94 protein-coding genes and 1 tRNA gene (2 of these 95 only partly in view) are annotated in these 113,700 nt (G+C 68.9%); 52 read left to right on the top strand and 43 right to left on the bottom strand.

Annotated elements, in window-relative coordinates; all coding sequences use genetic code 11:
* On the top strand, positions 1 to 709 hold the 3' portion of the coding sequence (locus AC1MGR_RS09070) for an acid shock protein (protein ID WP_480234371.1). Its footprint begins 383 nt before the window's first position; the window shows 709 of its 1,092 coding nt (coding positions 384-1,092); its start codon lies off the left edge, out of view; it ends in the stop codon at positions 707 to 709.
* A gap of 12 nt (positions 710 to 721) precedes the next feature.
* Here the strand turns inward: AC1MGR_RS09070 and AC1MGR_RS09065 are convergent, their stop codons facing one another.
* Together AC1MGR_RS09065 and AC1MGR_RS09060 are read right to left on the bottom strand one after the other, a co-directional pair.
* Positions 722 to 1,552: an oxidoreductase gene (locus tag AC1MGR_RS09065; RefSeq protein ID WP_480234370.1), complete on the bottom strand. Its 831-nt coding sequence runs from the start codon at positions 1,550 to 1,552 to the stop codon at positions 722 to 724.
* A 166-nt stretch (positions 1,553 to 1,718) separates the two neighbouring features.
* The gene (locus tag AC1MGR_RS09060; protein WP_480234369.1) at positions 1,719 to 4,733 is read right to left on the bottom strand and encodes an FAD-binding and (Fe-S)-binding domain-containing protein; all 3,015 of its coding nucleotides are present in this window, start codon (positions 4,731 to 4,733) and stop codon (positions 1,719 to 1,721) included.
* Between the two features lie 131 nt (positions 4,734 to 4,864).
* Between AC1MGR_RS09060 and AC1MGR_RS09055 the strand changes: the two genes are divergently transcribed.
* Positions 4,865 to 5,911: a threonine aldolase family protein gene (locus tag AC1MGR_RS09055; protein WP_108036595.1), complete on the top strand. Its 1,047-nt coding sequence runs from the start codon at positions 4,865 to 4,867 to the stop codon at positions 5,909 to 5,911.
* Between the two features lie 52 nt (positions 5,912 to 5,963).
* Here the strand turns inward: AC1MGR_RS09055 and AC1MGR_RS09050 are convergent, their stop codons facing one another.
* On the bottom strand, positions 5,964 to 6,689 hold the full coding sequence (locus AC1MGR_RS09050) for a GntR family transcriptional regulator (protein WP_480234752.1): 726 nt from the start codon (positions 6,687 to 6,689) through the stop codon (positions 5,964 to 5,966).
* 259 nt (positions 6,690 to 6,948) lie between these two features.
* Between AC1MGR_RS09050 and AC1MGR_RS09045 the strand changes: the two genes are divergently transcribed.
* The 6 genes from AC1MGR_RS09045 (at position 6,949) to AC1MGR_RS09020 (ending at position 13,305) form a co-directional block, all read left to right on the top strand.
* Positions 6,949 to 8,124, top strand: coding sequence for a pyridoxal-phosphate-dependent aminotransferase family protein (locus tag AC1MGR_RS09045; protein WP_480234368.1), 1,176 nt, complete (start codon positions 6,949 to 6,951; stop codon positions 8,122 to 8,124).
* 343 nt (positions 8,125 to 8,467) lie between these two features.
* Positions 8,468 to 9,790: an MFS transporter gene (locus AC1MGR_RS09040; protein ID WP_480234367.1), complete on the top strand. Its 1,323-nt coding sequence runs from the start codon at positions 8,468 to 8,470 to the stop codon at positions 9,788 to 9,790.
* A 64-nt stretch (positions 9,791 to 9,854) separates the two neighbouring features.
* Positions 9,855 to 11,090 carry a CoA transferase gene (locus tag AC1MGR_RS09035; RefSeq protein WP_108036587.1) on the top strand — a complete coding sequence of 412 codons (1,236 nt, stop codon included), beginning with the start codon at positions 9,855 to 9,857 and terminating at the stop codon, positions 11,088 to 11,090.
* Entirely contained in the window at positions 11,087 to 11,872 is a 786-nt protein-coding gene (locus AC1MGR_RS09030; RefSeq protein ID WP_480234366.1) for an enoyl-CoA hydratase, read from the top strand. Before AC1MGR_RS09035 ends, AC1MGR_RS09030 begins: the two co-directional genes overlap by 4 nt.
* 13 nt (positions 11,873 to 11,885) lie before the next feature.
* On the top strand, positions 11,886 to 12,425 hold the full coding sequence (locus AC1MGR_RS09025) for a gamma carbonic anhydrase family protein (protein ID WP_480234365.1): 540 nt from the start codon (positions 11,886 to 11,888) through the stop codon (positions 12,423 to 12,425).
* A gap of 217 nt (positions 12,426 to 12,642) precedes the next feature.
* Positions 12,643 to 13,305 carry a DUF6968 family protein gene (locus tag AC1MGR_RS09020; protein WP_480234364.1) on the top strand — a complete coding sequence of 221 codons (663 nt, stop codon included), beginning with the start codon at positions 12,643 to 12,645 and terminating at the stop codon, positions 13,303 to 13,305.
* Between the two features lie 443 nt (positions 13,306 to 13,748).
* Here AC1MGR_RS09020 and AC1MGR_RS09015 read toward each other — a convergent pair whose 3' ends face one another.
* Positions 13,749 to 14,372 (bottom strand): hypothetical protein, encoded by a 624-nt coding sequence (locus tag AC1MGR_RS09015; RefSeq protein ID WP_146180479.1) that lies wholly within the window; start codon positions 14,370 to 14,372, stop codon positions 13,749 to 13,751.
* Between the two features lie 435 nt (positions 14,373 to 14,807).
* Here AC1MGR_RS09015 and AC1MGR_RS09010 point away from each other — a divergent pair, with 435 nt between their 5' ends.
* Complete coding sequence (locus tag AC1MGR_RS09010) at positions 14,808 to 15,389, top strand: helix-turn-helix transcriptional regulator (RefSeq protein WP_480234363.1); 582 nt, start codon at positions 14,808 to 14,810, stop codon at positions 15,387 to 15,389.
* 253 nt (positions 15,390 to 15,642) lie between these two features.
* Positions 15,643 to 15,885, top strand: coding sequence for a hypothetical protein (locus tag AC1MGR_RS09005; protein ID WP_480234362.1), 243 nt, complete (start codon positions 15,643 to 15,645; stop codon positions 15,883 to 15,885).
* Between the two features lie 218 nt (positions 15,886 to 16,103).
* Here AC1MGR_RS09005 and AC1MGR_RS09000 read toward each other — a convergent pair whose 3' ends face one another.
* Positions 16,104 to 17,123 (bottom strand): PAS domain-containing protein, encoded by a 1,020-nt coding sequence (locus AC1MGR_RS09000; RefSeq protein WP_480234361.1) that lies wholly within the window; start codon positions 17,121 to 17,123, stop codon positions 16,104 to 16,106.
* Positions 17,124 to 17,603: 480 nt separating this feature from the next.
* Here AC1MGR_RS09000 and pyk point away from each other — a divergent pair, with 480 nt between their 5' ends.
* The 3 genes from pyk (at position 17,604) to AC1MGR_RS08985 (ending at position 20,551) form a co-directional block, all read left to right on the top strand.
* Positions 17,604 to 19,025 carry a pyruvate kinase gene (gene pyk / locus AC1MGR_RS08995; RefSeq protein ID WP_480234360.1) on the top strand — a complete coding sequence of 474 codons (1,422 nt, stop codon included), beginning with the start codon at positions 17,604 to 17,606 and terminating at the stop codon, positions 19,023 to 19,025.
* A 337-nt stretch (positions 19,026 to 19,362) separates the two neighbouring features.
* Entirely contained in the window at positions 19,363 to 20,016 is a 654-nt protein-coding gene (locus tag AC1MGR_RS08990; protein WP_181259669.1) for a FecR domain-containing protein, read from the top strand.
* Between the two features lie 139 nt (positions 20,017 to 20,155).
* Complete coding sequence (locus AC1MGR_RS08985; protein WP_480234359.1) at positions 20,156 to 20,551, top strand: DUF3307 domain-containing protein; 396 nt, start codon at positions 20,156 to 20,158, stop codon at positions 20,549 to 20,551.
* 21 nt (positions 20,552 to 20,572) lie between these two features.
* Here AC1MGR_RS08985 and AC1MGR_RS08980 read toward each other — a convergent pair whose 3' ends face one another.
* Positions 20,573 to 22,699, bottom strand: coding sequence for a CHASE2 domain-containing protein (locus AC1MGR_RS08980; RefSeq protein WP_480234358.1), 2,127 nt, complete (start codon positions 22,697 to 22,699; stop codon positions 20,573 to 20,575).
* Between the two features lie 175 nt (positions 22,700 to 22,874).
* On the opposite strand from AC1MGR_RS08980, the gene AC1MGR_RS08975 reads away from it, so the two are divergent.
* Positions 22,875 to 24,143 carry an EAL domain-containing protein gene (locus tag AC1MGR_RS08975; protein ID WP_480234357.1) on the top strand — a complete coding sequence of 423 codons (1,269 nt, stop codon included), beginning with the start codon at positions 22,875 to 22,877 and terminating at the stop codon, positions 24,141 to 24,143.
* A gap of 60 nt (positions 24,144 to 24,203) precedes the next feature.
* Here the strand turns inward: AC1MGR_RS08975 and AC1MGR_RS08970 are convergent, their stop codons facing one another.
* From AC1MGR_RS08970 to AC1MGR_RS08960, 3 genes are all read right to left on the bottom strand, one after another.
* A complete protein-coding gene (locus AC1MGR_RS08970) occupies positions 24,204 to 25,868 on the bottom strand; it encodes an OFA family MFS transporter (protein ID WP_480234356.1) in 1,665 nt (554 codons plus the stop codon).
* Between the two features lie 196 nt (positions 25,869 to 26,064).
* On the bottom strand, positions 26,065 to 27,084 hold the full coding sequence (locus AC1MGR_RS08965; RefSeq protein WP_480234355.1) for an arsenic resistance protein: 1,020 nt from the start codon (positions 27,082 to 27,084) through the stop codon (positions 26,065 to 26,067).
* Entirely contained in the window at positions 27,084 to 27,716 is a 633-nt protein-coding gene (locus AC1MGR_RS08960; RefSeq protein WP_480234354.1) for a DUF938 domain-containing protein, read from the bottom strand. Before AC1MGR_RS08960 ends, AC1MGR_RS08965 begins: the two co-directional genes overlap by 1 nt.
* Before the next feature lie 216 nt (positions 27,717 to 27,932).
* On the opposite strand from AC1MGR_RS08960, the gene AC1MGR_RS08955 reads away from it, so the two are divergent.
* Positions 27,933 to 29,069: an S-(hydroxymethyl)glutathione dehydrogenase/class III alcohol dehydrogenase gene (locus tag AC1MGR_RS08955; RefSeq protein WP_108036560.1), complete on the top strand. Its 1,137-nt coding sequence runs from the start codon at positions 27,933 to 27,935 to the stop codon at positions 29,067 to 29,069.
* A gap of 246 nt (positions 29,070 to 29,315) precedes the next feature.
* Positions 29,316 to 30,149: an S-formylglutathione hydrolase gene (fghA, locus tag AC1MGR_RS08950; RefSeq protein ID WP_480234353.1), complete on the top strand. Its 834-nt coding sequence runs from the start codon at positions 29,316 to 29,318 to the stop codon at positions 30,147 to 30,149.
* 6 nt (positions 30,150 to 30,155) lie between these two features.
* Here fghA and uraD read toward each other — a convergent pair whose 3' ends face one another.
* From uraD to AC1MGR_RS08930, 4 genes are read right to left on the bottom strand one after another with little or no spacing between them, the layout of a single operon-like run.
* Positions 30,156 to 30,686 (bottom strand): 2-oxo-4-hydroxy-4-carboxy-5-ureidoimidazoline decarboxylase, encoded by a 531-nt coding sequence (uraD, locus tag AC1MGR_RS08945; RefSeq protein ID WP_480234352.1) that lies wholly within the window; start codon positions 30,684 to 30,686, stop codon positions 30,156 to 30,158.
* 5 nt (positions 30,687 to 30,691) lie between these two features.
* Positions 30,692 to 31,045, bottom strand: a complete 354-nt coding sequence (gene uraH / locus AC1MGR_RS08940; RefSeq protein WP_108036556.1) for a hydroxyisourate hydrolase — start codon at positions 31,043 to 31,045, stop codon at positions 30,692 to 30,694.
* 51 nt (positions 31,046 to 31,096) lie between these two features.
* A complete protein-coding gene (gene uraH / locus AC1MGR_RS08935) occupies positions 31,097 to 31,588 on the bottom strand; it encodes a hydroxyisourate hydrolase (protein WP_480234351.1) in 492 nt (163 codons plus the stop codon).
* A gap of 18 nt (positions 31,589 to 31,606) precedes the next feature.
* On the bottom strand, positions 31,607 to 32,947 hold the full coding sequence (locus AC1MGR_RS08930) for an MFS transporter (RefSeq protein ID WP_480234350.1): 1,341 nt from the start codon (positions 32,945 to 32,947) through the stop codon (positions 31,607 to 31,609).
* A 256-nt stretch (positions 32,948 to 33,203) separates the two neighbouring features.
* Between AC1MGR_RS08930 and AC1MGR_RS08925 the strand changes: the two genes are divergently transcribed.
* Entirely contained in the window at positions 33,204 to 34,133 is a 930-nt protein-coding gene (locus AC1MGR_RS08925) for an AEC family transporter (protein WP_480234349.1), read from the top strand.
* A gap of 5 nt (positions 34,134 to 34,138) precedes the next feature.
* Here the strand turns inward: AC1MGR_RS08925 and AC1MGR_RS08920 are convergent, their stop codons facing one another.
* Complete coding sequence (locus tag AC1MGR_RS08920) at positions 34,139 to 35,395, bottom strand: D-amino acid dehydrogenase (protein ID WP_480234348.1); 1,257 nt, start codon at positions 35,393 to 35,395, stop codon at positions 34,139 to 34,141.
* A gap of 208 nt (positions 35,396 to 35,603) precedes the next feature.
* On the opposite strand from AC1MGR_RS08920, the gene AC1MGR_RS08915 reads away from it, so the two are divergent.
* From AC1MGR_RS08915 to AC1MGR_RS08895, 5 genes are all read left to right on the top strand, one after another.
* Complete coding sequence (locus AC1MGR_RS08915) at positions 35,604 to 36,044, top strand: Lrp/AsnC family transcriptional regulator (RefSeq protein ID WP_480234347.1); 441 nt, start codon at positions 35,604 to 35,606, stop codon at positions 36,042 to 36,044.
* A 101-nt stretch (positions 36,045 to 36,145) separates the two neighbouring features.
* Positions 36,146 to 36,802: a DUF47 domain-containing protein gene (locus AC1MGR_RS08910; protein ID WP_480234346.1), complete on the top strand. Its 657-nt coding sequence runs from the start codon at positions 36,146 to 36,148 to the stop codon at positions 36,800 to 36,802.
* An 8-nt stretch (positions 36,803 to 36,810) separates the two neighbouring features.
* A complete protein-coding gene (locus AC1MGR_RS08905) occupies positions 36,811 to 37,821 on the top strand; it encodes an inorganic phosphate transporter (protein ID WP_108036544.1) in 1,011 nt (336 codons plus the stop codon).
* A 48-nt stretch (positions 37,822 to 37,869) separates the two neighbouring features.
* Positions 37,870 to 38,553, top strand: coding sequence for an MgtC/SapB family protein (locus AC1MGR_RS08900; RefSeq protein ID WP_480234345.1), 684 nt, complete (start codon positions 37,870 to 37,872; stop codon positions 38,551 to 38,553).
* 274 nt (positions 38,554 to 38,827) lie between these two features.
* A complete protein-coding gene (locus tag AC1MGR_RS08895) occupies positions 38,828 to 39,106 on the top strand; it encodes a hypothetical protein (protein WP_480234344.1) in 279 nt (92 codons plus the stop codon).
* A 12-nt stretch (positions 39,107 to 39,118) separates the two neighbouring features.
* On the opposite strand, the gene AC1MGR_RS08890 is transcribed toward AC1MGR_RS08895, so the two are convergent.
* Together AC1MGR_RS08890 and AC1MGR_RS08885 are read right to left on the bottom strand one after the other, a co-directional pair.
* Entirely contained in the window at positions 39,119 to 39,577 is a 459-nt protein-coding gene (locus tag AC1MGR_RS08890) for a hypothetical protein (RefSeq protein WP_480234343.1), read from the bottom strand.
* 134 nt (positions 39,578 to 39,711) lie between these two features.
* Positions 39,712 to 41,175: an MmgE/PrpD family protein gene (locus AC1MGR_RS08885; RefSeq protein ID WP_480234342.1), complete on the bottom strand. Its 1,464-nt coding sequence runs from the start codon at positions 41,173 to 41,175 to the stop codon at positions 39,712 to 39,714.
* A gap of 539 nt (positions 41,176 to 41,714) precedes the next feature.
* Between AC1MGR_RS08885 and paoA the strand changes: the two genes are divergently transcribed.
* From paoA to paoC, 3 genes are read left to right on the top strand one after another with little or no spacing between them, the layout of a single operon-like run.
* On the top strand, positions 41,715 to 42,314 hold the full coding sequence (gene paoA, locus AC1MGR_RS08880; protein ID WP_480234341.1) for an aldehyde dehydrogenase iron-sulfur subunit PaoA: 600 nt from the start codon (positions 41,715 to 41,717) through the stop codon (positions 42,312 to 42,314).
* Positions 42,311 to 43,261 carry an FAD binding domain-containing protein gene (locus tag AC1MGR_RS08875; protein ID WP_108036534.1) on the top strand — a complete coding sequence of 317 codons (951 nt, stop codon included), beginning with the start codon at positions 42,311 to 42,313 and terminating at the stop codon, positions 43,259 to 43,261. The genes paoA and AC1MGR_RS08875 overlap by 4 nt, the downstream gene beginning before the upstream one ends.
* A gap of 3 nt (positions 43,262 to 43,264) precedes the next feature.
* Positions 43,265 to 45,484, top strand: a complete 2,220-nt coding sequence (gene paoC, locus AC1MGR_RS08870) for an aldehyde oxidoreductase molybdenum-binding subunit PaoC (RefSeq protein WP_108036532.1) — start codon at positions 43,265 to 43,267, stop codon at positions 45,482 to 45,484.
* Between the two features lie 96 nt (positions 45,485 to 45,580).
* Here the strand turns inward: paoC and AC1MGR_RS08865 are convergent, their stop codons facing one another.
* From AC1MGR_RS08865 to AC1MGR_RS08825, 9 genes are all read right to left on the bottom strand, one after another.
* Positions 45,581 to 47,728 carry a sodium-translocating pyrophosphatase gene (locus tag AC1MGR_RS08865; protein ID WP_108036530.1) on the bottom strand — a complete coding sequence of 716 codons (2,148 nt, stop codon included), beginning with the start codon at positions 47,726 to 47,728 and terminating at the stop codon, positions 45,581 to 45,583.
* 338 nt (positions 47,729 to 48,066) lie between these two features.
* Complete coding sequence (thiL, locus tag AC1MGR_RS08860; RefSeq protein WP_480234340.1) at positions 48,067 to 49,056, bottom strand: thiamine-phosphate kinase; 990 nt, start codon at positions 49,054 to 49,056, stop codon at positions 48,067 to 48,069.
* 5 nt (positions 49,057 to 49,061) lie between these two features.
* Positions 49,062 to 49,538: a transcription antitermination factor NusB gene (gene nusB / locus AC1MGR_RS08855; protein WP_108036749.1), complete on the bottom strand. Its 477-nt coding sequence runs from the start codon at positions 49,536 to 49,538 to the stop codon at positions 49,062 to 49,064.
* A 23-nt stretch (positions 49,539 to 49,561) separates the two neighbouring features.
* The gene (ribH, locus tag AC1MGR_RS08850; protein ID WP_108036526.1) at positions 49,562 to 50,068 is read right to left on the bottom strand and encodes a 6,7-dimethyl-8-ribityllumazine synthase; all 507 of its coding nucleotides are present in this window, start codon (positions 50,066 to 50,068) and stop codon (positions 49,562 to 49,564) included.
* A gap of 173 nt (positions 50,069 to 50,241) precedes the next feature.
* The gene (locus AC1MGR_RS08845) at positions 50,242 to 50,919 is read right to left on the bottom strand and encodes a riboflavin synthase (RefSeq protein ID WP_480234339.1); all 678 of its coding nucleotides are present in this window, start codon (positions 50,917 to 50,919) and stop codon (positions 50,242 to 50,244) included.
* Position 50,920: 1 nt separating this feature from the next.
* Positions 50,921 to 52,048, bottom strand: coding sequence for a bifunctional diaminohydroxyphosphoribosylaminopyrimidine deaminase/5-amino-6-(5-phosphoribosylamino)uracil reductase RibD (ribD, locus tag AC1MGR_RS08840; RefSeq protein WP_480234338.1), 1,128 nt, complete (start codon positions 52,046 to 52,048; stop codon positions 50,921 to 50,923).
* Between the two features lie 11 nt (positions 52,049 to 52,059).
* Entirely contained in the window at positions 52,060 to 52,641 is a 582-nt protein-coding gene (gene nrdR, locus AC1MGR_RS08835; protein WP_480234337.1) for a transcriptional regulator NrdR, read from the bottom strand.
* 134 nt (positions 52,642 to 52,775) lie between these two features.
* Positions 52,776 to 54,080, bottom strand: coding sequence for a serine hydroxymethyltransferase (gene glyA / locus AC1MGR_RS08830; protein WP_108036520.1), 1,305 nt, complete (start codon positions 54,078 to 54,080; stop codon positions 52,776 to 52,778).
* Between the two features lie 291 nt (positions 54,081 to 54,371).
* Positions 54,372 to 55,670 (bottom strand): L,D-transpeptidase family protein, encoded by a 1,299-nt coding sequence (locus AC1MGR_RS08825; RefSeq protein WP_108036518.1) that lies wholly within the window; start codon positions 55,668 to 55,670, stop codon positions 54,372 to 54,374.
* 330 nt (positions 55,671 to 56,000) lie between these two features.
* On the opposite strand from AC1MGR_RS08825, the gene AC1MGR_RS08820 reads away from it, so the two are divergent.
* The 4 genes from AC1MGR_RS08820 to AC1MGR_RS08805 all read left to right on the top strand — a co-directional run bounded on the left by AC1MGR_RS08820 (position 56,001) and on the right by AC1MGR_RS08805 (position 60,770).
* A complete protein-coding gene (locus AC1MGR_RS08820) occupies positions 56,001 to 56,324 on the top strand; it encodes a hypothetical protein (protein WP_480234336.1) in 324 nt (107 codons plus the stop codon).
* Between the two features lie 42 nt (positions 56,325 to 56,366).
* Entirely contained in the window at positions 56,367 to 57,359 is a 993-nt protein-coding gene (locus tag AC1MGR_RS08815; protein WP_480234335.1) for a DUF1775 domain-containing protein, read from the top strand.
* Between the two features lie 222 nt (positions 57,360 to 57,581).
* Positions 57,582 to 59,726, top strand: a complete 2,145-nt coding sequence (locus tag AC1MGR_RS08810) for a TonB-dependent receptor family protein (protein ID WP_480234334.1) — start codon at positions 57,582 to 57,584, stop codon at positions 59,724 to 59,726.
* A 63-nt stretch (positions 59,727 to 59,789) separates the two neighbouring features.
* Positions 59,790 to 60,770 carry an alginate O-acetyltransferase AlgX-related protein gene (locus AC1MGR_RS08805; RefSeq protein WP_480234333.1) on the top strand — a complete coding sequence of 327 codons (981 nt, stop codon included), beginning with the start codon at positions 59,790 to 59,792 and terminating at the stop codon, positions 60,768 to 60,770.
* Positions 60,771 to 60,833: 63 nt separating this feature from the next.
* Here AC1MGR_RS08805 and AC1MGR_RS08800 read toward each other — a convergent pair whose 3' ends face one another.
* Entirely contained in the window at positions 60,834 to 63,266 is a 2,433-nt protein-coding gene (locus tag AC1MGR_RS08800; RefSeq protein WP_480234332.1) for a penicillin-binding protein 1A, read from the bottom strand.
* A gap of 235 nt (positions 63,267 to 63,501) precedes the next feature.
* Entirely contained in the window at positions 63,502 to 64,785 is a 1,284-nt protein-coding gene (locus tag AC1MGR_RS08795; RefSeq protein ID WP_480234331.1) for an N-acetylmuramoyl-L-alanine amidase, read from the bottom strand.
* 791 nt (positions 64,786 to 65,576) lie between these two features.
* Between AC1MGR_RS08795 and AC1MGR_RS08790 the strand changes: the two genes are divergently transcribed.
* Positions 65,577 to 68,657 carry an Rne/Rng family ribonuclease gene (locus AC1MGR_RS08790; RefSeq protein ID WP_480234330.1) on the top strand — a complete coding sequence of 1,027 codons (3,081 nt, stop codon included), beginning with the start codon at positions 65,577 to 65,579 and terminating at the stop codon, positions 68,655 to 68,657.
* A 60-nt stretch (positions 68,658 to 68,717) separates the two neighbouring features.
* Here the strand turns inward: AC1MGR_RS08790 and AC1MGR_RS08785 are convergent, their stop codons facing one another.
* On the bottom strand, positions 68,718 to 69,896 hold the full coding sequence (locus AC1MGR_RS08785) for a pyridoxal phosphate-dependent aminotransferase (protein ID WP_480234329.1): 1,179 nt from the start codon (positions 69,894 to 69,896) through the stop codon (positions 68,718 to 68,720).
* Positions 69,897 to 70,060: 164 nt separating this feature from the next.
* On the opposite strand from AC1MGR_RS08785, the gene AC1MGR_RS08780 reads away from it, so the two are divergent.
* The 6 genes from AC1MGR_RS08780 to aat all read left to right on the top strand — a co-directional run bounded on the left by AC1MGR_RS08780 (position 70,061) and on the right by aat (position 74,807).
* A complete protein-coding gene (locus AC1MGR_RS08780) occupies positions 70,061 to 70,849 on the top strand; it encodes a DsbA family protein (protein WP_480234328.1) in 789 nt (262 codons plus the stop codon).
* Positions 70,850 to 70,975: 126 nt separating this feature from the next.
* On the top strand, positions 70,976 to 71,461 hold the full coding sequence (accB, locus tag AC1MGR_RS08775; RefSeq protein ID WP_108036744.1) for an acetyl-CoA carboxylase biotin carboxyl carrier protein: 486 nt from the start codon (positions 70,976 to 70,978) through the stop codon (positions 71,459 to 71,461).
* A 14-nt stretch (positions 71,462 to 71,475) separates the two neighbouring features.
* Positions 71,476 to 72,840 (top strand): acetyl-CoA carboxylase biotin carboxylase subunit, encoded by a 1,365-nt coding sequence (gene accC / locus AC1MGR_RS08770; protein ID WP_108036498.1) that lies wholly within the window; start codon positions 71,476 to 71,478, stop codon positions 72,838 to 72,840.
* Positions 72,841 to 72,939: 99 nt separating this feature from the next.
* Complete coding sequence (locus AC1MGR_RS08765; protein WP_480234327.1) at positions 72,940 to 73,248, top strand: hypothetical protein; 309 nt, start codon at positions 72,940 to 72,942, stop codon at positions 73,246 to 73,248.
* A gap of 434 nt (positions 73,249 to 73,682) precedes the next feature.
* Positions 73,683 to 74,015, top strand: coding sequence for a hypothetical protein (locus AC1MGR_RS08760; RefSeq protein WP_480234326.1), 333 nt, complete (start codon positions 73,683 to 73,685; stop codon positions 74,013 to 74,015).
* Positions 74,016 to 74,138: 123 nt separating this feature from the next.
* A complete protein-coding gene (aat, locus tag AC1MGR_RS08755) occupies positions 74,139 to 74,807 on the top strand; it encodes a leucyl/phenylalanyl-tRNA--protein transferase (RefSeq protein WP_108036492.1) in 669 nt (222 codons plus the stop codon).
* Positions 74,808 to 74,844: 37 nt separating this feature from the next.
* On the opposite strand, the gene AC1MGR_RS08750 is transcribed toward aat, so the two are convergent.
* On the bottom strand, positions 74,845 to 75,486 hold the full coding sequence (locus tag AC1MGR_RS08750; protein ID WP_480234325.1) for a DUF2155 domain-containing protein: 642 nt from the start codon (positions 75,484 to 75,486) through the stop codon (positions 74,845 to 74,847).
* Positions 75,487 to 75,627: 141 nt separating this feature from the next.
* Positions 75,628 to 76,044, bottom strand: coding sequence for an NADH:ubiquinone oxidoreductase subunit NDUFA12 (locus tag AC1MGR_RS08745; protein WP_108036488.1), 417 nt, complete (start codon positions 76,042 to 76,044; stop codon positions 75,628 to 75,630).
* Between the two features lie 496 nt (positions 76,045 to 76,540).
* On the opposite strand from AC1MGR_RS08745, the gene AC1MGR_RS08740 reads away from it, so the two are divergent.
* The 3 genes from AC1MGR_RS08740 (at position 76,541) to AC1MGR_RS08730 (ending at position 83,699) form a co-directional block, all read left to right on the top strand.
* Complete coding sequence (locus tag AC1MGR_RS08740; RefSeq protein WP_108036486.1) at positions 76,541 to 80,287, top strand: vitamin B12-dependent ribonucleotide reductase; 3,747 nt, start codon at positions 76,541 to 76,543, stop codon at positions 80,285 to 80,287.
* 75 nt (positions 80,288 to 80,362) lie between these two features.
* On the top strand, positions 80,363 to 81,088 hold the full coding sequence (locus AC1MGR_RS08735; protein WP_480234324.1) for an SDR family NAD(P)-dependent oxidoreductase: 726 nt from the start codon (positions 80,363 to 80,365) through the stop codon (positions 81,086 to 81,088).
* Between the two features lie 184 nt (positions 81,089 to 81,272).
* Positions 81,273 to 83,699: an MASE4 domain-containing protein gene (locus tag AC1MGR_RS08730; RefSeq protein WP_480234323.1), complete on the top strand. Its 2,427-nt coding sequence runs from the start codon at positions 81,273 to 81,275 to the stop codon at positions 83,697 to 83,699.
* Between the two features lie 16 nt (positions 83,700 to 83,715).
* On the opposite strand, the gene AC1MGR_RS08725 is transcribed toward AC1MGR_RS08730, so the two are convergent.
* On the bottom strand, positions 83,716 to 84,924 hold the full coding sequence (locus tag AC1MGR_RS08725; RefSeq protein WP_480234322.1) for an acyl-CoA dehydrogenase family protein: 1,209 nt from the start codon (positions 84,922 to 84,924) through the stop codon (positions 83,716 to 83,718).
* Between the two features lie 262 nt (positions 84,925 to 85,186).
* Here AC1MGR_RS08725 and AC1MGR_RS08720 point away from each other — a divergent pair, with 262 nt between their 5' ends.
* Genes AC1MGR_RS08720 through AC1MGR_RS08710 form a run of 3 tightly spaced genes read left to right on the top strand, consistent with a single transcriptional unit; the run spans position 85,187 to position 89,808 of the window.
* Positions 85,187 to 87,580, top strand: a complete 2,394-nt coding sequence (locus AC1MGR_RS08720) for an ATP-binding protein (RefSeq protein ID WP_480234321.1) — start codon at positions 85,187 to 85,189, stop codon at positions 87,578 to 87,580.
* Between the two features lie 3 nt (positions 87,581 to 87,583).
* On the top strand, positions 87,584 to 88,048 hold the full coding sequence (locus AC1MGR_RS08715; RefSeq protein WP_108034663.1) for a response regulator: 465 nt from the start codon (positions 87,584 to 87,586) through the stop codon (positions 88,046 to 88,048).
* A gap of 23 nt (positions 88,049 to 88,071) precedes the next feature.
* Positions 88,072 to 89,808, top strand: coding sequence for a response regulator (locus AC1MGR_RS08710; protein WP_480234751.1), 1,737 nt, complete (start codon positions 88,072 to 88,074; stop codon positions 89,806 to 89,808).
* A 24-nt stretch (positions 89,809 to 89,832) separates the two neighbouring features.
* Here the strand turns inward: AC1MGR_RS08710 and AC1MGR_RS08705 are convergent, their stop codons facing one another.
* The 7 genes from AC1MGR_RS08705 to AC1MGR_RS08675 all read right to left on the bottom strand — a co-directional run bounded on the left by AC1MGR_RS08705 (position 89,833) and on the right by AC1MGR_RS08675 (position 96,905).
* On the bottom strand, positions 89,833 to 90,732 hold the full coding sequence (locus AC1MGR_RS08705) for an NmrA family NAD(P)-binding protein (protein WP_480234320.1): 900 nt from the start codon (positions 90,730 to 90,732) through the stop codon (positions 89,833 to 89,835).
* Between the two features lie 121 nt (positions 90,733 to 90,853).
* Positions 90,854 to 91,585, bottom strand: a complete 732-nt coding sequence (locus AC1MGR_RS08700; protein ID WP_480234319.1) for an MIP/aquaporin family protein — start codon at positions 91,583 to 91,585, stop codon at positions 90,854 to 90,856.
* A 54-nt stretch (positions 91,586 to 91,639) separates the two neighbouring features.
* Entirely contained in the window at positions 91,640 to 93,145 is a 1,506-nt protein-coding gene (gene glpK, locus AC1MGR_RS08695) for a glycerol kinase GlpK (RefSeq protein ID WP_480234318.1), read from the bottom strand.
* 83 nt (positions 93,146 to 93,228) lie between these two features.
* Positions 93,229 to 94,761, bottom strand: coding sequence for a glycerol-3-phosphate dehydrogenase (gene glpD / locus AC1MGR_RS08690; protein ID WP_480234317.1), 1,533 nt, complete (start codon positions 94,759 to 94,761; stop codon positions 93,229 to 93,231).
* A gap of 86 nt (positions 94,762 to 94,847) precedes the next feature.
* Positions 94,848 to 95,681, bottom strand: a complete 834-nt coding sequence (locus AC1MGR_RS08685) for a DeoR/GlpR family DNA-binding transcription regulator (protein WP_480234316.1) — start codon at positions 95,679 to 95,681, stop codon at positions 94,848 to 94,850.
* Between the two features lie 207 nt (positions 95,682 to 95,888).
* On the bottom strand, positions 95,889 to 96,566 hold the full coding sequence (locus AC1MGR_RS08680; RefSeq protein ID WP_480234315.1) for an alpha/beta fold hydrolase: 678 nt from the start codon (positions 96,564 to 96,566) through the stop codon (positions 95,889 to 95,891).
* Between the two features lie 262 nt (positions 96,567 to 96,828).
* Positions 96,829 to 96,905 (bottom strand) — tRNA-Arg (locus AC1MGR_RS08675).
* A 235-nt stretch (positions 96,906 to 97,140) separates the two neighbouring features.
* Here AC1MGR_RS08675 and AC1MGR_RS08670 point away from each other — a divergent pair.
* From AC1MGR_RS08670 to AC1MGR_RS08655, 4 genes are all read left to right on the top strand, one after another.
* The gene (locus AC1MGR_RS08670; protein ID WP_480234750.1) at positions 97,141 to 97,557 is read left to right on the top strand and encodes a VOC family protein; all 417 of its coding nucleotides are present in this window, start codon (positions 97,141 to 97,143) and stop codon (positions 97,555 to 97,557) included.
* 31 nt (positions 97,558 to 97,588) lie between these two features.
* Positions 97,589 to 98,062, top strand: a complete 474-nt coding sequence (locus AC1MGR_RS08665) for an SRPBCC family protein (protein ID WP_480234314.1) — start codon at positions 97,589 to 97,591, stop codon at positions 98,060 to 98,062.
* Positions 98,063 to 98,112: 50 nt separating this feature from the next.
* Positions 98,113 to 98,634, top strand: coding sequence for a VOC family protein (locus AC1MGR_RS08660; RefSeq protein ID WP_480234313.1), 522 nt, complete (start codon positions 98,113 to 98,115; stop codon positions 98,632 to 98,634).
* A 106-nt stretch (positions 98,635 to 98,740) separates the two neighbouring features.
* Positions 98,741 to 99,403, top strand: coding sequence for a L,D-transpeptidase (locus tag AC1MGR_RS08655; RefSeq protein ID WP_108034654.1), 663 nt, complete (start codon positions 98,741 to 98,743; stop codon positions 99,401 to 99,403).
* A 90-nt stretch (positions 99,404 to 99,493) separates the two neighbouring features.
* Here AC1MGR_RS08655 and AC1MGR_RS08650 read toward each other — a convergent pair whose 3' ends face one another.
* Both AC1MGR_RS08650 and AC1MGR_RS08645 read right to left on the bottom strand, forming a co-directional pair.
* Positions 99,494 to 99,808: a hypothetical protein gene (locus AC1MGR_RS08650; protein WP_108034653.1), complete on the bottom strand. Its 315-nt coding sequence runs from the start codon at positions 99,806 to 99,808 to the stop codon at positions 99,494 to 99,496.
* A gap of 221 nt (positions 99,809 to 100,029) precedes the next feature.
* A complete protein-coding gene (locus AC1MGR_RS08645; RefSeq protein WP_108034652.1) occupies positions 100,030 to 100,521 on the bottom strand; it encodes a phasin in 492 nt (163 codons plus the stop codon).
* A 300-nt stretch (positions 100,522 to 100,821) separates the two neighbouring features.
* Here AC1MGR_RS08645 and AC1MGR_RS08640 point away from each other — a divergent pair, with 300 nt between their 5' ends.
* The 6 genes from AC1MGR_RS08640 (at position 100,822) to AC1MGR_RS08615 (ending at position 110,000) form a co-directional block, all read left to right on the top strand.
* On the top strand, positions 100,822 to 103,350 hold the full coding sequence (locus tag AC1MGR_RS08640) for a PAS domain-containing sensor histidine kinase (RefSeq protein ID WP_480234312.1): 2,529 nt from the start codon (positions 100,822 to 100,824) through the stop codon (positions 103,348 to 103,350).
* A gap of 75 nt (positions 103,351 to 103,425) precedes the next feature.
* A complete protein-coding gene (locus AC1MGR_RS08635; protein WP_480234311.1) occupies positions 103,426 to 103,683 on the top strand; it encodes a hypothetical protein in 258 nt (85 codons plus the stop codon).
* Positions 103,684 to 103,830: 147 nt separating this feature from the next.
* Complete coding sequence (gene acs, locus AC1MGR_RS08630; protein ID WP_108034650.1) at positions 103,831 to 105,780, top strand: acetate--CoA ligase; 1,950 nt, start codon at positions 103,831 to 103,833, stop codon at positions 105,778 to 105,780.
* Positions 105,781 to 105,909: 129 nt separating this feature from the next.
* Positions 105,910 to 106,218, top strand: coding sequence for a DUF485 domain-containing protein (locus AC1MGR_RS08625; protein ID WP_108034649.1), 309 nt, complete (start codon positions 105,910 to 105,912; stop codon positions 106,216 to 106,218).
* Positions 106,215 to 107,909 (top strand): cation acetate symporter, encoded by a 1,695-nt coding sequence (locus AC1MGR_RS08620; protein ID WP_480234310.1) that lies wholly within the window; start codon positions 106,215 to 106,217, stop codon positions 107,907 to 107,909. The genes AC1MGR_RS08625 and AC1MGR_RS08620 overlap by 4 nt, the downstream gene beginning before the upstream one ends.
* 381 nt (positions 107,910 to 108,290) lie before the next feature.
* Positions 108,291 to 110,000 (top strand): MFS transporter, encoded by a 1,710-nt coding sequence (locus tag AC1MGR_RS08615; protein ID WP_480234309.1) that lies wholly within the window; start codon positions 108,291 to 108,293, stop codon positions 109,998 to 110,000.
* A gap of 49 nt (positions 110,001 to 110,049) precedes the next feature.
* On the opposite strand, the gene AC1MGR_RS08610 is transcribed toward AC1MGR_RS08615, so the two are convergent.
* The 3 genes from AC1MGR_RS08610 to AC1MGR_RS08600 all read right to left on the bottom strand — a co-directional run.
* Entirely contained in the window at positions 110,050 to 111,426 is a 1,377-nt protein-coding gene (locus AC1MGR_RS08610) for a DUF2252 domain-containing protein (RefSeq protein WP_480234308.1), read from the bottom strand.
* Positions 111,427 to 111,484: 58 nt separating this feature from the next.
* Positions 111,485 to 113,083 (bottom strand): bifunctional phosphoribosylaminoimidazolecarboxamide formyltransferase/IMP cyclohydrolase, encoded by a 1,599-nt coding sequence (gene purH, locus AC1MGR_RS08605; RefSeq protein WP_480234307.1) that lies wholly within the window; start codon positions 113,081 to 113,083, stop codon positions 111,485 to 111,487.
* Between the two features lie 79 nt (positions 113,084 to 113,162).
* Positions 113,163 to 113,700 carry the 3' portion of a heparinase II/III family protein gene (locus AC1MGR_RS08600; protein WP_480234306.1) on the bottom strand. 1,199 nt of this gene lie beyond the right edge of the window, so 538 of the gene's 1,737 nt are visible here — the last part of the coding sequence; its start codon lies off the right edge, out of view — the gene reads right to left on this strand; the stop codon is at positions 113,163 to 113,165.

The following is a 113,700-nucleotide window of genomic DNA, read 5'->3' as shown; positions in this document are numbered from 1 at the left end:
CGGCCCCCGTGGGGGCCACTACCGGGTCCTCGACACGAAGCTTGGGTATCAGTTCGATCCGATCGACCGCCTAAGTATCGAACTCGGCGCGTTCGGCACATTCCATCAGGTGCGCAACATCCTCGATCTCGACGACAAGTCCTACGGGACGTTCGACGGGGTTTCCATCGAGGTAAAGTACCAGTTCCTGAAGGGCGACAAGGATCAGCCGCTCGGGCTTGCTCTCGAACTTCGGCCGCGCTTCGCCCGCGTCCTGCCCATCGAGGGAAACGGTGCCGACATTTTCGACATGGAGACCGTGCTCCAGCTCGATCTCCAGCTGGTGCCGGACAAGCTCTGGTACGGCAGCAACATCAGCTTCGAGCCCGCGGCCGGTCGCCAGCGCGGACCCGACGCCGCGGGCTACCGTTCATCGACATTTCTCTGGTCGAACGCCCTAATTGCCCGCGTCGGCGAGAGCACCTATCTCGGGCCGGAGCTCCGCTACCTGCGGGGCTACAACGGCACGTTTCTCAATGACTTGGAGAGCGAAGCCCTGTCTGTCGGCCCCGCCCTGCATCACCGCTTCACCGAGAAGATCTGGCTCACGGTGGCGTATGCAGGGCAGGTCTGGGGCCGCGATGCCGACCCGACCCTGGCCGGTCGCGCGCTGGGCCTGAACCAGTTCGAGCGGCACAACGTCCGGGTCAAGTTCGGCATGGAGTTCTGAGCGCCCGCTGCCTCAGTTCGGCAGGTGCATCTGCTTGCGGAGGCTCTTGTCGAAGAGCTGGGCGGGCGCGAAGCGCCGGAGCAGACTGATCTGGCGTGCGACCTTGCCGGCTGTGTAGCGGCGCTGCGGTACGGATGCCTCGGCCGCGGTAAGCACGGTATCGGCCACGATCTCCGGAGCATCGGCGATGGCCATGGCTTCACGCATCGACTGCTCGGCAGTGGCCCGGGCCTCGGCGTACAGGTCGAGCTGAGCGTCAGCTACCAGCAGGTTCTGGTCGAAGGCGGTGCGGGTATAAGCGGGCTCGACCAGGACGACGCGGATACCCTGGCTGCGGATTTCGTGGTCGAGGGATTCCGAATAGCCTTCCACCGCATGTTTACTGGCGGCGTAGAGCGCCATGTAGGGCGCCGGAATCAGGCCGAGCACGGAGCTGATGTTGATGATGCGCCCGCTCTTCTGTGCGCGCATCGTCGGGAGCACGGCGCGGATCGCCCGGATCACGCCGAACAGGTTCACGTCGAACAGGTCCTGGGCCTGGGAAATGGACGATTCCTCGGCACCACCGCTGATGCCGAAGCCGGCATTGTTGACGAGGAGGTCGATCCGGCCGGTCTCGTCGAGCACCGTCTTCACCATGGCGGTGACCGATGCCTCGTCGGTGATGTCGCAGGTCAGGAGGGTGCCGGCATCGCCCAGGACGGTGCTGCTGCGGCGGCTCGTCCCGAACACGCGATAGCCGGCCTTGTGCAGGGCCCGCACGCTGGCGAGGCCGATGCCGGAGGAAGCTCCGGTCACAATGGCAGTCTTTCGAATGACTTGGCTGCGATTCACTTGGCTCATGACGCTCTCCCAGCGGGTCCGATCCGCCGGCCCCTCTCCTTTTTAAATGACGTACATAATTTAAAAGGGCAAGGCGATGCGCGTGTCGTGGCACACGCGCATCGTTCGGCTCACCTCCGCAGGACACGTTTTGCGTTTCGAAACGCGGACGAAGAACGTGTCGAGGTCACAGGGGTAGGAAGGGTTTTCCGTTGCGCAACGCGACCGAGGGTCGTGTCGAGGTCGCGAGGGCGTCGTCGAGCACGCGTGCCACGTGACGCGCGGTCAGGCCGAGGCCGTCGTGAATCTGATGGCGGCAGCTGGTGCCGTCGGCGACCACGAGATCGTCGGGACCGGCTTGGCGCAGGGCCGGGAACAGCGACAGCTCGGCCATGGCCAGGGACACGTCGATGGTGTCGGCGCCGTAGCCGAAGGCACCGGCCATTCCGCAGCAGCTCGACTCGATCGGGCGGACGTCGAGGCCGGGCACCGAACGCAGGACGGTCTCCACCGCGCCCATGGCCGCGAAGGCCTTCTGGTGGCAATGGCCGTGGAGATGGGCGACCCGGCCGCCCTGGTCGGCGAGCGGCAGGTCGATCCGACCGGCCTTGAGGTCGGCGGCCAGCAATTCCTCGAACAGGAAGCTCGCGCGCCCGAGCTTGGCCGCCTCGGGTCCCGGGAGGAGCGAGGCGAACTCGTCCCGGAAGGTCAGGAGGCAGGACGGCTCGAGGCCGACCACCCGGGCGCCGGCGCGGATGAAGGGCAGCAGCGCGGTCAGCGTCCGCCGGGCCTCGGCCCGGGCCCGGTCGGTCTGGCCGGAGGCGAGGTAGGTCCGGCCGCAGCAGAGCGGGCGGCGGCCGCGATGGGGGAAGACCCGGTGCAGGCGGTATCCGGCGGCGACCAGCACCCGCTCGGCCGCCTCCAGGTTCTCGCGCTCGAAGGCCCGGTTGAAGGTGTCGCCGAACAGGACGACATCGCGAAAATCGCCGGACACGTCGGCCGGATGGGCGGGTTCCCCGGATTCGCGCCAGGGCCGGCGCCATTGCGGCAGGGTCCGGCGGGCCGAGAGGCCGACCAGGCGCTCGGACAGCCGGGCCAGGGCCGGCAGGCGGTCCCGCAGGTTCAGGAGCGGCGCCAGGCGCGCCGCCGTGCCGGCATAGAGCGGGAGCGCCGCCACCAGCCGCTCCTTCAGGGGCAGGCCGTGCCGGGCGTGGTAGTGGTGCAGGAACTCGATCTTCATCTTGGCCATGTCGACGCCGGTGGGGCATTCGCGCCGGCAGGCCTTGCAGGAGACGCAGAGATCCAGTGTCCGCTTCATCTCGGGGCTGGTGAAGGCGTCCGCGCCGAGCTGCCCCGAGATCGCCAGCCGCAGGGAATTGGCCCGGCCCCGGGTGAGGTGCTGCTCCTCCTTGGTGACGCGGTAGGAGGGGCACATGGCGCCGCCGGCGAGCTTCCGGCAGGTGCCGTTGCTGTTGCACATCTCGACGGCCGGGCCGAACCCGCCCCAGTCCGACCAGTCGAGGGCCGTGGCGCCGGGCTGCGTCACCGCATAGCCCGGCTGGAAGCGCATCAGGGCGCGGTCGTCCATCCGCAGGGGACGGACGATCTTGCCGGGGTTCAGGCGGTTGTCCGGGTCGAAGCCGTCCTTCACCGTCTCGAAGGCGCGGGTGAGCCGGGCCCCGAACATCGGCTCGATGTATTCGGACCGGGAGATGCCGTCGCCGTGCTCGCCCGAATAGGAGCCCTTGAAGCGGCGCACGGCGGCGCTGGCCTCCTCGGCGATGGCCCGCATCTTGGCGACGTCGCCGCCCTGCTTCATGTCGAGGATCGGGCGCACGTGCAGGCAGCCCACCGAGGCGTGGGCGTACCAGGTGCCCCGGGTACCGTGTCGGGTGAAGACCTCGGTGACGGTGTCGGTGTAGTCGGCCAGGTGCTCCAGGGGCACCGCGCAATCCTCGATGAAGGAGACCGGCTTGGCATCGCCCTTCATCGACATCATGATGTTGAGGCAGGCCTCGCGCACCTCCCAGACCGATTTCTGCCGGACGGGCTCCGGCACCTCCACCACGGCGTTCCGGAAGCCGTGGTCGCTCATGCAGGCGTCGAGGCGCCGGAGGTCGGCCAGCAGCGCGTCGCGGTCGTCACCGGCGAATTCCACCAGCAGCAGGCAGTTCGGCGTGCCGCGGGTGATGTCGGCCAGGGTGGTGCGGAACAGCGGGATGTCGGCCCCGAGGACCAGGACGTTGTTGTCGACGAGCTCCACCGCCACCGGGTCGAGGTCGACCAGCGCCTTCGTGGTCTCCATGGCGGAGCGGAAGGACGGGAAGTGGCAGACGCCCATGACCCGGTGGGTCGGCAGCCGGGACAGCTTCAGGGTGACGGCGGTGGTGGCCGCCAGGGTGCCCTCGGAGCCGACGAGGAGGTGGGCGAGGTTCGGCCGCGCCTCGATCAGGGCGTCGAGGTTGTAGCCGCCGACCCGGCGCTGAACCTGCGGGTAGCGCGCCAGGATCTCGTCGCGCTCCGCCTCGGCGAGCGCCCGCATCGCGGCGGCGAGGTGCTCGGCCCGGTCCGGACCGGTGACGCCGCTGCCGCCGTTGCCGGTCAGCCCGAAGCCGAAGGCCGTGCCGTCGGGGAACAGGGCGTCGATGGCGAGGACGTTGTCGCTCATCTTGCCGAAGCGCAGCGAGCGGGCGCCGCAGGAATTGTTGCCGGCCATGCCGCCGATGGTGCAGCGGGTGGCGGTGGAGGGCTCGACGGGGAAGAACCAGCCCTCTGCCTTCACCCGGCTGTTCAGGCGTTCCAGCACCATGCCGGGCTCGACGGTGACGGTGCCCTGCTCGGGATCGTAGGCGGTGATGCCGTTGAAGTAGCGCGAGCAATCGACCACGAGGCCGTGCCCGATCGGCTGGCCGTTCTGCGAGGTGCCGCCGCCGCGCATGATCACGGGCACGTCGTGCTCGGCCGCGATCTTCAGGGTCGCGGCGATGTCGGCGGCGGAGCGGGGCAGCACGACGCCGGCCGGCATGATCTGGTAGATCGAGGCGTCCGTGGCGTAGCGTCCCCGGGTGAAGGAATCGAAGCGGGCCTCACCCTGCAGGGCTTCGGCCAGGTGCCGGGCGAGCCCCGCATTCTGCCGCGTGGCCGCGCGGGGCGTGCGGGTCGCCGCCCGCGGCGTGGTCGATGGCTCAGCCGTGGCGGTCATGCTTCATCGTCCTCGCGTTGCGGATGGGCATCCGGACCGGAATGCCGGGTGGCGACCGCCGGATGGGGTGGCGGTCTGAGACGCCGGAGCTAAGATACCGGTGATATTTTGAATGCAAACGGGCTTGCAAGATGATCGACCTGTTCAGCGACACCCAGACGCGGCCGACCCCGGGGATGCGGGACGCCATGGCGCGGGCGGAGGTGGGCGATGAACAATCGGATTCCGACCCCACCACCCTGGCGCTCTGCGAGCGGGTGGCGGACCTGCTCGGCCAGGAGGCGGGGGTCTTCATGCCCTCCGGCACGATGTGCAACCTCGTGGCGATCCTGGTGCAGACGCGTGCAGGCGACGAGATCATCGTCGACGACCAGTCCCACATCTACAACACCGAGGCCGCCGGCTCGGCCGCCATCGGCGGGGTGTCCGTGATGGCCCTGAAGACCCCGGCGGGGGTCTATACGCCCGAGGCCTTCGCGGCGGCGATCCGCCCGCCGGCCCGCACGGCGCCGCGCTCGGCCCTGGTCTCGATCGAGCAGACCACGAGTTTCTCGGGCGGCTCGGTCTGGGCGCTTCCGGACATGCGCCGCATCCGCGACATCGCCCATGAACGGGGCCTGCGCGCGCATATCGACGGGGCCCGGCTCCTCAACGCGGTGGCCGCCACCGGCATCGCCGCGAAGGATTACGCCCAGGGCTTCGACAGCGCCTGGATCGACCTCAGCAAGGGCCTCGGCTGCCCGGTCGGCGCCGTCCTGTGCGGGACGCAGGATTTCATCACCGAGGCCTGGCGCTGGAAGTACCGCCTCGGCGGAGCCATGCGCCAGTCCGGCATCCTGGCGGCGGCCGGCCTCTACGCCCTGGATCACCATGTCGAGCAGCTCGTCCGCGACAATGCCCACGCGGCCCTGCTGCGCGACCGGATCGCGGGGGCGCCCGGCCTCGCCATCGACGCGGGCGCGGCCCAGTCCAACATCCTGTGCTTCTCGGTGGAGCCCCTCGGCGTCACGGCCGCCGCTTTCGCGCAGGCCTGCCTCGCCCAGGACATCCGGGTGCGGGCGATCGGCGCCCATCAGATCCGCGCCACGACCCACCTGGAGGTGGACGAGACGGGCATCCTCCGGGCGGCCGCGGTGATCCGCGCCGAGGCCGAGCGCCTGTCGGCGCGCGACGCCTGAGCCGCTCCGACGAAATCCGGCGACGGGACCGGCGCGAAATCCCGCGCGGCCCTCAGGCACCGGCTGCCACGGTCTCCCGCACCGCTGCGGCGCGGCGCTTGTTGCGCAGGTGACGGAACAGGATGTCGCTGAGCTCCGGCCCGGCCCGGCGCCGCAGGGCATCGAGGATTTCCTCGTGCTCGCGCATGGCCTCGCCCCAGCGGTCGCGGTCCTTGTCCAGGTTGGCGGCGTAGCGCACCCGGCGCAGGCGCCCGGCGAAATTCGCGTAGGTCGTGCGCAGGGGCTCGTTGTCGGCCGCCTCGACGATCCGGTCGTGGATCGCCTGGTTGCCGGCGAAGTAGCCGTGCAGGTCGCGGCGCAGATAGGCCGCGTACATTTCGTGGTGCAGGCGCTCGATCTCGGCGAAGCCCGCCTCGGTGATCTTCTCACAGGCGAGGCGGCCGGCCAGGGCCTCGAGTCCGCCCATGACGTCGAACAACGCCACCATCTCGTCGGGGCCGAGCTGGCGCACCCGGGCGCCGCGGTTCGGCAACAGGTCGATCAAGCCCTCCGAGGCCAGGACCTTGAGGGCTTCCCGCAGGGGGGTGCGCGAGATGCCGAAGCGTTCGCAGAGGAGGCGCTCCGGCACCCGGGCCCCGGGGGCGAGGTTGCCTTCGACGACGTAGTCGCGAAGCTGCGCCAGCAGGGCTCCGTGCAGGGAGGCGACCGTCACGCCCGTGATCCGGGGCTGGGACGCGGTCTCCGGGTCGACCGCAGAATCCGGGACGGTATCGAGCATCATCCTTCCAGAAATATCAGCCGGTCGCGCCGGGGTCGAGGGCGATCGCGCGCAAAATAATGCTTGTGTCTCGCAAAAATGAATGCAAATTTTTGGTCGACCGAACCAGATGCGGATCGTATCGACGACAATCCAGCGCTGATCGCCCTTCGACGCCGTGGCCCCTTCGACGCCGTGGCGTTGCCCCCGTCCCGCGATCGGCCTGTCCCGCGAGATGCCAGCTTCGTCTGGCGCACCTGAAACGCCTGCGAGGCCCCCGATGACGACACGGACCGGACGCCACTTCCTGCACATCCCGGGGCCGAGCCCGGTGCCCGAGCGCGTGCTGCGCGCCATGGACATGCCGGTGATCGACCACCGCGGTCCCGATTTCGCCAAGCTCGGGCGGGCGGTGCTGGAGGGGGCACAGGCCGTGTTCCGGACCCGCGCGCCGGTGATCCTCTACCCGGGCTCGGGCACCGGGGCCTGGGAGGCCGCCATCGTCAACACGCTCTCGGCCGGCGACCGGGTGCTGATGTTCGAGACCGGGCACTTCGCCACCCTGTGGCGCCAGATGGCGACCCGCTGGGGCATCGAGGTCGAGTTCGTGCCGGGCGATTGGCGCCGGGGCGTCGATCCGGCCAAGGTCGAGGCGATCCTGTCCGAGGACCGGGCGAAGTCGATCAAGGCCGTGATGGTGGTGCACAACGAGACGTCGACCGGCGTCACGAGCCGCATCGCCGAGATCCGCAAGGCCATCGACCGGGCCAACCACCCGGCCCTGTTCCTGGTCGACACCATCTCGGGCCTCGGCTCGGCCGACTATGCCCACGACGAATGGGGCGTCGACGTCTCGGTGAGCTGCTCGCAGAAGGGCCTGATGCTGCCCCCGGGCCTCGGCCTCGTCGCCCTCTCCGACAAGGCGCTCGCGGCCACCAAGACCGCGACGCTGCCGCGGTCCTACTGGGACTGGCAGGAGATGCTGAAGCCGAACGCGGCGGGCTACTTCCCCTACACGCCGGCCACCAACCTGCTCTACGGCCTGCGCGAGGCCATCGCCATTCTGATGGAGGAGGGCCTGCCCCAGGTCTTCGCCCGTCACCAGCGCCTCGCCGCCGCCACCCGCGCCGCCGTGGAGGCCTGGGGCCTGGAGGTCCTGTGCCAGGAGCCGTCCGAGTACTCGCCGGTGCTCACCGCCGTGGTGATGCCGGAGGGCCACGACGCCGACGCCCTGCGCAACCTGATCCTCGAGAAGTACGACCTGTCCCTCGGCACCGGCCTCGCCAAGGTCGCCGGCAAGGTCTTCCGCATCGGCCATCTCGGCGAGACCAACGATCTCATGCTCATGGCCGCCCTCTCCGGCGTGGAGATGGGCCTGAAGGCCGGCGGTGTCCCGCACGCACGCGGCGGCGTCCTGGCCGCCATGGACGCCCTGCGCTCCGGCCTCGACGACTAAGGGGGGCACGACGCGCCCCGCTCCGGCGTGTTGGCCTGTGTTCACACCGTGGATGCGGCCCGCGTCCCCCTCTCCCCCCTGCGGGAGAGGGTGGCCCGCGTCAGCGGGTCGGGTGAGGGGAGCGCGCCATCCGGAGAGGGCTTCTCCTCTCCCGCCTGCTCCGCAGGCACCCTCCCCCGCAGAGGGGGAGGGAATCCCCGTCCGGACATTCGACGGGGACACCTGAAACAGACGTTCGAAGAAACGAAGACTCGCAACGCCAGCCGACCCAGCATTCGCACGCCCCTTCGATAAACCCGGCACAGACCGGATGGGGTGGCGCGTTCAACCGGAGGAAACCCCGATGACGCCAGCAAGTGGACGCGTTTCCGCGTCAGGCCCTGCCAAACGACGCGTCTCCGCGTCGAACATGGTGCTGTTCCTGCTCTGCCTGATGTACTTCGTCACCTATCTCGACCGGGTGAACATCGCGACGGCGGGCGGCGAGATCATGAAGGATCTCGGCATGTCGAACACCCAGTTCGGCCTGATCCTGTCCGCCTTCGCCTATCCCTACGCCATCTTCCAGGTCATCGGCGGCTCGGTGGGCGACAAGTTCGGCGCCCGGCGCACGCTCCTGGTCTGCGGCCTGATCTGGGCCTCGGCCACGATCCTGACCGGCCTCGTCGGCGGCCTGATCAGCCTGTTCCTCGCCCGCGTGCTGCTCGGCTTCGGCGAGGGCGCGACCTTCCCCACGGCCACCCGCGCCATGCAGAACTGGACGGCGCCGGGCAAGCGCGGCTTCGCGCAGGGCATCACCCACGCCTTCGCCCGGCTCGGCAATGCGGTGGCGCCGCCCATCGTCGCCGTGCTGATCTACCATGTGGGCTGGCGCCTCGGCTTCGTCGTCCTGGGCGTCGCGAGCTTCGCCTGGGTGGTGGTCTGGTACCTGTACTTCCGCGACGACCCGAAGGACCATCCGGCCATCACGCCGGAGGAGCTCGCGGTTCTGCCCGAGCCGCGCAAGGTCGGCGCCAAGCAGAACATCCCCTGGGGCCGCCTGACGATGCGGATCCTGCCCGTCACCCTGACCTACTTCTGCTACGGCTGGACCCTGTGGCTGTTCCTCGGCTGGCTGCCGAGCTTCTTCAAGCTCAACTACGGTCTCGACCTGAAGAACTCGGCCCTGTTCGCCTCGGGCGTCTTCTTCGCCGGCGTCGTCGGCGACACGCTCGGCGGCGTGTTCAGCGACCGCATCCTGAAGAAGACCGGCAACCTCAAGCTCGCCCGCCTCAGCGTCATCGTGGTCGGCTTCCTCGGGGCGGCGGCGAGCCTGACGGGGGTATTCTTCACCAAGGACCTGACCCTAGTGGCGCTGCTCCTGAGCTCGGGCTTCTTCTTCGCCGAGCTCGTCATCGGTCCGATCTGGTCCGTGCCGATGGACATCGCGCCGACCTATTCGGGCACCGCGGCCGGCTTGATGAACACCGGGTCGGCGGTGGCGGCGATCATCTCGCCGATCGTCTTCGGCATGATCGTCGACATGACGGGGAGCTGGACGCTGCCCTTCGTCGGCTCCATCGGCCTCTGCCTCGTGGGCGCCGGCCTCGCCTTCACCATGCACCCTGAGCGCCCCTTCGTGGAGGAGCCCGCGGTGCCGCTGGGGCGGGCCGTCCCGGCGGAGTGAGACGATCCCCCTCCCCACAAGCGGGGGAGGGCCGCGCAGCGCACAACAACAGGAACCGAGCACGATGGACGAACCCGTGCACGACATGCCCCGCTCCGAGTCCCGCCCCCTCCCCCTCGCGGGCCTGCGCGTCCTCGACGTGACGCAGGTGATGGCGGGGCCGGTCTGCAGCATGCTGCTCGCCGATCTCGGGGCGGACGTGATCAAGATCGAGCCGCCCGGCACCGGCGACCAGACCCGGGGCGCCATGGGGTTCAAGATGAAGGGGCCCGACAGCATGGGCTTCCTGAACATGAACCGGAACAAGCGCAGCCTCGCCCTCAACCTGAAGAGCCCGGCGGGCCGCGACCTCCTCCTCGACATGGCCGGGACCGCCGACATCGTGGTCGAGAACTACCGCCCCGGCGTGATGGCCCGGCTCGGCCTCGGCTACGAGGCGATGCGGGCGCGCAACCGCGGCCTGATCTACGCCAGCATCTCGGGCTTCGGGCAGACCGGCCCCTGGGCCAAGCGCCCGGGCTACGACCTCATGGCCCAGGCCATGTCCGGCGTGATGAGCGTCACCGGCCATCCCGGCGGACCGCCCGTGAAGGCCGGCGTGCCGGTGGCCGATATCGGCTGCGCCCTGTTCGCGGTCTACGGCATCCTCAGCGCCTATATCGGCCGGCAGGCCAGCGGCGAGGGCCAGTACATCGACGCCTCGCTGTTCGATTCGGCCCTGGCCTTCTCGATCTGGGATACGAGCGAGTACTGGGGCACCGGCCGGATTCCGGAGCCGCTGGGCACGGCCAACCGCATGAGCGCGCCCTATCAGGCGGTGCGGGCGGCGGACGGCTACTTCGTCATGGGGGCGACGAACCAGAAGCTCTGGCGCCTGCTCTGCGACGTGCTCGGCCGGGAGGACCTGCTGGCCGACGACCGCTTCCAGGACATCGCCGGGCGCCTCGCCCACCGCGAGGCCCTGATCGCCGAGCTCGAGACGAGCTTCGCCGCCAAGACCGCCGAGGATTGGGTGACCGACCTGCTGGCCGCCGGCATCCCGGCCGGGCGCATGAACACCTACCCCGAGGCCTTCGAGAGCGAGCACGGCCGGCACCGGGCGATGCGCATCGAGGTCCCCCACCCGATCGAGGGCAGCGTGCCGAACATCGGCTTCCCGGTGAAGCTCTCGGGCACGCCGGCGCAGGTCCGCCGCCACGCGCCGCTGCTGGGCGAGCACGCCGACGAGATCCTGGCGGAGCTCGGCCTGTCCGAGGCGGCCGTGGAGCGCCTGCGCGCGGAGGGGGCCTTCGCCGCATGAGCGCGACCGACGACGCGGGCGCCGTCCGCTACCGGGTCGAGGGCGGCGTCGCCCACCTCACCTTCGACCGCCCGGCCGCCCGCAACGCCCTCACCTTCGCGATGTACGATGCGCTGGCGGAGAGCCTCGCGCGGATCGAGGACGACCCGTCCGTGCGCGTCGCCGTCCTGCGGGGCGCCGGCGGAAAGGCCTTCGTGGCCGGGACGGACATCGAGCAGTTCGTCGGCTTCACCGGACAGGACGGCGTCGCCTACGAGGCCCGCATCGAGGGCTACGTCGCCGGGCTGGAGCGCTGCCGCGTGCCGACCGTGGCGGTGATCGAGGGCTGGGCGGTGGGCGGCGGCCTCGCCATCGCGAATGCCTGTGACATCCGGGTGGCGCAGGCCGGCGCCCGCTTCGGCGTGCCGATCGCCCGGACCCTGGGCAACTGCCTGTCGCCGGCCAACCTGCGCCGGCTGACCGCGACCCTCGGCCAGGGCCTCGTCACCCGCATGATGCTGCTGGCCGAGATGCCAACCGCCGAGACCCTGGCGCCGCTCGGCTACCTCGCCGCCGTGGTGGAGGCCGAGAACCTCGACGCCGAGGTGGCGGCGCTCTGCGAGCGGCTCCTCGGCCATGCCCCCGTGACCATGCGGGTCACCCGCGCGATGCTGCGCCGGCTCGAACGGGACCCCCGGGCCGAGGCGACGGACCTCGTCGCGGAATGCTATGGCAGCCGGGACTTCGCGGCCGGCGTCGAGGCCTTCCTGGCCAAGCGGCCCGCGACCTGGACCGGCACCTGAGCGAGGACGCCGCATGACCCTCTACGCCCTCGGCCCGCACGCGCCGCGCCACGCCGACCCGGACAGCACCTGGATCGCCCCGGGCGCCCACGTGATCGGGCGGGTCCATCTCGGCCGCGACGTCTCGATCTGGTTCGGCGCCGTCCTGCGCGGCGACAACGACGAGATCCGGATCGGCGACCGCACCAACATCCAGGACGGGGCGGTCCTGCATGCCGATCCCGGCTTTCCCCTCCACCTCGGGGACGATGTCACCGTCGGGCATCGGGCCATCGTGCACGGCTGCACCATCGGGGCCGGCAGCCTCGTGGGCATGGGAGCCACGATCCTGAACGGCGCCCGCATCGGTCGCAACTGCCTGATCGGCGCCAATGCCCTCGTCACCGAGGGCAAGGTGTTTCCCGACAACAGCCTCATCGTCGGTGCGCCCGCCCGGGCCGTGCGCACGCTCGACCCGGAGGACGCGGCGCGCCTCACCCGGACCGCCGGGAATTACGTCGCCAACGGCCGCCGCTTCCGCCAGGAGCTGCGCGCACTTCCCGGAGACGCCTGACCGAGCCCGGCGCCGACACCGCCGGGCCATCGCAGACCTCGGCGCCGGATCGCAGGTCGAAGGCCGTCGGGAATCGGACGCAGGCCCCGCCCTCCCCGGTCCCCGCCATCGTTCGTGGTCGAGGAGGCGAAATCCGACGCTGAACACCGTCGGCTTGCGATGTTAAGCGGATGTCCGGCGCCTATGGCTTGCGGTAGTGCATCGGGATAAGTGACCTATGGGCAACAAATTTTCAGATGCCACGGATGCTGCCGGGCTACCCTTGGTCGAGCGTGGCTTCTCGCTATACCCGGACGGAGAGGTCCTAGCCAGCTTCTCTTGTGCGGAGGCTGTAAGCGCACGCCTCTGGCGGTGCAGTTACTCCATGGCATGGCCCGACCGCGAATACACCCGCCATACCTATGGAGAAGATGGCGTGCACGCGCTTCTACTTGCGATGGAACAGGTCCACCGAACACTTCTGGCCGAAGCAGCCTATCTGGAAGACATTTCTCCGCCTGAGAACCACGCCTTCGCCTTGGCATGGATGGGCCAACGCGATTTGGGTTTACCCATGCCAGGCACGGTGAACACCAACGGCTTGCGTTCGTCTTTGATTAAGAAAGCCCGAGAGGGTGGAGGTGAATTGGACTTGGTCATCCTGCATGAGTGCACCAGCCGTTTCCTCAAGGTCGCGAGGGTCGCTTCAGAGGCGCTGACTGCGATAGGCATTCGGTGTACTTCCGCGCGCCTGTTTGGTGAGATGGCCACCGACGAACCTGACCCTGCGCTCGATGCCGTTCTGTTCCGCCTTCAAGCTTTGGTTGCTTCGGGAAGTTTGGAAGCGCAGGGCGACTTTCCTGAGCCGCGACAAAGCGAAGTTCGACGGATCGCAGACTGAAGGGTGTATGGGCATACCTTCGGGAATGACCGCTAGCCACCCAGGACCCGTTCCGGACCTTCGGCACGTCGCAGGCAATTACATATCGGCATGTGGCTTTTACAGCTGTGGTAAAATCGTCGGACGGGCAACAAAGTCAGCCATATCGTTCAGAATAAAACGAACAATCGAGAGGCGCCGTATTCGTCTGTTATAATTCGCCGTCACCGATCCAGACGTCCGCACTTTAGCGGCTTTATTTGTTTGCTTATATTAAAATTTTAGATTTTATGATGTATTAACGAGTAATAATGAGCCAATGTTCGGATTGCGATGGAGGCAAGCTCAATTGGTGATTTTTTAATCAACGCCATGAAATTGCCATGCAAAAGTCATCCGCCTCCCTCCATTTTCAATTCTAACGCATGTTCTCCACCCGTTGAAGACGCCACGCTTGCGTTGCGTCAGGTAATTCCAAGCTCATAAGATTTCCAGAAGCGCCAACGGCCGCTGACCTTCCTATATTCCTGAGCCTCTACGGCTGCTCCACCCGGATGACGGCCAATCCTGCCAAACAAACGAAATCGTCCATCGAGAGCAAGGTGGGTCACCACCACGACAGCCTTGGTCCGAGATCGATCGAAGATCGGGTAGCTAAAGAGCGTGCGATCGATCTGCATGCTCTGCTTGGAGCCAGACTCAAACTCTGCGATGCGTTCATCCGTGTAGCTTTTCAACTCGGCGCTCGTGCAGAACACGGTCGCATCGACATGGTGGTTGGCGTCGATGATTGCGCGAAAATCTCCAGTGGTAGACGGCGAGGCGAACTGTGCCCCGACATGAGCGAGCCGCTTCTCGTCGGCATCGAGTTCACGGCGATCCCAATCTGTGCCGTAACGGCAACGCCCGGGTGGAGGCTCTTTGGCGACCACCAGTTTCAGAACCTGCCGCGCCTCATGGTTTGATCTCCAAAGATTGGACTGAGCTTCCACAGTCTGCCCTTGGGCTCGTGAAGCCGTCACCGCACAGGCCAGAAGCGTGGCGATAAGCAGAGCACAGGCGAACGTGTATCTCATCAGGGCGGCCATCAGCGCGTGTGCGCTGACCGTGCCTCAACCAGGGAGCGGTTTCAATCTCTATCGAACCGGCACAAGTGGGTATTGAGCATCAGGTTTGACCACTCGGGGCAAGAGCCCGACCGAGACATCCTGCCCGGCGCGGTGGCCGGTCTCCGATCCGGCGTCCAGCCGGCGATCGGGCTTCGGCGGGCGCCGCTCTGCATCGTCCCGGCGGTCGCCGATTCCCGCGCGTCCTAAATGATAAGGTGTAGGTCTCCCGTTGCTCGCGGAATCGCCTGCTGATCGCAAGGTCCCGGTCCTGTTCGATCCTCCAGGCGATGGGGATCTCGCGCACTGATCAGTATCCAGGGGCGATCCAGCGTATTGACCATACGCGAATATTGCCTAACCTGAGACAGGACAGGCGCTGCGCCGGACCGGCATCGGGAGAGGTATGTCGCGACCATGCTTGTCGGGATGCCATTCCTGCGGGTGTTCGACCGAATGGGCTACGGTGGGCTCGTGCTGTCGACGAACGGGCAGGTGCTGGCCCTGAACGACAGCGCCCGCCGCATCTTCCAGACCATGTTCCGTCTCAGCCGGTCCGAGGTCGAGGTCGATGTCCTGAACGGGCTCGGGCGCGGGATCGTCAAGCGGTTGCTCGGGCAGGGTCGGGCGCGCTTTCAACTGGACAGTGAGAACTGGATCCTCGTGGAGCGCCCCGAGCAGCGCCCCCTGATCATGAATGCCGTGCCGCTTCCGGTCGACGGGGTCGACGGGCCGCACTCGGTCCTTCTCCTGATCGACCTCGACGCGACCCCGATCCTCAACCGCGGCGCCCTGGAGCAGGTCTTCGGCCTCACGCCTACCGAGGCGAAGCTCGCCACCCTGATGGCACAGGGCGCGACCCTGGCGGAAGCGGCGGCCCACCAGGGCGTCCGGGTCGCCACCGTCCGTGCCCAGCTGCGCGCGATCTTCACCAAGACGCACACCCACCGGCAGGCCGAATTGGTGATGCTGGTGTCCCGGCTGTCCAGCCTGCCCTGATCGCCGATCGGGTTCACACGCGTCGCGCGTCCGGATGCAATTCATGGTCACGGCATGGGGGACGAGGATATTGGAAGTATATCTTGTCCATCGATCGCTGGGATATGGTATGCCAATGTATCAAATGCGCAATGTATTGTAATCGAACCCAGGTATCTTCCATTAATATTGATGCTTTCTAGTCAATTTGAGGGATGACAGGTTCCGGCATTGAACGATCTTCGTTCCGTCGTAGAAGCGACGGGAGGAAACGATGAAATATTCTATCCCTGTGCTCGTCTTGGCCGGCCTGTCCCTGTCCGTCATGACCTCCGCGCCGGCCTCGGCCGCCGCGCGACATCAGCGTGTCCCGGCGAGATACACCGCGATGAATGCGGCGAAGCCGACTCCCACCGTCCCGGTCCAGCCCACCGCGGCGCGGACGGATTTCGACGGAGACGGGACCGACATCGCCATTCGCCTCCAGGATGGTCACCACGGCGACGGCACCCTCTGAACCGACACTCGGTTGGATGCGGCAGGAGGCCCGTCCACGGCCCTCGGGGACGGGCCTTCCGACCTGCTCCCCGTCTGCGCCGGGTCCCCGTCGGCCCGCGATAGCCTCGCGCATCCGACGGCGATGACCGTTCGTCGGAACGCCGCGTCGCGACAACGTTCGGGGAATTCTCCGCGGGCGCGTCGGGCCGCCGCGATCGGCGCAGGCCTTCGCCGTCCTCAGCCGTGCCCGACGGCGATGATGCCGCCGTCCATGACGGAGAACCGGATTCCGAACCTCCGCAACGTCTCCACGGCCTTGTGCCGGGATTGCTGGGCCGTGCCGTCCGGGTGTTCCTCCATGCGCTTCACAGTCGACAGGGAGAGACCCGCGGCCCTGGCGAGATCGGACATCGACCAGTCCAGCAGGGCGCGGGCGGCGCGCAGGTGACGCCCGTCGATCGCCTGCTCGAGACCCTTGAGCAGCATGCCGAGGGGCGGACTGCCCCGTGTTCCGAGGGGGCGCGCGAGGTTGCTCCAGTCCACGACCTGGCCTTGGGCGTCGTAGATCGGCACCGTGAAGATCTCGAAGCGCTCCCGCTTTCCGCCGGCGATGTAGAGGACCGGCCTCATCGTGTAGACCTGTCCGGCCTGATGCGCCGACAAGCTCACCGCGCGCCAGTGCTCGCGCTCCTCGGTGACGATCGCCAGGAACGCGTCCTCGGCCGTCTCGTCCGGTGAGAGGCCGGTCAATTCATAGGCCTCCTCCGAGAAGGTGTAGGCGTAGTCCGGATCGTTGGAGAAGGTCAGGGTCCGGGTGCGGTCGAACAGCGCGCGCCGGCGCCGCCGCTCCGCCGCCAGGGCCCTCCTCAGACTTTCCTGCTCCGTGACGTCGAGGACGCTCCCGGCGGTGCCCCGGGGTCGTCCGTCCGGGGCCAGGTGGATCGTGCTGCGGACCGACAGGCTGCGGTGCGCGCCGTCCGGCCGGATCACGCGGATCGTCTGCTTCCCCTGCACCATGTCCCGCATGAGGCCGGCGCCGGTCGCCATCCGCTCCCGGTCCTCCGGATGGACGCGCCCGATCAACAGGTCGTAGCTCGGCCGGGTCGTCTGGGGGTCGAGCCCGAGAATGCGGAACAGGCCGGCGGACCAGACATGCTGATCGGTGTCGAAGCGCCATCCCCAGGTGCCGCTGATGCCCTGGCTCTCGAGGAGATGCAGAAAATGCGTCGACGAGAACTGCAGGCTGTCGACATCCATCGTCGGGGCGGATCTCTCGGTGAAAAAACATCAAATGATAAGATCCTTCTACAACACTTGATGAGAGCGAAGAAAGTCCAGAATTGAGCGCAAGAGAGATAAAGACATCCGAACCTCAGGTTGTGATGTCGGCGTCGTAAAACCAATCTTGCGCGACCTGGAACGCCGGGACGATTGGATCGTCGCGGCGGATGCACCGGGAGCCGCCGCCCGGCAGCGTCACGGTCGCGCCCTCCCCCTCGCACCGGATCCGAGTCCGGCCCCGATCCGCGCGCACGTGCCGGGGGGCGGTCGCCCGGCGTTTACCCTGCCGTTGGCCTGGGATAGGGTTTCGCCGTTCCCCGATGGTCACCGGACGTTCCGGCCGGCCGCCATCGTCGCCGCTTGCTTCACCCGTCGGGATGGCCGTGCGGACGGTGCATCCCGCCGTGATCCTCTGCCTTCACACCAGGGAGGCGGCCGTGCGCGGCCGTGGGACTCATGCGCCGAGACCGCCATGCCAAGATCGTCGCGACCGTCGGCCCCGCCTCGTCGTCGCCGGACATGCTGCACCGGCTGTTCGTCGCCGGGGTCGACACGTTCCGCCTCAACTTCAGCCACGGCACGCAGGACGACCACGCCCGGGTCTACGCGGCGATCCGCAACCTGGAGCGGGAGACCGGGCGGCCGATCGGCATCCTGCAGGACCTGCAGGGACCCAAGATCCGCCTCGGCACCCTGGCGGGCGGGCGCCTCGAAGTCGTTCCCGGCGAGACGCTGCGCTTCGTTCTCGAGGGCGCCGAGGGCGACCGGCACGCCATCCCCCTGCCCCACCGGGAGATCTTCCTGGCGGTGGCTCCGGGCCAGGATTTGCTCATCGACGACGGACGGGTGCGCGTGCGAGTCACCGGCCTGACCGGCGACAGCCTCACCGCCGAGGTCGTCACAGGCGGGACGCTCTCGAACCGCAAGGGCGTCAACCTGCCCGGCACCCTGCTCGACCTCTCCCCGCTCACCGCCAAGGACCGGGCCGACCTCGCCTTCGGGCTGGAACTCGGGGTGGACTGGGTCGCGCTCTCCTTCGTCCAGAAGCCCGCGGACCTCATCGAGGCCCGGGCCCTCATCGGCGACCGCGCCGGGGTGATGACCAAGGTCGAGAAGCCCCAGGCCCTGGAGCGCATCGACGACCTCATCCGCCTCTCGGATGCCGTCATGGTGGCGCGGGGCGACCTCGGGGTCGAGATTCCGCACGAGGACGTCCCCGGACGCCAGAAGGAGCTGATCCGGGCCTGCCGGCTGGCAGTCAAGCCGGTGATCGTCGCCACCCAGATGCTCGACTCCATGGTCTCGGCCCCGACGCCGACCCGGGCCGAGGCCTCCGACGTCGCCACCGCCATCTACGACGGGGCGGACGCGGTGATGCTCTCGGCCGAATCCGCCACCGGGCAGTACCCGGTCGAGACCGTGGCGATGATGGCGCGCATCATCCACCGGACCGAAACGCACAAGCTCTACCGCTCGCTGATCACCGCCACCGATCCGGGCGAGGAGGAGACGCCGCCCCACGCCGTCGCCAGTGCCACCGCGACCCTGGCCGACGCGGTCGGGGCGGCCGCCATCGTGGCCTACACCTTGAGCGGCACCACCGCAGCCCGGATCGCGCGACGCCGGCCGCAGGTGCCCATCCTGGCCCTGACGCCGGATCTCGCGACCTCGCGCCGGCTGTGCCTGCTCTGGGGGGCGCACAGCCTGCGCGCCGACGAGGTCGATTCCTACGAGGCGATGGTGGAGAACGCCCTGGCTCACGCGGTGGAGGAAGGCTTCGCGTTGCCCCACGCCCGCGTCGTGATCACCGCCGGCATCCCCTTCGCGGTGGCCGGCACCACCAACAACATCCGCGTCGCGCAGGTGCCGTCCGAATGACGGGTTGCCGTCCGACTGACGGGTGCCGGCTGGGCCCGCCCGGGCCGGGTCGGCCGGCGCGACGGGTGGGACCTAGCGACAGCTGAGTTCTCCTGCAACTGCTCGAATAGCCCGGCAACTGTACCGTGTTTCTCACGTCTTCGCCGGTCAAGACGAGATTTACCAAGAAGAGTTCCAGCTTCGGTTCGACGGGCTGAGGCTATTTAGCGATGCCTTAACGGCGCAGGCGTAGAACCCTGGGACGTGTACCGGTGCCTTGCCGTCGATCGACCCGAGCGGACGTCCCCGTCCCCGTCCACGTGCCTGCTTTCCCGCTCCTGCCACGTGGACGATGACCGTGACCTGCAAATCCGTCGGTGCCTTCGCTGCCCTGTTCCTCGTCGGCGTCGCGCCGGCCGTCGCCGCGCCCCAGGAGGTCGGCGTGGTCACCAAGGTCGATCGCCAGGCCGTCGCCTCCCAGTCCGGTCAGGCCCGCGACATGGCTCCGCAGGGACCGGTCTACTTCAAGGACATGATCCGCACCGGGGTCGAGTCCCGCCTTGAGGCCAAGCTCGCCGACGACACCGTCCTGACCCTCGGCGAGAGCGGCAAGATGACCGTGGACGAGTTCGTCTACAAGCCGGGCGCCCAGGGCGGGAAGCTCGCCCTTTCGGTTGCGCGGGGCGCCTTCCTCTTCGTCGGCGGCAAGATCGAGGGACCGACCGGCGGCAACGTCGCGATCAGGACCGCGGTCGGCACGCTCGGGGTGCGCGGGACGACGGTCTGGGGCGGTGCCATCGACGGCGGCTACGGCGTGCTCGTGCTCGACGGCGAGGTGGTGCTGAAGACCAAGCGCGGCAGTGTCCTGATGCGCAAGGGCCAGGGCACGATGGTCTACAAGGGCCGTGCCCCGGAGAAGGCGGCCCCCTGGCCGGAGGACCGCACCCAGCGGGCGGTGGCGACGGTCACGATCAACGACCAGGCGCGTTTCGTCCCCACGCTGGGACGCTGATCCGCACGGCGCCCGAGATCGGACCGGTGGGCTTCGGCGCGCCGTTCCGATAGCGTCCGGCGAGCCGAACCCGGGCGCACCCGCGACGCCCGGGCGGTCTCGCGGTGCCGTGCCGCCCGATTGACTGGAGACCCCCCTGGTGCAGGCCCTCGACACGCCCGTCCCCCTGTCGACCCTGGCGGTTCTCATGGTCGCGATGGCCGCCAAGCACTACCTGATCGACTTCGTCGTCCAGACGGATTGGATGGCCCGCGGCAAGGAGCGGGTCACGGGCTGGGCGGCGCCGCTCGCCGTCCATGCCGTCACGCATGCCCTCGGCACCCTGGCGATCGCCCTGCTCTACAGGCCCGCCCTGTGGTGGCTCGCGCTCCTCGACTTCGCGGTCCATGGACTGATCGACCGGGCCAAGACCCTGGTCGCCCATCGCACCCGCTGGCCGATGACCGACCCGCGTTTCTGGTGGCTGATGGGCTTCGACCAGTTCCTGCACCAGCTCACGAACATCGCCCTGGTGGTGCTGCTCGTCCTTCCGTGAGAACCCCCCGGCGCCCCCGCCTCAGGCCGCCATGCTGACGGAGCGCTCGCCCGCCCGGATGCGACGGGCATGCAGCGCCAGGATCGGGTCGTCGGGGTTCGCCGCGTGCAGGCGCAGCAGCGCCTCGGCCGCGCCGGCATCCCCCGAGACCATCCGTCCGAAGGCCTCGCGATAGGCGTCCAGCGCGTCGCTCGCAGGTCCCGTCGGCTCGAAGACGTCGACGCCCACGGATTTGCCCTTCAGCATCAGCGTCCCGATCGGGCGGAAGCTCACACCGGAAACCTGGTCGCAGGTGGTGCGGGCGATGCAGATGCGGGTGCCGAGCGCCTTGTTGGCGGATTCGAGCCGCGCCGCCGTGTTGATCGCGTCGCCGTGCGCCGTGTAGTCGAAGCGCCGGGTCCCGCCGAAATTGCCGACCACGGCGCGGCCCGTGTTGATGCCGATGCGGGTGGCGCCGAACGGAATGCCCGTGGCCCGCTGGCGCTGGCGGAACGCCTCCGCGAAGGCGTCGAGGGCCAGCGCGCAGGTCACCGCCCGCTCGGCGTGGTCGGGCTGGTCGAGGGGCGCGTTGAACATGACGTGCACGGCGTCGCCGACGATCTTGTCGACGGTGCCGCCATGGGCCATCGCGATGGAGCACATGCCGTCGAGATAGGCGTTGAGCAGGTTGACCAGGGCCTCGGCACCGGAGACCTCGGTCATCGCCGTGAAGCCCTCGAGGTCGGTGAACAGGAACGTCATCTCGCGGCTCTCGCCGCCGAGTTTCAGCCGGCCGGGATCGCTGGCCAGCACCGCCACGAGGTCCGGCGAGAGGTAGTGCGTGAACGCGGCCCGCAGGCGCTGGGCGGAGCGCTCCGAGCCGGCGTAGCGGGCGAGGCTTCCCCCCGCATGGGCGACGAGGAGGCCGAAGGTCGGCAGCGTCGGGTCCAGGAGCAGGCCGCCCCGGGCGAACAGCGCGAGGGCGGCGAAGGTCGGCACGGGCGCCAGGAAGGCCATACCGAGCCCGGCGCTGCGCAGCCGCCCGAAGCCGCAGGCCAGGGCGGCGGCGAGGCCGAGCCCCAGCGCCGCCACGATCTCGGCACCGAGGGCCCAGGCCGGGCGCTCGAGGGCCTGCCCGCCGATCACCTGGTCGAGGGCCATCGCGTGCAGGTTCACGCCGGGCTCGAACGGGGTCAGCGGCGTCGGGCGCAGGTCGGACAACCCGACCGCGCTGGTGCCGACGAAGATCGCACGGCCCTGGATCTCCGCGCGCAGTCCGGCGCGCTGTTCCGGATCGAGCAGGCGCCACGCGGCGATCGTCGGGGTCGAGCGAGCCTGCGGGAAGTGAAGAGCCAGGGCGCCGGCGCGGTCGACGGAGAGGTCGACCGCGCCGACGCGGATCGTGTAGCCGGCCAGGGTCGCCCCGTCGCGCTCCGCCCGCACCTTGAAGCTCTCCTCATCCTGCAGCACCCGCAGGGCGTCGAGGGCGAGCGACGGGACCAGGCGGCCGCCGATCGTGGCGAGGAGCGGCAGGCGCCGGATGATCTCGTCGCTGCCGGCCGCGATGGCGAAGTTGCCGTGACCGGCGGCGGCGGCATCCAGCACCGGCAGGTTGAGGACGGCGCCCCCGAACCCCGGAACGGTGTCCCGGGGATCGCCGTCGATGGTGGCGAAGCCGGCGCTGCGCGTAACCGAGGCGCCCTGCGCCTCCGGCGTCAGCGCGAAGCCGGCGACCACGCGGCCCCGTGCGAACACCGCCGCCAGGGTGGCATCGTGGTCCGGCAGGGCCAGTGCCGGCTCCGCCGCTCGGAAGCCGAAGCGCTTCGTCCAATCGGGTACAAGGAGTGCCGGCGAGGTTCGGTCGGGCTCGGCGAAGACCATGTCGAGGGCGATGACGCCGGCGTCGAGGTCCTGCAACGCCGCGACGAGGTCCGCCACCACGTGGCGCGGCCAGGGCCACTGGCCGTGCCGCTTCAGGCTCTCCTCGTCGATGTCGACGACGCGAACCGCGGCGGCGTCGGTCATCCGGGGACTGAGTCGCTGGAAGCTGTCGAAGGTCGCCTGCCGCAGGCGCTCGAACGGTTCCGGAACGGCGATCCGCAAGGCCAGGAGGGCCAGCGCCAGGGCAAGGCCCACGCCCACCGGGACCAGACGTCGTGACAGGAACATCGAAGGTGGGCTCCGCGCGGGGCGTCTGTGCGGATCAGTCTCGCGCCGGCGTGCTGAGATCTCGTTAAGGATAGCAGGTCACGCACGAAAGAAAGCGGTGGCCGTTCGCCAGCCCTTAACCGGGTACCGGCACGGTTCGCTCCGGGCCATCACTGTGCCCAGCCTGGAACCTTCCGTGCCGAGTTCCCAAGCGACGACCCTGGACCATCATCACCTGCCGGCCGGTGCACGCCTGTTCTCGGCGGGCGACGTGGGCGATGCCGCCTACCTGATCGTGAGCGGCCGGTTGGAGATCGTCCTCGAGCGTCAGGAGGGGGACCTCATCCTGGCGCATCGCGGCCCCGGCGAGATCGTCGGGGAGATGGCGATCCTCGATCACCAGCCGCGCTCCGCCGCCGTGCGGGCCCTGGAGGACAGTGAACTCGTCGTCATCACGGAGGAACAGCTCTCCCACCGCATCGCGCAGACCGATCCGATCCTGCGCATGTGCCTGGGCGTGGTGCTGGCGCGGTACCGCCAGACGGTGGCCATCCTCGAGCAGATGAAGGGAACGGCGCCGCCACCCGTCCTCGGCGCCGATACGCCCCCGTCCGAGACCTTCGCGGCCGCCCTCGGCGCCCTGTCGCTGGAGCGCGAGATCCGCGCCGGCCTGCGCAATGGCGAGTTCGAGCTGTTCTTCCAGCCCATCGTGCGGCTCGCGTCCCGGCGGCTGGCCGGGTTCGAGGCCCTGATGCGCTGGCGCCACCCGACCCGGGGCCTGGTGCCGCCCATCGAGTTCATCCCCGCGGCCGAAGCGTCCGGTCTGATCGTCGACCTGACCGCCTATGCCTTCGAGGAGGTCGGGCGGGTCTTCCCCGAACTCCTGCTCGCCGCCCAGAACAATCCCGGCGCGCTCGATGGCCCGCTCTTCATGACCGTCAACGTCTCGGGACGCGACCTCGCCGGCGCCTCCTTCCCCGAGATGATCGCCGACTTTTTGGCGCGGACCCGGATCGCGCCTTCCAGCCTCAAGATCGAGGTCACGGAGAGCATGCTGATGGACGATCCGGAGCGCGCCGCCGCCGCGCTCACGCAGTGCCGGAACGCGGGCCTCGGGATCGCGATCGACGATTTCGGAACGGGCTATTCCTCGCTGAGCTATCTCAGCACCCTGCCGGTGACGACCCTGAAGATCGACCGCGCCTTCGTGCGGACCCTCCTGGCCGACCAGACCAGCCGGGGCATCGTGCAGACGATCCTGCGGCTCGCCGACGATCTGGCCGTGTCCGTCGTGGCCGAGGGCATCGAGCAGGCGGCCGAGGCAGACCTTCTCGCCGGCATGGGCTGCGCCTTCGGGCAGGGATATCACTTCGGGCGGCCCGCCCCCCTGGCCGGCGCGGTTCAGGCGATCCGGACCTGGCCGGCGCCGGAGCCGGAACGTCCCGGGCTCCGGCTGATCGCCTGATCTCCTGACCGGTCGCCCGGTCGGGACCTGCGGGGTCTTATCGGGAGGGTACGGCGGCCCTCACCCGAACAGGATCATCGCCTTCGAGACGGTGCTCCAGATTCCCCAGGCGATCGGCACGCCCACGGCCACCCAGGCGAGGATCGCGAGCGGCGTCACCCCGCCCCGGCCGATGCCGTAATCGCTGGTCCGGCCCAACGCCGTGGCGTTCCCGCCCTTCGCGCTGGCGGCGAGTTCGGCATCGCTCATGAACCAGCGCGCCGCCAGCGGGCGGACCAGGAGGTTGGCCACGAACCCGGCGGCGAGGAAGGCCGCCAGGATGTACATCGTCCGGGTGTAGAGCGCGGCCCCCTGGATGCCGGCATCGACCTGCGCCTGCCGGATCGCCGTCACCACGAAGGGGCCGACCACGCCGGCGGTCGACCAGGCGGTGAGGATGCGCCCGTGAATGGCGCCGACGAACTGCGTCCCGAAGATGTCGGCGAGGTAGGCCGGGATCGTGGCGAAGCCGCCCCCGTACATCGACAGGATCACGCAGAAGAACGTCACGAACAGCGCCTTGGAGCCGATCGACGCCGCCCAGGGCGCGCCCGCGTAGAGCAGGCACCCGAGGGCGAAGAAGGTGGCGTAGGTCACCTTGCGGCCGATCTTGTCGGAAATCGAGGCCCAGAAGAAGCGGCCGACAATGTTGAACAGCGACAGCAGGCCGACGAAGCCGGCGGCGACCGCCGCGATCTGGGTCTTCTGGCCGGCGTCGAGCTGGCCGAAGCCGAGTCCCGGCTGACCGATCAAGGCGCCGCCGAAGATCTCCTGCAGCATCGGTGATGCCAGGGCGAGCACGCCGATGCCGGCGGAGACGTTGAGGCACAGCACCGCCCAGAGCAGCCAGAATTGCGGGGTCTTGTGGGCCCGGTCGAGGTGGACGTGGCCCGAGGTGATCATCGCGCTCTTGGCCGCCGGCGCGGTCCAGCCGTCCGGCTGCCAGCCGGCCGGGGGGACGCGGTAGCCGAAGGCGCCGCAGAGCATCGCCACGATGTAGAGCCCGCCCATCACCGCCAGCGTCTGCCAGACGCCGGCGGAATCGGGGGTCTTGAAGGTGTTGATGAGCAGGGTGGCGAGGGGCGAGCCGATCATGGCGCCGCCGCCGAAGCCCATGATGGCCATGCCGGTGGCCATGCCCCGGCGGTCGGGGAACCACTTCACCAGGGTCGAGACCGGTGAGATGTAGCCGAGGCCGAGGCCGATCCCGCCGATCAGGCCCATGCCGAGCCAGATCAGCCAGAGCTGATGCACGTAGACGCCGAGCGCGCCGATCAGGAACCCGCCGCCCCAGCACAGGGCGGCCACGAGACCGGCCTTGCGCGGGCCGGCCCGCTCCAGCCAGCCGCCGAATACCGCCGCCGACAGGCCGAGCATCACGATGCCGATGGAGAAGACGATGACGAGGTCGCTGACGCGCCAGTCGCAGGTGGTGGTGAACAGCGCGGTGGCGATGCTCATGTCCGGGCAGGCCGCCGGCGCAGGCTGGCCGACGCTCAGCGCCCTGGACAGGGGCAGCCAGAACACCGACAGACCGTAGGACATGCCGATGCAGAGATGGATGGCGAGGGCCGCTGGCGGGACCAGCCAGCGGTTGAAGCCGGGCTTGGCGACGATCGCTTCGCGGGACAGCCACCCGGGCGTGTGTGCGTCCGACAGGGACGCGTCAGAAACGCGAACGTCCATTCCAGGCATTGCTCCCCCAATACGCTGCGCCGCAGCGATTTTCTGGGATTAAAGCATGGCGTGAAACGTATTGCGACGGCGTTCGCGGCAAGTGTCGAACGATTTGCTTGCCCTGTAAGGCGTTCGACCCTGGTTCCGAACGGCCGATCGCGGCTCCGCCTCCGACCCCCCGTTCCGGACGGCGAGCCGGCAGGGTTCAGGGCGCGGACGCCGATCCGATCGACGGCCGCCCGAGCCGCGGGATCAGCCGGACGTAGAGCAACTCGCTCATGAGTTCGATCAGCGTCTGCGTGACGATCACGGCCGGCAGCAGGGGCACCCCGCCCGGAACCGCGAAGGCCAGGGGCAGGACCACCAGGGAGTTCCGGGTCGCGGCGCTGAAGGCCAGGGTCCGCCCGGTGGGCGCGTCGAGCCGGAAGACGCGCCCGGCCCCCCAGCCGACCAGCGGGGCCAGGGCGGCGAAGGCGAGGTAGACCGGGACCGCCCGCGCGGCGGCATCCCGGCTGGGACCGAGCTGCGGCACGACCGCCGCGATCACGACGAAGAGGACGAGGGCGGTCGCGGGCACCGGCAGCAGCCTCAACCAGGTCGCGGCTTGTCGCCCGAGGCGGCTCCTTGCGCTCCAGAGCTGAACGGCGCCGGCCGCGGCCAAGGGCAGCGCGATCAGCCAGCCGAAGGCGTGGAGGAAGGGGCCGACCTGCACGAACCGTCCGGCGTCCGCACCGAGGAAGAGCGTCAGGTAGACCGGCAGCAGCGCCATCTGCGCGAGGAGAAGGGCCGGGGTCGAGGCCAGCAGCACCCTGGCATCGGCGCGCCCGAGATGGGCGAAGGTCACCACGTAGTCGATGCAGGGCGTGAGCAGCACCATCAGCACGCCGAGGCGCAGCATCGGGTCGGCCGGAAGGAAGAGCGAGAGCCCGGCGACCAGCAGCGGGATGGCGAGAAAGTTCACGACCATCAGCGCCGCCAGGAATCGGCCGCGGGTGAAGGCCTGTGCCAGATCCCGCAGGGGGACCTGCAGGAAGGTCACGAACAGCATCAGCGCCAGGGCCGGGTTGATCCCCTGTTCCAACGCCGCCGTTCCCGGAACCGCCAGAGCCGTGACGGCCGCCGCGGCCACGGCCGCGAGGTAGAGTTCGATCTGACGGGCTTCGAGGCTGTCGCGCAGCGTCGCGACGCGGTCGCGTCGGCGATGGGCCCGGGATGCGGCGGGCATCAGGCCGAGGCCGGCGGCGTGCGACGGAAGACCAGCGCGAGGTTGTTCGCCGGCAGGCCGATGCGGGCCTCGTGCTGCAGTCCGCGCGCCGCGGCCGTGTCCACGACGGTCTCGAGATCGCGCACGCCCCAGCGCGGGTCCCGCGCACGCAGGTCCTGGTCGAAGGCGGCGTTGCTGTCCGAGGTGTGGCAGCCGCCCTCGCGAAAGGCGCCGTAGAGGAACAGGACACCGCCCGGCGCGAGGGTGTGGGCGGCGCCCGCCATCAGCCCTTCCGTGGCCGACCACGGCGCGATGTGGACCATGTTGATGCACAGGATCGCGTCGGCCCGGGCGATCGGCCACGTGGCCGCGGCGGCATCGAGCGCCAGGGGCGGCCGAAGGTTGGCGAGCCCTGCGGCCTCCGCATGCGCCGCGATGCTGCGGCGATAGGCCGGCTCCGGGTCGCTGGGCTGCCACGTCAACGCCGGCAGGGCGGCGGCGAAATGCGCCGCGTGTTCGCCCGATCCGCTGGCGATTTCCAGCACCGTGCCGGTCTCCGGCAGGACGTCCCGCAGGACGGCGAGGATCGCCGCACGATTGCGCGCCACCGCCGGCGCGACCAGCGCCGCATGCCCTACATCCCAGTCCTTCATCGTCCATCCGATCCTGTCGCGCCGCGGCGACCGTCATTCCAAATTCGCAACCCTGGCGCAAACGAGGGAGCACGGCTGTTGCATCTCGACGCCGGAGGCATCAAACACCACCCAGATTTTCGGGCCGTTCGGCTTGCCACCTTCCGGGTGCAGCGAGGCGAAGCGCCGGCATCCATCGCCGCCGTCCGTGATCATCACAGCCTTAAGGACAACGCTATGAAGACGCGCGCCGCGGTCGCGTGGGAGGCCAAGAAGCCTCTCACGATCGAGACCATCGACATCGAGGGACCGAAGCCCGGCGAGGTCCTCGTCGAGCTGATGGCCACCGGCATCTGCCACACCGACGCCTACACCCTCTCGGGCCTCGATTCCGAGGGCAAGTTCCCGGCCATCCTCGGCCACGAGGGCGCGGGCATCGTCCGCGAGGTCGGCGCCGGCGTCACCGCGCTGAAGCCCGGCGATCACGTCATCCCGCTCTACACCCCGGAATGCCGCAACTGTAAGTCCTGCCTGTCGCAGCGCACGAACCTCTGCACCGCCATCCGGGCGACGCAGGGCCAGGGCGTGATGCCGGACGGCACCAGCCGGTTCTCCTGCGTCTCCACCGGCGGCAGCCCGGGCGGGTCCAACACCCTGTTCCACTACATGGGCTGCTCGACCTTCTCGAACTTCACGGTCCTGCCGGCGATCGCTCTGGCCAAGATCCGGGAAGACGCCCCCTTCGACAAGATCTGCTACATCGGCTGCGGCGTCACCACCGGTATCGGTGCGGTGATCTACACCGCCAAAGTCTGGCCCGGCGCCAATGTCGTGGTGTTCGGCCTCGGCGGCATCGGCCTCAACGTGCTCCAGGCCGCCCGCATGGTCGGTGCCGACAAGATCATCGGCGTGGACATCAATCCGGACAAGCAGGAGATGGCCCGCAAGTTCGGCATGACCCACTTCATCAACCCGAAGGAGGTCGGCAACGATCACGTGGTCCAGGCGATCCTCGACGTTACCGGCGGCGGCGCGGACTTCTCCTTCGACTGCACCGGCAACGTCAACGTGATGCGCCAGGCCCTCGAGTGCTGCCACCGCGGCTGGGGCGAGTCGATCGTCATCGGCGTGGCCGAGGCCGGCAAGGAGATCGCGACCCGTCCGTTCCAGCTCGTCACCGGCCGCGTCTGGAAGGGCTCGGCCTTCGGCGGCGCCCGCGGCCGCACCGACGTGCCGAAGATCGTCGACTGGTACATGGAGGGGAAGATCAACATCGACGACCTGATCACCCACACCATGCCGCTCGAGGACATCAACCACGGCTTCGATCTCATGCACGAGGGCAAGTCGATCCGGTCGGTGGTGGTCTACTGATCCAAACGCGATAGATCGTGTCCGGTCCCTCCCCCCTTCGGGGGGAGGGTGCCTGCGGAGCAGGCGGGAGAGGGGGCGACCTCTCCGGAACCGGTGCTCCCCTCACCCGGCTCGCTGACGCGGGCCACGCTCTCCCGCAGAGGGGCGAGGGAGGGGCGCGGACCGACCATTCTTTCAGGGGCCCGACATCGCATCCTTTCCCAGCCCCGGAACGGGACTTTGAGCCCCAATCAGGAGAGCAACTTCATGGAAACCATCTCGAAGGCCCGCGCCCATGGCGGCACGCAGGGCGTCTACAAGCACGATGCGCAGACCACGGGCTGCCCGATGACCTTCGCGGTGTTCGTGCCGCCGCAGGCCGAGGCCGGCCCCGTGCCGGTGCTGTGGTACCTCTCCGGCCTCACCTGCATCCACGCCAACGTCATGGACAAGGGCGAGTACCGCAAGGCGGCGGCCGAGCACGGCGTCATCATCGTGGCGCCCGACACCAGCCCGCGCGGCCCCGGCATCCCCGACGAGGAGGGCAACTGGCAGTTCGGCTCCGGCGCGGGCTTCTACCTCGACGCCACCCAGGCGCCCTATTCCGCGAACTACCGTATGTGGAGCTACGTGACCGAGGAACTGCCCGCCCTCATCGCGAAGGAATTTCCGGCCGACATGTCCCGCCAGGGCATCTTCGGCCACTCGATGGGCGGCCACGGCGCGCTGACCATCGCCCTCACCTTCCCTGAGCGCTTCAAGTCCTGTTCGGCCTTCGCGCCGATCGCCCAGCCCTCCACCGCCGGCTGGTCGAAGCCCGCCTTCGAGAAGTACCTGGGGACCGACCCGGCCGCCTGGCGTGCCCACGACGCCACCGCGCTGATCGCGGACGGCCACCGCTTCTCCGAGTTCCTGGTCGACCAGGGCACCGCCGACAGCTTCCTCGACGACGGTCTGCGTCCCTGGCTCCTGGAAGAGGCCTGCAAGACCGCCGGCATCCCCCTGACCCTCAACATGCGCGAGGGCTACGACCACTCGTACTACTTCATCTCGACCTTCATGGCCGACCACATCGCCTGGGCGGCGGCGCGCCTGAAGTAGGTCGCTTCACCCGGATGCGGCGACGAGGCGGTCGAGCCGCATCCGGGTGATCAGCGCGATCTCGTCGAGGGCGGCCTGCTCCTCCTCGGCGGGGGTGCGCTGCAGGCGCTCCTGGAAGATCCCCAGGATCTCGGCCCGTGCCCGGCCGCGGACCGCGATGATGAAGGGAAAGCCGAAGCGCCGGCGATAGGCCGCGTTGAGGCGGTCGAAGGCCTTCGCGTCGGCGGCGGGCATGTGGTCGAGCCCGGCGCTCCCCTGCTCGCTCGCCGAATCCGCCGTCATGCTGCGGGCCCGCGCCTCGGGCCCGGCGAGCTCCGGGTGGCCGTTGAGGAAGGCGATGCGGGTCTCGGCCGGCGCGGCGCGGACGGCGCGCATCATCGCCGCGTGCAGGTCGCCGACGCTGGCGAAGGGACCGTGCGCGTGGGCGCGCTCGGCGACCCAGGCCGCATGCTCGAACACCCCTCCGAACCGGATGACGAAGCCGGCGGCGTCGAGCCGGTTGATGGCGGCAAGGTCGAGCTTTCCGGAATCGAGCATCGCGGTCAGCTGCCCCGATAGGTGGCGCAGGTGCCGGGCGCGCACAGCATCGGCACGTGGTAGTGCTGTGCAGCATCGAAGACCGCGAAGCGCACCACCGGATTGTCGACGAAGATGTCGGCCTCGGTCACGCCGGGCTTGGCCTTCAGGTAGGCGTCGATGTGGAATTCCAGCTGGTACTGGCCGACCTTGGCCTCTGCGGCGGGCAGGATCGGCGCGTCGGTGCGCCCGTCGGCATTGGTCACGACGCTCTTCACGAGGCGCCAGGCGCCGCCGTCCATGACGGAGAAGTCGATGCGCACCCCCGGTGCCGGGCGCCCGCGATCCGCGTCGAGGACGTGTGTGGTGATGCCGGCCATGGTCGATCGGGCTCCGTAAGGGACTGTCGCTGAAGGGGTGCCGGGCGCGCGTCAGCTGCCGCGATAGTAGGAGTAGCCCCAGGGGGTGAACAGAACCGGCAGGTGGTAGCGCTGTCCGGCATCGCGGATCACGAAGCGGATCGGCACGAGGCTGAGAAAATTCGGTTGCGGCAGCGTCACGCCGGCCTTGGCGAAATACGCCTCGAAATGCATCAGCAGCTCGTACTGGCCGACCTTCAGGGCTTCGTCGACCAGGAGCGGTTCGGCCGGACGGCCGTTGGCGGCGGTGGTGACGGTCTTGAGCGTCCGGTAGGCGTCGCCCTCCCGGATCGCCAGGTCGCAGACCATGCCGGCGCCGGGCGTGCCGTGAAAGTTGTCGATGGCGTGCAGCGTCAGGCGCGGGCCGAGGCCGGCCTGGGAGTTCGGCGCGGTCGCGAGGGCGCTCGGCGGGGCCGGAGGGGTTTGCGCCAGGGAGCCGGTGGCCGCGACGGCACCGAGGCCGGCGCCGACGAGGCTGCGACGCGTGAGGGCCGTTGGATCCATGGCGTCCGTTGCTCCGGGTCAGGCAGGTTCGTGCGCCGCGCGCGCCGCGGCCCGGCGGACCAGGGCGGGCGGCGCAGGCGGGATGAAGAGAAGGATGAGGAGGAGGGTCGCCACCTCGAAACCGGCGACGATCCAGAGGCCGGTGGCGGCGGAGCCGGTCTGCTCGCGCAGGGCGCCCATCACCGCCGGCGCGCCGAACCCGGCGAGGTTCGCCACGGAGTTGATCAGCGCGATGCCGGCCGCCGCGGCCGAGCCCGCGAGGAACCGGCCGGGGATCTGCCAGAAGACCGGGATGGCGCTCATGGTGCCGACGATCGCCACCGTGAGGGCGAGGATCGACAGCGCCGGGCTGATCGGGACGAGCCACCCGAGCAGCGCGATCGCCACGGCGCCGACCAGGGCCGGGATGCCGCAATGGAGGCGGGCTTCGCCCGAGCGGTCGGAGTGCCGGCCGTTCAGGATCATCCCGGCTGCACCGCAGAGATAGGCGCCGGACATGATCCAGCCGATGGTGAGCGGGTCGGTGTAGCCCGCCTCGCGCAGCACGCTCGGCCCGAAGAAGGTCAGGGCCGAGTTGGCGGTGATGATGCAGAAGAAGATCGCGATGCACTGCCAGACCCGGACATCGCGCAACGACGCCAGGATTCGATGCTCGCGCGGGCCGAGCGCCGCCGCGTCGCGCGCGAGGTCCGCCGCGACCAGGGCGCGCTGCTCCGGGGTCAGCCACCCGGCCTTCTCCGGCCGGTCGGTCAGGTAGAACAGCGTGACGATGCCGGCGAGGATCGACGGGATGCCTTCCAGGAGGAAGACCCACTGCCAGCCGGACCAGCCGTTCACCCCGTCGAGCCCGGTCATGATCGTGCCGGCCAGAGGTCCGCCGATCACCCCCGCGATGGCCGAGGCCGACATGAACAGCCCGAAGACCTTGGCGCGCCGCTCGGTGGGGTACCAGTAGGTGAGGAACAGGATCACGCCCGGATAGAACCCGGCCTCGAACACCCCCAGGAGGAAACGCAGGACGTAGAACAGTCCGGGGGTGGTGACGAACATCATCGCCACGCAGCAGAGACCCCACAGCAGGGTGATGCGCGCGATGGTCTTGCGGGCGCCGATATGTTCGAGGAGGAGGTTGCTCGGGACCTCGCAGAGGAAGTAGCCGATGAAGAAGATCCCCGCGCCGATGCCGTAGACGGTCTCGCTGAACTTGAGGTCGGCGAGCATCTGCAGCTTGGCGAAGCCGATGTTCACCCGGTCGATCCAGGAGAGGATCCAGAGTAACATCAGGAACGGCAGCAGCCGCCAGGTGATCCGGCGATAGGTCTCGTCGAGGCCGGCCGGCGCGGGCTGTTCGGGTGCCATCAAGAATTCCGCAGCCCCGGCGATTCCTTCCGGGATGATGCATCAAAATGATGCAAAACGGGGGCCATGGCTACGCGTGTGCAGGGGCGCCCGCCCGCAATGCCTGGGGATGGAAATGCGCCGCGCGTCCGGATACGCGCGTGGCCGGGACCGCATCCGCCACCCCGTCACCCCGACAGCACGCCGTCGCCTCACCCGAGTTGCTTACGATGCCCCGATCGATCCCCGCCGGTCTCAACGTCCGCCGGTCCGCCGCGTGACGGCGACGGTCATCCTCGCCCTGGTGCCGATCGCGCTGCTGATCGCCCTCGGCGTGCTGCTGCGCCGTAACGGCTTCGTGGCCGACTCGTTCTGGGCCCAGGCGGAGCGCCTCGGCTACTACGTGCTGCTGCCGGCGCTGTTCATCCATGGGCTGGCCACCGCGCGCCTCGACGGCGTGCCCGTCCTCGCCCTGGCCGGCGTCCTGGTGGCGTCGACGCTCGCGGTGGCGCTCGTCTTGCTCGCGCTGCGGCCGCGGCTCGGCCTCGACGGAGCCGCCTTCACCTCGGTGTTTCAGGGCGGGGTGCGCTTCAACAACTACGTCGGGGTCTCGGCGGCGGCGGGGCTGTTCGGCCTGCAGGGAATCGCCCTGGCGGCGGTCGCCAACGCGGCCATCGTGCCCACGGTCAACATCCTGTGCGTCCTGGTATTCGCGCGTTTCGGTTCGGGCGGCCGGCTGGCGCCGCGGGCGATCCTCCGGCAACTGCTCCTCAATCCCCTGGTGGTCGCCTGCGCCATCGGGATCGCCCTGCAGGCGACAGGGCTCGGATTGCCACCCGGCCTGGAACCGACCCTGAAAGCCCTGGGGCAGGCTTCCCTGCCGCTCGGTCTCCTCTGCGTCGGCGCCGCCCTCGATCCCCGCACGGTCCGGACCTGGCTGCGTCCGGTCGTCATCGCCTCGGTCGCCAAGTTCGTGCTGATGCCCACGGTGACGATCCTGGCCTGCCTCGCCGCCGGCCTGCACGGGCCGGCCGCCGCCACCGCCCTGCTGTTCCAGTCGCTGCCGACGGCGTCGTCGTCCTACATCATGGCCCGGCAGCTCGGGGGCGATGCGCCCCTGATGGCCGGCATCCTCGCCCTGCAGACGGTCCTGGCCGGACTCGCCATCCCCCTGGTGATGCTCATCCTGGAGGGGTTCACCGCCTGACGGCGTCAGGCGGCGTAGCGGGCCAGCGCCAGGTCGGAATGGTCGATGTCGGGCGCGCGGCCGGACATCAGGTCGGCCAGCATCCGCCCGGAGCCGCAGGCCATCGTCCAGCCCAGGGTGCCGTGCCCGGTGTTGGTGTAGAGGTTGCCGTAGCGCGTGGCGCCGACGATGGGCGTGCCGTCCGGCGTCATCGGGCGCAGGCCGGTCCAGAACGTAGCGGCCGCGATGTCGCCGCCGTTCGGGAACAGGTCGCGGACGCAGCGCTCCAGGGTCGCCCGGCGCGGGGCCCGGAGGACATCGCTGAAGCCCGCGAGCTCGGCCGTGCCGCCCACGCGGATCCGGTCGCCCAAGCGCGTGAGCGCGACCTTGAAGGTCTCGTCCATGACGGTGGAGACCGGCGCCTGCTCGGGATCGGTCACCGGAAGGGTCAGCGAGTAGCCCTTCACCGGGTAGATCGGCAGTCGGAGCCCCAGGGGTCGGAGAAGGCGTGGCGTGAAGGAGCCCATGGCCGCGACGTAGGCATCGGCCCGCAGGGTTTCCGAGCCGCAGACCACCCCCGTCACCGCGTCGCCTGCGGTCTCGAGGCCGTCGATCTGCGTCCCGTAGCGGAAACGGACGCCCCTCAACTCGCACAGGTCCGCCAGACGTTGCGTGAACAGGTGCGCATCGCCGGTCTCGTCGCCGGTCAGGCGGAGGCCCCCGACGATTCTGTCGCGGACACCGGCCAGGGCCGGCTCGGCCGCGATGCATCCGGCCGGGTCCAGCACCGCGTAGGCGACCCCGTAGGTATCGAGGACGCGCGTATCGTCGCCGACATGGTCGAGCTGCTTCTGCGTGCGGAAGAGCTGGAGGGTGCCCCGGGTCCGGTGGTCGTAGGCGATGCCGGTCTCGGCGCGCAGGTCGCGCAGCGCGTCCCGGCTGTATTCGGCAAGACGAACCATGCGGCCCTTGTTGCGGACATACGCGTCCTCGGTGCAGTTCGCGAGCATGCGCGCGAGCCAGCCGTAGAAGCGCGGCTCGACGGTCGGCCACAGCACCAGCGGCCGGTGGCGCATCATCAGCCACTTCATCGCCTTGATCGGAATGCCGGGGGCCGCCCAGGGGGCCGAGTAGCCCGGCGAGACCTGGCCCGCATTGGCGAAGCTCGTCTCCATGCCGGCGGCGGGCTGCCGGTCGATCACGGTGACGTCGTGCCCGGCCTTCGCGAGATAATAGGCCGTGCTGACGCCGACCACACCGCTTCCGAGAACCAGGACCCGCATCGAACGTCTCCCCCGAGGCCGGACATCCCAAGCATCGGCTGGGCCATGCTGCGCACGCCCCCGATCGCACCGGCCTCGTCCCGGTAGAGACACCCGATCCTGCGAGCGGTGCAGCCAAGATGTTGCAGGATCGGCGAAGGAACCGATACTCGACGCATGATCCTGCGATACGATGCACGATCATCGCACAGGCCGGTGGAGGATGGTGATGCCACCCGACGACATCGATCGCGCGATCCTCCGGGTTCTCCGCGAGAATGCGCGGATTCCGAACGCCGCCCTGGCGCAGCGCGTCGGCCTCTCGGCCTCCGCCTGCCTGCGGCGTCTGCGGATGCTGGAGCGGGACGGGACGATCCAAGGCTACACCGTGCTTCTCGACGGGCCCGGCTCCGCCGGCCTCGTGGTGATGACGCGGATCGCCCTGGAGCGGCAGACCGAGGATTGCCTCAACCGGTTCGAGGCGGCCGTGCGGCGCTGCCCCGACATCCAGGATTGCTACCTGATGACCGGGGATTCCGATTATCTCCTGAGGATCCGCGTCGCCGACATGGCGGAATACGAGCAGTTGCACCGCTCGGTGCTGTCGAAGCTGCCCGGTGTCGCTCGCATCCAGTCGAGCTTCACCATCCGCAGCGTCATCGGCCGCTGATCGCAGCGGACGCGGTCCAAGGCAAAGCCCGCACAGGCCCTGGTCACCCGCGCGCAAAACCCCTAGTTGGCTAATCAAGCAGGGTGGGTCCGGAGTCGGGGATGCTGGGTTGGTTCAAGGCGTTGATGCCGCGGGAGGACCGGTTCTTCGACCTCTTCGAGCGGCACTCGCGCACCCTCGTGGCCGGCGCCGAGGCGCTGCAGGGCGTGCTCCAGGGCGGCGATGCCGTTCCGCGCTACTGCCAGAAGGTGGTGGAGCACGAGCAGGAGGCGGACGCGATCACCGCCGAGGTCCTGCTCGCGGTGCGCCGGAGCTTCATCACGCCCTTCGACCGGGGCGACATCAAGGACCTGATCCAGTCGATGGACGACGCCATCGACCAGATGAACAAGACGGTGAAGACGATCGCCCTCTACGAGGTTCGCAGCTTCCAGCCGCTGATGCAGGAGATGGGCGGCACCGTGATCGAGGCGGCCCGGCTCACCGCCGAGGCGATTCCCCTGCTCACGGCCGTCGGAACCCATGCCGGGCGCATCAACACCCTGACCGAGCAGATCACCCGGGTGGAGGGGCGCTCGGACGAGATGCAGGAGCGCGGACTCAAGGCGCTCTATCAGGCCCACCGCAAGGATGGCGGCGACGGCGACACGATGGCCTACCTCATCGGCGCGGAGATCTACGGCCACCTCGAGGACGTGGTCGATCGCTTCGAGGACGTCGCCAACGAGATCAGCGGCATCGTGATCGAGAACGTGTAGGCGACCCGATGACCGAGGCCACCGCGCTCGCCCTGCCCGCCCTCGCCGGCCTGATCGCCGTCGCGCTGTTCTTCGATTTCCTCAACGGGCTGCACGACGCGGCCAACTCCATTGCCACCATCGTGTCGACGCGGGTGCTGCGGCCGCAATACGCGGTGCTCTGGGCGGCGTTCTTCAACTTCATCGCCTTCCTGTTCTTCGGCCTGCACGTGGCCCAGACCCTCGGCACCGGCATCGTCGATGCGGGGATCATCGATCCCCGGGTGATCTTCAGCGCGCTGATGGGCGCCATCACCTGGAACATCGTCACCTGGATCTTCGGAATCCCGTCCAGCAGCTCGCATGCCCTCGTGGGCGGCCTCATCGGCGCGGGTGTCGCCAAGGCGGGGTTCAGCGCGGTGGTCTGGAGCGGGCTGACGAAGACCGCCGCCGCCATCGTCCTGTCGCCGCTCCTCGGCTTCCTGCTCGCGCTCCTCCTGGTCCTGCTGGTGTCCTGGCTCTGCGTGCGCGCGACGCCCTTCGCGGTCGACCGGCGCTTCCGCGCCCTCCAGTTCGTCTCGGCCTCCCTCTACTCCCTGGGCCATGGCGGCAACGACGCGCAGAAGACCATGGGGATCATCGCGGTGCTGCTCTACTCGCAGGGCCACCTGGGCGGCGCCTTCCACGTCCCCCTCTGGGTGGTGATCTCGTGCCAGTCCGCCATGGCGCTGGGCACGCTGCTCGGCGGCTGGCGCATCGTGCACACGATGGGCTCGAAGATCACGCGCCTGAACCCGATGCAGGGATTCTGCGCCGAGACGGGCGGCGCGATCACCCTGTTCGCCGCGACCTGGCTCGGTGTGCCGGTCTCGACCACCCACACCATCACGGGCGCGATCATCGGCGTCGGAGCGGCGCGGCGGACCTCGGCGGTTCGCTGGGGCGTCGCCAGCAACATCGTGGTCGCCTGGGTTCTGACGCTGCCGGCCGCCGCCCTGATCGCGGCGGCCTGCTACGCGGTGACCGCCCTGGTCGGCTGAAGGCCGGCTGGGCCGGCGCGTGACACTTGTATCGGAGGTGACACGAAGATGCTGGGCAATGTCGAGATCGTCTGGCGCCTGCTCCTGGCCGCGATCCTGAGCGGGCTGATCGGCGTCGAGCGCGAGCGCCTGCTCTGGGCCGCCGGCATGCGGACGCACATGCTGGTCGGCGTCGGCGCCTGCCTGATCATGATCGTCTCGGCCTTCGGCTTCGCCGACGTGCTCGGGACGCGGAACGTCACCCTCGATCCTTCGCGCATGGCCGCCCAGGTCGTCTCCGGCATCGGCTTCCTCGGGGCGGGAACGATCCTCCTGCGCGGCGAGGTGGTGAAGGGGCTCACCACCGCCGCGAGCCTCTGGGCGGTTGCCGCGGTGGGCCTGGCGGTGGGCGGCGGCCTCTACGTGGCCGGCATCGCCACCACGGTGATCCTGCTGGTGATCCTCGCCGGGATGAAGCCCCTGCAGGAGCGCTACCACGACCAGATGCACATCCGGCCCCTCCGCGTGGTGGCCGAGGCCGGCTGCATCTCCATGGAGGCGGTGCAGGCCGTGTCCGGCGTGCGCCCCTCGCGTATCCGTCAGTTCGTGACCCGACGCGGGTCCGCCCCTGAGGTCGACGAGACGCTGATCACTTTCGTCCGGCTATCGCGCCGCTCCGTGGAAGACATCGCCCGGAAACTTCGGAATCATCCCGGGGTGATCACGGTCGAAGACCTTCCAGAATCCCAGTAGGCATGCATGATGATCGGCAACTGTCACGGCATGACCAAAATGGTGTCATGGGATGGGAAACGATTGCAGGCCGGAGCCCGCGGAACGTGTTCTTAGCCGTCGGCTCCCGAGCCGCGCTTCGGGCCTTCGTCGACACGAATGCGCATCGCCCTTCCCCGGGCCGGCACGTCGTCGGGACCGTGAAACGACGGAGGGAGGACGGAATCGTGAGCGACGGAGCTGAGGCGGACCGCGCCGTTGCGGCCATCGGATTCCTGCGGATACCGGTCCGTCCTTGAGCCGTCGTCGTCCCGCCCCCGAGTCCACGCCCGACCACAAGTCCGCGCCCGACAACAAGGGCAAGCGCGCCAAGAGCCACGTCTTTCTCGTCGCCGTGAAGCAGCGCCGTGAAGCCTTGCGTGTCTACGCGGTGCTGACACTCACGCAGGACGAGGCTCTGGCCATCGTCGCGTCCGCAAGTGCGGAGGGTGCGGCCGTCGAGGCGGCGGGCCGCCTCTCGAAGAAACTGGCGCGGCCCCTCAAGCTGAAGCCCGAGGTTCCGCACCCCATCTGAGCGAAGCCAGCCCTAGCGGGGGCGGCAGATCGCGCGATCCGTATAGAGCACCACGTCGCCCTGCTTCGGATTGTTCACCGTGAACGGCTCGATGCTGTCCCGCGGAAGGAACCCGCGCCCGAGCTCGCGGTCGAAGAAATCGTGGCCGATTTCCATGTAGCAGCGGTCGAGGACGGCGGTGTAGCGCAGCGACGTCTGCACCGCGGCGCCTTCGGCCCGGCCACCCTCGCGGAGCCCGTAGGGATCGCAATAGCCCGACAGCTCGAGGCTGCCGGGGCCAGAGAGCCGGATCGCCCGCGAAGTGCCCGGTCTCACGAGGAACGACGGGCCGCCCTGCTGTGCGCCCACCAGCGTCAGGGGTGAGCGATTATAGACGTGCCGGATGCAGTCGGCGCTGGCGGCACCTGCGCTGGCGACCAGGGCGAGGACGGGCAGAGTCGCCCGGCCGAACCACGAAAATCCCTTTTGCATCACGCACCTTTGCCAAGACGACTGGATAGGAAGAAACGGCTGAACGGGAAGAGACGACTGGATCGGAAGAGACGATTCAATCGGAAAACCTGCGAAAACAGCTAGGGCGTCGGGTCGGCGGTGGCGAGCCCGCTTCAGGCCGTCAGCAGCGGCGACAACGTGCGGATGTCCGCGACGGTTTCCAGGGCGTTCAGCCGGCCGATGAGATCGTCGGCTTTTCCCGCGCCGATGACCGGGACGACGAGATCGCGGACCTTTGCGCTGACCCGCGCTGTGCTCAGGGGATTCTCCTTCGTGCCGGGAGGATACTTCGTCATGTGCTCGACGGTCCGGCCATCGGTCAGCGTCAGCGCGACCCGGGCGCTGCGCGGTGCCTCGGGCATCATCAGGGCGGGATCGCCGACGAGTTCGATCCGGTCGCGGACCGCCCGGATCGCCGGATCCTGCATCAGGCCGGCATCGTGGCTGTCGGCGAAGGAGACGCCGCCGCGCACCAGCGCGAGGGCCACGAGGTGCTGGCAGCTCACGTCGGGCATGGCGCTGTGCCCGACGATGCCGATGGCATCCGTCGGCAGGCTGATCCGAACGGCGCGGACGTCGTCGGCGCTGAGGCGATGCTCCGTCCGCAGGCTCAGCACCGCATCGAGGGGCGACTGGATCGGGTAGCCGACCGAGAAGGTCTTGATGGCCGTCTCCGCCACGTAGAAACGCGTCCCGAGATCCGCCACCATCGCTTGCGGTGTCGGGGCGCTCGACAGAGCGATGAACAGGTTGTGGGTCCCGTCGAGGACATCGGCGACGCCGGTGAGGCCGGCCTCCACCATGCTGACGGCGGTCACGCCGTTGCGGGCTCCCATGCCGGCGAAGTCGAAAGCTTTCTCGATGTGGTCCTCGTCCTTGACCCAGCTCCAGATGCCGGAGACCTGCTGCGCCGCGTAGGAGAGCGCGAAGCGCATGCGTCGTTCGTCGAGGCGCGCCAGGGACGCCGCGGCCCCGAGGGCGCCGAAGGTGGAGCTGGTGCCCTCGGCGCTGCGATGGCTGCCCCGGACGAGGTCGGGCCCGAGCGCCATCAGCAGGCGGCAGCAGAGGTCGTAGCCGAGGGCGACGGCGCGCAGCATCTCCTCGCCGGACCGGCCGTCCCGCTCGGCGATGGCGAGCGCCGCCGGGACCGTGGCCGAACCCGGATGCGCCTTGGTCACGGGCTCGAAATCGTCGGTCTCGTCGGCATGGGCGCACATGGCGTTGGCCAGGGCGGCGTTGATCGCGCTGGTCCGCAGATCGGTGCCGACCACGCTGCACTGTGCGATGCCGCCCTGCCCCCGGACGTAGCTGGCGGCCATCGTGCCGGGCCGCATCCGCGCGCCCGAGAGCATGGCTCCGGTCGTGTCGAGGATGCGGTGCTTGCAGGCGGTCATCACCTCCGGCGGCAGCGGGGTCTCGCGAGCCGCAGCCATGTAGCGGGCGAGGCGGCCGGTGATGTCGGTACCCGGGCCCGTCTCGGCCGCGCGGACCGGCCAGGTCGTGGAAGCCAGGATGGCGCCGCTGCCCGCCAGCAGCCGACGACGGTCCATCCTCATCCCGAGCGTGCTGCGGTCCATGGCGCCGGCCCCCTGATCTTGTCGTTGGTTCGGATACTGCGCCTGCCGGGCACCCATGCAAAGTCGCATCGCACCAGACCTCGCCTGGCGCTCGTCCTTCGGACCGGTCTCGAATGCTTTGCGCGCCGCCCGCGCGTTGCGCGACCACCTCATCCCCGGAGCGCAAGGTCTTGAGCCACCAGGCTCAAGGTCTTGGCGCCTGTCGCCAGGGGTCGAGGACTTGGCCGGCCGCGGGACCGGTGATGCCTCGACGTGCTCCGGCGCACACGAGAGTGCGAGGTCGCGCAGTCTGGAGAAATTCCAGGGACCGACGGGCCGAGTTCTGCGTTCTCGCTGAGCACTCCTCGCAGAAGGCAGGCGCACGTCTGGACGGAGCCCGCGCGGTTCCGTGTCACGCCCCGGACCAAGATAGCCCCATCGGGCGTTCTCCTGGCCTGCGACGTAACCGGGCGCCCGTCCGCTGGCAGCCTCCTCCCGCCACAGGTTCAGAGAACGCCATGCCAAGTTTCGGAGAGAACGAATTGAGTCGACGTGACGTCATGGCCGGAGCAACGGCCTGTGCGGCGCTGGCCGCGGTCCCCGCGCGGGCCGAGGGTCGCCCGGAGACGGCCGGTCCGGAGAAGCCGGTGCTGGCGAAGGTGGCGCTGACGGTGAACGGCCAGCGCCGCGAACTCGAGCTAGACACCCGCACCAGCCTGCTCGACGCCGCCCGCGAGCACCTCCATCTGACCGGCTCCAAGAAGGGCTGCGACCACGGCCAGTGCGGCGCCTGTACGATGATCGTCGACGGCCGCCGCATCAATTCCTGCCTCACCCTCGCGGTGATGCATCAGGGCTCCGAGATCACCACCATCGAGGGACTGGGCCAGCCCGAGGCCCTGCACCCGATGCAGGCCGCCTTCATCAAGCATGACGGCTACCAGTGCGGCTACTGCACGCCCGGCCAGATCTGCTCCGGCGTAGCCGTCCTGGCCGAGATCAAGGCGGGCATTCCGAGCCACGTCACGGCCGATCTGAACGCGCCGATGCAGGTCACCGACGCGGAGATCCGCGAGCGCATGAGCGGCAACATCTGCCGCTGCGGCGCCTATTCCAACATCGTCGAGGCGATGACCGAGGTCGCCGGGAGGCCCGCATGAAGTCTTTCACCTACGAGCGCCCGAACTCGCCCGCGGAAGCCGCCGCCGCCGTCTCCCGCAACCCGAACGCCAAGTTCATCGCGGGCGGTACGAACCTCCTCGACCTGATGAAGCTGCAGATCGAGACGCCCACGCATCTCGTCGACGTCAACGGTCTCGGGCTCGATCAGATCGAAGCCACGCCGGAAGGCGGCCTGCGCGTCGGAGCCCTGGTGCGCAACACCGACCTCGCCGCCGATGCCCGCGTGCGGAAGGATTACGCCGTGCTCTCGCGTGCCCTGCTGGCAGGGGCCTCGGGCCAGCTGCGCAACAAGGCGACGACCGCCGGCAACCTGCTGCAGCGCACCCGCTGCCCGTACTTCTACGACACCGCCCAGGCCTGCAACAAGCGTCAGCCGGGCTCCGGCTGCTCGGCCCTTGACGGCGTCTCGCGCCAGCTCGCCGTCATCGGTGCCAGCGAAGCCTGCATCGCCACGCATCCCGGCGACATGGCGGTGGCCATGCGCGTCCTCGACGCCACCGTCGAGACCGTCGATGCCAAGGGCACCGCGCGCAAGATCCCGATCGCCGAGTTCCATCGCCTGCCGGGCGACCGGCCGGAGGTGGACACGACGCTCGCGCCGGGCGAGCTGATCACGGCGGTGACGTTGCCGAAGCCCCTGGGCGGCGCGCACATCTACCGCAAGGTCCGCGACCGGGCCTCCTACGCCTACGCCCTGGTCTCGGTGGCGGCGGTCGTTCAGCCAGACGGCAGCGGCCGCGCGGCCTTCGGCGGCGTGTCCCACAAGCCCTGGCGGGTGGAAGCGGCGGAGGGCGAGATGGCCCGGGGGGCGAAGGCGGTGACCGCGCAGGTCTTCGCCGGTGCCAAGCCGACCCACGACAATGCCTACAAGCTGACGCTGGCCGAGCGCACGCTCGGCGCCGCGCTGAACGAAGCGAGGGCCTGAGCCATGAAGTTCGACACCCCCGCCGGGCAGAACCCGATCGACCAGCTCAAGGTCGTCGGCAAGGCCCTCGACCGGATCGACGGCAAGTTCAAGACCACCGGAACGGCCCCCTACGCCTATGAGCGCCACGACGTGGTGGCGAACCAGGCCTACGGCTACGTGCTCGGGGCCGGCATCGCCAAGGGCCGCATCCGCGCGATCGACACGAAAGCCGCCAAGGCGTCGCCCGGCGTCGTCGCCATCGTGACCACCCTGGACATGCCGGCCCTCGGCCTCGGCCGGATGAACGCAGCGAACCTCTTCGGCGGGCCGCAGGTCCAGCACTACCACCAGGCCATCGCCGTCGTGGTGGCCGAGACGTTCGAGCAGGCCCGGGCCGCCGCGTTCCTGGTGAAGGTCGATTATGCCCGGGAGCCCGGCCAGTTCGACCTCGAGGCCGTGGCCGCGTCCGCCAAGCCGGTTCCCGGCGACAGCGGCGAGGGCAGCGGCAGCGGCGGCGAAGACCGCACCGGCGACTTCGAGGGCGCCTTCGCGTCGGCTCCCGTCAAGTTCGACGAGACCTACACGACCCCCGACGAGAGCCACGCGATGATGGAGCCGCACGCCACCATCGCCGCCTGGGAGGGCGACAAGCTCACCCTCTGGACCTCCAACCAGATGATCGCCTGGACCAAGGGGAGCATCGCCAAGATCCTCAGCATCCCGGAGGATTCGATTCGCGTCGACTCGCCCTATATCGGCGGCGGCTTCGGCGGGAAGCTGTTCGTGCGCTCCGACGCCGTGGTGGCGGCCCTTGCCGCCAAGGCCGCCGGCCGACCGGTCAAGGTCGCGCTGACCCGGCCGCTGGTGGCCAACAACACCACGCATCGGCCCGCCACGATCCAGCGCATCCGTATCGGTGCGAATTCGGACGGCACGATCACCGCGATCGCGCACGAGAGCACCTCCGGCAACCTGCCGAAGGGCAAGCCGGAGACGGCCGTCGACCAGACCAAGCTCCTCTATGCCGGGGCCAATCGCCTGACGGCGATGAAGCTCGCCCATCTTGACCTGCCCGAGGGCAATTCGATGCGGGCGCCGGGCGAGGCGCCGGGCCTGATGGCCCTGGAGATCGCCATGGACGAGATGGCGGAGAAGCTGGGCATGGACCCGGTGGCCTTCCGCGTCCGCAACGACACCCAGGTCGATCCCGGCCATCCGGAGCGTCCGTTCTCCCACCGCAACCTCGTCGGCTGCCTCAAGCTCGGCGCCGAGAAGTTCAACTGGTCGGCCCGCAACGCCAAGCCCGGTCAGGTCCGTGACGGCCGTTGGCTCGTCGGCATCGGCATGGCGGCGGGTTTCCGCAACAACCTGCTGATGAAGTCGGGCGCCCGGGTCCGCCTCGGGCGCGACGGCATCGTCACGGTCGAGACGGACATGACCGACATCGGCACCGGCTCCTACACCATCATCGCGCAGACCGCTGCGGAGATGATGGGCGTGGGCCTCGACAAGGTCGTGGTGCGCCTCGGCGATTCGTCCTACCCGGTCTCGGCCGGCTCGGGCGGGCAGTTCGGCGCGAACAACTCGACCGCCGGCGTCTACGCGGCCTGCGTCCAGCTCCGTGAGGCGGTGGCGCAGCGACTCGGCTTCAACTCGGCCGACGCAACGTTCGAGGACGGCCAGGTCCGCTCCGGCAACCGCACCGAGACCCTCGCAAAGGCCGCCAGCGACGGCGAACTCGTGGCCGAGGATTCGATCGAGTACGGCGACCTCGCCAAGAAGCAGCAGCAATCGACCTTCGCCGGCCACTTCGTCGAGGTCGGCGTCGACGTCGACACCGCCGAGATCCGGGTGCGGCGGATGCTGGCGGTCTGCGCGGCCGGGCGCATCCTCAATCCGAAATCGGCCCGGAGCCAGGTCATCGGCGGCATGACGATGGGCGTCGGCGGCGCGCTGATGGAAGAACTCGCGGTCGACACCAAGCGCGGCTTCTTCGTGAACCACGATCTCGCCGGCTACGAGGTGCCGGTGCATGCCGATATCCCGCACCAGGAGGTGATCTTCCTCGACGAGGTCGATCCGCAATCCTCCCCGATGAAGGCCAAGGGTGTCGGCGAGCTCGGCGTCTGTGGCGTCGGCGCGGCGGTGGCCAACGCGGTCTACAACGCCACGGGCGTCCGGGTGCGGAGCTACCCGATCACCCTCGACAAGCTCCTCGGCCAGATGCCGGACGCGGCCTGACCCGGGACACGCGAAGGCCGCGGCAGGGATCCCGCCGCGGCCCGCTGTAGACGTTGCGACCCCCGGCGGCCCGAAGCCGCCGGGGGTCGCTCGCGTTCAGCTGTGCGCCAGCACCGCCAGCAGCAGCAGGGCGATGATATTGGTGATCTTGATCGCCGGGTTCACGGCGGGGCCGGCCGTGTCCTTGTAGGGGTCGCCGACGGTATCGCCGGTCACCGCCGCTTTGTGGGCCTCCGAGCCCTTGCCGCCGTGGTGCCCGTCCTCGATGTACTTCTTGGCGTTGTCCCAGGCGCCGCCGCCCGAGGTCATCGAAACCGCGACGTAGAGGCCGGTGATGATGACGCCGAGGAGCATCGCCCCCACCGTAGCGAAGGCCTGGCTCTTGCCGGCGATCGGCTGGATCACGAAGAACAGTACGATCGGCGACAGCACCGGCAGCAGGGACGGCACGATCATCTCCTTGATCGCTGCCCGGGTCAGCATGTCGACGGCGCGGCCGTAATCCGGCCGGTCGGTGCCCTGCATGATGCCGGGCTTCTCGCGGAACTGCCGGCGGACCTCCTCGACGACCGCACCGGCCGCGCGGCCCACCGCCGTCATCGCCATGCCGCCGAACAGGAACGGGATCAGGCCGCCGAGCAGCAGGCCGACGACGACGTAGGGGTTGGAGAGCGAGAAATCGACGGTGACGCCCTGGAAGAAGCGGTACTGGGTCGGGCTCGCATTGGCGATGAAGTAGTTCAGGTCGGAGGTGTAGGCGGCGAACAGTACCAGGGCACCGAGGCCGGCCGAACCGATGGCATAGCCCTTGGTCACCGCCTTGGTGGTGTTGCCGACGGCGTCGAGGGCGTCGGTGGACTTGCGCACGTCCGGCGGCAGGCCGGCCATCTCCGCGATGCCGCCGGCATTGTCGGTGACCGGGCCGAAGGCATCGAGGGCCACGATGAACCCGGCGAGCGCCAGCATGGCGGTGACCGCGATGGCGATGCCGAACAGCCCCGCCAGGGAGTAGGTGCTGATGATGCCCGCGACGATGACCAGCGCAGGCAGCGCGGTGGATTCCAGCGAGATCGCCAGCCCCTGGATCACGTTGGTGCCGTGTCCGGTCACGGAGGCGTCCGCGATGGACTTCACCGGGCGGAAGTTGGTCCCGGTGTAGTACTCGGTGATGACCACGATCAGCGCCGTGATGACGAGACCGATCACGGCGCAGCCGAGCAGGCCGCCGGAGGTGAAGGTCACGCCCGCATTGGTGGTGAAGGCCGTTCCGAAGCCGCCGAACAGGGCGTAGTTCACCCCAGCGATGGCCACGATCGAGAGGGCGCCGGCGGTGACGAGGCCCTTGTAGAGGGCGCCCATGATCGACTGGTTGGCCCCGAGCCGCACCGCGTAGGTGCCGGCGATGGAGGTCAGGATGCAGGCCGAGCCGATGGCCAGGGGATAGAGCAGCATCGCCTCGAGGACGTTGCGGCCGCCGACCTCGGTCTGGCCGGAGAAGAAGATCGCTGCCAGCACCATGGTGGCGACCACGGTCACCGCGTAGGTCTCGAACAGGTCGGCCGCCATGCCCGCGCAGTCGCCGACGTTGTCGCCGACATTGTCCGCGATGGTGGCGGGGTTGCGCGGATCGTCCTCCGGGATTCCGGCCTCGACCTTGCCGACGAGGTCGCCGCCGACATCGGCGCCCTTGGTGAAGATGCCGCCGCCGAGGCGGGCGAAGATCGAGATCAGCGAGGCGCCGAAGCCGAGGGCCACGAGGGCGTCGATGACGTCGCGGCTGGCCGGCGACAGACCGGCGACGCGGGTGAGATAGCCGTAGTAGAGCGCCACCCCGAGGAGTGCGAGGCCGGCGACGAACATGCCGGTGACGGCACCCGACTTGAAAGCGACGTCGAGGCCGCCGCCGAGGGAGGTCGAGGCCGCCTGCGCGGTCCGGACGTTGGCGCGCACCGACACGTTCATGCCGATGAAGCCGGCCGCGCCCGACAGCACGGCGCCGATGAGGAAGCCGATGCCGACCTTCAGGCCGAGGAAGTAGGCGAGCGCCACGAACAGCACGAGCCCGACGATGGCGATGGTGGCGTATTGGCGCCGGAGATAGGCCTGCGCCCCCTCGGCGATCGCCCCCGCGATCTCCTGCATCCGCTGGGTGCCGGCGTCGCGCTTCATCACGTCGTTGATCGTGAGGATGCCATAGGCGACGGCGCACAGCCCGCCCAGGATGATAAGCAACAAAGCTGTCATTCGACCGTCCTTGATTGGCGATGCCCGTGCGAGTCTGTCGTGGCGTTATTGGACTTCGTGGCCGTGGTTTCCGTGCGTGCGCAGCGTTTCGTGCGTGCGAAGGTCATCGGTCGCGCGGGTATCTCGGCCGCGCGCCGGTTTCCTGTTGTTGTGCATCTCCTCCCAAGGAATGCCTGCTCTGAGTGCCAAACTTCACCGGCGCTGGCAAATGCTGCTTAGCTTTTTCAGCCGCGAATAGTTGTGCATCGCAGCATCGGCCGAGCGAGGTACAAGTTCTCGCCTGGACGCGAGCCTGATGGGAGCGTCGGACCACGGCGCCCGGCGAGGCGCCCGCCGTCTCAGAAGTGGCTGAAGGAGCCGGTCCCGAGCGCCCGCGGCGTGCCGTCGGCATCGTGGAAGGACGGCGCCGCGGGACCGGCCGTGACCGTGCCGATGCAGGTGAGCGGCGTGCCGGCGGAGGCCGCCGCCGCGAGGCAGGCGTCGAGGGTCTCGGGTGCCACGGCGCAGAGGATCTCGTAATCGTCGCCGCTCGTCACGATCGGGGTCATGAGACTTGGGTCCCGTGCCAGCGCCCTCGCGGCGGCTGGGGAGAGCGGTACGCGGGCGAGGTCGATCTCCGCGGAGCGCCCCTCCCCCTTCAGCATCTTCGTCAGGTCGCCGGCGAGTCCGTCCGAAACGTCCATCGCGGCTCGGGCGAAGCGGCGCAGGACTGGAGCGAGGTCGATGCGTGGGCGGGGATGCCAGTAGCGGTCGACGAGCGTGTCGCGGTCCGCCGTGCCCAGCCCGCCTGCCCAGCCCGGTGCATCGGGTCGGCGCAGGAGCAGGCCCAGGGCCGCATCCCCGATGGTGCCGCTGACGCAGATCCGGTCGCCAACCTGCGCGGTCCCACGCCGGACGATACCGCCCGCCGGCACTTCGCCGATCGCGGTCACGCCGATCAGTGCCGGGCCGGCCGACCGCACGGTATCGCCGCCGAGGAGGTCGAGGCCGAAATCCGCGAGGCCGTCGCGGAGGCCCGCGGAGAAGCCGGCGAGCCAGTCTTCGGTCCAGTCATCGGGCAGGGCCAGCGTCAGCAGGATGCCGCGCGGGCGCGCGCCCTTGGCGGCGAGATCCGAGACGTTCACGCCGAGGGCCTTGCGGGCGATCGAAGCGGGTGGATCGTCGGGAAAGTAATGCACGCCGGCCACGACGGCGTCGGTGGTCAGGACGAGGTCGCAGCCCGGGCTCGGCGTCAGGGTGGCGGCGTCGTCGCGCAGGCCGTCCGCGCCGGGGCCGGCCAGGGGCGCGAAGTAGCGCGCGATCAGCCCGTCCTCGTCGGGCCGGGCCACGGGGCTCAGGCTCGCCCGGAGGCCGGCAGGCCGGCGAATTCGTTTCCGCGCACGTCCCGGGCCACCTTGTCGAGAACGCCGTTGACCATGCCTGGCTCGTCGCCGCCGTAGAAGCTGTGGGCGACGTCGACGTATTCGGAGATGACGACCCGGGCCGGCACGTCGCGGCGGGACATCAACTCGTAGGCGCCGGCCCGCAGGATGGCGCGCAGGACCGCCTCGATGCGCTTGAGCGGCCAGCCGGAGGCCAAAGCTCCGTCGAGGAGCGGGTCGATGGCGCGCTGCTCGTCGACGACGCCGCGCAGGAGATCGCGGAAGAACGCGATCTCGGCGGCCGGATGCTCGATGCCGTCGATTTCGCGGCCGATCCAGAACGTCTCGAACTCGGCGAGCGCCTCGATCACGCCCTTGCCCGAGATCTCCATGTCGTAGAGCGCCTGCACCACGGAGAGGCGTGCGCCGCTGCGCTCGGCGGTCTTCATCCCGGGTTCGTTGGCCATGATGCTCAATCCTCTCCGACCGACGCCGCCGATGCGTCGCGCTTCAGCGACAGCACCGCGAGCGCGGCCTCGGCGGCACCGCCGCCCTTGTTCAGTTCGGCGACCCGGGCTCTGGCCTGGGCCTGGGCCTCCGTCTCCACCGTCAGGATGCCGTTGCCCAGCGGAAGGCGCAGGGTCACGGACAGGTCCATCAGCGCCCGCGCGCTCTCGCCCGCGACGATGTCGTAATGCCCGGTCTCGCCGCGGATGACGCAGCCGAGCGCCACCACGGCGTCGTAGGGCTGGCCGGCGCGGGCGGCGGCCTCGACCAGGATCGCGATGGCGGCCGGGATCTCCAGGGCGCCGGGCACCGTCACCACCGTGGCGACGGCCTCGGCCGCCGCCAGGGCGCCCTCGGCACCGGCCAGGAGTTCGTCGGCCAGATCCTCGTAATAGCGAGCCTCGACCACGAGGACGCGCGCACCCTTGACGTTTGCGGGAGCGGTGCGGGAAGCGTAGCTGAGCGATACCATCGAGGGGCCTTCACGGGACGCGAGCGGCGGACGGCACGACGGCCGGAACCGGGCGCGCCCGCCGGGACCCCCGGGGGCCATCGGCGCGCAAGCTTCGTCCGGCCGGACGTGTCCTGCGCCCGCAGGCGCGAGCGATAGACCGTAGGCGGCGTGGCGACAAGCGCGGCACCTGTTTATCCCGCCGGCCCGCCCGGCGCGCGAACCGTCGCTGAGGCTTCCGCAGCGCGGCTCTCGGACAGGCGCGCGGCGTAGCGGGCGATGAGGTCGACCTCCAGGTTGAGCCGGTCCCCGGCCCGGCGCTCGCCCCAGGTGGTGACGGCCAGGGTGTGCGGGATGAGCAGCACCGAGAACAGGTCGCCGTCCACCGTGTTGACGGTGAGCGAGGTACCGTCGAGGCAGACGGAGCCCTTCTCGGCGATGAAGCGGGCAAGCTGGGCTGGCGCGCGCAGGGTGAAGCGGTCCGAGGGCGCCCATTGCGGATCTCCCGCGCCGCCCGTGACGGCATCGCGGGCGACGAGTTCGGCGAGGCCGTCGACATGGCCGGTGACGAGGTGCCCGCCGAGTTCGTCGCCGATCTTCAGGGAGCGTTCGAGATTCAGCCGCCGGCCCTCGCGCCAGGCGCCCACGTGGGTCCGGGCCAGCGTCTCGGCCGCGGCATCGACGGCGAAGATGCAGCCATCCTGCGTCGGCTCGACCGCCACCGCCGTGAGGCAGGGGCCCGAGCAGGCGATGGAGGCACCCAGCGCGATGGTGGCGGGATCGTAGTGCGAGCGGATGCGGATGCGGCGCAGGCGGTCGTCGCCGGCGACCGACACGACTTCCCCGACATCCGTGACGAGACCGGTGAACATCTCAGGCGCTCCGCTCGTAGGTGACGGCCCGATCGGGACCGAGAATCCGGGTTTCGACGGGTTCGAGATGGCCATCGTCGAGCCGCTCGCGGAGCACCGGACCGATGGCCGGCAGGCCGCCGCTCTCGCCGAGGCTGCCCGGGCCGGTGATGAGCGTGAACACGTCGACGAGATCGGCACCCGCGAGGGCATCGGCAAGGTGCGGGCCGCCCTCGCAGCAGAGCCGCGTCACGCCCCGCTCGGCCAGCGCCCGGAGCGCAGCCTGGAGGTCGACCTGTCCGGCACCGTCGGCATCGACGCCGATCACCTCGACGCCGAAGGAGGCCAGCATGCGCCTGGCATGGACCGGCGCCCGGCGGGTGGTGAGGATCAGGGTCGGAACATCGCGGGCGCTCCGCACCAGGGTGGTGGAGGGCAGGAGCCGCAGGCTCGAATCGAGCACGACGCGCAGGGGCGAGCGGTCCGACAGGCCCGGGAGCCGAACCGTGAGGGAGGGATCGTCGGCCCGCGCCGTCCCGATGCCGACCAGGATCGCATCCGCGTGCGCCCGCCAGAGATGTACGGCGCCGTCGGCGATGGGGCCGGTGATCCGGAGGCGCTCGGCGGGCGCGCCGGCGAAGCCGTCCCGGGTCTGGGCGAGCTTGAGGTGCAGGCTCGGTCGCCCCCGGGTCACGCGGGTGACGTGGCCGCGATGATCGCGGGCCGCCGCTTCCGCCAGGACGCCCGTGGTCACCGCGATGCCGGCGGCGGCGAGGAGCCCGTGGCCGCGCCCCGCGACCCGCGGATCCGGGTCTTCCAGGGCGGTCACGACACGGGCGATGCCGGCGGCGATGATGGCATCGGTGCAGGGTGGGGTGCGGCCGTGATGGGAGCACGGCTCCAGGCTGACATAGAGCGTGGCCCCGCGCGCCGCCTCGCCCGCCATGGCGAGGGCGATCGGCTCGGCATGGGGCCGCCCGCCCGGGGCGGTGATCCCCTGACCGACGATCCGCTCCGCGCCGGGCGGCCCCGCCACCACCACCGCGCCGACGGAGGGATTCGGCCAGGTGCGACCGAGATTGCGGTGCCCGAGGGCGAGGGCGAGGCGCATGTAGCGGCGGTCGGTCTCGCGCATGCCGTCGCTCGTCATGCCGTCTCTCCTCACGCCCGCGATTTCGGCTGGCGCTTGGGCCGCAGAGGCGTGATCTTCGCGGTCAGGTCATCTCCGGCCGCGTCGTCTGTCTCGTCCTCGGCGGCGGGGCGATCGGAGCCCGTTCCGTCCGGGAGTGCTGCCGGATCGGAGAGGGTGCCGAGCAGCGCCTTGAAGTCGCTGGCCTCGCGGAAATTCTTGTAGACCGAGGCGAAGCGCACGTAGGCGACGTCGTCGAGCCCCTTCAGGCCCTCCATCACGAGTTCGCCGATGGCTTCGCTGCCGATCTCGGCCTCGCCGCTGCTCTCGAGCTGGCGGGTGATGCCGCTGACGAGGCGCTCGATGCGCTCCGGGTCCACGGGGCGCTTGCGCAGGGCCACGCCGATGGAGCGCTGGAGCTTGTCGCGATCGAAGGGCACGCGCTTGCCCGAGCGCTTGAGCACGGTGAGTTCGCGCAGCTGCACCCGCTCGAAGGTGGTGAAGCGGCCGCCGCAATCCGGGCAGACCCGGCGCCGGCGGATCGCCGCCGCGTCGTCGCTCGGGCGCGAATCCTTCACCTGGGTGTCGGGACCGCCGCAATAGGGACACCGCATGGGACGGACACCTGGGAGGAAGGAACGCTGGAAAAGGCAACGGCCGCGAACCCGAGGGTCCGCGGCCGCTGCATGGCATGGTGAGGGCCGCCGGTTCAAGCGACCGTGCGCACCCCTCGGCGGGGCGTTGCGCCTCAGCCGTAGATCGGGAAGCGGTCGGTCAGGGCGTGCACGCGCTGCTTCACGCTCGCCTCCACCGCGGCATCGCCCTCGTCGCCCTTGGCCACGAGGCCATCGAGCACCTCGACGATGAAGCCGCCGATCTGCTTGAACTCGGCGACGCCGAAGCCGCGCGAGGTGCCGGCCGGGGTGCCGAGGCGGATGCCCGAGGTGATGGTGGGCTTCTGCGTGTCGAACGGCACGCCGTTCTTGTTGCAGGTGATGTCGGCGCGGCTGAGGGCCGCTTCCGCCGCCTTGCCGGTGAGACCCTTGCTGGTGAGGTCGACCAGCATCAGGTGGTTGTCGGTGCCGCCCGAGGTGATGTTGTAGCCGCTCGACATCAGGGTGTCGGCCAGCGCCTTGGCGTTCTCGATCACCTGCTTGGCGTAGATCTTGAACTCGGGCTTGAGGGCCTCGCCAAAGGCCACGGCCTTGCCGGCGATGACGTGCATGAGCGGACCGCCCTGGATGCCGGGGAAGATCGCCGAGTTGAACTTCTTGGCCAGCGCCTCGTCGTTCGTCAGGATCATGCCGCCGCGCGGGCCGCGCAGGGTCTTGTGGGTCGTCGTGGTGACGACGTGGGCGTGCGGGAACGGCGACGGATGCACGCCGGCCGCGATGAGGCCCGCGAAGTGCGCCGCATCCACGAAGAAGTAGGCGCCGACGGCATCGGCGATCTCACGGAACTTGGCGAAGTCCCAGTGGCGCGGGTAGCCGGAGCCGCCGGCAATGATCACCTTGGGCTTGTGCTCGTGAGCGAGGGCCTCGACCTGCTCCATGTCGATGCGCTGGTCGTCGCGGCGCACGGTGTAGGAGACCGGCTTGAACCACTTGCCCGAGACGTTCGGGGGGGCGCCGTGGGTGAGGTGGCCGCCGGCCGCGAGGTCGAGGCCGAGGAAGGTGTCGCCCGGCTGCATCAGGGCGAGGAACACGCCCTGGTTCGCCTGGCTGCCGGAGTTCGGCTGCACGTTGGCGAAGCCGCAGTTGAACAGGCGCTTGGCGCGGTCGATGGCCAGGTTCTCGGCGATGTCGACGAACTGGCAGCCGCCATAGTAGCGCCGGCCCGGATAGCCCTCGGCGTACTTGTTCGTCAGCACCGAGCCCTGCGCTTCGAGAACCGCGCGCGAGACGATGTTCTCGGAGGCGATCAGCTCGATCTCGTGCTGCTGGCGACCGAGTTCCTGGGCCACCGCCTGGGCGATCTCCGGATCCGCGTCCGCGAGGGGAGCAGCGAAGAACGAGTTGGAGAAGTGCTTGTCGGCAGCAGTACCGGCGCTCATGGAAAGCCTCGATTGTTGAACGGGCGGACGCACCCGTAATCCGCTGGCGTTAGCGGGCGGGCGTTCGAAGGCTGGATTACTACACGCGACGAGTTCCAAGGCCAAGCACAGGCATTTTTTTGCGTGTGCTCAAAAAAATTCAGCACAGAGCGCGGCGCGCAGAGTCGACGCGACAACAACCCGTGTCGTGGCGTCGCATACACAAGGCAAGAAGGCCCGCACGATGCAAAGAGGCCCGCACCTGGGGGTGCGGGCCTCAAACGTCGGCCGGTCCGAAGTCGGTGAAGAGGCTCAGTTCTCCTCGTCGCCCGGCTCGAAGCTCTGGACCTGCTCGGCGCTGGCGACCGGGGTCGGAGCCGAGAGGGTCGAGGGCACGTTCACGCCGTCGCGCTTGTAGATGTCGTCGCGGAACTGGACGAGGCCGTCCGGGGTCGACCAGGCCGTGATGTAGGTCCAGTAGACCGGCACCGGCGTCGACAGGGTGGCGTCCACGCGCTTGCCGCTCTCGATGGCCTGCTCGACCTGCTCGCGGCCCCAGCCGGGCGTGTCCTTGAGCAGCCAGGTGATGTACTCGCGCACGTTCTGCACGCGGACGCAGCCCGAGGAGATGAAGCGGAAGTCGTCACCGAACACGCCCTTGGTGTTCGTGTCGTGCATGAACACGCCGTAGGGATTCGGGATGTTGATGCGTACGATGCCCATCGAGTTGAAGTCGGCGCCCGAATCCTGGCGGTAGCGGTAGCGCGTGCCCTCGTCCGAGTTCCAGTTCACCGAAGCCGGGGAGATCTCGGTCTCACCGGAGAAGATGCGGATCTTGTTCTCGGTGAGATAGGTCGGATCCTTCTGCATCTTGGGGATGAGGTCCTTCTTCACGATGGAAGCCGGGACCGTCCAGAAGGGGTTGAAATTGATCTGCGTCGCCTTGGTGTTCATGATCGGCGACTGGCGGTCGATCTTGCCGACGCCGGCGGCGTGCAGGGTCACGACCTGGCCGTTCTCCACCGTCTGAACCAGGGCGGCGGGAATGTTGGTGATGACGAAGCGGTTGCCGAGGTTGCCGGCGTAGGAGCGCAGGCGGACCACGTTGATCTCGAGCTGGTGCAGGCGCACGTCCGCCGGCACGTTCATGGCCTGCTGCGTCGTGGTGCTCATGGCGCCCGTCTGGCTCAGGCCGTGCCGGGCCTGGAAGCGCTTCACGCCGGCCGCCACGTAGGAATCGTAGACGCCCGAGCCGCCGGAGGCCGGGTCGAGGTCGCCCGTGATGATCAGGCGCTGCCGCAGGGCGGCCACCGCCGGACCCTTGGCGCCGACGCGCAGGCGGTCGGCGCCCGAGACCGGCTTCCAGCCGCCGCGATTGACGATGTCCCGGTAGCGCTCGATCATCTGCTCCGTGGCCGCCACGGTCTGTGGCGACAGGATCGGGGTCGAGGAGCGCTGCACCTGCATGGCGGCGGGCGAGGCGTAGTCCTGCGCCCACTCGGCCTGGGCGAAACCGCCGGCCTCGCGCGCCGTCGCCGACTGGCCGATGACGGCCGCCGATGCGAGCAGCGCGAAGCCGAGCGCGCGGGTGTGGAAAGCCTGATTCAGCATCGGACGTGAACTCTGATCTGATTTACGACGTGACTGCGGTGTCGTCGGTCCCGGCGACGCGCGCCGAGGTCTTCGAACACCCCTGTCACGACCGTGTCGGGGTACGGTTAAGAACTCATGGGGACCCGGCCACATTGTGGCACGGCGCGTCTTATCCCCGAGATCCCCGGACACATCCTCTCGACTGCGGCCCGTGTGCCACAGCACGGTGTCGCAGCGCGGAATCGGCATGGCGAAACGATGGCCGATGACGTAAGCCGAACGACGATGAGGCTTCCGGCGAACCAGGCTGGCCCCAGAGGGTGGGCCCCGCTGCGCGCGATCACCGCGGTGATCGCGCTCTATGCGTTTGTCCTGCATGCCGTCCTGAGCGGCCTCGTGCCCCTGCCCGTCTCCGCGTCACACGGTATCCTCTGCCTCGGGCTCAACGACGATGCCGGTCCGGGCGTACCCGATTCGACCCACGCCCATCACCAGCCCTGCTGCACCGTCGCCGGGCCGATGCTGCACGCGGCGCTGCCGGACGTCTCGGCCCGCACCATCGTCTGGCCGGCCCGCGCGATGCGCCGGGTCACGTGGTCTCGCGCGGCGTCCGTTTCCGCCCGTGGACCGCCGGGCGCGATTCCCCATCCCCGAGGTCCGCCCACCGTCTGATTCGATCGCCGCTCTCCGATCCCATCAGACACGGACCATCCGATGAACCGCATCCCCCGGGCCGAGCTCTTCGCAGGCCTTCTCCTCACGCTGTCCGCCACCGCCGCCCTCGCGCACGCCACCCTTGAGCGCAAGGAGGCGAGCCCGAACGCCGGCTATCGCGGCGTCGTCCAGATCACCCATGGCTGCGACGGCCAGCCGACCAACCGGGTCAGCGTCACCATCCCGGAGGGCGTCATCGGCGCCAAGCCGATGCCGAAGCCCGGCTGGACGGTGACGACCGAGAAGGGCGCCTACGCCCGTGCCTATCCGTACTATCACGGCGACATCCGCGAGGGCGTGAAGACCATCACCTGGACCGGCGGCAGCCTGCCCGACGATCAGGTCGACGAGTTCACCTTCCTGGCGCGCGTCAGCGACGCCTTCACGCCCGGCAGCACGGTCTACTTCCCCGTGGAGCAGGATTGTGCCACCGGCCAGTACCGCTGGAGCGAGATCCCGGCGGCGGGACAGGACGCGCATGCGCTGAAATCCCCCGCCCCGGGGGTCCGGATCGTGGCCGCCGCTTCCGCTGGTCCGTCTCGGGCCGAGGCGTCGAGCGTGAAGGCCGGGGATCTCAGCATCGAGACCCCCTGGATGCGCGCCACGCCCGGCGGCGCCAAGGTGGCGGGCGGCTACGTCCGCGTCACCAACACCGGCAGCCAGGCCGACCGCCTCGTCGGTGCCTCGATCCCCCTGGCGGGACGCGCCTCGATCCACTCCATGAGCATGGAGGGCGGCGTGATGAAGATGGCTCCGGTCGACGGTGGGCTCGTGATCAAGCCGGGCGAGACGGTGGAGCTGAAGCCCGGCGGCCTGCATCTCATGTTCGAGGATCTCTCGAGCGGCCCGAAGGCGGGCGAGATGGTTCAGGGGACGCTGCGCTTCGAACGCGCCGGCACCGTGCCCGTCAGCTTCAGCGTGGCGCCGATCGGCGCGATGAAGCCGGGTGCGCCCGCGGCCGCCTCGACGGCACCGGGTCACCACGAGCACTGACAGCGCGGTCCCCCGACCCCGGGGAACCGAGAGCCGGCCTGATCCTGCCGCGTCCCGCCGGGTCGAAGCCTTGCGGTGGCCGGCATCGGCACGGCCCGACCGATCGTTCCGCCGCGTGCTCCCCCCGCGCGGCGTCCCCCTCCCCACCCGTCTTCCACCGGGATCATGCCAGGCCCCTTCGCCGTGTCGCGAAGCGCGGGCCCATGGTCCGGAGCCTGTTCCATGCTCACGCCTCAAGATGTGTCCCATCGCTGTCCCTCGCGTCGCCAGGCCTGCGCCTGGGGCCTTCTCGGGGGTGCCTCGCTCCTGACCCTCGTCACGGCCGCGACGCCGTCCCATGCCGAGGAGACGGCCGCCGCGACGTTGTCCGAACTCAGTATCGAGGGAGCCTCGGCCGGCTCCCTGACGGTGCCGAGCGTCGCGGCCCAGCGCGCCGCGGTGAACGCCACCGTCGGTTCGGTCGCCTTCGTCGATGCCAAGGACTTCCAGGACCGCTACGCGAACACCCTGCGCGACACGCTGAAGGACGTGCCCGGCGTCTATGTGCAGGAGCGCTACGGCCAGGAACTTCGCCTGTCCGTGCGCGGCTCGGGCATCTCGCGCGGCTTCCACCTGCGCGGCCTCGAACTGCTCCAGGACGGCATCCCCCTGAACCTCGCCGACGGCAGCGGCGACTTCTACCAGGTCGACCCGCTGGGGCTGCGCTCGATCGAGGTCTACAAGGGCGGCAACGCCCTGACGTTCGGGGCCACGACCCTGGGCGGGGCCATCAACGTCGTCACGCCGACGGCGCAGACGGCCTTTGCGCCCAATATCCTGCGCATCGATGGCGGCGCGTTCAACACCATCCGCGAGAACTTCCAGGTCTCGCGGATCTCCGGTCCGGTCGACCTGCTGGTCAACGGCACGATCACCAATTCCGACGGCTACCGCGACCACGAGACCCAACGGACGCAAAACTTCAACGCCAATCTCGGCTACCAGCTCGCGCCGGGCGTCGAGACGCGCTTCTATACCGGCGTCTACCTCACCGACCAGAAGCTCCCCGGCACACTCAGCCTCTTCAATGCCCTGAACAATCCGACCCTCGCCAACCCGTCGGCGATCTCCGGCAACCAGTCCCGCAAGGTCGAGACCGAGCGGATCGCCAACCGCACGTCGTTCCTGCTCGATGTCGGCAAGCTCGATATCGACACCTGGGCGATCCACAAATCGCTCTACCACCCGATCTTCCAGGTCATCGACCAGGACGGCTGGACCTACGGGATCGCGCCGCACTGGGCCGGGACCTTCGACGTCGCCGGTTATCGCAACGACCTGATCCTCGGTCTGCGCGCCTTCGCCGGGCAGAATTCGGCGCTCCAGTTCGTCAACGTCGCCGGCCGGCGCGGCGCGCAGACGCTGCGCGCGGTGCAGAGCGCCTCGAACTACGAAGCCTATGGCGAGAACCGGTTCTGGTTCCTGCCGGACGTCGCCCTGATGGCGGGGGCCAAGGCGTTCTCTTCAAATCGGACCTACAGCAACAAGGGTGGCTTCACCGGCGCCAACGCATTTCCTTCGTCGGCCAACGAGACCTATGCGGGGATCAACCCGAAAGTCGGCCTCCTGTGGCAGCCTCTGCCCGACCTGCAGGTGTTCGGTGACATCACCGGATCGCGCGACGTGCCGGACTTCTCCGACCTCGTGCAGCAGAACACCCTGAACACCACCTTCGTCCCGCTACGGGCGCAGCGGGCCGTGACCTACGAGGCCGGCACCCGCGGCCGCATCGACCGGCTCTCCTGGGACGTGACTCTCTACCGCTCGGAGATCCGCGACGAACTGATCAACTTCTCGATCAATCCGGGCCTCAACATCCCGGCCGCGACCTTCAACGCGCCCCGGACCCGTCACCAGGGCGTCGAGGCCGCCGTCTCCCTCGACCTCGCCCGCGACCTGATCGGGACCGGCGACGGCGTCGTCGTCTCTCAGATCTGGACCCACAACGACTTCCGGTTCCTCGGGGACCCGGTCTTCGGCGACAATCAGATCGCCGGTATCCCGCGCGACGTGCTGCGCACGGTTCTGACCTATCGCAACCGGGAGGGCTTCCACGTCAGTCCTTCCGTCGACTGGGTGCCGCAGGGCGCCTTCGCCGACCATGCCAACAGCCTGAAGGTGCCGGGCTATGCCCTCCTGAACATCCAGGCCGGGTACGATTTCCAGAACGGCGTCTCTGTCTTCGTCGATGCCCGCAACCTGACCGACACCCGTTACGTCTCGGACATCTCCGTCGTCACGGATGCCCGGACCGTGGCGGGCGGTCCGGTGGCGTTCTACCCGGGCGTCGGCCGCAGCATCTTCGGTGGGATCCGCGCTGGATTCTGATCGTGTAGAAGCGGGCCGCCGGATGAGGGTGCGCCTTTCGTGCGCGCCCGCTAGAAGCGCGCGATGACTGAGGGTTTCACCATCGCGCGTCCCCCCGGCGATCCGGCGCCGGATCAGCACCCCGACGTGCATGTCGGCCGCGACGGCTGGCTCTTCCTGACCGGCGGCACCAATTCCGTGCTGGCCCAATACCGGGAGCCGGGGGTGCCGCGCGCCACCCTCTGGCGCTGGCGCCGCATCCTGGAAGCGCGTGTGCGGCGCTGCGCCGGCCTCGGCACCCGGTATGCCCACGTGGTGGCGCCGGAGAAGCTCACGATCTATCCGCAGGCCTGCGACGGGCTCGCCTACGACCCCGAGCGTGCGCCGGTCCTGCGCCTGGAGCGCTGGCTCCGTTTCTCGCCGGCCCGGCGCCACTGGATCGATCTCGTGCGACCGTTCCGGGCCCGCGCCGCCGAGGTACCGCTCTACTGTCGAACGGACAGTCACTGGACTTTCGCCGGATTTCGTCTCGCCTATGGCGAGATCTGCCGCCACCTCGGTCTCGCCCCGCGCCAGGATATCCTCCAGCGCCGCGTCGGCGCACCGGCGCCCTATGCCGGCGATCTTGGATTGAAATTCGATCCGATCCGCAGCGAGACGGTGGAATCCTGCCTGTTCGAGACGGCGGCACGGCGCATCCACGCCAATGACCTCGTCGCCGCCTTCGAGGCGGAGGGCCGGGGTCAGGCGGCGCATATCGGCGCCCATGTGGTCTACCGGAATGAATCCCGCGAGGCCGATCCGCGTCGGCTGGTGCTGTTCGCCGATTCCTATGGCCACCACACCTCGTCCCCGCACATGGGCAGCCTGACGCCGCTTCTCGCCGACACCTTTCGCGAGGTTCACGTCCTGTGGTCGACGAGCATCGACTGGGGCTACATCGCGCGGGTGAAACCGGACTTCGTCGTCGCCGAGATCGCCGAGCGGTTCATGATCGAACTGCCGCAGACGAGCTTCAACATCGAGAAACTCGCGGACCTCGCTCTCGCGCGAAAATCGGCTTGAACGACACAACGCCCCGGAGGTGTCTCCGGGGCGTTGTTCCAGTTGGCGTCTTTTACAGTGGATTCAGTACAGCCCGCCGGCCTGCGCGGCGCGATCGGCATCGGGCGGAACGGCTGCCGGGGCACCGGAGGATTGGGCCGGCGCGGCGACGTAGGCGTCGGGCGGGGCCGTGCCGGGCTTGAAGGCCTCGAGGATGGTGCCGCCGCCCTCGCCCGAGCCGGCGCGCATGCCGGAGGCGGCCGAGACGCGGATCAGCTTGATGCCCGGGGGCACGCGGAACGGGGTCGGCGGCTTGTCCTTGAGCGCCTGCTTCAGGAAGTCGAGGGCGATGGGGGCGGCGAGACCGCCACCGGTGGCGCGGTCGCCCAGGGAGCGCGGCTTGTCGAAGCCGAGATAGACGCCCACCGCGAGGTCCGGCGAGAAGCCGACGAACCAGGCGTCCTTGGCGTCGTTGGTCGTCCCGGTCTTGCCGGCGAGGGGCTTGCCGACCTGCTTCAGGATGGTGGCGGTGCCGCGCTGGACCACGCCTTCCATGATCGAGACCATCTGGTAGGCGGTCAGCGGGTCAAGGACCTGCTCGGAATCGTCCACGAGCTTTGGCTCGTCCTGACCCGACCACTTGTCCGCGTCGCAGCCGAGGCACTTGCGGTTGTCGTGCTTGTAGATGGTCTCGCCGACGCGATCCTGGATGCGGTCGATCAGGGTCGGGCGGATGCGCCGGCCGCCATTGGCCAGCATCGAGTAGGCGGTGACCATGCGCATGACCGTGGTCTCGCCGGCGCCGAGCGACATCGGCAGCACGGGGAGCATGTCGTCGTAGACGCCGAAGCGGCGGGCATATTCCGCGATGAGCGGCATGCCCACGTCCTTGGCGAGCCGCACCGTCATCAGGTTCTTCGAGTGCTCGATGCCGTAGCGCAGGGTGTGCGGGCCGCCGGACTTGCCGTCGTAGTTCGAGGGCGTCCAGGCCTCCTGGCCGGGACCGGCCTCAATGGTGATCGGCGAATCCTGCACGATCGACGACGGGGTGTAGCCGTTGTCCAGGGCCGCCGAGTAGACGATCGGCTTGAACGACGAGCCGGGCTGGCGCATCGCCTGGGTGGCCCTGTTGAACTGGCTCTCGTCGTAGGAGAAACCGCCGACCATCGCGTGCACGCGGCCGGTATAGGGGTCCATCGCCACGATGGCGCCGGAGACCTCAGGACGCTGGCGCAGGCGGTACTGGTTTCGGCTCGTATCCGTCGCCTCGACATAGACGACGTCGCCGGCATTGAGCGCCGCGGCGGGCGAGCGCCCGGTCCAGCGGGTGCCCTCGGCGGTGATGGTACCGGTCTCGCGCTCCTTCGACACCTGGCCGGAGGCTTCGCGGCGCGGCTGCAGGCCGATCTGGGCCGAGCCGCCAGTGGTGTTCAGCACCACCGCAAGGCGCCACGGCGCGACGTCGCCGAGACCGGGAACCTCGGCGACCGCCAGACCCCAGTCGCGACCGACGAGATCGACCTTGGCCTGCGCGCCGCGCCAGCCATGCGATTGGTCGTAGCGGACCAGGCCGTCCACCAGGGCCTTGCGGGCCCAGGACTGCATCTTCGGGTCCAGGGTGGCGCGCACGGAGAGGCCGCCCTCGTAGAGCTTCTTCTCGCCGTAGCGCTCGGCGATCTCGCGCCGGACTTCTTCGGTGAAGTAGTTGGCGTTGGCGGCGTTGGCGAACGCGACGCGCGGATTGACGCCGAGGGGCATCTTGCGGGCGGCCTCGGCCTCTTCCTTGGTGATGTACCCGTTCTGGGCCATCAGGCCGATGATCTCGTTGCGCCGATCGAGCGCCTTCTGGGTCTGGCGGTAGGGGTGATAGTTGTTCGGCCCCTTCGGCAGGGCGGCGAGATAGGCGGCCTCGTTGATCGTCAACTCGTGGACCGACTTGCCGAAATAATCGAGCGCGGCCGCCGCGACGCCGTGCAGGTTGCGGCCGGGCACGATCGTGCCGAGGAAGATCTCGTTCAGGTAGAGCTCAAGGATCTTATCCTTCGAGTAGGCGGCCTCGATCCGGAAGGCGATCAGCGCTTCCTTGGCTTTGCGCTCGAAGGTCTGCTCCGGGGACAGGAGGAAGTTCTTGGCGACCTGCTGGGTGATGGTCGAGGCGCCCTGCTTCTTGCCGCTCTTGAAGTTCGTCAGCGCCGCGCGCACCAGACCCTCGGGGTCGACGCCGCCGTGCTTGTAGAAGTTCTTGTCCTCCGCCGAGAGGAAGGCCGCGACGACGATCTTGGGCATCGCCTGGATCGGCAGGTAGAGACGGCGCTCGCTGGCGTACTCCGCCAGCAGCGAGCCGTCCGCCGCATGGACGCGGCTCATCACGGGCGGCTCGTAGTTCGCAAGCGCGGCGTGGTCCGGCAGGTCCTGGCTGAACTTCCAGTAGAAGAACGCGGCTGCCGCGGCGGCGATCACGAAGACCATCGCGCCGACGCTGAACAGGAAGCCGAAGAAACGAAGGATGAAGCGCATCCGGGTCCCGTCCGTCGATGATCCACCGCCGCCGGCCGGCCGCGGGAGCACCCGCCACAATGGCGCGTGCCTCCTCGGACCGTGTCCCATCCCGAAATGCAAGAGTCCCGCCGCGTGAAATGCGGTCGAGCCCACGATGTCGGCGGCGTTCGCTCAAGCGCGCCGCGATCAATCCTGCCGAGACCTTCGGCATCGGTGTGACCGGAGCGCTGTGAGCCCCGGTTTCACACGCATTCTATGGTGAAACTGGGGCGATTGCCGCCGAGCGACGGGGCGGTTGCGGACGGGTCAGGGACGTCCGGCTGCCGAAGAAGGCGTCGATCGCCTTGGCCATGCCGCCGGTCACCTCGGCGCGCCAACCCTCCGACTGCAGCAGGTCGAGGTCGTGCTTGCTGGACAGGTAGCCGAGTTCCACCAGCACGGAGGGGACGTCGGGCGAGCGAAGCACCTGGAATCCGGCCTCGCGGTGGGGCTTGGCGCTCATCTCCATGACCGGCCCGAGATGGGTCATCAGCCGCTTGGCGAACCCGGAGGAGAAGGTGCGGGTCTCGCGCAGGGTGAGTTCCTGGAGGATATCGGCGACATGGCCGGGCCCCTCGTTCGATTCGGTGCCGGCGGCCGCGTCGGCGCGGTTCTCGCGCTCGGCGAGCTTGGCCGATTCGGCGTCGGTGGCCTTCTCGGAGCCCGTATAGATGGTGGCGCCCCGCACCTGCGGGGCCGACGAGATCGAGTCCGCATGGATGGAGACGAACAGGTCGGCCTTGGCGTCGCGCGCGAGGCGGACGCGTTCGGAGAGCGGTACGAAGACGTCGCGGTCCCGGGTCATCTGGACCCGGTAGCGCCCGCTGGACTCGAGCCGGGTGACGAGGGCTTGGGCGAAACCGAACACGATGTCCTTCTCGAACACGCCGGTGGCCGCGATGGCCCCGGGATCGGTGCCGCCGTGGCCGGCATCGACCATGATCAGGGGACGGGCATCGGTCGGCTCCGGCAGGGTCGCGACCTTGCGCTGGGCCGGCGCCGGATCGCTCGCCACCGAGGCGCGTCGGAAGGCCTCGCGGTCGCTGCGCTGGAATTCGATGCTGAGCAGCACGGCGCCGTCGCGCGGGCGCGTCATGGTCTCGATCCGTCCCACCGTGGCGGGCTGGGCGAGGTCGACGACGATGCGCGACCGGCCCGGCGCGAACAGCCCGTAGCGGAAGGAGGCGACCACCCCGTCGCGCTTCCGGCCCGTTTCCGGTCCGAGCTGGAAGTTCACCTCCGCCAGATCGATCACGGCCCGATCGGGGCGCTCCATCACGAAGGCCTTCGCGTCGATGGCCCGGGAGAGGGTGAGGGTCAGCTTCGTCGTGCCGTTGCTCGTCGCGAGGTCCGCCGCGATGGCGACGGCCGCCTGGGAGGCGGTGCCACGCGCCTTGTCGGTATCCTGTGCCCGCGCGCCGGACCCGGCGAGCGGGAGCGCTCCGGCGCAGGCCAGGGCAAGGAGGACGGAGCGGAGAAGGCGGGCGCGTCTCGGCATCGTTCCGGCAATCATCCCCGTGAGGACGGTCACGCCGGAGCGGCGTGCTCGCGAGCGGGCTATCGCGTGAGCCAGCCTCTACGGGATACCGACGGGATGGTTAACCGTTCCTCAAGGGCCGCGTTCCACTTCGGCGCCCCTTGTGTCCCGAGGGCGACAGCGCCCGGGACGGCTGGATTTCCGGCGTTCCCGGGCGGAGGTCCGGCGCGGCGACGCCCGGACAGTGCGGCGGATCAAAGATTAAGGACCTTGCCAAAACGTCGCGACGCTCTGTAATGATAAGGTCCCCTTCCCGGTGCCATGCGGTTTGCTCCGCGGCCCGCGGGCGCGGTCCGGCTCAGCGTCGGATCGCTTTCGCAGTCGGTTCCCCGCGTCAGACATGGCGGCATAGCAAGGCCGGGTGGGAGTCGGTTCATTCGGTGGCCTTTTCGGCCGCCGCACCGTTCTTCACATGCCGGCCTGTCCTCGGACGGGCCCATACAGTCTTCGCGAGGTCAGGGAGAGAATGAGCGGACACACAGCATCGGTTGCCGTTGCTCGTGTTCAACGCCAGCGCGTTTCGCGTGGCGCCGCCTTCTCGTCGCCCCTGGCCAGGATCAACCCCACGCGCGCCGAGATCCGGCGCCCAAAGGCGGTTGGCGGCAATCCCTTCCCCACAGCTTCCGCGACCCCCTTCCCCGGGTCGTCACGGGCACCGATCCGCTGGGCCCTAGCGCCCGGACCGGTCGGCGCCCCATCGGGACCGCGCGGTTCGAGGAGAACGACGTCGACCGCCATGTCGAAAGTTCGTCATGGCCAACAACAACAAGATGCTCATCGATGCGATGCACCCGGAGGAGACCCGGGTCGTCACGGTCCACGGGTCTAGGGTCGAAGAGTTCGACTTCGAGGCCGCCAACCGGCGCCAGCTCCGCGGCAACATCTATCTCGCCAAGGTGACCCGCGTGGAGCCCTCGCTCCAGGCCGCCTTCATCGAGTACGGCGGCAACCGCCACGGCTTCCTCGCCTTCAGCGAGATCCACCCGGACTACTACCAGATCCCCCTCGCGGACCGTCAGGCGCTGCTCGAGGACGAGGCCCGCGAGGCCGAGGAGCATCGGGAGCGCGAGGAGCGCAAGCCCCGCCGCCGCTCCCGCGGCCGTCGCGACGGCACCTCGGCGAAAAAGGCCCGTACGTCCGAGACCGTGACGTCCGAGGACATCGGCGCGCCGACCTCCGGCGAGACCGCTTTCGACGAGACCTCTCTCGACGAGACCTCAACCAACGATCCGGCGATCGGCGTCGCGGACGCGCTGCTGGAGGGCGGCCTCGGCAACGCGCCGCCGGCGATCCTGCCCGGCAGCGATGAATCCGCCGACCTGCCGCAAGCCGCCCTGGCCAGCGGCGAGACCTCCGAGAATTCCGAGGGCGCCGAGTCGTCCGCAGCGGACGTCGCGTCCTCCGGCGAGCTGGGTCCTGTCGGCGCCACCGCCGAGGCCCCTGTCGAGCCGGCCGCCGAGCTGGCCCTGGAAGCCGCGCCCATGGGCGACGCCGTTGCGTCCGAGGCCGACGCGGAGGTTGCGGCGCCTGCCGCCGAGACCGTGTCCGAGGACGAGTCCGACGAGGACGACGCGGACGAGGGCGACGAGGATTCGGATGACGACGAGTCGGACGACGAGTCCGAGGACGACGACGATTCCGACGAGGACGAAGACGAGGACGACGAGGAGAGCGACGGCGAGGACGGCGAGCGCCCGCAGAAGATCGCTCAGGTCGGTGGCGATGCCCTGGCCGAGATCCCCGAGCGCCCGCGCACCTACCGTCGCCATTACAAGATTCAGGAGGTCATCAAGCGCCGCCAGATCATCCTGGTGCAGGTCGTCAAGGAAGAGCGCGGCACCAAGGGTGCGGCGCTGACCACCTACCTGTCCCTGGCCGGACGCTACTCGGTGCTGATGCCGAACACCGGCCGTGGCGGCGGCATCTCCCGCAAGATCACCTCGGCCGCCGACCGCAAGCGCCTCAAGGAGGTCGCCCAGGACCTGGAGGTACCCGAGGGGATGGGCGTGATCCTGCGCACGGCCGGCGCCTCGCGCACCAAGCCCGAGATCAAGCGCGACTTCGAATACCTGATGCGCCTGTGGGAGAGCGTGCGCGAGCTGACGCTGTCCTCCTCCGCGCCGGCCTTGGTCTACGAGGAAGGCTCGCTCATCAAGCGCGCCATTCGCGACCTCTACAACAAGGATATCGACGACATCCTGGTGGCGGGCGACGAGGCCTACCGCGAGGCGCGGGACTTCATGCGCATGCTGATGCCCGGCCAGTCGAAGGTCGTGCAGCCCTACCGGGACCCGACGCCGATCTTCGCACGCTACGGGGTCGAGCAGCAGCTCGACGCGATGTTCTCCACCCACGTCACCCTGAAGTCGGGCGGCTACCTCGTCATCAACCCGACGGAAGCCCTCGTCTCCATCGACGTGAACTCGGGTCGCTCCACCCGCGAGCACGACATCGAAGACACCGCCCTGCGCACCAACCTGGAGGCGGCCGAGGAGGTCGCCCGCCAGCTGCGCCTGCGCGACCTCGCCGGCCTCGTCGTGATCGACTTCATCGACATGGAGGAGAAGCGCAACAACCGCGCCGTCGAGAAGAAGCTCAACGAGTGCCTGAAGAACGACCGCGCCCGCATCCAGGTCGGCCGGATCTCGCCCTTCGGCCTTCTGGAGATGAGCCGCCAGCGCATCCGCACCGGCATGCTGGAGAGCTCTTCCCTGCCCTGCGCCCATTGCGGCGGCTCGGGCTACGTCCGGGCGACCTCGTCGGTGGCGCTGCAGATCCTGCGGGCGATCGAGGAATCGCTCCTCAAGAGCACGACGCACAACCTCATCCTGCGCACCCGCACCGAGGTGGCGCTCTACATCCTCAACCAGAAGCGGGCACACCTGCGCGAGCTGGAGGTGCGCTTTGGCGTCTCCCTGACCATCGCGGCCGACGAGCGCCTCGCCGCGACCTCCGCCTTCCAGCTCGATCGCGGCGAGCCCGCGGTTCGCGCCGAGGGTCCGGTGACCGGCGTGCGCGCCGTGGCGATCAACTCCGCCCTCGAGCCCGAGGAGGATTTCGATCCGGAGATCGAGGAGGAGGCCGAGGCTGAGACCGAGGAGTCCGAGGCCGGTGCTCCCGCCGAGGACGCGCGCGAGAAGGCCGCCGACGGCGGTGAGGGCCGCGGTGGACGCCGCCGGCGGCGCCGTCGCCGGGGCGGTCGCCCCGACGCGGGCGAGCAGACCGGTGGCGAAGCGGCCTCCGACGGCGACGAGGATGGCGAGGGCGAGGAGTCCGAGGACATCGCCGCGCAGGCCGAGGGCGACGAGACGGTTGCATCCGCCGAGATCCCTGCCGCCGGCGAGGATGATGGCAGCGGTCGCCGCCGCCGCCGGGGTCGCCGCGGCGGCCGGGGTCGCGACCGCGACGGTCGCGGGCGCGATGGCGAGGGCGCCGGCCAGGAGGCCGGGCGCCATGGGTCCGATCATCAGGATACCGAGCATCGGAGCGATGACGACCAGGCCTTCGGCGATCGGCCGGTCGCGTCGGTCGAGGGCGACGAAGGGGCCGCCGATGCGCCATCCGCGTTCCTCGGCGGCGAGGAGCCGGTGAGCGCCGCGGCTTTGTCCGAGGCAGTGTCGCCCGCGACCGCGGAGGCTGCTGCGCCGGTCGCCCTGGAAGCGCCGGTGGCGGTCGAGCCGCAGGCCGACGCGCCTGAGGCCACCGAGCCGGCGCCTGCGCCGAAGCCCGCGCCCGAGCCGGTGGCGGTGGTGCTCACGCCCCCGTCCGATCCGGATCGTCCGAAGCGGGCCGGCTGGTGGTCCCGCACCAAGGCGGCCCTGACCGGCGAGTGAGTGTCCGCAACTGACCAGAGAACGAGCGGGGTGGGCGTCGTGCCCACCCCGTTTCGCGTTTCAGCGCAGCCAGGACTTCAGGCGCCGCACCGCATCGACGCAGTCGGCGTTCGAGCCGGCGAACGAGAAACGGACGTGATGGCCGCCGTCCTGGCCGTCGAAATCGAGGCCGGGCGTCGCGGCGACGCCGGCTTCGTCCAGCATGCGTCGGCAGAACGCGACCGAATCGTTGGTGAGGTTCGAGACGTCGGCGTAGAGGTAAAAGGCTCCGTCGGCCGGGTGCGTCCGCCCGAGACCCAGCCCCGGAAAGGCGTCGAGGAGCAGGGCCCGGTTGGCGGCGTAGCCCGCACGCACCGCCTCGACCTCCTCCGCCGCATCGAAGGCCGCCAATGCGGCGACCTGCGAGAGGTAGGGCGCCGAGATGTAGAGGTTCTGCGCCAGCCGCTCGACGGGTCGGGCGAGCCAGTCCGGGACCACCATCCAGCCGATGCGCCAGCCGGTCATGCACCAGGTCTTCGAGAACGAGTTGATGACGATCGCCTCGTCGTCGAAGCGCAGGGCCGTCTCGGTCGGAACGCCGTAGGCGAGCCCGTGATAGATCTCGTCTGAGATGAAGCGCAGGTCGAGCGCACGGGCCGTGGCACAGAGGTCGGCGAGGCGCGCCGGCTCGATGACGGTGCCGGACGGGTTGGCCGGGCTCATCACGAGGATCCCGGACAGGTTCTCCCGTTCGTGCAGCGCCCGCAGGGCGGCGCCCGTGGGGGCGAAGCGGTCCGCATCCTGCAGCACCAGGGGCGCCGGGACCAGGTCGAGGGCGTTGAGGAGGCTGCGATAGGCCGGGTAGCCGGGCTGGGGCACCGCGATGCGGGCGCCGGCATCGAACAGGCCGAGGAAGGCGAGCACGAAACCGGCCGAGGAGCCGGTCGTCACGACGATCCGGCTCGGCGAGACCGTGACCCCGTAGGTTTCCGCATAGTGGCGCGCGATGCGCTCGCGCAGGGCCGGCAGGCCGAGGGCCTGGGTGTAGGGCAGCGCACCGGTCGCGAGCGCGGCCTGGGCCGCGGCGATCACGGCCCGCGGGGCTGGTGCGGAAGGCTGCCCGACCTCCATGTGCACGACGCCCTCCCCGCGGGCCTCACGGGCGGCGGCGGCCGACATCACGTCCATGGCAAGGAACGGGGCAACCCGAGCCGCGCGTTCGGAGGGCAGGTTCGGGGAGCGGATCAGAGGCTGGTTCATCGACTTGGTCATAGCGGCTGCGCGGCGTCAGGGCCAAACCCGCCATTCGGTGATTGACCGCCCGCCGCGAAAACGCCTAACCCGGCCGCTAACCGCATGTCGCATCGACGACATGACCCCCGATGGCCGGCCTACGTCTGACCGGTCCCGCCCCGCGAGGACGTATGCCCCTCTTCCGTTCCCTGCTCTCCGCCACCATCCTGGTCGGTACCCTCGGTGCCGCGGTGGCCCAGACGACTCCGAGCCAGACCGCCCCGGCCGCCGCCTTCACGGATGCGCAGCGCCAGGCGATCGAGGGGATCATCAAGGACTACCTCGTCAAGAACCCCGAGGTTCTGCAGGAGGCGATCGCAGAGGGTGAGCGCCGCCAGCAGGAGACCCAGAAGCTGGCCCAGTCGGCGGCCCTCAAGGAATCCCGCGAGGCGCTGGTCAACTCACCCCACGGCGTGGTGGCGGGCAACCCGGCCGGCGACGTCACGCTGGTGGAGTTCTTCGATTACAATTGTGGCTATTGCCGCAAGGCCCTCTCGGACATCCAGGCCCTGATCAAGGGCGACCCGAAGCTGCGCGTCGTCCTCAAGGACTTCCCCGTGCTCGGGGCCGAATCCCTGGAGGCCAGCAAGATCGCACTCGCGGCCAAGCAGCAGCTCAAGAGCGACAAGATCTTCGAATTCCACACCAAGCTCCTGGAATCCAAGGGCCGGGTGAACGGCGAGCGCGCCGTGGCGGTGGCGAAGGAGATGGGGCTCGACCTGACCCGCCTGATGAAGGACGCGCAGGGCCCCGAGGTGAAGGCCGCCCTGTCCGAGAATGTCGGCCTCGGCGACAAGCTCGGCCTGTCCGGCACGCCCGCCTTCATCATCGGCGACGAGATCATTCCCGGCGCGGTCGGCCTCGAGCCGATCCGCAAGACTATCAGCGACGTGCGCCAGTGTGGCCACGCCAGCTGTTAAGCTGTCGACGTCCAGAACCGGGTCGTCGGTGCCGGGCGTGTGCCGCCCGGCCACGGCATTCGCCAGCGACCCCCGCCGCACCTTCCGCCTGACCTGAAGACGACCGAGCCGATGCCCAAGGAGCCGATGTCCAAGAACGACCCCTTCGATCCGGAGCTCGTCCGCGAGCTCGCCAAGCTCATCAACGAGACCGATCTTAGCGAGATCGAGGTCGAGAAGGGGGATCTGCGCATCCGCGTCGCCCGCCGCATCGAGGCGGTCCAGGTGCAGGTCGCGGCCCCCGCGCCGGCCCCGGTGCCCGCGATGGCCGCCGTTGCCGCGCCGGTTCCGGTCCCCGGCCCCGGGGGCGGCCCCGATCGCAAGGCCGGCGCCGGGCACCCCGGCTCGGTCCCCTCCCCCATGGTGGGTACCGCCTATCGCCGGCCCTCGCCTGAGGCGAAGCTGTTCGTCGATATCGGCTCGAAGGTCGAGGCGGGCGACAAGCTCCTGCTCATCGAGGCGATGAAGACCTTCAACGAGATCGTCGCGCCACGCGCCGGCACCGTCACCGCCGTCTTCGTCGAGGACGGCCAGCCCGTCGAGTTCGGCGAACCCCTCCTCGTCATCGAGTGAGCAGGGCCGCACCCATGTTCGACAAGATCCTGATTGCCAACCGGGGCGAGATCGCCCTGCGCATCCTGCGCGCGGCCAAGGAACTCGGGATCGCCACGGTGGCGGTCCACTCCACCGCCGACGCCGATGCCATGCACGTGCGACTCGCCGACGAGAGCGTCTGCATCGGACCGCCCGCGGCTCGCGACAGCTACCTGAACATTCCCTCGATCATCGCGGCCTGCGAGATCACCGGGGCCGACGCCGTCCATCCGGGCTACGGCTTCCTGTCCGAGAATGCGCGCTTCGCCGAGGTGCTGGCCCACCACAACATCGGCTTCATCGGTCCCAAGGCGGAGCATATCCGCATCATGGGCGACAAGATCGAAGCCAAGCGGACCGCCAAGCGCCTGGGCATTCCCTGCGTCCCAGGCTCCGAGGGCGGCGTCGAGGATCCCGAGGAGGCCAAGCGGATCGCCGCCGAGATCGGCTATCCGGTGCTGGTCAAGGCGGCCTCCGGCGGCGGCGGCCGCGGCATGAAGGTCGCGCGGTCCGAGGCCGATCTGGAGCAAGCGCTCGGGATGGCCCGAACCGAGGCCAAGGCGGCCTTCGGCGACGACGCGGTCTACCTGGAGAAGTACCTGGAGAAGCCGCGCCATATCGAGGTGCAGGTGCTCGGGGACGGGCGCGGCAACGCGGTGCACCTCGCCGAGCGCGACTGCTCGCTGCAGCGCCGGCACCAGAAGGTTTGGGAGGAAGGCGGCTCGCCGGCCCTGAACGCCGACATGCGGGCCGAGATCGGCGGCATCTGCGCCCGCGCGATGCAGGAACTGCAATATCTCGGCGCCGGGACGGTGGAATTTCTCTACGAGGACGGGAAGTTCTACTTCATCGAGATGAACACCCGCATCCAGGTCGAGCACCCCGTCACCGAGATGATCACCGGCATCGATCTCGTGAACGAGCAGATCCGCGTCGCTGCCGGACTGCCCCTGTCGATGACGCAGGACGAGATCAAGGTCGAGGGGCACGCCATCGAATGCCGCATCAACGCCGAGCATCCGGCCACCTTCCGGCCGTCGCCGGGCCTCATCACCTATTTCCATCCGCCCGGCGGCCTCGGCGTGCGCGTGGATTCGGCCGTGTTCCAGGGCTACCGGATTCCGCCGAACTACGACTCTCTGATCGGCAAGCTGATCGTGCATGGACGCACGCGCAACGAGTGCCTGATGCGCCTGCGCCGCGCTCTTGATGAGTTCGTGGTCGACGGTGTCGACACCACCCTGCCCCTGTTCCGAACCCTGGTGCGCAATCCGGACGTCCAGAACGGGGATTACGACATCCATTGGCTCGAGAAATTCTTGGCGGATGGCGGCCTCGACGAACCGTCAGTGGCCTAGGCCGGGGGAACAGGGACGGCGCAGACTCGTTCTTCCGCGTCTGCCCAGGCTTGGCGGCAGGACTTGTCGCCGGGCCGCACTGCAAGGAATGCCCCTCCCGTGCGCCTCACTCTCCCGCTTCTCGCCGGTCTCCTCATCGCCGGTCCCGCCCTTGCCCAATCGCCGTCGGGAAATGTCGGCCAGCCCGAGCGGGCCGTCCCGCAGGCCGGCGGAACCACCCGTGGGCCGATCGACAATCCCTCGACGCGCGACATGGCGCCGATGCCCGGCGCAGCCACCGCGCCGGCAGGCGAGCGCGGGATGAGCCCCGGCGCGGGCGCCGTCGATTCCGCGAAGGGCGGCAATGCCAACGACACCAACCGTGGTGTGCCGAACACCGGCAATACGTCGGGTGGCCCTGCCCGCTGATGGAACGACCCGCCGTCGCGGGTCTCGCTGCATCTTCGACCCTGAGCCGGCCCCGAAACGGGCCGGCTTTTTCGTGCCCCGCCCAACCCTGAGCGCCTTGTCGCGCATCGATGTGCGTTCACGCACAACCGAATTGCGCGTGAACGATCCGCAATGTGAGCTGGATGATCTCTTTTTTCCGCCGGCGCCGGGATGCTCGCCTTCAAACTGAGCCGTTCGGGTGCCGTTTGTCTGCCCTTGGGAATGATCTCACGATCGTCCAGGCCCACCGCCTGCGACCGATTGCCAGCGAAAGACCTTCCGGAACGCTTTGATCCGTCAGGACTTCTTCCAGCACATCAGTCAGGTGGAGACGGATCGGGCCTCTCGAGCCCCGAAGCGTCCTGCTCCACCGGCGACCGAATTCCTAACGATCGACCGTCCGAAAGACCCCCATGCGCACCTTCAGCCTCACCTTCGTCGCCGCCTCCCTGATCGCCTCTGCTGCGCTGGCGCAGTCGCCCTCCGGCAATGTCGGCCAGCCTGAGCGGGCCGTCCCGCAGGCCGGCAGCACCACCCGCGGCCCGATCGACAACCCGTCGGCCTACGGCGCCTACCGCAACGCCGATGGCCGCGTGGACATGGACGTGACCGGCTCGGTGGTCGAGACGCCCTACACCACCAACCGCGAGGCGATCTTCGAGGATTCCGCGAAGGGCGGAAACGCCGAGCAGCCGAACCGGATCGTTCCGAACCTTGGCACCACCTCGGGCGGCCCGAACTTCTGAGCGGCCTACCTCTCTGAGTCATGCGGGCGGAACCGAGAGGTTCCGCCTTTTTTCGTTGAAGCGACGCCCCGTGCGGCGAGCGTCCCTCTGGCCTTCCACGCGGCACCGCTCCAAACTCCGCTCATGTACGATGGCGACCGCGTCGAGATCACGCCCGAGATCCTGCTGAAGGCGTATGCGGCCGGCATCTTTCCCATGGCGGAGGATGCCGACGATCCGGCCATCTACTGGGTTGAGCCGCGGGCGCGCGGTGTCCTGCCCCTCGACGGCTTCCACGTCGCCAAGCGTCTCGCCCGTACCGTGCGCTCGGACGTGTTCGAGGTTCGGACCGACCAGGATTTCGAGGCGGTCATCGCCGGGTGCGCCGCGCCGCGGGGCGATGCCGAGCGGACCTGGATCAATGGTCGGATTCGCGAACTCTACGGCGCCCTGTTCGATGCTGGACATGCCCACACGGTCGAGGTGTTCCTCGACGGTGAGCGGGTCGGTGGCCTCTACGGGGTTTCCCTCGGGGCTGCCTTCTTCGGGGAGAGCATGTTCCACACCGTCCGCGACGCGTCGAAGGTCGCCCTGGTCCATCTCGTGGCCCGGCTGCGCGCGGGCGGCTACCGGCTCGCCGACACGCAGTTCGTGACCGATCACCTGATGCAGTTCGGGGCTGAGGAGCTTCCGCGCCACATCTACAAGCGTCGCCTGGCCGAGGCGATCACCCTGACGGCAGACTGGACGGTATGGCCCGGGGACGGGTCCGTGCGCGGGCAACAGGTCCTGGACGCACTAGCCCGAGGCTGAGGCGCTAGCCCAGCGCGAAAGGCAGGATCGACGTGTCCTACCGGAACAGGGCGTCGAACAGCGATTGCGGCTGCTGCGGCGGCGGTGCCGGAGCGGGCCCCTCGTTCGATGGGAAGAACTTGCGCGAGGGCTTCTGCCTGGGCTGGACCGGCACGCCGCGCGGCGCTTCCACGTCCACCTGACCGTTCGGATTCACCTGCTGGGCGGTCCGCGTCGCGTCCTGGCCACTCTTCGGGCGTCGCGCCTTCTCCGGCTTCGAGGCCATGGCGGGCACGTCCTCCTGCTCGCGCGCCTCGGCGATCACGTCCGAGCCACCCTTACAGTCGACGAGCCAGACGTCGTAGATCGGGTGCTCGATGGCGTGGAGGCCAGGGCTCGAGGCGAACATCCAGCCGGTGAAGATGCGGCGGTACTTGTTGTCGAGGGTGACTTCGTCGACCTCGAGGAAGCCCGTGGTCTTGGGGCTCTCGGTGGGCGGCCGGCTGTAGCAGACCCGGGGTGTCAGCTGCAGGGCGCCGAACTGCACGGTCTCGTCCACCGCCACCTCGAAGGAGACGATGCGCCCGGTGATCTTGTCCAGGCCCGAGAACACCGCGGTGGGGTTCTTGATCTTGTCGGCTGCGGCCGGGAGGCCGGAGAGGCCGATCGCGACCGATACGAGGAGGAGGCGCTTGACCACGGAGCGAGACGATCCTGCTGTGCTGCGGCTCACGGGCGACCCTCCTCGCTGGCGCCCCGGGCGGGCGCGACGACGCGAGGTCTTCTTAAGCGCGCGAAGATTGGTGGAAAAAGGGCCGGCCCTCGATCGTGGGGGCCGCTCTCAGTTGCCCGGGGTCCAGGGTACGTAGTCGCCGGTTGCGGCGGGACGCTGGCCGACATTCAGCTGCGAGCCGCGTGGGCGGTAGGCGCCGCTGGTGCCGGTCAGGTTCTCCACGTAGGGCTTCTGCCAGGCGCGCGGCGTGTAGTCCTGCTCGCTCGGGGGCACGTCGCCGTTGTGGCAGAGCCAGGCGCGCCAGCCCGGCGGCACCTTCGAGGCGTCGGCGTAGCCGTTATAGACCACCCAGCGCCGCTCCGTGCCGACGGAGCGATCGATCAGCGGTCCCTGCGCCCGATAGTAGACGTTGCCGAGATCGTCGGTGCCGACGCGCTGCCCGCTGCGCGCCGTGTAGAGCGCGAGCGACATCGTCTGCCCGTTCCACCAGGTGAAGATCCGCAGGAGCGTGTCCTTGAGAGCCATCGCGTTCGCCTGAATGGGGCGTCCGCGCCCCGCCATCGTGTTCCGGCGCGGACTATGGTGAGGCGCATCCGTGAAGTCCAGTCGGGACGCCGCGACCGCGACGCGATGGGCCGGAGTCCGATGCGGCCGAATTCTCACACCCGGCAGCGTTAACCATGCGGGCACCACCAGGGAGCGCGGGAGCACCTGTGGGCGGAAAATTTTTCGCGTCCGAATCCACCAAGCCAAAAGGGCACTTACGGATTGGTTCGCGATATCCACAGGATTAAGACGCGACCCACTATATGTAGCCAGGAACAGGCAGCCAGCACACTAGTTATTGACGTGAGACCCCGGGCTGGCATACCTTCGGATCATCGCCGAGGCTGTCGCGTCACCGGCGGATCACCGAATTTTCGATACCCATTCCGGCGCTTCGCGGCGTTCGCGGACGCTTGCCTTCAACATTCTTCGACACGGCGCCGCGCTTCGTCAGGCGGCTCGGGAGACAGGTTCCATGCGGTTCGAGCGGCGCCATACCACGGCCGGACAATCCCCCTACGCGACGATTCCCTTTCGCAAGACCCTGAGCGAGATCCGCAACCCGGACGGCTCGACGGTCTTCCGCCTCGACGGAATCGAGGTGCCGGAGAGCTGGTCCCAGGTGGCCAGCGACGTCCTCGCGCAGAAGTACTTCCGCAAGGCCGGCGTTCCGGCGGCCCTGAAGAAGGTCGAGGAGAACGACGTGCCGTCGTTCCTGTGGCGCTCGGAGGCGGATCTCGCCGCCCTGGCGGAGCTTCCCGAGGCCGAGCGCTACGTCTCGGAGATCTCCTCGACGCAGGTGTTCGACCGTCTCGCCGGCTGCTGGACCTACTGGGGCTGGAAGGGCGGCTACTTCACCTCCGAGGAAGACGCCTCGGCCTTCCTCGACGAACTGCGCTTCATGCTCGCCCGCCAGATGGTGGCGCCGAACTCGCCGCAATGGTTCAACACCGGCCTGCACTGGGCCTACGGCATCGATGGCCCGGCCCAGGGCCACTATTACGTCGATTACCGGACCGGCGCGCTGACGAAGTCCGCCTCGTCCTACGAGCACCCGCAGCCGCATGCCTGCTTCATCCAGGGCGTGCAGGACGACCTCGTCAACGAGGGCGGCATCATGGACCTGTGGGTCCGCGAAGCACGGCTGTTCAAGTACGGCTCCGGCACCGGCTCGAACTTCTCCATGCTGCGCGGCGAGAACGAGAAGCTCGGTGGCGGCGGCAAGTCCTCCGGCCTGATGTCCTTCCTGAAGATCGGCGACCGGGCCGCCGGCGCGATCAAGTCGGGTGGCACCACCCGGCGCGCGGCCAAGATGGTCATCGTCGACATCGACCATCCAGATATCGAGCAGTACATCGACTGGAAGGTGAAGGAGGAGCAGAAGGTCGCCGCCCTCGTCACCGGCTCCAAGATCGTCTCCAAGCACCTGACCGCCGTGATGAAGGCCTGCACCCAGTGCGAGGCCGAGGGCGACGCCTGCTTCGATCCCGAGCGCAACCCCGTCCTCAAGAAGGCGGTCAAGGCCGCCCGCAAGGATGCGGTGCCGGATTCCTACACCAAGCGGGTGATCCAGTTCGCCCGCCAGGGCTTCACCAAGATCGACTTCCCCGTCTACGACACCGACTGGGATTCCGAGGCCTATCTGACGGTCGCCGGGCAGAACTCGAACAACTCGGTCTCGCTCACGGACGACTTCCTGCGCGCGGTGGAGACCGATGCGGACTGGAACCTGACGGCCCGCACCACCGGCAAGACCACGAAGACCGTGAAGGCCCGCGACCTGTGGGAGAAGATCGGTGAGGCCGCCTGGGCCTCCGCCGATCCGGGCCTGCACTTCAACACGACGATGAACGACTGGCACACCTGCCCGGCCGGTGGCCGGATCCGGGCCTCGAACCCGTGCTCGGAGTACATGTTCCTCGACGACACCGCCTGCAACCTGGCCTCGGCCAACCTGCTGACGATGTACGACCGCGCCTCGAACCACTTCGACGTCGCCGCCTTCGAGCATCTCAATCGCCTCTGGACGGTGGTGCTCGAGATCTCGGTGATGATGGCGCAGTTCCCCTCGAAGGAGATCGCCGAGCTCTCGTACCGCTACCGCACCCTCGGCCTCGGCTACGCGAATATCGGCGGCCTGCTGATGAGCATGGGCCTGCCCTATGATTCCGAGAAGGGCCGTGCGCTGGCCGGCGCCCTCACGGCGATCATGACCGGCGTGGCCTACGCCACCTCGGCCGAGATGGCCGGCGAACTCGGGGCCTTCCCGGCCTACGAGGAGAACGCGGACGCCATGCTGAAGGTGATCCGCAACCACCGCCGCGCCGCCCACGGCGAGGCGCAGGGCTACGAGTTCCTCTCGATCGCCCCGGTACCCCTCGATCTCGCCAACGTTCCCCAGGCCGACATCGCCGAGCGGGCGAAGCACGCCTGGGACCGCGCCCTGGCGCTGGGTGAAGAGCACGGCTACCGCAACGCGCAGGCCACGGTCATCGCCCCCACCGGCACGATCGGCCTCGTGATGGATTGCGACACCACCGGCATCGAGCCCGACTTCGCCCTGGTGAAGTTCAAGAAGCTGGCCGGCGGCGGCTACTTCAAGATCATCAACCGCGCGGTGCCGGACGCCCTGCGCACCCTCGGCTACCGGGAATCCGAGATCGCCGAGATCGAGGCCTACGCGGTCGGCCACGGCTCGATGGGCCAGGCGCCGGCGATCAATCCCGGGTCGCTCCGCGCCAAGGGCTTCACCGACGACAAGCTCGCGGCGATCGAGGCGGGCCTGAAGTCGGCCTTCGACATCAAGTTCGTGTTCAACCGCTGGACGCTGGGCGACGATTTCCTGAAGGACGTGCTCAAGGTTCCAACCGAGAAGCTCGCCGACCCGACCTTCGAGATCCTGCCCTTCCTCGGCTACTCGAAGAAGGACATCGAGGCGGCCAACACCCACATCTGCGGTGCGATGACGCTGGAAGGCGCTCCCTTCCTGAAGCACGAGCACTACGCGGTGTTCGACTGCGCGAACCCGTGCGGCCGCATCGGCAAGCGATACCTCTCGGTGGAGAGCCACATCCGCATGATGGCAGCGGCGCAGCCCTTCATCTCGGGCGCCATCTCCAAGACCATCAATATGCCCAACGACGCCACCGTCGAGGATTGCAAGAACGCCTACAAGCTGTCCTGGACCCTGGCGCTCAAGGCCAACGCCCTCTACCGCGACGGCTCGAAGCTGTCGCAGCCCCTGAACTCGGCGCTGATCGCCGACGAGGACGACGATGCCGAGGACATGGTCGAGGCGCTGATCGCGGCTCCGGCGGCCGCCAAGGCCGCGCAGGTCGCGGAGAAGATCGTCGAGCGGGTGATCGAGCGCGTCGAGCGCATCCGCTCCCGCGAGAAGATGCCCCACCGCCGCAAGGGCTACACCCAGAAGGCGGTCGTGGGCGGGCACAAGGTCTACCTGCGCACCGGCGAGTACGATGACGGCCGCCTCGGCGAGATCTTCATCGACATGCACAAGGAAGGCGCCACCTTCCGGAGCCTGATGAACAACTTCGCCATCGCGATCTCCCTCGGGCTCCAGTACGGCGTGCCGCTGGAGGAATACGTCGAGGCCTTCACCTTCACCCGCTTCGAGCCGGCGGGCTTCGTGCAGGGCAACGACGCGATCAAGAACGCGACCTCGCTCCTCGACTACGTGTTCCGCGAGCTGGCCGTGTCCTACCTGGGTCGCGCCGACCTCGCCCATGTCAGCCCGTCCGAGATCGGCGGCACGGTGATCGGCGGCGGCGAGACCGACACCACCCGCGAGCCTGGAAAGCCCGAGACCACGGCGGCGAGCGTCGTCTCCCGCGGCCTCCTACGCGGTTCGGCGGACCGTCTCACCCTGATCCAGGGCGGACCGGCCGGCGGCACCGTCGGGGTCGGCGCGGCAAGCTCCGGCCAGACCGCCCCTGCCGGCGGCGTGGTCCATGCGATCCGCGGCGCCACGGCGCTGAAGGCCGAGCCGGCCCCGGCCGGCCATGCCGAAGCCCTGGTCGATGCACTCCCCTTCGCCAAGCCCGATCCGATCAAGCCCGAGCGATCGGTCTCCGACCGCCGAGCCGAAGCCAAAATGAAGGGCTACGTGGGCGAATCCTGCCCGGAATGCGCGAACTTCACGCTCGTCCGGAACGGCACCTGCCTGAAGTGTGACACCTGCGGCTCGACGACCGGCTGCTCGTAAGTCTCGGGAACCTTCGGAACGGCCGCGCGATCCCCCTCGCGCGGCCGTTTCGCGTGTTCGGGACGAGGATCGAGCATGCCTACTTCGCCGCTCAGCGCCGTGGTGATCGGCGCCTCCGGCGGGATCGGTCGGGCCCTGGTCGCAGGGCTCGTCGGGCGGGGGACCTACGGATCGGTCTTTGCCCTCTCCCGATCGGGAACCGACGCGCCCGCGCTCGCGGAGGCGGGATCGATCGACCTGACCGACGAGGCGTCCGTCAGAGCCGCGGCGGAGCGGGTGGGACAACGCGGTCCGGCGGGCCTCATCCTCGTGGCCACGGGCCTGCTGCACGGCCCCGGCGTGGCGCCCGAGAAGGCGATCCGGGCCCTCGATCCGGCGGCCATGGCCACGGTGTTCGCGGTGAACACGATCGGGCCGGCCCTGGCGGCCAAGCACTTCCTGCCTCTGATGCCGCGTGCCGGGCGCAGCGTCTTCGCCGCGTTGTCGGCGCGGGTCGGCTCGATCGAGGACAACCGGCTCGGCGGCTGGTACGCCTATCGCGCGTCCAAGGCGGCCCTGAACCAGATCCTGCGCACCCTCGCGATCGAGGTGCGTCGGACACATCCCGATGCGATCGTCGCGGGACTCCACCCCGGCACGGTGACCACGGCCCTGTCCGAACCCTTCCGACCGGACCCGAACACCCCCGGCCTGTTCACGCCCGAGATCAGCGCCGCGCACCTCCTGCAGGTGGTCGACGGCCTCGGGCCGGAGGATACGGGCCGGGTCTTCGCCTGGGATGGGACGCGCATTCAGGCCTGAGTGGCGCGGGACAATCGGAGCTCGACGCGTCCATCTGACTTCGCGGACACAGGGCGTCCCATTTCGAGGCACACGGTCGTCCGAAGCCGGACGAACCATGTCGCCCCGCACGGGATGGTGCTAGACAGGAAGCGGTCCTGTCGGCCGGGCGATCCGCCCTCGGCGCGCGGCCAGGAGCCACCTCGTGCCGGAACTCGCTGGCCCCCCAGGCCTTTCGACCCTGGCGGATGCCGGGACGACCCCCTCGCAGAGGCGATTCGCTGTTGCGGTCGCCACCGCCTTCGGTGTCCTCACGCTCGCCCTCCTCCCCATCGTGGCGGAGCCGGTCGGCGCGATGCCGGGATTCGTCCCGAGCTACCAGGCCGCGCTGACCACGGTCTACGCGGTCACCAGCTACCTGTTCTTCGCGCAATACCGGCGCACCCGCTCGGTACCGCTGCTGGTCCTCGCCGCCGGCAGCCTGTTCACGACGCTCATCGTCGCGGTCCAGCTCCTCAGCTTCCCGGGCCTGTTCGGACCGGGACGGATCATCGGCTCCGGGCCGGGCACCACGACCTGGCTCTGGACCCTGTGGCATGTCGGGCCCCCGCTCTTCGCCCTGCCCTACGCGATCATGGAGGGCGACGGGCGCCCGCGCCTCGTCCCGCGCACCCGCGTCGGAGCGGTCGGCGGCCTGACGGCCCTCGCCGTCGCGGCCGTCGTCGTCGCCCTGAGCTGGATCGTCGTCGGCTATGTCGAGTACCTGCCCCGCAGCGTCGAGGGCGACAATTACTGGCTGCTGACCACCTCGGGCGTCGGCCCGGCCGTGGTCCTTCTCACGGTGGCGGCCCTCGTGACCCTGTGCTGGCGCACGCGCCTGCGCACCGTGCTCCAACTCTGGCTCGCGGTCTCGCTGCTGCTCCTCGTCTTCGACAACCTGATCACCCTGCCGGGGGCGGCGCGCGGCACGGTGGGCTGGTTCGCCGGACGCCTGGAGGCCCTGGCGGCCGGGATCGTCGTGCTGGCGGTCTACCTGCGCGAGGTCGACATCCTCTACGGTGCCGCCGAGGCGGCCGCCGTCCAGAGCGAGCGCCAGCGGGCGGAGCTCGAGATTGCCCGGGACAACGTCGCGATCGCACTCGAAGCCGCCGATATGGGCAACTGGACTCTGGACCTTCGGACCGGGACCTCCGTGCGTACCCTGCGTCACGACCGCATCTTCGGCTACGACAGCCTCCTTCCGCGCTGGGTTCTGGCCGATTTCCTGGAACACGTGGTCGTCGACGACCGGCCGGTGGCGGAAGCCGCGATGGCGCGCGCGCAGGTGGACAACACCCTCTGTTTCCAGTGCCGCATCACCCGGGCCGGCGACGGCGCGGAGCGTTGGATCGACGTGCGCGGCCGACTCTATCGGGACCCGGATGGGACGCCCGCCAGCATGGCCGGCGTCGTGATCGACACCACCGATCGGCGGGAAGCCGAACAGCGCCTGAGCCAGGCGCAGAAGATGGAGGCGATCGGCCAACTCACGGGGGGCGTCGCCCACGACTTCAACAATCTCCTCACGGTCATCGTCGGAAACCTCGACATGATCGTGCGCCGGCCCGACAACGCCCAGCGGGTCGAGCGGCTGGCGACCTCGGCGATGACGGCGGCAAGGCGCGGCGCCGAGGTCACCGAGAAGCTGCTCTCGTTCTCGCGCCGGCAGGTGCTGCGGCCCGAGACGGTGAATCCCAACCATCTCCTCAAGGACTTCCAGGGCCTGTTGCAGCGCGCGGTCGGCGAGACCGTCGGCATCGTCCTCGACCTCGACGCGGCCCTCGATCCCGTCCGCCTCGATCCCGGGCAGTTCGAGAGCGCCATCCTCAATCTCGCCGTCAATGCCCGCGATGCCATGCCCAGTGGCGGCACCCTGACGATCCGGACCGAAAACCTCTCGGTCACCCCGGAGCGCCGCGCGGCCTGGCCCGACCTGACGCCCGGCGACTACGTTCGGGTCTCGGTCACCGATACCGGGCTCGGCATGGATGCGGCCACGGCCGCCCGGGCCTTCGAGCCGTTCTTCACCACCAAGGATGTGGGCAAGGGCACCGGCCTCGGTCTCAGCCAGGTCTACGGCTTCGCGCGCCAGGGCGGCGGGCAGGTCCGGGTCGCGAGCGTGCCGGGCCAGGGCACGACCCTCACCATCGACTTGCCGCGTTCGGCCGAGCCGGTGGTCCAGTCCGCCCGGTCGGACGTGCTCCTGCCCCTGCGTCGCGCCGCGGAGGGCGAGGTCGTTCTGGTGGTGGAGGACGAGGCCGCGGTGCTGGAGATGGCGGTCGAGAGCCTGTCGGAACTCGGCTACCGCACCCTTACCGCCACCCATGCGGCCGAGGCGCTGGAACGCCTGAAAGGACCGGAGCGCATCGACATCCTCTTCTCCGACGTTGTGATGCCGGGCGGGATGAACGGCGTCGAACTCGCGACCCATGCCCGCGCCCTGCGCGCCGGCCTGCGGGTGCTGCTGGCCTCGGGCTATACCGGCTCCGCCCTCGGCGAACAGGGGGTCCCCGTCGACCTGCCGCTCCTGAGCAAGCCCTACCGCCGCGAGGATCTCGCCGACAAGCTGCGGCTGGTCATGGGCGGGCGCTGAGGGCAACCGGGACCCGTCAGGGTTTCGGCAGCATCCGGTCGCTGATGATCCGACGCTGGATCTCGCTCGTCCCTTCGAAGATCGTGGTCAGACGTGCGTCGCGCCAGTAGCGCTCCACCCGGCGCTCGGTGGTGTAGCCGTTGCCGCCGTGAAGCTGCATCGCCTGGTTCGTGACCCGCACCGCCATCTCGGTGGCCACGAGCTTGACCATCGCCGACTCGCTCTCGGCCGGCTCGCCGGCATCGAGCAGGTGGGCCACCTGGTTCCAGAAGGCGCGCGCCTGCGCGACGTCGGCCGCCATGTCGGCCAGGGCGAAGCGCAGCGCCTGGAAGTCGCCGATCGGGTGACCGAACTGCTCGCGCTCCTGCAGGTAGGCCTGGCAATCCTCCAGGGCCGCCCGGGCCACCCCGACCGCGCGCGCCGCCGTGTGCACGCGCGCGATGTTGAGCCCCCTCTGGACCGAGGCGAAGCCGCCGGAATCCGCGTCGGCGCCCTGGTCGCCGTAAAGGCCGGTCAGGCGGTCACTCTCCGGCACGCGGACGCCATCGAGGTCCAGTTCGAAGGTGAGGAAGCCGTGATAGCCGATCTTGTCGATGACGCGGCCGGTCATGCCGGGCGGAAAGGTGCCGGGCTCCTTGACCACGAGAAAGGGTTCGAGCCCCGCCGACCGTGGCTCGCCGGGCTCCGGATCGCGGGTCCGGGCCAGGACCTCGACGAAGTCGGCGGCCTTCGCGAAGCCCGCCCAGCGCTTGGTTCCGGTCAGCACCCAGGTGTCGCCCTCGCGTACCGCCCGGGTCTGCACACCCGCGAGGTCCGAGCCGGCGGTGGGCTCCGAGAGCGCGATGCCGCCGATCCACTGTCCCCTCGCGGACTTCTCCAGGAGGGCCTTCCGCCGCTCCGGATCGAGGGTCTGAGTGCCGAGACCCTGGCCCCGCGCCAGGATGCTGCCCACGGAGAGCCAGGCCCGGGCGAGTTCCTCGGAGACGAGGCAGTATTCGAACACGCCGAGGCCGAGGCCGCCCTGCTCGGCCGGAATGGTGATGCCGAACCAGCCCTTGGCGGCCATCTGGTCGATGAGGCTTCGCGGCATCTCCGCCTTCTGCGGATCGAGGTCGTCCGCCAGCGGCATCACGACGTCCCGCGCGAAGGCACGCGCTTCGGCCTGGAGGCTCGCCCGGGCTTCGGTGCGCCACGGGGTCATCAGCTCCGGCGGAGTGGGTTCCATGCGCTCGCGCTTCGCCATGTCGTCCCCCCTGTCGTCGACCCGGCTGCGTTGGACGGGTTCGATCCTACTGGGAAGCTAGAGCGTCGCGATGCGATGTCGACCGAAGCCGGGATGTCGAATCATGATTGCAGGCGACCGACGATTGCGGGGCCTGCCGGATACGACGCGGTGCGGGAGTTCTCGCGGTCTGTTGTGGCCGCTGCGCATCGGGTCGCGTTGCGCCGCCTGCCCGATCCGCGTAACCAGCCGGCATATGGCGTGGATGACGGGGACGGTCAGGGAGGGAGCGGACGCTTTGACGGTGCATTCGCGGGGGTTGGACACGGGCTTGCCGCCCGACGAAGCGCTGACCGTCTGCGACCGGGAGCCGATCCACCGCCTCGGCACCCTGCAGCCGCACGGCTTCCTCCTCGCCCTCCGGGACCCGGACAGCCGGATCGTCCAGGCGAGCGCGAACGTCCCCGGAGGTGTCGAGGCCTGTTTCGGCCGACCCTGCGGGGCGGTTTTCCCGGAGCTGGCCGGCCTTCGGCTGGAGGGTGCGACGGAACCGGAGCGCGACGGCGCCCAGTACCTCCGTACCGTCACCCTGAAGACCCCCGAGGGCGCCCGCGCCTACGACCTCGCGATCCATCGCTCGGGCGGGCTCACCATCCTGGAATTCGAAGCGGTCGCGAGCGCCTTCGCCTCCGAGCACAGCCTCGACGCGCTCTATCCGCGCCTGAGCCGCTTCGTCGAGGGGCTGCACGACGCCGCTTCCGTCGCCGAGCTGTGCCATCTCGTGGCCGTCGACATTCGCCACATCACCGGCTTCGACCGTGCCCTCGTCTATCGGTTCGACCGGGACTGGCACGGCACCGTCATCGCCGAGGATGGCAACGGCGCCCTGCCCTCCTACCTCGACCTCCGCTTTCCCGCATCCGACATCCCGGCCCAGGCCCGGGAGCTCTACCGGCGCAACCGCCTGCGGATCATCCCCGATGCCGGATACGGGCCGGTCCCCATCCTGCGGCAGGCCGGGGAGGGCGCCGAGCCCCTCGACCTCAGCCAGTCGATCCTGCGCAGCGTTTCCCCGGTGCATGTCGAGTACATGCGCAACATGGGCACCATGGCGTCGATGTCGGTGTCGATCCTGGTCGACGGCGTGCTGTGGGGACTGATCTCCTGCCACAACGCCGAGCCCCGCCGGGTTCCGTTGCAGGCCCGTAACGCCTGCGACTTCCTCACGCGCATCTTCGCGTTGCAACTTGCCGCCAAGGAGCGTGGTGCGGAGGCCGAACAGCGCCTGCGCCTCGGGGCGATCCAGTCGCGGCTCCTCGGCTTCATGGCGGAGGAGGAGAACTTCCTCGACGGTCTGCTGAAGCATCCCGACGACGTCCTGGCCCTCGCCAATGCGTCCGGAGCGGCGGTGGTCACCTCGGATTCCTGTCGGCTCCTCGGGGCGACGCCGCGCGAATCCGAGGTGCGGGCGATCTACCATTGGCTCTCCAGCGGGCCCGGCGGCGCAGACCTGGTCGCCACCGACGCCCTGAGCGAAGACTATCCGCCGGCGCGCGCCTTCGCCGAACGGGCGAGCGGCCTGCTGGCGATCTCGATCTCGCAAAAGTATGCCAGTTACGTGCTCTGGTTCCGACCCGAGGTGGTGCGCACGGTGAAGTGGGGCGGCGACCCGCACAAGGCGGCGATCCCCGACCCCTCCGGCGGCCCGGAGCGCCTGCACCCCCGGCAATCCTTCGAGATCTGGAAGGAGACCCTGCAGAACCGCGCCCTCCCCTGGACGCGGGCCGAGACCGAATCGGTCAAGGACCTGAGGGCCTCCGTGCTTGGGATCGTGCTGCGGCGCGCCGAGGAGCTCGCCTCGCTGAGCGAGGAACTCCAGCGCTCAAACAAGGAACTGGAAGCCTTCTCCTACTCGGTCAGCCACGACCTCCGCGCGCCCTTTCGGCATATCGTCGGCTATTCGGAGCTGTTGCGTTCGCGCGAGGGCAGCCGCCTGTCCGACAAGGGGCGGCACTACATCAACACGATCATCGAGGCGGCGTTCTCGGCGGGCACCCTGGTCGACAACCTCCTGCGCTTCTCGCAGATGGGCCGCAATGCCCTGAACCCGGTCGCCGGCGATCTCAACGCTCTGGTCGAGGAGGTCCGGCGCGCCGTCCTGCGCGAGGTCTCGCCCGAGCGGACGATCCACTGGACCGTCGGACAGCTCGGACGGGTCAATGCCGATCCGGTGATGCTGCGGCTCGTCATTGAGAACCTGCTCTCGAACGCGATCAAGTACACCCGTGATCGGCCAGAGGCGACCATCGAGATCGGTCGTCTCGACGGTCGGAAATTCGAGGGCGCACAAGAGGACGATGGTGCGGAGCAGGCCGTCTTCTTCGTGCGCGACAACGGCGTCGGGTTCGACATGGCTTACGTCGACAAGCTGTTCGGGGTCTTCCAACGCCTGCACCGGGTGGAAGAATTCGAGGGGACCGGCATCGGCCTTGCGAATGTCCGGCGCATTGTCGAGCGCCACGGCGGCCGAACCTGGGCCGAGGGAGCCGTGGGACAGGGCGCGACCTTCTACTTCACGCTGCCGACGCCAAGGGCGGTACCCAATCCGAATGCCGCGAATCGAACCCGATCGACGCGGAACCCCAGAGAAACGCGCTGATCCATGCCCGATCTGAAGCCGATCCTCCTCGTTGAGGACAATCCGAACGATATCGAGCTGACCCTCGCCGCCCTTGAGAAGAGCCAACTCGCCAATGAGATCGTGATCTGCCGTGACGGCGCCGAGGCCCTCGACTTCCTCTACCGCCGCGGCGAATTCGCGGACCGCGATGCGCGCGACCCGGCCGTCGTCCTCCTCGACCTCAAGCTGCCCAAGGTCGACGGCTTGGAGGTCCTTGCGCAGGTGAAGGGCGATGTCCGGACCCGTGCGATCCCGGTCGTCATGCTGACCTCTTCGCGAGAGGAGACCGACCTCGTCCGGTCCTACGACCTCGGGGTGAACGCTTTCGTGGTCAAGCCCGTTGGGTTCACGGAATTCTTCGAGGCGATCCAGGATCTCGGCGTGTTCTGGGCGGTGCTGAACGAGCCGCCGCCGCATCGGGGAGGAGGTTGGCCATCGAACACGTGACGCAGCCCAGGCCCGATCAGGTGATGCAGGACGAATTCAGTCCGGCCCTCCTGAAAATCCTTCTTCTCGAAGACAGCGACCTCGATACGGAGCTCCTCGGTGCGGTGCTCGACGATCTCGGGCATCCCTATACGATCGACCGGGTGATGACCGCGCCGGACTTCACCGCCGCAGCTGCGTCCTGCAGGCATCACCTCATCCTCGCCGACTACGTCTTGCCGACCTTCGACGGCCTCAGCGCCCTCGCCATCGCGCGAGCCCAATGCCCCGGCACGCCCTTCGTCTTCGTCTCGGGCACCCTCGGCGAGGATGTGGCGGTGGAAGCCCTGAAGCGAGGCGCCACCGATTACGTGACGAAGCAGCGCCTCGACCGCTTGCCCCGGACCATCATGCGCGCCCTCGCCGAGGCGCGCGCCCATGCCGAGCGCGAGCGCGCGCTCCAGGAGCTCCGCGACCTCAACGCGACCCTGGAAGCCCGTGTCAAAGGGCGCACGAGCGATCTCGCGGCTGCCAATGCCGAGTTGCACCGGCAGATCGCCGAGCGCGAACGTGTCGAGGAGGCCCTCCGCCAGGCGCAGCGGCTGGAGGCCGTGGGGCAGCTCACCAGCGGCGTCGCCCATGATTTCAACAATCTGCTGACGGTGATCTCCGGCAACATCGAATTTCTGGAACGGGCCATCCCCGACGAGCGGTCTCAGCGCCGGCTTCAGATGATGCGCGGGGCCGCCGATCGCGGTGCGCGCCTGACGGCGCAACTCCTCGCCTTCTCGCGCCGACAGCGCCTCGAGCCGACGCCGGTGGAGCTGAACCAGACCGTCGCGTCCATGCGCGACTTGCTGCAAAGCTCGATCGGCGGTGCGGTGCGTATCGAGATGATGCTGCAACCCGATCTCTGGTCGGCCCTCGTGGATGCGACGCAGATTGAACTCGTGATCCTGAACCTCGCGATCAATGCGCGCGACGCCATGGCGGTCGGTGGCTGCCTCACCATCGAGACCGCGAACGTGACCCTGTCGCAGGCTCCTGCCCGTCCGGAGGAGCCGGCGCCGGGCGAGTACGTGATGCTGGCGGTGAGCGATACCGGCACCGGAATCATGCCGGAGGTCCTGGCCCGCGTCTTCGAGCCGTTCTTCACCACCAAGGCGGTCGATAAGGGATCGGGCCTCGGCCTCGCGCAGGTCTACGGCTTCGTGAAGCAATCGGGCGGTGGCGTTCGCATCGATACCCGTGTCGGCGAAGGCACTTCGGTGCGTATCTACCTGCCACGGGCGGAGCCCGCCTCCCCCGCCCGCGAGGTGACCAAGGTAGTGATCGACTGCGCCGAGCAGCGTCGGACGGGAGATCGTCCGGTGGTCCTCGTGGTGGACGACGATAGCGCGGTGCGGGAAATCACGACGTCCATCCTGTCCGAGAACGGCTATCGCATCCGCGAGGCGGGATCCGGCCTTGCTGCCCTCACGGCCCTCGAAGCCGATGCGTGTGTCGACCTGATCGTTCTGGACTTCGCCATGCCGGGCATGAACGGGGCCGAAGCAGCCTGCGAGATCCGCCTTCGCTGGCCGCATCTGCCCGTGATGTTCGTCACCGGATACGCCGATACCGCGGCATTGATGCAGGCGGGCGAGGTCGGCGCCGAGCGCATCGTTCAGAAGCCGTTCCAGCGCGGGGAACTCGAGCGTAAGGCGGCCGCCATCCTTGCCGAATCGTCCATCGGCCCGGCCGGCCTGCGCCTCGTGATCGGCCAGCGCCACTCCGCCTAAGGCTACCGCGTATCGGTCAGGGTCTCAGGCGCCGGCCGAGAGGGTCGCCCGCGCATCGATCCACGGCATCGGGCCGTAACGGTCGTTGTCGAGGGGCATCAATCGGCCTCGTCCGCTGGCCATGTCGCGCAGGTACTGCATGCCCTGCCAGGCCGGGAATACGGCGTTGCCGGTCGGCGTCACGGCGCGGACGATCCGGATCAACAGGCTGAGCCGGTCGAGGCCGCCGGCCCGCCAGAGGCCGTACCGCCGACCCGTCAGGTCCGTCATGATGGCTGCCAGGGCGCGCGGCGTCACGGTATCCCCGGCGATCCGCAGGATACGGGGGGCATCCGGATCGAGGGCGACCGCCGCCGTGTAGCGCGCGACATCGTCCTTTGCGGTAAAATCCAGCGGCTGGTCGGCATCGCCCCAGTAGAGGATGCGCCGCGGCTTCTGCAGGACGATCGGCGCCTCGCCCGTGAGGAGGTCCGCGAACGCGCCGTTGAGGATCGAGGTCGCTCGGATCGGTGTACGGTCGACCCGGTCCATGAAGCGGCGGCGCAGGTCGAGGTTGCGGTTGTCGCCTGGCCGTGTGCGGGTGAAGTCGAGGGAGAAATCCGAAGGAATGATGCGTGGGACCCCGGCGGCGACCGCAGCGTTGAGCAGCCGGCCCTGTGCTTCGAGGATGACCGGCTCCAAGCCGTTCAGGGCCGAGACGAGACAGGCGGCTCCCTCGCAGGCGCTCGCGAGCGACCGTGAATCCGCGTAGTCGACGGCGACTGGCGTTACGCCGGACGGAAGATCCCGGTGTGCGATGCCGACCCGCACGAGGGCTCTGACGTCCGCACCCTGCGCCACCAACGCCCGTGCGATGCGGCCGCCGAGATCGCCCCCGACGCCCGCGAGCGTGATGGTCTGCGCGGACGGGATGGTCGACGTCATGGGCGATCATCGTCCTGTTTACGCCGGTCGCCGACGGGAATTGCCCGGGATGCGGCCTCGCCCTCAAGGTAGGGGCGAAGTCCGAAAGTCCAGGTCTTCACCGACGATCGAGGCATGGCGCTCAGAAGCCGATGACCCGGATGAAGAGCGCGGCGAGGACGGCACCGAGGGCCGGGCCGGCCACGGGGGTCAGGGCATAGGCCCAGTCCGAATCGCCCTTTCCGGCGATGGGGAGGATCGCGTGCGCGAGGCGAGGCCCGAGGTCTCGGGCCGGATTGATGGCGTAGCCCGTGGTTCCGCCGAGAGACAGGCCGATCCCCCAGACCACCATGCCGACGAGGTAGGGTGCGAGGCCGGTGGGGATGGTGCCCGCTGCGCCCACCGTCCGCGACAGCAGGGCGCTGATGATGAGGATCAGCAGGAACGTGCCGATGATCTCGCTCATCCAGTTCGCGCCGGCGCTCCGGATCGCCGGATCGGTGCAGAAGCAGGCCCGCTTCGCCCCCTGGTCCTCCGTGACGGCCCAATGCGGCAGGTAGTGCAGCCAGACGACGGCTGCGCCCAGGAAGGCACCGATCACCTGCGCAGGCACGTAGACGAGGAGCTTGCTCGCGCTCCCGGAGGTGATCGCCGCCGCGATCGTCACCGCGGGGTTGATGTGCGCGTCGGGGCTGCCCGTCGCGGTGGCGACGAAGATCCCGGCCAGGACAGCGAAGGCCCAGCCGGCCGTGATCGCGATCCAGCCCGCGCCTTCCGCCTTCGAGCCGCGCAGGAGTGCCCCGGCCACGACGCCGTTGCCGAGGATGATCAGCACCATCGTGCCGAGAAGTTCGCCCAGGAACGGCGAGGTCATGGCATGTCCTCCGAAGTCTTGTTCTGTCTTTAGATGATCGATGCCGTGACGGGCTCAGTCGTCCTGCATGTCCCAGTCGAACGAGCGCTTCACCGCTCGGCCCCAGGCCGCGGTGATGCGCTGGCGCTGCGTCGCGTCCATGTTCGGCTTCCAGCGCCGGTCGACTCCCCAGTTGCGCACGAGGTCGTCGGTGCTTTTCCAGTAGCCGGTGGCGAGGCCGGCGGCGTAGGCGGCGCCCAGGGCGGTGGTTTCCGTCACCTTCGGCCGCACAACCGGCACGTCGAGGATATCGGCCTGGAACTGCATGAGGGTCACGTTCGCGACCATGCCGCCATCCGAGCGCAGCTCGCGCACCGGGATACCGGAATCCTTCTCCATCGCCTCGAGCACTTCGTGGGTCTGGAACGCCGTCGCCTCCAGGCAGGCCCGGGCGATGTGGCCGCGATTGGCATAGCGGGTGAGGCCGATGATCAGGCCGCGGGCGCCCTCGTTCCAGTGCGGCGCGTAGAGCCCCGAGAAGGCGGGCACGAAGTAGACGCCGCCATTGTCTTCCACGGTGGTGGCGAGGCGCTCGACCTCGGCACTGTCCTCGATCATGTGCAGGTTGTCGCGCAGCCACTGCACGAGGGCGCCCGTGATCGCGATGGAACCTTCCAGCGCGTAGACCGCGGGTGCGCCGTCGAGCTTGTAGGCCAGCGTCGTGACGAGCCCGCAGGTCGAGGGGACCGGCGTCTCGCCCGTGTTCATCAGTGCGAAGCAGCCGGTGCCGTAGGTGTTCTTCGCCTCGCCCGGCTGGAAGCAGGTCTGGCCGAACAGGGCCGCCTGCTGGTCACCGAGGATGCCGGCGATCGGCACCCCGGCGAAGGGCACGCGGGTCTCGCCGTAGACCTGGGAAGACGAGACGATCTCCGGCAGCATGGCGCGTGGAATGCCGAACGTGGCAAGCATGCCCTCGTCCCAGGCCAGCGTCGCGAGGGACATGAGTTGCGTGCGGCTGGCGTTCGTCACGTCTGTGATGTGGAGGCCGCCATCCGGGCCGCCGGTGAGATTCCAGACGAGCCAGGTGTCGATATTCCCGAACAGCACGTCCCCGGCTTCCGCCTTCTCTCGAGCGCCTTCCACGTTGTCGAGGAGCCAGCGCAGCTTCAGGCCCGAGAAGTAGCTCGCCAGCGGCAGGCCGGTGAGAGCCCGGAAGCGATCGCGGCCGCCGTCGCGCGAAAATTCGGTCACCAGGCGATCGTTTCGGGTGTCCTGCCAGACCAGCGCATTGTGCAGCGGGGCACCCGTGCGCCGATCCCAGATCAGGGTGGTCTCACGCTGGTTCGTGATGCCGATCGAGAGCAGATCCTGCGGCGTCAGACCGGCGCCATCGAGGGCGTCCTGCATGACGGCCTGGGTGTTGTGCCAGATCTCCATCGGATCGTGCTCGACATGGCCGGGCCGCGGGTAGATCTGCGCGTGTTCCCGCTGCTTGCAGGAGATGATGCGCCCTTCGCGATCGAAGACGATGAAACGGCTGCTGGTGGTACCCTGGTCGATGGCGCCGACATACTGAGACATGTCTGTCTCCTCCCTTTGAAGGTTTGTCGAAGATGCCCGGGCCGGTCTTCGGGCCGGCTTCGGCGGATGAAGGATCGGTGGCCTCAGGCCGCTTCGGCCTTCTGCGCGACGTAGGCGGCGAGACGCGCGGCGCTGTCCGGGCTCGTGCGCAGGCCGAGCTTCGAGCGGCGCCAGAGGATGTCCTCCGCGGACCGGACCCACTCGGTGCGAATGAGATAATCGACTTCGGCCGCCGTCAGTCCGCCGTCGAAGGCCTCTCCGAGGTCCGCGAGACTGCGGGCGCCTTTCAGGATGCTTCGCGCTTCCGTCCCGTAGGCACGGGCGAGGCGCCGCGCGGTCGTGGCCGGGAGGAAGGGCGCCTCCCGGCGGAACTGCGCCAGGAAGGTCTCGAAATCCGCATCCGGCATCGCTCCGCCCGGCAGGACCGCGTCGGCGGTCCAGGCTTTCATGAGCCCCGGGAAGTGCGGCGCGATCTTCTCGATCGCGTGCTCGGCGAGGCGTCGGTAGGTCGTGATCTTACCGCCGAAGACCGAAAGCGCCGGGGCCCGGTCACCGGCATCGTCGAGGTCGAGAACGTAGTCTCGGGTGACCGCCGAGGCGTTGGCCGCCGCATCGTCGTAGAGCGGTCGCACGCCGGAATAGCTCCAGACCACATCCTTCGGCTCGATCGTCTTCGCGAAGGAGCGATTGATGCAGTCGCAGAGATAACGCGTCTCCTCCGGCGAGATCGTCACCTTTCCCGGCTCGCGCTCGTAGGGCACGTCGGTGGTGCCGATCAGGGTGAAGTCGTGCTCGTAGGGAATGGCGAAGATGATGCGCTTGTCGGGCTGCTGCAGGATATAGGCCTGATCGCCCTCGTAGAGCTTCGGCACGACGATGTGGCTGCCCTTGATCAGGCGAACCGCAGCGCGGCTGTTGACCCCGAGGGTCGTGCCCAGCGTCTCGCTCACCCAAGGTCCGGCCGCATTGATGACGGCCTTCGCCCGGACGCTCTCGGTCTGTCCCGTCTCGACGTCGCGAAGCGTCGCGGTCCAGGATCCATCGATGCGGCGCGCCGACTCGACCCCGGTCCGCGTCCGGATCTCGGCCCCCCGCGATCTGGCATCCATCGCGTTGAGCACGACGAGGCGACTGTCCTCGACCCAGCAATCTGAATAGACGAAGCCCTTCTGGAGCCGATCCTGCAGAGGCGTCCCCATCGGGGATGTTCGCAAGCGAACCATTTCCGAGCCCGGAAGCGTGCGCAGGCGCGCGAGATGATCGTACAGGAAGAGGCCGATCCGCAGCATCCAGGCCGGGCGCAGGCCCTCGTCGTGCGGGAGCACGAAGCGCAGGGGCCAGATGATGTGCGGCGCCAGCCGCAGCAGGCGCTCCCGTTCGGCGAGCGCCTCCCGCACGAGGCGGAACTCGTAATATTCGAGATAGCGCAGCCCGCCATGGATCAGCTTCGTGCTCGACGACGAAGTGAATTCCGCGAGATCCCCCCGCTCGCAGAGCAGGACCGAGAGGCCGCGTCCGGCCGCATCGCGCGCGATACCCGTGCCGTTAATGCCGCCGCCGATCACGAGCAGATCGTAGGGAGCGCCGTCGGCCCGCGGGATCGATCCTGCCGTCATGATTCTCCTCCAGCCCTCGTCTTGCGCTAAGGCTGGCAGGATATTGCTTCACTCCAGAATTTTCGCAAGCGAAAATATGGATTTCGCTAGGCGCCTTCGTCTTCGGTCAATTCGAGTTTCACCCCGTGGCGTTCCATCAGGGCGCCGATGTCCGGCGGCGGCGGCCGATCCGTGAAGAACGTATCGATCTGCTCGAGGCGTCCCACCTCGACCATCGGTCGGCGCGCGAACTTGGTATGGTCTGCCACGAGGAAGGTCCGGCGGGCATGCGCGAGGATGGTCTGCGTCGCCCGCACCTCCTCGTAGTCGTAGTCGAGCAACGCCCCGTCGGCGTCGATGCCGCTGATTCCGATGACGGCCACGTCGACTCGGAATTGACTGAGCGTATCGCAGGTGAGTTGCCCAAGGACCGCCCCGTCGCGGTTTCGCATGGTGCCGCCGGCCACGACGATGCGAAAGGCGGTCGACGCCGCCAAGCCGATGGCGACGTTGAGGTTGTTGGTGATGATGCTGAGGTCGTCGTGGCGCACGAGTTCACGGGCCACCGCCTCGGTCGTGGTGCCGATATTGAGGAAAACCGAGCAGTGCGACGGGATGTGGGTCGCGGCCAGGCGGCCGATCCGCGTCTTCTCCGACAGCAGCGTGGTCCGGCGGTCGGCGTAGTCGATGTTCTCGACGCTGGAGGGGAGGCCGCCTCCCCCCCGGTATCGCTCCAGTCGCCCGTCAGCGCTGAGTTCGTTGAGGTCGCGTCGGATCGTCTGGACGGTCACGCCGAAATGGTTCGCCAGGGCCTCGATGGTCACGAAACCGCGTTGGCGGACCATGGCGACGATCGCGGTGCGGCGCAGCTCGACCGCCGGTGCTTCGCTGCGATCGATCGCCTTGCGCTCGAAACCAGTCCGGTCGGGTGGACGCGTCATGCAAACTCCGGTTGTTTCCGCACGCCGATCATCCCTGTCGAGATGTTTGAGGTTACCGCGCGGTTTTCGGAAGCGAAAGACATTTGCGGGAAGGATTCGCCCTGATCTTCCAAATCTCCCTCCGTCGACATTGCGTCGTCGTCGAAAGTCACCATCGTCGAGTGCGCGTCTGGCGATAGCTGCATGATATTTCGATACGCTGCGAGCTCAGTCGCCGAGGAGCCATAGCCTCAAAGCGTGTGAAACCGCGTGGGGTTGCTCGATCGGTGTCATGTGCCCGGCCTTCGGCACGATCACGAGACGCGCGCCCGGATTCAGAGCGGCCATGTCCCGGTGAACCTCCGGAGGTGTCACGGCATCGCTCTCTCCGCACAAGATAAGCAGAGGCCCGGTGAAACGGCGCAGGATCGCGCTTCCGTCCTTCCGTTCGATGGCATTCTGGCGAATGAAGACTTCGGGCCCGAGCCGTTCGGTCATTCCCCGGATGCGCGCGACGATGTCGGCCTCGTCGAGATGGGCCGGGTCGAGATAGGTCGCGAGCAACCGATCGCCGAAGCCGTGGAATCGGCCGGGGATGCGGGCGGCTTTGTCGAGGGCGCTGCGACTCGCGCGCCGCTCGGGCACGTCGGCCCGAAACGAGGTGTCGAGGAGGGCGAGACGACTGACCCGATCGGGAGCGCGCCGGACGATCTCCTGCGCCACGTATCCGCCGAGTGAGAAGCCCGCCAAGGCGAAGGTCTCCGGTGCCGCGGCCAGCACGGTCTCGGCAAGGTCCTCGAGCGTCCCGCCGCGTGTCAGGTCGCCGACCGTGCACGCCGCGATGTCGGAGAGGGCCGTGACCTGATCCCGAAACAAGTCCGCGTCATTGAGGAGACCGGGCAGCATCACGAGCGAGATCATGGCAAGTCCCTCATTGTTGTGGACCTGCCGCTCGAGGCCGAGCGCAGCGAGACGATCGGATCGGGCATCAAGTCACAGACATCCGGGGCGGCGAGCTCGATCCTGCGCTTCATCGGCACTTGCGTCTTGCGGACTGGTTTCGTCGGCTGCGATGAGGGCCCGGGGCGGCGATTCACCGGGGCGGTGAACGACCAACGGCAGGCCGCCCCTGAGTGCCGGTGCTGGCCCGGCGAGGACGGACGCGATGTGGCGACCCCGGTTGGGCTCGAACCAACGACCTGCCGCTTAGAAGGCGGCTGCTCTATCCAGCTGAGCTACGGAGTCGGGGGTGCCGTTGCCCGTAAAAGGCATGGGTGCCGCCCGGGGTCAAGCCTTTCGGTCTAGGGTGGTGAGGGCCCGGTTTTCGGCTCGCGACGATGGGTCGGTGAACGCGTTCCAGAGCGTCACGCAGAAGACCGCTTGAAAAATTGCCACCGGCCCTGTGGGATGCCGAGCCATCGTCGCGGGCAAGCACGCCGGGATCGGGCGGGCGTCTGCGGCCGGAGCGGAGAACCTGATGATGAGCAGCGCGAATCAACCGGACGGACCGGCCCCGGTGAAGGGGGGGCTCGTGCCATACCTGACGGTGGCGGGCGCGATGAAGGCGGCGGAATTCTACGTCCGCGCTTTCGAAGCGGAGATCATCACTGCGATGCCCGTCGACGATCAGGGCCGGACGATGCACGTGCATCTCCACGTCAACGGGGCGTCGCTGATGCTGGGAGACGCGTTTCCCGAGCACGGGCATTCGCTCCAGCCGCCCCAGGCCTTCGCCCTGATGCTGATGGTGGACGACATCGATGGGCGCTACGCCCATGCCGTCGCGGCCGGCGCGACCGCCGTGATGCCGCCGGCCGACATGTTCTGGGGCGATCGCTACGGCCAGCTGCGCGACCCCTTCGGGGTGCTCTGGGCCATGAACCAGCAGAAGCGCTGACCTGCCTGCTCCCCCGCAACGCCTGACGCGGATGGCTGCCATGACCGACCCGACCGAACGCGACCTCGTCCTCACGTGCCTCATCCCCGCGGCCCCCGCCGCTCTCTATCGCTGTTGGACCGAGCCGGATCTGATCAAGCTCTGGTTCGCGCCCGCGCCGTTCGTGGTCTCGGAGGCGGAGACCGACCTCCGGCCGGGCGGCGCGACCCGGATCGTCATGCGGGGTCCGGACGGCGCGGAATTTCCGAGCGCCGGAATCTACCTCGAACTGGTCGAGAATGCCCGGATCGTCTTCACGGACGCCTATGTCCGGGCCTGGGAGCCGTCGGCGAAGCCGTTCTTCACAGGCATCATCACCTTTGCGCCGGAGGGCGAGGTCACTCGCTACACCGCGCAGGTGCGGCACTGGTCGGCGGACGATTGCGCGGCTCACGCCGCCATGGGCTTTCACGACGGCTGGGGCCGCTGCGCCGACCAGCTCGCCGCGCTGGCCGCAACACTCTAGCGCAGGCGATCCCGGCCGCGTCTGAGGCCGCCAGATGGAGGCACGAAGTCATGTCGGACGACCGCGCCATGGTCAGCGAAACAGTCGGTCCCTGCCCCGTCAGCACGTGCCTCTGGTACGCGCGTGATGCGGAAGCGGCGGTCCGCCACTATGTCTCGCTGGTCCCGGACTCCCGGGTCGATCATCTCCAGCGGGCTCCCGGCCCCTGGCCGGGCGGCGCGCCGGGCGACGTGATCCTGATCCGCTTCACCCTCGGCGGCCAGCGTTTCCAGGCCCTGAACGGCGGTGTGGCAGCGGATTACGGAACGGCCGCCTCGATCTCGGTCTCCTGCGCCGATCAAGCGGCGGTCGACCGCCTCTGGACGGGGCTCGTGGCGGATGGCGGTTCGGAGATCCAGTGCGGCTGGCTGCGCGATCGCTGGGGCGTGCCCTGGCAGATCGTTCCGGAAATCTTGCCGCGCCTCCTCGCCGATGCCGATCCCGCCGTGGCCGACCGGGTCTTCACCGCAATGCAGTCCATGGTGAAGCTCGACGTTGCTGCCCTGCTGCGCGCGGCGGAAACGACGGATTAAAAACCGGGGGCGCCGTAAAAATGACGGAATCCGCACGGGCCGTGGAACCACTCTCCCATGCTTACGCTTGTATAGCAAAGGTTACGGCATAGGTAAGGGATCCAACATGAAGACCTTGGCGACCGCCCTCACAGGCATACTCGGTGTCTGCGTCCTCTCCACGAGCCCTGTTCTGGCTGCTCCCTATGATCCGTTCGGCACCAATGCCAGCGAGGATTACTATTCGTCTGATCCGGCCTACGGCTACGGCCGCACGACCGACGATCCGTACGGTTACCCGGGTACGGCCGGACAGGGCTACCAGGCAGCGCCCCAGGCGCAGGTCGCTCCGATCCCACGCGAGATCGTGGCGTTCACCGGAAACTACAAGCCGGGCACGATCGTGGTGTCCACGGCCGAGCGGCGCCTCTACTTCGTGATGCCGAATGGCGAGGCTCTCCGCTACGGAGTCGGCGTCGGTCGTCCGGGCTTCACCTGGTCCGGTGTGAAGACGGTGACAGCCAAGAAGGAGTGGCCGTCGTGGACGCCCCCGGCCGCGATGATCGCCCGTCGCCCCGACCTGCCGCGCTACATGGCCGGCGGCGTCGAGAACCCGCTCGGCGCGCGTGCCATGTATATCGGCAATACCGAGTACCGGATCCACGGCTCCAACGAGCCGGATACCATCGGGCAGGCCGTGTCGTCGGGCTGCATCCGGATGACCAACGAGGACGTTACCGACCTCTACGAGCGCGTGAAGGTCGGCGCCAAGGTCGTCGTTCTGAACTGAGGTCCCGGGACAGGGACGGACAAGCGAAGGCCACGCCATCCGGGAGGATGACGCGGCCTTCGTCGTTCGTAGCATCGGATGAAGCGTCGTTCAGGGGACCACGCGCCCGACCGCGGTCTGCGGCGGGCTGAAGGGCGCGATCGGCATGTTGCAGAAGCAGCGCGCGCCGAGGGGGCGCGGACCTGGCAGCGGGCAGGAATAGGGCTGGTAGCCGGTCAGGCCCGACTGCACCGCATCGCAGTTCAAGCCGGCCTCGCGACGGGGCGGCAGGCGGCGCTCGTCATAGGCGCGGCGCGGCGGGGGACGGTCGTAGCCGTCGTCGTAATACTGCGCGCTGGCCCCCTGGGCCGCGAACAGTCCGGCGAGGACCGTCAGGATCAGACTGCCTCGGGAGATACGTCGCATGGTCTTACGTCCTCGTTGACAGCGCCGGTCCGGGACACGCCGGCACGGCGGAGCGACAGGGTTAGGAGACCCGCCCGGCACGGGCAAGTCGGGTGATGGGCAACGGTCATCCCACACGGTGCCCTCGCACACAGTTGGGCCCGAACGCGAAACAGCCCGCTCGGCCGGGAGGCGAAGCGGGCTGCGAGGGGCGAACCGCGCGGTCGGCGCGGGATCGAGGATCAGGAGTTGGTGGCGTTCCGCATGGCCTGCTCGGCGTCGCTGCCGGCCTTGCGAGCGGCTTCGGAGCCCTGCTCCATTGCCTTGCGGGCGTGCTCCGCGCCCTCCTGCATAGCGCCCTTGGCCTTCTCGGCGCTCTGTTGCATGGCCGTCTGGGCGAGACCACCGAACTCCTTGGCCTGGGCCTGGATCGCGGCGAACTGGCTGCGCACGAACTCGGCCTGATGCTGCATCGCTTCCTGCAGGTCGCGCGAGCGGACGAGCTTCTGGGCGAGGTCGAAGGCCGCCGTCACGTTCTGCTCGGCGAACTCGAAGCCGCGGGCGGACACGTCCTGGGCATTGGTGCGCGCCATCTCGGCGGAGCCCTGAACGGTGTCGGCGGTGCGGCGGGCGGCGCTGATGAAAGTGTCGAAGGCCTTGCGGGCCTGATCGACGCTTTTCTCGGCGAAATCGCGCATCTCGGCGGGAACCTCGTAATTCGGGGTGCTGCTCATTATCCTCTCCTCGTTCTCAATTGTTGATGGCGTGTTGTGCACTGCACAATAGCACAGCTCCAGCCCTATGCCACCCTGCTCGGGCGCATTAAGGTTGACAACAGGTAAACGTGCGGCGGCCCCTCTCGTGGCTTATGGAGAGGCGGTGACGCGGTAAAAAGGACGTCACGTCCCAAGATTCGTCACGCGAAACAGGTGCGGATGTTCGAGAGTGGAGCCTCAGGGCCTGGCGGAAACGATGACGAGGCGATCCAGGCGGCTCTGCGTCGATGCGCGGATGATTCGCGCCTCGGCGCGCGCATGAGCGATTCGCAGTCGGCGGTACTGCTGCTCGATGCGGAGGGGACGCAGATCCTGCACGCGTCGCATCAGGCCGCGAGCCTGCGGGACGGCATCGGCGGAGTGGACGGCCGGGTCGATGTTGGGCTCAAGCTCGGGGAGCAGATCGCGCGTGCGCGCCTGCCCCTTGACCAACCTTTGCTGATGCGACTGCACCTCGACGCTCGCCGTCTCGCCGCGCCGGTACTGGCCAGCGTGATGCGGGTCTCCCTCACCGGGTCGCGCGACGCCGTCGTGCTCGTCTTGGACACGTCTTCGTCGACGCTGCTGCGGGGTCTCCGCAGGCGCCGCGATCCCGGTACGGCGGAACCGACCCTGCCTCCGATCGCCGAGCCGGACGCGCCGGATGACGCGAACACAGCCGTCGTGTCCGAACCGGCCATCGCGGCGGGGGAGGCCATCGTCGCCCGGCAGCGCTTCACCTGGGAGAGCGACGCGGCTGGGACGATCCTCCACATCTCGCATGAGGCCGGACCGGCCTTGCGGCAGCGCCTCGTGGGGCGCACCTGGCAGGCGCTGGCGGATGCGGACGTGCTGCGCGATGCGGGTGGCCTGCTGACCGCCCTTGATCGGGGCCGGACCTTCCGGGCGATCCCCCTCACGTTGATCGGCGCCGACGGCGCCACCTGCGACCTCGAAGTGTCCGGTGCTCCGAAGAACCGGGCCGGCGCGGGATTCCGCGGCTTCGGGCAGATCCGGTCGGTGACGGATCCGATCGTGGCGCAGCCGGCCCCCGTGGTCGCGGCGGCGCCCGCACCGCCGCTGCCTCCCGACGCGGTCGTCTCCCCTCCGCCCGCGGCCTCTCACATCGACGGCGATGCGCCGGCCGACACGGCACCCGACAGGCCGCTCGAGTCCGCCGATCCGCACCTCTCGAGCCACGAGCACGCCGCCTTCCGCGAGATCGCACGCGCTCTCGGTGCCCGGTTCGCGGGCGATGAGCGGTCGGATACGGAGGCCGAGCCCAGCCTGCCCTGCGCGGTGATGCCGTTTCCGGTCCCGTTCGCGCGGTCATCCGACGAGCAATCACCCGATGCCGCGATGGTGGCGACCCTGGAGCGCATTCCCTCCGGCGTGCTCGTCTATCGCAACGACACCGTGCTGTTTGCCAACCAGCCCCTTCTCCGCCTCGTCGGCCACGCGACGCGGGAGGATCTCACGGCGGCCGGTGGGGTCGCACACCTCTTTGGTGGCCTCGATCCCCAGGCCCGCCCGGCGGGTGAGGCACCCCTGATCCTGACCACCCGCGACGGCGGACGGGTCAGCGTCCTGATCGAGCATTCCGGCCTGGATTGGGCCGGCCGCCCGGCCCATCTCCTGCTCGCCCGCGATGCCGAGCCGAGCGAGGAGGCCCGCGCCGCCACGGCGGCCGCGATCGCCCAGGATTTCGCTGCCCGCCACAGCGTCGATGCCCGCGCGGTGCTCGATGCGCTGGACGACGGCATCGTGCTGCTCGATCACCAGGCCCGCATCCTGTCCCTGAATCGACGGACCGCCGAGACGTTCGGGCTCGATCCGCGCGAGGTGGTCGGCGCGAGTTTTCTCGGCCTGTTCGCCTCGGAGCATGCCGTCGACCTCCTGGCCCGCCTGCATGCCGAGCCGGGCACGGAGGTCCGGGACGAGATGCCCGTGACGGCGCGTGGCACGAGACGGCGCCTGCGCGTGAAGGTGCTGCCGCTCTCCGGAGATGCGGAGGAACGCGTCTGCGCCGTGATCCGTGACGACTCGGCACCCGCCGACCGCAGCGGGGCCGACCAGCGGAGTTCGAGCGCGGCGCGGGAGGCGATCCCGCCCCAGGCCGAACTTCTGACTCGGGTCGGTCAGACCATTCAGGCGCCGGTGAAGCAGATGCTCCATGCGCTCGAAGGCGTCATGCGGGAGACCGTCGGTCCGGCGGGATCCGAGCCCTACCGCGCTTCCCTGCAGGAGGTGCACGATTCCGGCGCGCGCCTGCTCGATCTCGTGACCGACGTGCTGGACCTGGCTCGGCTCGAATCCGGGACAGTCGACCGCGTCGTCGCGGATCTATCACTGAACGAGGTGGTGTCGCGCTGCGTCGCCCTTCTGCACCCGGAGGCCGTCCGACGGCGCATCGTCCTGCGTACCAGCTTCTCCACCGATCTGCCGCGCCTCTCGGGCGACGAGCGTTTCGTGCGGCAGGCGACCATGACCGTCATTGCGAATGCGATCGCGCTCACCGAGGCGGGCGGGCAGGTCATCGTATCGACGTCGCTCGCGGATCGCGGGGAGATCGCGCTGCGCATCCGCGATACCGGTGCCGGGATGACGGCGGCCGAGATGGAGGACGCCCTGCATCCGTTCCAGTCGGGCCTGCCGGTCGAACCATCCCGCGGGACGGGGCTGGGGCTGCCGCTGACCAAGGCCCTGACCGAGGCCAATCATGGCCGATTCCGTATCTCCAGCCAAAAGGATGAGGGAACGCTGGTGGAGATGCTCTTTCCCGTGCCCGGGGCGACGAAGCGGGCTTGATACCGCGCCGGTGCCGCTGCAACCGGGCCTCGCAGCGCGCGTTGGCTGTCCAGCGGAGGGGACCCCTCCCCTGCCATGGAGACGATGATGCGTGCGTTGACCTTGATCGCCGTTCTGGGGATCGGTTTGCCGGGGGCGGCCCTGGCCCAGCAGAGTGGCACCGAGACCAATCTCGGATCAGCCGGACAGTTCCGGAACATCACCTCGACCGGCGTGACCAAGCCCCCCGGTCGGGCAGCCGCGCCCTCGGAGGAGCGCATGTCCGACACCACCCGCAAGCAGCGCGCCATCGACAAGAAGGTCGATACCGGCATCTGCATTGGGTGCAATTGACAAGCGCACAAACAAAATAGCTGTCCTGTCCCGCACCTAGCCATATGGGTGCTTGCGGGGAATATCTCGTTGAGCCTATGACGGTATTCGGAAGACCCGGCTGCGTGAACAGTCGCGATACGATCGGGCACCGATAGGGACAACGCGATGGACGAGAAGGTGGTCGAAGTGCGTTCGACGTGGAGCGAGGGCGCCCACGTCGACAACGCGAAGTACCTGGCCATGTATCAGGCCTCCGTCGCCGATCCAGAGACCTTCTGGAGCGAGCACGGGAAGCGCATCGATTGGATGACGCCCTTCACGAAGGTGAAGAACACCAGTTTCGAGCCCGGCAATATCTCGATCAAGTGGTTCGAGGACGGGCAGACGAATGTCGCTTACAACTGCATCGACCGCCACCTCGACACGCGCGGCGATCAGGTCGCGATCATCTGGGAAGGCGACGACCCGACCGAGTCCAAGCACATCACCTATCGCCAGCTTCACGCGGAAGTCGGCAAGATGGCGAACGTGCTGCGCAACCGCGGCGTTTCGAAGGGCGACCGGGTCACGATCTACCTTCCGATGATCCCCGAGGCCGCTTACGCGATGCTCGCCTGCGCCCGCCTCGGCGCGATCCACTCCATCGTCTTCGGCGGATTCTCGCCGGATTCGCTCGCCGGCCGCATCGAGGGCTGCGCTTCCAAGATGGTCATCACCGCGGACGAGGGCCTGCGCGGCGGCCGCAAGGTGCCGCTGAAGGCCAATGTCGACGCCGCGATCGCGCGCCTGCCCAAGGACAGCGTGGACCACGTCGTGGTGGTCCGCCGCACCGGCTCGTCGATCCCGATGGAAGCCGGCCGCGACGTCTATTACGACGAGGCCGCGGCCCAGGTCACCGACGACTGCCCGGCCGAGCCGGTCGAGGCCGAGCACCCGCTCTTCATCCTCTACACCTCCGGCTCGACGGGACAGCCCAAGGGTGTCGTCCACACCACCGGCGGATACCTCGTCTATGCCTCGATGACGCACCAGTACGTCTTCGATTACCGCGAGGGTGAGGTGTACTGGTGCACCGCCGATGTCGGCTGGGTGACGGGGCACTCCTACATCGTCTACGGGCCGCTCGCGAACGGCGCGACGACCCTGATGTTCGAGGGCATTCCGACCTATCCGTCGAATTCCCGCTTCTGGGACGTGATCGACAAGCATCAGGTCAACATCTTCTACACTGCGCCCACCGCGATCCGCTCGCTGATGGGCGGTGGCGAAGGGCCGGTGAAGAAGACTTCCCGCGCCTCCCTGCGGGTCCTCGGCTCGGTCGGCGAGCCGATCAACCCGGAGGCCTGGGACTGGTACTACAAGGTCGTGGGCGATTCCCGCTGCCCCATCGTCGACACCTGGTGGCAGACCGAGACCGGCGGCATCCTGATCACGCCGCTCCCGGGGGCGACCAAGCTGAAGCCGGGCTCCGCGACGCGGCCGTTCTTCGGCGTCCAGCCCATCGTGGTCGACGCCGAAGGCAAGACCCTCGAAGGGCCGTGCGAGGGCAATCTCTGCATCAAGGACTCCTGGCCGGGCCAGATGCGCACCGTCTACGGGGACCACGAGCGCTTCGAGCAGACCTACTTCTCGACCTATCCGGGCAACTACTTCACCGGTGACGGCTGCCGTCGCGACGCGGATGGCTATTACTGGATCACCGGCCGGGTCGATGACGTCATCAACGTCTCGGGCCACCGGATGGGCACGGCGGAGGTGGAATCCTCCCTCGTCGCGCACCCGAAGGTCTCGGAGGCCGCCGTCGTCGGATACCCCCACAACCTCAAGGGCCAGGGCATCTACGCCTACGTCACCCTGATGGAGGGCGAGGAGGGCTCGGACGAGCTGCGCAAGGAGCTGGTGACCTGGGTCCGCAAGGATATCGGGCCGATCGCCTCGCCGGACCTGATCCAGTTCGCCCCGGGCCTGCCCAAGACTCGCTCGGGCAAGATCATGCGCCGAATCCTGCGCAAGATCGCCGAAGACGAGTTCTCGTCGCTCGGCGATACCTCGACCCTCGCCGAGCCGGCGGTGGTCGACGACCTGATCGAGAATCGCCAGAACCGGACGCACTGAGCGGGTCCGGCCCTTCGATCGCGCGGTGACGGTGACCCCGTCTCCGCGCGTCCCTCTGCCTAGACAATCGAAACGCCTTCAATCCGGAAGCCGCCCTGGCAAGAGGCGGATCCCTGGGAGAAACCCGTCATGGCCGATCTGGAGACTGCGCGGATCGCGCAGAGCCCGCATTTCAAGGAACTCGTCCACGAGCGCACGCGCTTCGGCTGGACGCTCACCATCATCATGCTGCTGATCTATTTCGGCTTCATCGGGCTGATCGCCTTCGACAAGGCGCTGCTGGCCGTGAAGATCGGCGGGGGCACCGCTTCCCTCGGCCTCGTCCTCGGCGTCGCGGTGATCGTGCTCGCCTTCATCCTCACTGGCATCTACGTCCAGCGCGCCAATGGCCGCTTCGACGACCTGACCGCGGCCCTCAAGCGGGATCTCGGACGATGATCCGCCTCAAGCATCCCCTCGTCCTCGGGACCGCCCTGGCGGCTCTGGCCGTGACGGCGGCCTACGCCGCCGGTCCGGACCTCGGCGCGGTCAAGCAATCGGCGACGAACTGGCCGGCCATCGGCATGTTCGCGTTCTTCGTGCTGTTCACCCTGGGCATCACCTACAAGGCCGCCAAGGGCACCAAGTCGGCAGCCGACTTCTACGCGGCCGGCGGCGGCATCTCGGCCGGCACCAACTCGCTGGCTATCGCGGGCGACTACATGTCCGCCGCCTCGTTCCTCGGCATCTCTGGCCTCGTCTACACCTCCGGCTTCGACGGCCTGATCTACTCCACCGGCTTCCTCGTCGGTTGGCCGATCGTGCTGTTCCTCATCGCGGAGCGCCTGCGCAACCTCGGCAAGTTCACCTTCGCCGACGTCGCCTCGTTCCGCCTCGATCAGACCTCGATCCGCATCATCTCGGCCACCGGGACGCTGGTGGTGGTGGCGTTCTACCTGATCGCCCAGATGGTCGGCGCCGGGAAGCTGATCCAGCTCCTGTTCGGCCTGCCCTACCTCTATGCGGTCATCATCGTCGGCGTCCTGATGATCGTATACGTTGCCTTCGGCGGCATGAAGGCGACCACCTGGGTGCAGGTGATCAAGGCCTGCCTGCTCCTTGGCGGTGCGACCTTCATGGCCGGCGCCGTGCTGTACAAGTACGGCTTCAACCCCGAGACCCTGTTCGCCGCCGCCGTCGCCACCCACCCCAAGGGGGACGCGATCATGGCGCCGGGCGGCCTCGTCAACAATCCGATCGAGGCGATCTCGCTCGGCGTCGGCCTGATGTTCGGTACCGCCGGCCTGCCGCACATCCTGATGCGCTTCTTCACGGTGTCGGATGCCCAGGCGGCCCGCAAGTCGGTCTTCTACGCCACCGGCTTGATCGGCTACTTCTACATCCTCACCTTCATCATCGGCTTCGGCGGCATCGCCCTGTTGATGTCCGACCCGGCCTACTTCTCCCTCGACGCGGCCGGCGCCTTCGACAAGCTCAAGGGCATGATTGGCGGCACCAACATGGTGGCGGTGAACCTCGCCAACGCGGTGGGCGGCCCGTACTTCCTGGGCTTCATCTCGGCCGTGGCCTTCGCGACCATCCTGGCGGTGGTGGCAGGCCTGACGCTCGCGGGTGCCTCGGCCGTCAGTCACGACCTCTACGCCCAGGTGATCGCCCGCGGCCGGACCAACGAGGCTGCCGAGGTGCGGCTTTCCAAGATCGCCGCCGTCGTCATCGGCATCGTGGCGATCTATCTCGGCTACGTCTTCGAGAACCAGAACGTCGCCTTCATGGTCGGCCTCGCCTTCTCGGTGGCGGCGAGCTGCAACTTCCCTGTCCTCACCATGTCGATCCTGTGGAAGGGCACCACCACCTGGGGCGCCCTCATCGGTGGCCTCGTCGGTCTCATCGCGGCCGTCGGCATGGTGGTGCTGTCGAAGGCGGTCTGGGTCACAACCTTCGGCAACCCGGTGGCGATCTTCCCCTACGACAACCCCGCGCTCTTCTCGATGCCGCTGGCCTTCCTGACGATCTTCCTCGTCTCGAAGCTCGACAACACCCGCCGCGCCAAGGCCGAGCGTGCGTTGTTCGACGCCCAGTTCGTGCGTTCGGAGACGGGAATCGGGGCGGACGGGGCTCACGCCCACTGATCACCCGCTTCGGCAATTGCCGGAATATCGGACAGGGCGCGGCGCGAGCCGCGCCCTTTCTGCTGTCCAGGCGACTTTAATCCCGCCTTAAGCCAAAAAAAACTTCGCCTACGGTCAAAAAAGATCTGAATCCGGTCGTCTGCGGGCGACTTTCGGACTTGGGCGAAAACAAGGCATCGCTTAGCATAGCGTCGCGGGTACTGGGTACGAGGACCGAATTGCGTCCGCTCGACAGGTCGAGCCGAACGCCAAGACGGTGCATCGATCCCCGCAGGGTCCAACAAGCCACGGGCGGACTACGCTCGGGCGAGAAAGTACTTGGAGAAACGCCAAATGGTTGCGTCGAGCGCAATTCCCGTTAGTGATTCGGCCACACGGCCGATGAGCGCGGGCGAGAAGAAGGTCATTCTCGCCTCGTCCCTCGGTACCGTCTTCGAATGGTACGACTTCTACCTCTATGGATCGCTCGCGACGATCATCGGCGCGCAGTTTTTCTCGGCCTACCCGGAAGCGACGCGCAACATCTTCGCCCTGCTCGCCTTCGCGGCAGGCTTCCTCGTCCGGCCCTTCGGCGCCCTGGTGTTCGGCCGGCTCGGCGACATGGTGGGCCGCAAGCACACCTTCCTCATCACCATCCTGATCATGGGCATCTCGACCTTCTGCGTCGGCCTGCTGCCCTCTTACGACACCCTGAACGGCTACGGCATCGGCTGGGTCGCGCCGGTGACGCTGCTGGCGCTGCGCATGCTCCAGGGCCTGGCCCTCGGCGGCGAGTACGGCGGCGCAGCCGTCTACGTGGCCGAGCATGCCCCGCGGGGCCGCCGTGGCTTCTACACCGCCTTCATCCAGACGACGGCGACCCTCGGGCTGCTGCTCTCACTGATCATCATCCTGTCGACCCAGGGCTACGTGAACGGCGCCTACGCGCCCACCGTGACCACCGCCGCCGACGGCACCCAGACCACCATCACGGCCTTCCAGGCCTGGGGCTGGCGCATCCCGTTCCTCGTCTCCTGCGTGCTGCTCCTGATCTCGGTCTGGATTCGCCTGCAGATGAACGAGAGCCCGGCCTTCAAGAAGATGAAGGAGGAAGGCACGCACTCGAAGGCGCCGCTCTCGGAGGCCTTCGGCCAGTGGCGCAACGCCAAGTGGGCGCTCCTCGCCCTCCTCGGCCTCACTGCCGGCCAGGCCGTGGTCTGGTACGCCGGGCAGTTCTACGCGCTGTTCTTCCTGCAGAGCATCCTCAAGGTCGACCAGTTCACCGCCAACGTGCTGATCGCCTGGTCGCTGCTTCTCGCCACCGGCGGCTTCCTGTTCTTCGGCGCGCTCTCCGACAAGATCGGGCGCAAGCCGGTGATCCTCGGTGGCTGCCTGATCGCGGCGCTGACCTACTTCCCGCTGTTCGAGCAACTCACCGCCAACGCCAACCCGGCGCTCTACCAGGCGCAATCCACGGTGCCGGTGGTGGTCAAGACCAACCCGGAGGCGTGCTCGTTCCAGTTCAACCCGGTCGGCACGGCCAAGTTCACCAAGGAGTGCGACGTCGCCAAGGCGCTGCTCGCCCGCTCGGCCGTGAACTACACCACCGAGCCGGTCGCCGCCGGCGCGCCGACCATCGTGACCATCGCGGGCAAGGACTTCCCCGTCGCCGACCCGGCCTTCGCCAAGGCAGTGCCGGCGGCGCTGACCGCGGCCGGCTATCCGGCGCCCGCCGGCAATGCCACCATCGTCAAGGCCGCCAACCCGATCGACATCTTCACGGGCCAGAAGCTCGTGGTGATCGGTATCCTGACGATCCTCGTCCTCTACGTGACGATGGTCTACGGCCCGATCGCGGCGGCCCTGGTGGAGCTGTTCCCGACCCGCATCCGCTACACCTCGATGTCGTTGCCCTATCACATCGGCAACGGCTGGTTCGGCGGCCTGCTGCCGGCGACCTCCTTCGCGATCGTCGCCCAGACCGGCAACATCTATAACGGCCTGTGGTACCCGATCGCGATCGCGGCGATGACCTTCGTCATCGGTCTCCTCTTCATTCCGGAGACCAAGGATCGCGATATCTTCACCTACGACGAGAACCCGGTCCGCTGAGGTCGGCTCTCTCCGAGGGGCCCCGCCGCGAGGCGGGGCCCTTTTCGTTTCAGGCGGCCTGGGTCTCGGGCGTGGTCAGGAAGTCGGTGACCAGCAGGGCGTGGTCCGCGACGCTCTGGCGGGCATACGCCATCGCGAAGTCAGCGACCGCCTCGTCGAAGGCCGATCCCTTGCCGAGATAGCCGGCGATCATCGCCGCATCGCCCGAGCGGGCATGGGCGCGGGCGAGGGTCGTGCCGCAGAGCTGGGCGTAGGGCTTGGCCCCGCTCTCGGCGAGGATTTCGGCCACCGCCGACAGCTTCCGGTTCTTGAGCTGGCGCACGTAGTAGCAGCGACCGCTCGCGTCGGAGAAGGACGTGCCGAGGAAGAGGTCGCTCGCCGCCTGCATGATGCGCTGGCCGTCGATGACCCGCTGGCCTTCCGAGACCACGCTGAACGGCTTGAGCGCGAGCTGGCCGATCACCGACGGGCGGGCCTCCTTGATCTGCAGGAACAGCGGGGCGCCGTCCGCATCGGTGTAGATGCCGACGGCACAGACCAGACCCACCGAGCCGATGCCGACGACCTTGAAGGCGACGTCGCGCTGGGCGTAGCGCGAGAGCAGCGTCCAGCGGTCGGCCGTGAGGCTCTGCGGATAGGCGAGCAGCGCGGCCGCCGCGTCGCGCACGGCCTCGGTCAGGCCGTTGGGTCCCTCGTGGAAGAGGGTCGGCGCCTTGTCGGCGATGCGCCAATCCGCCGGGTCGGTCTCGTGCGGCGCCACCGCGAGGGTGGGTACGTCGCCGTGGCTGAGACCGTCGGCATTCTCGGTCCCGGCCTCGGACAGCAGGCGCCGGCAGAGGTCGCCGTCGCCGAGGCGGCCGACCTCGTGGTCGAGGTCGATCCGGCTATGCCAGATCGCCAGGGGCGAGAGGGCCGCGAGTTCCCGCATGTGCTCGCGATAGGCCCGGACGCCGGCCCGCGCCGCACGACGCGCCTTGGCCTCGCCGCGCGGCAGGGCGGCCAGGGCGATACTCGCGGCGAGCCGCTTCACGTCGACGGTGAAATCGACGTTCCACAGGGTCTCGTCGAAGTCGTTGATGTCGAACAGCGTCTGCCCCTCGGGGCTGCGGTAGACGCCGAAATTGCCGATATGGCAGTCGCCGCAGGCCTGAACCGGAATGCCCGGGACGGGCACGCCTTCGAGGTCGGCCGCCATCACGGCGGCGGCCCCGCGCAGGAACGCGAACGGATCCGCCCGCATCCGCTCCCGCCTGAGGGGCACGAGTTCGCCGAGCCGGCCGGCTTCCCCGGCCTGCAGGACCGCGAGGGGATCGCGCTGCGGCGTCGGCCGCCATTCGGCATGCGATTCCCGCGAGACCTGCTCGCGCAGGCGCTTGCCCGCCGCGCGGCGCTCCTCGCGGGGGCTGGAATGTTGTGCGTGGGTCATGGGATCGGGCCTCGTGGAATCGGAAAGCGTAGCCGTTCCCAGCCGCCCGGGCGAGGCGTCAGTGGCGGAAATGGCGGTGGCCGGTGAACACCATGGCGAGACCGGCCTCGTCGGCGGCCTTGATCACGTCGGCGTCGCGCATGGAGCCGCCCGGCTGGATCACCGCCGTGGCACCGGCTTCCGCCGCCGCGATCAGCCCGTCGGCGAAGGGGAAGAAGGCATCGGAGGCGACCACCGAGCCCTTGGCCAGGCTTTCGGCTGCCCCAAGGCGCTTGGCGCCCTCGGCGGCCTTCCAGGCGGCGATGCGCGAGGAATCCACCCGGGACATCTGCCCGGCCCCGATGCCGACCGTCGCGCCGTCGCGCGCATACACGATGGCGTTCGACTTGACGTGCTTGGCGACCCGATAGGCGAAGCGCAGGTCGGCGTATTCGTGTTCCGACGGCGCGCGCCGCGTGACGACGGTCAGGGGCATGTCGTCGACCACCGCCGCATCCCGGGCTTGGACCAGGAGACCGCCCGCGAGGGTCTTCACGGTCTCGCCGGCCCCGCGCGGGTCGGGCAGGCCGTCGGCGAGGAGAAGGCGCAGGTTCTTCTTGCCCGCGACGATCGCGATCGCCTCCTCGGTGGCGTCCGGCGCGATGATGACCTCGGTGAAGATCTCGACGATGCGGCGCGCGGCCTCGGCGTCCAGGGGACGATTCAGGGCGACGATGCCGCCGAAGGCCGAGGTCGGATCGCAGCTCAGGGCGCGCTCGTAGGCTTCGACGAGGCTCGCGCCCTCGGCCACACCACAGGGATTAGCGTGCTTGATGATCGCCACCGCCGCCGCGCGCGCCGGGTCGAATTCGGCCACGCACTCGTAGGCCGCGTCGGTGTCGTTGAGGTTGTTGTAGGACAGCTCCTTGCCCTGGAGCTGGCGCGCCGTGGCGACGCCGGGTCGCGGCAGGCCGGACGACCGGTAGAAGGCTGCGCTCTGGTGGGGATTCTCGCCGTAGCGCAGGGGCTGGGCGAGGCTGCCGCCGAAGGCGCGATAGGTGGGTGCCGCCTCGGTCTCGATCTGGCCGGCGAGCCAGTTGGCGATGGCCGCATCGTAGGTCGCCGTGCGGGCATAGGCTTTCTGGGCGAGGCGGCGACGGGTCCGCTCCTGCAGGCTGCCGGCATTCGCCTGCAGTTCGGCGAGGAGATCGGCGTAGTCCGCCACATCGACCACGACCGCGACGTCGGCATGGTTCTTCGAGGCGGCACGGATCATCGCCGGGCCGCCGATATCGATGTTCTCGACGCACTCGTCGTACGAGGCGCCCTTCGCCACGGTCGCCTCGAACGGGTAGAGGTTGACCACCAGGAGATCGATGGCGCGGATCCCGTGCGCCGCCAGGGCCGCCTGGTGCTCGGGGTTGTCGCGCACCGCCAGCAGGCCCCCGTGGACGCCGGGATGCAGGGTCTTCACCCGCCCGTCCATCATCTCGGGAAAGCCGGTCAGGTCGGCGACCTCCGTGACCGGAAGTCCCGCCGCGCGCAGGGCCTTGTGCGTACCGCCCGTGGACACGAGTTCGATGCCGAGGCGGTCGAGGGCGGTGGCGAACGCGACGAGGCCGTCCTTGTCCGAGACGGAGAGGAGTGCGCGGGTGACCCGCACCTGGTCATGCGACATGGCGTTGCGTCCGGAGGCAAGCGACGAGAAACTGTGCGGCGCCTACCACGAAATTGTGCGCTGCGGCCAGTCGCCCCCGTCAGCCCTGACGCGCCGGAGCCCGGGCGAAGCCCCAGCGGATGCGCGTGTCCTCTGCGACCGGCAGGTAGAGCACGATCTGGTCGGTGCGCCGGGCGCCGGTGATCCCTGCGAAGTAGACGCTCTCCTCCAGGGCCACGGGTACGCCCTCGGCACCGAAATGCCAGGTCTCGCCGATCGGCGACGTCAGTTCGAGGCGGCCGTCGTCGAGACCGCGCGCCGCGATCGCCGGGTGCAGGTGGAAGCGCACCGCCACCTCCTGCTGCCGGTTCCGGGTCTTGCCCCGCTTGCCGGCCGGCGAGCGGAGGAAGGCATCCTCGCCTTCGAGGACGTTGCCGTTGCTCGCCAGGCGCCAACGCCGTTCATGGACGATGCCGAGATCGCCCGCATAGCCGTCGTGGCGGGCAGCCAGGATGGTGGCGCCCTCCTCCGTCGTCCGCTCCGCCTTCACGTCGCGCGGGCCGCGCAGGATCACGGGTCCGATCCGGTGCGAGAGCCAGGTCACGGCCCAGCGCTCGTACCAGGCGCCGCCCCCGACG

It is taken from the genome of Methylobacterium sp. BI1 (assembly GCF_056680125.1).
Note: the sequence above shows the minus strand (reverse complement) of the source record. Positions and strands in the feature narration are given on the sequence as shown.

Bases quoted from the DNA above. Each gene is read 5' to 3' on its own strand.
- AC1MGR_RS09065 (WP_480234370.1), bottom strand. From the start codon at position 1,552: ATGAGCCAAGTGAATCGCAGCCAAGTCATTCGAAAGACTGCCATTGTG.
- AC1MGR_RS09060 (WP_480234369.1), bottom strand. From the start codon at position 4,733: ATGACCGCCACGGCTGAGCCATCGACCACGCCGCGGGCGGCGACCCGC.
- AC1MGR_RS09055 (WP_108036595.1), top strand. From the start codon at position 4,865: ATGATCGACCTGTTCAGCGACACCCAGACGCGGCCGACCCCGGGGATG.
- AC1MGR_RS09050 (WP_480234752.1), bottom strand. From the start codon at position 6,689: ATGCTCGATACCGTCCCGGATTCTGCGGTCGACCCGGAGACCGCGTCC.
- AC1MGR_RS09045 (WP_480234368.1), top strand. From the start codon at position 6,949: ATGACGACACGGACCGGACGCCACTTCCTGCACATCCCGGGGCCGAGC.
- AC1MGR_RS09040 (WP_480234367.1), top strand. From the start codon at position 8,468: ATGACGCCAGCAAGTGGACGCGTTTCCGCGTCAGGCCCTGCCAAACGA.
- AC1MGR_RS09035 (WP_108036587.1), top strand. From the start codon at position 9,855: ATGGACGAACCCGTGCACGACATGCCCCGCTCCGAGTCCCGCCCCCTC.
- AC1MGR_RS09030 (WP_480234366.1), top strand. From the start codon at position 11,087: ATGAGCGCGACCGACGACGCGGGCGCCGTCCGCTACCGGGTCGAGGGC.
- AC1MGR_RS09025 (WP_480234365.1), top strand. From the start codon at position 11,886: ATGACCCTCTACGCCCTCGGCCCGCACGCGCCGCGCCACGCCGACCCG.
- AC1MGR_RS09020 (WP_480234364.1), top strand. From the start codon at position 12,643: ATGGGCAACAAATTTTCAGATGCCACGGATGCTGCCGGGCTACCCTTG.
- AC1MGR_RS09015 (WP_146180479.1), bottom strand. From the start codon at position 14,372: ATGGCCGCCCTGATGAGATACACGTTCGCCTGTGCTCTGCTTATCGCC.
- AC1MGR_RS09010 (WP_480234363.1), top strand. From the start codon at position 14,808: ATGCTTGTCGGGATGCCATTCCTGCGGGTGTTCGACCGAATGGGCTAC.
- AC1MGR_RS09005 (WP_480234362.1), top strand. From the start codon at position 15,643: ATGAAATATTCTATCCCTGTGCTCGTCTTGGCCGGCCTGTCCCTGTCC.
- AC1MGR_RS09000 (WP_480234361.1), bottom strand. From the start codon at position 17,123: ATGGATGTCGACAGCCTGCAGTTCTCGTCGACGCATTTTCTGCATCTC.
- pyk (WP_480234360.1), top strand. From the start codon at position 17,604: ATGCGCCGAGACCGCCATGCCAAGATCGTCGCGACCGTCGGCCCCGCC.
- AC1MGR_RS08980 (WP_480234358.1), bottom strand. From the start codon at position 22,699: ATGTTCCTGTCACGACGTCTGGTCCCGGTGGGCGTGGGCCTTGCCCTG.
- AC1MGR_RS08970 (WP_480234356.1), bottom strand. From the start codon at position 25,868: ATGGACGTTCGCGTTTCTGACGCGTCCCTGTCGGACGCACACACGCCC.
- AC1MGR_RS08965 (WP_480234355.1), bottom strand. From the start codon at position 27,084: ATGCCCGCCGCATCCCGGGCCCATCGCCGACGCGACCGCGTCGCGACG.
- AC1MGR_RS08960 (WP_480234354.1), bottom strand. From the start codon at position 27,716: ATGAAGGACTGGGATGTAGGGCATGCGGCGCTGGTCGCGCCGGCGGTG.
- AC1MGR_RS08955 (WP_108036560.1), top strand. From the start codon at position 27,933: ATGAAGACGCGCGCCGCGGTCGCGTGGGAGGCCAAGAAGCCTCTCACG.
- fghA (WP_480234353.1), top strand. From the start codon at position 29,316: ATGGAAACCATCTCGAAGGCCCGCGCCCATGGCGGCACGCAGGGCGTC.
- uraD (WP_480234352.1), bottom strand. From the start codon at position 30,686: ATGCTCGATTCCGGAAAGCTCGACCTTGCCGCCATCAACCGGCTCGAC.
- uraH (WP_108036556.1), bottom strand. From the start codon at position 31,045: ATGGCCGGCATCACCACACACGTCCTCGACGCGGATCGCGGGCGCCCG.
- uraH (WP_480234351.1), bottom strand. From the start codon at position 31,588: ATGGATCCAACGGCCCTCACGCGTCGCAGCCTCGTCGGCGCCGGCCTC.
- AC1MGR_RS08930 (WP_480234350.1), bottom strand. From the start codon at position 32,947: ATGGCACCCGAACAGCCCGCGCCGGCCGGCCTCGACGAGACCTATCGC.
- AC1MGR_RS08920 (WP_480234348.1), bottom strand. From the start codon at position 35,395: ATGCGGGTCCTGGTTCTCGGAAGCGGTGTGGTCGGCGTCAGCACGGCC.
- AC1MGR_RS08915 (WP_480234347.1), top strand. From the start codon at position 35,604: ATGCCACCCGACGACATCGATCGCGCGATCCTCCGGGTTCTCCGCGAG.
- AC1MGR_RS08910 (WP_480234346.1), top strand. From the start codon at position 36,146: ATGCTGGGTTGGTTCAAGGCGTTGATGCCGCGGGAGGACCGGTTCTTC.
- AC1MGR_RS08905 (WP_108036544.1), top strand. From the start codon at position 36,811: ATGACCGAGGCCACCGCGCTCGCCCTGCCCGCCCTCGCCGGCCTGATC.
- AC1MGR_RS08900 (WP_480234345.1), top strand. From the start codon at position 37,870: ATGCTGGGCAATGTCGAGATCGTCTGGCGCCTGCTCCTGGCCGCGATC.
- AC1MGR_RS08890 (WP_480234343.1), bottom strand. From the start codon at position 39,577: ATGCAAAAGGGATTTTCGTGGTTCGGCCGGGCGACTCTGCCCGTCCTC.
- AC1MGR_RS08885 (WP_480234342.1), bottom strand. From the start codon at position 41,175: ATGGACCGCAGCACGCTCGGGATGAGGATGGACCGTCGTCGGCTGCTG.
- paoA (WP_480234341.1), top strand. From the start codon at position 41,715: ATGGCCGGAGCAACGGCCTGTGCGGCGCTGGCCGCGGTCCCCGCGCGG.
- AC1MGR_RS08875 (WP_108036534.1), top strand. From the start codon at position 42,311: ATGAAGTCTTTCACCTACGAGCGCCCGAACTCGCCCGCGGAAGCCGCC.
- paoC (WP_108036532.1), top strand. From the start codon at position 43,265: ATGAAGTTCGACACCCCCGCCGGGCAGAACCCGATCGACCAGCTCAAG.
- AC1MGR_RS08865 (WP_108036530.1), bottom strand. From the start codon at position 47,728: ATGACAGCTTTGTTGCTTATCATCCTGGGCGGGCTGTGCGCCGTCGCC.
- nusB (WP_108036749.1), bottom strand. From the start codon at position 49,538: ATGAAGACCGCCGAGCGCAGCGGCGCACGCCTCTCCGTGGTGCAGGCG.
- ribH (WP_108036526.1), bottom strand. From the start codon at position 50,068: ATGGTATCGCTCAGCTACGCTTCCCGCACCGCTCCCGCAAACGTCAAG.
- AC1MGR_RS08845 (WP_480234339.1), bottom strand. From the start codon at position 50,919: ATGTTCACCGGTCTCGTCACGGATGTCGGGGAAGTCGTGTCGGTCGCC.
- ribD (WP_480234338.1), bottom strand. From the start codon at position 52,048: ATGACGAGCGACGGCATGCGCGAGACCGACCGCCGCTACATGCGCCTC.
- nrdR (WP_480234337.1), bottom strand. From the start codon at position 52,641: ATGCGGTGTCCCTATTGCGGCGGTCCCGACACCCAGGTGAAGGATTCG.
- glyA (WP_108036520.1), bottom strand. From the start codon at position 54,080: ATGAGCGCCGGTACTGCTGCCGACAAGCACTTCTCCAACTCGTTCTTC.
- AC1MGR_RS08825 (WP_108036518.1), bottom strand. From the start codon at position 55,670: ATGCTGAATCAGGCTTTCCACACCCGCGCGCTCGGCTTCGCGCTGCTC.
- AC1MGR_RS08815 (WP_480234335.1), top strand. From the start codon at position 56,367: ATGAACCGCATCCCCCGGGCCGAGCTCTTCGCAGGCCTTCTCCTCACG.
- AC1MGR_RS08810 (WP_480234334.1), top strand. From the start codon at position 57,582: ATGCTCACGCCTCAAGATGTGTCCCATCGCTGTCCCTCGCGTCGCCAG.
- AC1MGR_RS08805 (WP_480234333.1), top strand. From the start codon at position 59,790: ATGACTGAGGGTTTCACCATCGCGCGTCCCCCCGGCGATCCGGCGCCG.
- AC1MGR_RS08800 (WP_480234332.1), bottom strand. From the start codon at position 63,266: ATGCGCTTCATCCTTCGTTTCTTCGGCTTCCTGTTCAGCGTCGGCGCG.
- AC1MGR_RS08795 (WP_480234331.1), bottom strand. From the start codon at position 64,785: ATGCCGAGACGCGCCCGCCTTCTCCGCTCCGTCCTCCTTGCCCTGGCC.
- AC1MGR_RS08790 (WP_480234330.1), top strand. From the start codon at position 65,577: ATGGCCAACAACAACAAGATGCTCATCGATGCGATGCACCCGGAGGAG.
- AC1MGR_RS08785 (WP_480234329.1), bottom strand. From the start codon at position 69,896: ATGAACCAGCCTCTGATCCGCTCCCCGAACCTGCCCTCCGAACGCGCG.
- AC1MGR_RS08780 (WP_480234328.1), top strand. From the start codon at position 70,061: ATGCCCCTCTTCCGTTCCCTGCTCTCCGCCACCATCCTGGTCGGTACC.
- accB (WP_108036744.1), top strand. From the start codon at position 70,976: ATGTCCAAGAACGACCCCTTCGATCCGGAGCTCGTCCGCGAGCTCGCC.
- accC (WP_108036498.1), top strand. From the start codon at position 71,476: ATGTTCGACAAGATCCTGATTGCCAACCGGGGCGAGATCGCCCTGCGC.
- AC1MGR_RS08760 (WP_480234326.1), top strand. From the start codon at position 73,683: ATGCGCACCTTCAGCCTCACCTTCGTCGCCGCCTCCCTGATCGCCTCT.
- aat (WP_108036492.1), top strand. From the start codon at position 74,139: ATGTACGATGGCGACCGCGTCGAGATCACGCCCGAGATCCTGCTGAAG.
- AC1MGR_RS08745 (WP_108036488.1), bottom strand. From the start codon at position 76,044: ATGGCTCTCAAGGACACGCTCCTGCGGATCTTCACCTGGTGGAACGGG.
- AC1MGR_RS08740 (WP_108036486.1), top strand. From the start codon at position 76,541: ATGCGGTTCGAGCGGCGCCATACCACGGCCGGACAATCCCCCTACGCG.
- AC1MGR_RS08735 (WP_480234324.1), top strand. From the start codon at position 80,363: ATGCCTACTTCGCCGCTCAGCGCCGTGGTGATCGGCGCCTCCGGCGGG.
- AC1MGR_RS08725 (WP_480234322.1), bottom strand. From the start codon at position 84,924: ATGGAACCCACTCCGCCGGAGCTGATGACCCCGTGGCGCACCGAAGCC.
- AC1MGR_RS08720 (WP_480234321.1), top strand. From the start codon at position 85,187: ATGACGGGGACGGTCAGGGAGGGAGCGGACGCTTTGACGGTGCATTCG.
- AC1MGR_RS08715 (WP_108034663.1), top strand. From the start codon at position 87,584: ATGCCCGATCTGAAGCCGATCCTCCTCGTTGAGGACAATCCGAACGAT.
- AC1MGR_RS08710 (WP_480234751.1), top strand. From the start codon at position 88,072: ATGCAGGACGAATTCAGTCCGGCCCTCCTGAAAATCCTTCTTCTCGAA.
- AC1MGR_RS08705 (WP_480234320.1), bottom strand. From the start codon at position 90,732: ATGACGTCGACCATCCCGTCCGCGCAGACCATCACGCTCGCGGGCGTC.
- AC1MGR_RS08700 (WP_480234319.1), bottom strand. From the start codon at position 91,585: ATGACCTCGCCGTTCCTGGGCGAACTTCTCGGCACGATGGTGCTGATC.
- glpK (WP_480234318.1), bottom strand. From the start codon at position 93,145: ATGTCTCAGTATGTCGGCGCCATCGACCAGGGTACCACCAGCAGCCGT.
- glpD (WP_480234317.1), bottom strand. From the start codon at position 94,761: ATGACGGCAGGATCGATCCCGCGGGCCGACGGCGCTCCCTACGATCTG.
- AC1MGR_RS08685 (WP_480234316.1), bottom strand. From the start codon at position 95,681: ATGACGCGTCCACCCGACCGGACTGGTTTCGAGCGCAAGGCGATCGAT.
- AC1MGR_RS08680 (WP_480234315.1), bottom strand. From the start codon at position 96,566: ATGCTGCCCGGTCTCCTCAATGACGCGGACTTGTTTCGGGATCAGGTC.
- AC1MGR_RS08670 (WP_480234750.1), top strand. From the start codon at position 97,141: ATGAGCAGCGCGAATCAACCGGACGGACCGGCCCCGGTGAAGGGGGGG.
- AC1MGR_RS08665 (WP_480234314.1), top strand. From the start codon at position 97,589: ATGGCTGCCATGACCGACCCGACCGAACGCGACCTCGTCCTCACGTGC.
- AC1MGR_RS08660 (WP_480234313.1), top strand. From the start codon at position 98,113: ATGTCGGACGACCGCGCCATGGTCAGCGAAACAGTCGGTCCCTGCCCC.
- AC1MGR_RS08655 (WP_108034654.1), top strand. From the start codon at position 98,741: ATGAAGACCTTGGCGACCGCCCTCACAGGCATACTCGGTGTCTGCGTC.
- AC1MGR_RS08650 (WP_108034653.1), bottom strand. From the start codon at position 99,808: ATGCGACGTATCTCCCGAGGCAGTCTGATCCTGACGGTCCTCGCCGGA.
- AC1MGR_RS08645 (WP_108034652.1), bottom strand. From the start codon at position 100,521: ATGAGCAGCACCCCGAATTACGAGGTTCCCGCCGAGATGCGCGATTTC.
- AC1MGR_RS08640 (WP_480234312.1), top strand. From the start codon at position 100,822: ATGAGCGATTCGCAGTCGGCGGTACTGCTGCTCGATGCGGAGGGGACG.
- AC1MGR_RS08635 (WP_480234311.1), top strand. From the start codon at position 103,426: ATGGAGACGATGATGCGTGCGTTGACCTTGATCGCCGTTCTGGGGATC.
- acs (WP_108034650.1), top strand. From the start codon at position 103,831: ATGGACGAGAAGGTGGTCGAAGTGCGTTCGACGTGGAGCGAGGGCGCC.
- AC1MGR_RS08625 (WP_108034649.1), top strand. From the start codon at position 105,910: ATGGCCGATCTGGAGACTGCGCGGATCGCGCAGAGCCCGCATTTCAAG.
- AC1MGR_RS08620 (WP_480234310.1), top strand. From the start codon at position 106,215: ATGATCCGCCTCAAGCATCCCCTCGTCCTCGGGACCGCCCTGGCGGCT.
- AC1MGR_RS08615 (WP_480234309.1), top strand. From the start codon at position 108,291: ATGAGCGCGGGCGAGAAGAAGGTCATTCTCGCCTCGTCCCTCGGTACC.
- AC1MGR_RS08610 (WP_480234308.1), bottom strand. From the start codon at position 111,426: ATGACCCACGCACAACATTCCAGCCCCCGCGAGGAGCGCCGCGCGGCG.
- purH (WP_480234307.1), bottom strand. From the start codon at position 113,083: ATGTCGCATGACCAGGTGCGGGTCACCCGCGCACTCCTCTCCGTCTCG.